Genomic DNA, 112,959 nt, shown 5'->3' with positions numbered 1-112,959 from the left:
AGGAACTGAGCCTGGAGTGATGGTGCCCCTTGTGCTTGTAGCCATTGTCCAGCCCGAAGAGATAGAGCTGCTTGAAGCCGAGGTGAATGGGGGCACTGATGCCGATATTGCCCACCAGAGGGTTGACCCCGCCAAGGGCGGCACAGGGCCTGAGGGAGGAGAAGTAGTTCTGGTACAGCACCACCCCGGGTTCGCTGAGCTTGAACGCCAGTGCCGACTGGTCGAACAGGGTGGCACAATCGGGATGGATGACGTCCGTACTCAGGAAGAGCACGTCACGCAAGTACTCGGGATCATCCAGGTTGACCAGGAAGTCATAGACGATCTTGGTCCGCTCGGTCTCGACATGGATATCCGGCTTGATCCCCACCCTGTGCAGGGCCGAGATGGCGCTGCCACACGAAACGATGATGGCCTTGTCCTTGTTCTCTGCGATCACCGAGATGGCGCCATCGAGGGAAGGGCCGTTGGCGACGATGAAGACAGGGACACGCTGGTATTTAGACGAGAGCCGCAGGTCTCTTTGCAAGAAGGGGACGCCACGTTCGATGTTGTTGATGGTGTGGGACAAGGCGATCAGGTTGTCGTCGAAGAACCCCCACCCCATCACCAGCAAATAGTGCTCCTGCTGCAGCCTCTCTATCAGTTTCTTGATCTTGTCGCTCTGATAGCCCCACATGATGAAGGCGTTGGCAACCAGGAAGGATCCTCGACTGTGAATGGCCGAGGCAAAGTCCTTGACAATGGTCTCTTCGTCCTGGCCCAGCAGGATGTGCAGACCCAGATTCTCCTGATGCAGGTAGCTCAGCAAGGGAGCCCAGTCGAAACAGAACAAGGAGCCGTAGAAGAGGTCCAGATCCGGCTCGAACAAAAACAGCGTGCCAATCTTGCAGCGCTCATAGAGATAGCCGAGGTGATACCCCAGCCCCACCCCGAAGACCAGGGCACTCGGCACCTCGCTGGGGACATGAGCCAGCAGCGCTTCCTTTGCAGAAATGTCGTCAAGATAGGCATTGAGCCTGTTGAGGTACTCGACGTGCATGAAACCGAGGGGGTTCGCCTCCTGGCTGAAGGAGAACTTGGACAGCCCCCCCTTCTCCATGAATTCGGTCACCAGGGTCTCGCAGATGAGGTAAGGCTCCTTGCCGTAGACGGCGACATCATCGTCGAGCCAGGCCAGATTGGGCTGACCATTCTCGTTGCAGAAAAACCGGAATGGACGGGCGGGTTGATAGTGCTCATACATGTCGGCGATATGGGGAATGTACTGGCGAAACGCCGCCATATTCTGTTCAAATCGCAGCGGCAAAGCCACCGCCATGGCCGCTTCCTGCTCCGCCTGCTGCCGAAGCCGCAGCGCTTCCTGCTCCGCTTTTATCAGGGCCGCATCAATATTGCCTGGCATCAGAACTCCTTGCTGTTCACGCGATAGGCCTGCCCGGCCTTGTTGGCTCTACCGACCAGAGTCAAGCGTTCGAAAATGGCGTGATGGTGGCTGGCGGCCAGGGCCTGCATGCTCTCTTCCTGAATGGACAATCTGCCAGCCAGCGCCACCGCGGCCGACCGTTGCGACGGCTCCCGGCCAACCAGTTGCATCAGGCTCTCTATCAATGCCAGCCGCTCATCCATGCACTGCAACGCCTCGTCATATTGCTGCTGTTGCAACAGCCCCTCCACCAGACGGGCATTCTCATTCAGTGCCTCTTCGAGGGCGGCGAGGGTGGCGCTCACAGCTCGCCCAACTGTTGTCTCATCTGGAATCCTTGCTGCTTTTCTGACTCCGGCAGTTGATCCCAACCGGACTTGATGGTCAGCATCAGTGTCATGACTTCTTCAAGGGGCGCGACATCACGGGTCAGGCTGGCGTCCCAGACACGTTCGTCCATATAGGCGTAGAGCCCATACAGGTCTTCAGCCATGGCGCCCTGGCTCATGTCCAGCGCATCCTGCAGACCGTGCAGCAACCCCTGGGCCTTGGAGACGGCGATGGATTTGGCCTCCATGTCGTTGCGCTCTATGGCTCCCTTGGCTTGCGCCAGACGTTCCAGGCAGCCCTGCATCATCAGCTGGATGACGCGATGAGGATCCGCCGTGGCCAGATCGGCGGCAAGGTTGCCCGCCGTATATGCTTTGATATTGCGTTTGTACATGTTTGAATTCTCTCGATCTATCAAGAGTTTTGATAATTCGTCTGCAAGGTCGCCAGTGCCGAGGCTGAGCTGTTCATCTTGACCAGCAGGGCATCCAGGCTGCCGTATTGAGCACGCAATGCCGCTTCATATTTCGCCAGTTGAGCATTGGCCGTCGCTGTTTTCTGGGTCAGCGCACGCAAATCCGAGTTCAGGACATCTTCCCGCTGTGCCAGCATGCCGCCACTCTTGGTGTACTCTTTCAGGCCGGTATTCAAGGTGGCCGCCAACCCCTTCTCCTCGCCAAAGAGCGTCACCACCTGATCGAAGTTCTTGTCGACCGCCTCACCGAACTTGGTCTTGTCCAGCGACAACTTGCCCTTGTTGTCCATCTTGATGCCGACTTCGAAGATGGTGGAATAGGTGCTGCTGTTCTGGGAAGGGCTGACCAGCAGATTGCTCATGAACGCGCTGATGGCACGGGTAGTGGAATCCCCCGCCAGGGCACCGCCATCGTCCTGCTTGACGCCGCCCACGAAGCTGTTGCGCTTGCCCAGACCATTCATCTTGTCCTGCAGGGTGTTGTAGCCATCCACGAACTGCTGGACAAGATCCTGAATGGATGTCTTGTCGGTGGTGATGTCCACCCTGTTGGCCTTGAGATCTCCGACACTGTCCTTGTCCGACACCCGCAACACGGTCACCTTGAGATCCTGAATGGAGTCGTCAAAGGTGTTGGTGTCGCTCTTGAGGACGTTGCCATCCACATTGATCTCGGCACTGCTGGCCGCCCGGGTCTGGCTCATGACGCCGCCGCCGGCCTCGAAGATGGCGAGTTCGGCGGTATTCCCGGTGATGGTCAGATCCTTGCCATCTCCCGAGATGCCGGAGTCTATCACCAGCTTGGCCTTGCCATCCGCCGTGTTGACGATGTTGGCACTGAGGCCGAAGTTGTCACCATTGCTGTTGATGCTCTTGCGAATGTCTTGCAGGGTATCGCCCGCTTTCACATCCACCTTGAAGGTCTTGTCGCCGGCCTGGAAGGTCAGTTGTCCATCCTGAGTGACCAGTGAGGTAGTGGAACTATCGAAAATCCCTTCCTGACGACTCGTTTCCGCCAACTTATTGACGATGATGTTGTATTGCCCATTGGAGGCGCCAGACTTGCTCTCCACCTTCAGCACAGGGTCATCCTTGCTCTGGGTGATGTTGATGGCGCGCTTGTTGAATGCGCCAGGCGCACTCAGTTTGTCGAGAATGTCGGTAAAGGCAGAGATGGAGGACTTCAGCTGACCTATGCCAGACAAGGTGATCTGGGTGCTGTTCTGCTTGGTAATGATCGGCTGTTGCAGCTGGGCTTTTTTCGCTGACACACTCGCCGAAATCACGCTCTCAAGATCGAGCCCAGACCCCGCCCCCGCAGAGGTAATTGCCATCACGTCCTCCTGTCTATCGACTTAAAAAATGGGTTACACCTGACCATCGAACAGCAGCCCTGAGAGGCTGGATACCGTGTTTCCCGATTGTTCCATGGACTGCAACCTCTTGCTAATCAAGAGCATCTCTTCGCTCGGGATCTGGCGGATCACCTGTTTGGTCTCCGCGTCTATCACCTTGATCACCGGCTGATCGAATTCGGGGATCAGGCTGAAATTGATCGTCCACCCTTTCATTTTGCTCAGGTTGTCCAATCTTTCTTGCAATTCTTGGGCCTGTTTTTCTATATCAGCCCTGTCGATACGCGGCTCTGCTGCCCTGATGTGTGTCAGCGGCGCCTGCGATACCTGGGCTGTCGACTCGACGCCTTTCTGCTCGACCACATCATGTCCACCCGAAACGGAGGGAGAAACAGGCATGGCGGCCTGGGGGCCGCCATGTTGAGTGAGCGTCGAAGTAACAGAAGCCATGGCTATCGATTCAGTGGCCATCTGCTGCTCCTCATATCAATGTCAAGGGTTGAACCGGTTTAACCCAGCAGCGACAGAGCCGACTGAGGACGTTGGTTGGCCTGAGCCAGAATGCTGGAAGCCGCCTGCTGCAGGATGTTCTGCTTGGTCATGTTCGCGGTTTCGGTCGCGAAGTCCGCATCGCGGATACGGGAACGCGCGGCACTGACGTTTTCCGAGATATTGGCCTGGTTGCGAATGGTGGAATCCAGACGGTTTTGTACCGCACCCAGCTCGGCACGCTTGCTGTCCACCACCCCCAGCATGGCATCGGCAGCGGCCAGCACCTGCTGAGCACCACTCTGAGTGCTGATGCTGATAGAACTGCCGGCGGCGAAAATCGCCGTGACGTTGATGGCTGTACCTATGACGGTACCTACATCCACTGTCGTGTTGGCCGCAGCCGCAATACCTGAGATGCTGAATCCGTCAGCCTGGGACAGGCTGAAGCCTATGGTCTGGTTGGCATCGGCACCCACCTGGAAACTGCCGCTGTAGTTGCCATCCAGCAGCTTGGTACCGGCGAAGGTAGTGTCCTTGGAGATACGGTTGATTTCGGACCCCAACTGATCCACCTCCTTCTGCAGGGCCTCGCGGTCCTTGGCGGAGTTGGAGCCGTTGGCAGATTGCTGCGCCAGGGTGCGCATGCGCTGCAGCATGCCGGTCACTTCATCCATGGCCCCTTCCGCGGTCTGCGCCAGGGAGATGCCGTCGTTGGCGTTGCGGTTGCCCTGATCCAGACCGTTGATCTGGGAGGTCAGACGGTTGGAGATCTGCAGCCCCGCCGCATCGTCCTTGGCGCTGTTGATGCGCAGGCCGGAGGCCAGGCGGGTGTAAGAGGTATCCAACGACTTGGTAGTGTTCATCAAGTTACGCTGGGCGTTCAATGATGAAGTGTTGGTGTTGATAAACATGGCCATAAAAGATTTCTCCTGATGAACAAGAAACTGCGGGCCCTGCTGGTGTCACATCGTCAGGATCCCACCGTTCAGATGGACAGATTGAACGGTCTGAACCATCTGGCGGGTCCTCTGTTTGAACGGACATCGAACCCGCAGTCGCGCAAATGCTGGATTTCCGAACACCCCACAATTTGCTTCATACCTTGTAACGGCAGCCTCATCGGAAGCTTTAGGAGATTTATTGCCGCCCCCGTCAACAAAGAGGCAAACAGCTTCCGCTCAGAAGATAAAGAGGACGAGCCAAGAGAGCCGTCCCGCAGTGGCCGATAGCCTTCTTGCATCACTTCCTGTCACAAAAGAGAGTTGGCGTATTTGATGCCAGAGAATTGTGTCGCCAGCTTTCTGGCGCCCACAAAAAAGCCGACAAAGGTCGGCCAGCATAGAACTTGGACTCAGAAAATCAGACTCGAGATCGGCCGCCTGGACAGCTGCCTCTCGAAACGGTATATCGTTGAAAAGACTCCCTTTCGATAGAACAAGGCGCACATACGAACGCCCCGTGGTTCCCGCTTTCTGAGCAGGGCGGCCTGAACGACCGCCCTGTTCTTTTGCCTGATTAACCCAGCAGTGACAGAGCCGACTGCGGGCGCTGGTTGGCCTGAGCCAGGATGCTGGAGGCCGCCTGCTGCAGGATGTTCTGCTTGGTCATGTTGGCGGTTTCGGTCGCGAAATCCGCATCGCGGATACGGGAACGAGCTGCCGATACGTTTTCCGAGATATTGGCCTGGTTGCGGATGGTGGAATCCAGACGGTTTTGCACCGCACCCAGTTCGGCACGCTTACTGTCAACTACGCCCAGCATGGAGTCGACGGCGGCCAGCACGTTCTGTGCGTTGCTCTGGCTGCTGATGCTGATACCACCGGCACTGCCCCCCACGAAGATGGCAGAAACCAGTACTGTCGCCCCGGTGGCCGTCGTAATCGATGTCGCGGCCGCGGCCGCGATCCCGGAGATACTGAAACCCGCAGATTGGTTCAGGCTGAAGCCGATGGTCTGGTTGGCATCGGCACCGACCTGGAAGCTGCCGGTGTAGCTGCCATCCAGCAGCTTGGTGCCTGCGAAGGTGGTATCGGTAGAAATGCGGTTGATCTCGGAGCCCAGCTGATCCACTTCCTTCTGCAGGGCCTCGCGGTCCTTGGCAGAGTTGGAGCCGTTGGCAGATTGCTGCGCCAGGGTACGCATGCGCTGCAGCATGCCGGTCACTTCGTCCATGGCCCCTTCAGCGGTCTGCGCCAGGGAGATGCCGTCGTTGGCGTTGCGGTTGCCCTGATCCAGACCGTTGACCTGGGAGGTCAGACGGTTGGAGATCTGCAGACCGGCCGCATCGTCCTTGGCGCTGTTGATGCGCAGGCCGGAGGCCAGACGGGTGTAAGAGGTATCCAACGACTTGGTGGTGTTCATCAAGTTACGCTGGGCGTTCAATGATGAAGTATTAGTATTGATAAACATGGCCATAAAAAAATTCTCCTGATGAACAAGAAACTGCGGGCCCTGCTTGTGTCGATGCACGGTCAGGATCCCACCGTTCAGGTGGACAGCTTGAACGGGTCTGTCTCACCTGGCGGGCCCTCTGTTTGAACGGACATCGGACCCGCAGTTGCGCAAATGTTGGATTTCCGAACACCCCCTCGATTTGCTTCACCTTCTGTAGCGGCCATCCCACCGGAAGCTTTAAGCAATTTATTCATCGCCATCAACAAAGTGGGATAGATCTCAGGCATCGCCAGAGTGCCGGCAGGAAAACCTCGTCAGAGCCCCTCTGACGTGGTGTCTGCCGGGCTGAACAATATAAGTTGGCATGGTTTGTGCTTTTACTTTGGTGTCGCCAGTTTTTCGGCGCCCATAAAAAAGGCCGACAATGTCGGCCAAAGAAGAGCTTACGCTCAGGAGAACAACCTCGGGGATGACAGAGTGAACGATCTGCGCAACACTCGAGGGGTATACCAATAAGAGAACTTCTCTTTCGATAGAACAAGGCGTAAATCCGAACACCCCATTGTTCCATCTTGTTTACCAGGGCGGCCTGAACAACCGCCCTTTTCTTTTTCTCACTCTGAACGTATTAACCTTGCAGCAGGGAGAGCGCGGACTGCGGGCGCTGGTTGGCCTGGGCCAGGATGCTGGAGGCCGCCTGTTGCAGGATGTTCTGCTTGGTCATGTTCGCGGTTTCGGTCGCGAAGTCCGCGTCACGGATACGGGAGCGCGCTGCACTGACGTTTTCCGAAATATTGGCCTGGTTGCGGATGGTGGAATCCAGGCGGTTCTGCACCGCACCCAGCTCGGCACGCTTGCTGTCAACCACCCCCAGCATGGAGTCGACGGCGGCCAGCACGTTCTGCGCGTTGCTCTGGCTGCTGATGCTGATGCCACCTGCACTACCACCGACGAAGATAGTAGAGATGCCGACGGCTGCGGCCGTGGTGGCAATGGTGGTGGCCGCCGCTGCTGCAATACCGGAGATGCTGAAGCCATCGGCCTGACTCAGGCTGAAGCCGATGGTCTGATTGGCATCCGCACCGACCTGGAAGGTACCGCTAAAGGAGCCATCCAGCAGTTTGGTGCCCGCGAAGGTGGTCGCGGTGGAGATGCGGTTGATCTCGGCACCCAGTTGATCCACTTCCTTCTGCAGGGCCTCGCGGTCCTTGGCGGAGTTGGAGCCGTTGGCAGATTGCTGGGCCAGGGTACGCATGCGCTGCAGCATGCCGGTCACTTCGTCCATCGCCCCTTCAGCAGTCTGCGCCAGGGAGATGCCGTCGTTGGCGTTGCGGTTACCCTGGTCCAGGCCGTTGACCTGGGAGGTCAGACGGTTGGAGATCTGCAGACCTGCCGCATCGTCCTTGGCGCTGTTGATGCGCAGGCCGGAGGCCAGACGGGTGTAAGAGGTGTCCAGGGATTTGGTGCTGTTCATCATGTTACGCTGGGCGTTGAGCGATGAAACGTTGGTATTGATATAAAGACTCATGATTTTTCTCCTAAGCTATTAAAATTTATCTTTAATTCACTCAGGCTTTCTTTTGTTTTGTGCCTGATATGTTTAGTTAACGGCGTCTTTTCGTGAGACTTTAATTTCTTTTTTCTACTTTTAAGGCAGTAATCGCCGCCTAACCTATATATCGGCCCCTATTCCCCACTCTTGAGAAAAAAATCGGAGTTTTTTGCCATGGTGCGCTGCACACCCACGAGCAGAGGCCCGGGCCTCGCACCAGACATGGCGTTGTGGTCACTCTCCACCCGTTTCCCAGAAACCGGCGCTGGCTCCCACTTTTGCACTCCCGCATTGCTCATCCCCACGGCTTGCCCCTAAAATCGCCGCCCCATCATCTATTGGACGTGAGTTGTTCTCCATGCAGACTCTGGTTGAGCAGATCGTTTACATCAGCGACATGTTTGGTACTGCGGTATTCGCGTTTTCGGGGGTCCTGGTGGCGGGTCGTCTCAGAATGGACGGCTTTGGCGTCATGGTGCTGGCCGCGGTCACCGCCATCGGTGGCGGCACCATCCGCGACATGATCCTGGGGGCCACCCCCGTCTTCTGGGTTCGCGACCCTCTCTATATCTGGGTGGTGATCGCCACGGCCCTCGTCGGCATGTGGATGGTCAAGTTGCCTCGCCGCATGCCCTGGTATGTACTGCCGGTGGCGGACGCCTTCGGTCTCGCACTCTTTACCGTGATCGGCGCCCAGAAGGCGCTCAATTTCGGCACACCCGGGCTCATTGCGGTGATCATGGGGACCATGACAGGCGTCGCGGGCGGCATGATCCGGGACGTGCTGGCCCGGGAGGTGCCCATGGTGCTGCAAAAGGAGATCTACGCCACCGCCTGCATCCTGGGGGGCATCCTCTATACCCTGTCGCTGGAAGTGGGAGTGGACAGGGTGAGCGCCATGCTCATCAGCATGCTGGGGGTATTCGGCCTGCGGGTGGCGGCCATCTACTGGCATCTCTCCCTGCCCACCTTCTCGCTGCAGCGCAACTGAGGAACGCCGGAGTGGGCGAGATCCCATCCCGACAGGGACAAGATTGAACCAAGCCGGCTTTTCTGTTGTCATACAGGGGTCGTTTCAAGCCGGAATACCTCATGCAAAAACTTGGGCTCATTACCACGCTGACGCTGATGATGGTGGCGGCTCATGCGGGGGCACAGACCCTATTCGGGCGTCTGGCATCCACCCCGGTGCAGCAGTTCAACCAGCAGATCCGTCAGGCGAGCAGCAATCAGCAAGGCTGGGTCAACGACTATCGCGAGGTGGCTCGCCGCTTCGTGGGCCATGAAGACGTCCCCACCCGCATCCATGCCCAGCAGCTGGACAACGATCTCGTGCTTTCGGTGGCTCTCGATGGCCAGAGGAACGACATGCTCTATATCCTGACCCTGTTTCGCAGCAACAACCTGTGGCAGATGCGTCAGGCGGAGATGGGCTGGCGCTGCCAGGGCCAGGAGACCTTTACCCCGGTTCCCTGTCCCTGACCCTCTGCATCCATGGAAGTGAAATAAAAAATCCGGCGCCTTGGCCGGATTTTTTATGGGCGAGGGTCGACCGCTCAGGGACGATAGACCTTGACGTTGGCAAAGCCCTTCTCCTTGAGGTAAAGCGCCTGCAACTTGCTCATCACGCCGCGATCGCAGTAGAGCAGGTAGGTCTTCTCTTGCGGCAGATCGCCAAAGGCGGTGGCCAGCTTGAAGAAGGGGATGTGCAGCACCTCGCGCCCTTCCACCACCAGCGGCTTCTCGTCGTGCTCCTCCACGGAGCGGATATCCAGGATCACCTCGTCATCACCGGTCGCGGCCGTGGTCTCCACCTCCTGCACCTCGGCCGCGGTCTCCTCACCGATGCGGCGGATATCGAGGTAACGGGCCTCGGCCACCACCTTGTCCAGAATGGCGAAGTCGAAGTTGGCCTCTTCCGCCTCGATGCGGGAGAGCTCGGCCTTCACGGTCGGTTTCTTGGAGATGACGCCGCAATACTCCGGCATGGTCTCGGCGAACTCCAGGGTGCCGATGCGACGGGCTTCGCTGATGATGTCCGGCTTGTCCCAGGTGATGAGGGGGCGCAGGATCACCTTGTCGGTCACCCGGTCGATGACGTTCAGGTTGGTCAAGGTCTGGCTGGAGACCTGGCCCACGCACTCGCCGGTCACCAGGGCCGGGATCTGGAACTCGTCGGCCACCTTGGCGGCGGCGCGCATCATCATCCGCTTGAGCACCACCCCCATCTGACCGTTGTCGATCTTCTCAAGGATCTCGGCCACCACGGGCTCGAAGTCCACCGCAGTGAAACGCACCCGATGGGAAGAGCCGAAGCGGTTCCACAGGTGATAGGCCACCTGCTTGACGCCGATCTCGTGAGCCGCACCGCCCAGATTGAAGAAGCAGTAGTGCACGCGGCAGCCGCGCTTGATGAACTGGAAGGAGGCCACACCGGAGTCAAAACCGCCGGAGAGCAGGCTCAGCACATCTTCCTGAGTCGCGATGGGCATGCCGCTCAGGCCCTGATGGATGGCGCTGACGATGAAGAGCTCCTCGCCGTCGATCTCGAGGTTGATCTTCACGTCCGGGTTCTTGAGGCGCACGCCGTTGCTCACGCAGTGCTGGTTCAGGCCGCCACCCACGTAGCGCTCGATCTCCAGCGAAGAGAACTCGTGCTTCCCGTGGCGCTTGGCGCGCACGCAGAAGGTCTTGCCTTCGAGCTGGTCACCCCAGACGGCTTTCACCTGCTCGAAGATGTCGTGCAGGTCGGTAAACTTGCTGGCCTGCACCTCGAGGAAGGCCTGGATGCCGGGGATGCAGGCGAGCGCTTCGATGGCCTGCTCGCGGAACTGGTCGTTACGGGAGCTCACGATCAGCTTGTCCCAGTCCATCCGCACCCGGGCATCGTCGTCGAAGCGGCGCAGGACATTGCGGATGTTGCCCTGCAGTATCTTGATGAAGCGCTGGCGAACCGACTTGCTCTTGATGGTGATTTCCGGGAACAGCTTGATAATGAACTTCATGGTATTGACTCGGGTGGCCTCGATTTAAGGGCGCGAATTATATCAGAACTTTGTGGCCAGCGCCTACTGGATGAGCGGCCGCTCACATTCCCCCACGCAATGTTTGCCGCACCCTGGCCATCTTGCGTATATTCCCCAGCCTGCGCCCCGGCAACACGGCACCCATGAAAACCCATATCTACTACCCCGGCATGGAAGTGCGGGATGAACTCTGGCTCAAGTTTGCCCTGCTCTATCTGGAGCGGCTCGCCTTCGTCTTCACCGTCAGTGAAAAGAGCGGCCTCACCGCCCTGCTGGAGACCCTGCGCCGGCAGACCGACCTGCTGGCCGAACCGCCAGCACCCGCCTTCTTCGCCGCCATCACGCCCCAGATCGAGAACCAGATTGCCGGCCTGGTTGCCCCCGACTTCGTCCGCCACAAGGTGTTTGGCAACAAGGAGTTGATCGGTCGCTGGCGCACGCCGGCCAACCACGACTGCTTCTGTCCGGCCCAGGCGGGGCTGGAGCGGCTGCACGGCTTTTGTCTGGCTCACGGTTTTGCCAGTCTGGAAGAGGGCGGGTTCAGGATGGCGCGCCGCTTTGCCAACCTGCTCTCCATGCGCCTCGCCCGCGAGTGGGCACTCGCCAATGAGGGGGCCTTGATTACGGATCACGACTATCTGGACCGGCTGCTGCACCTGCTCGAATCCCGCTATCACAACAGAGGCGGCCAGGATTGCTTCCACCTCGAGATCCCGCTGCGAGTGCCCGCCAACTTAAGCGAGATCCCCATTGCAGAGCTTATTGCCCTGCGCGGGCGCAGCGGTTTTCGCCAACAGCTGGCCGAGTTCCATCAGGCCCTCGACGCCCTGCTCGCCATGCTGGGCAGCGGCTACGCCGAGCCCGCCGTGCTGACCCGTTTCGAGCAGGCACAGCAGGGGCTCAACCCGCTGCTGGGGCCCGAGACGGTCAGCCTGCCGCTCACCACCCTGATCAGCACCAGCCTGTCCGCCATGGCGATGATCCACCGCCTCAAGGCGAGCCACCCGGACAGCCCCCTGGTGTTTCACCCCATCAAAAAGAGCCACTTCCACCAGCGCAAGAGTCAGCACTTCTTCACCCGACTGGGCCAGGTCAAGCCCTGAGCCGGTCGGCGCCCAGCCGAAGGTGGATAACCCCTGGCATCGGAGCCATCCCCGATGCCGTCAATATTCTGGCGCCTGCCATGGAGCCTCCTCAGGAGGGGTTTTCCAGCCGAAACTCGATGCGATCGCTGTTACCCGCCTCGTCCACCACCACCAGCTGGTAGCGACCGGCCTCACTCAACACCTGATCCCCGTCCCAGCGCAGCCGCTGGCCGTTGAGAAACCAGGCCGGCTTGCCAACGCCCCCCAGCACCCTGGGCTGCAACCGGTAGCGCTGGCTGCGGATAAGATTGCCCTCCCCCAGCGCCAGGATGCGAATGGGGGCCTGCAGCTCGGCGCTCTGCCCCTCCCCCGCGCAGCCGCTGGCAAGCAGCGCCTGACGCCGCTCGCCGGGCGTGCGCCACGGCTCCAGCGACAGCGGCCACAGGGCCCGAAAACCGGATTGCGCCGCATCCTGGCAACGGGTCAGCGTCGGCTTGCCGTCGGCAGTGAGCGCGACCTGGCGCAGCGGCGAGGGCCAATCCATGGGATCCGGCAAGGTGGGAGGATCGCGCCCTTCCAGCAACCAGGCGCTCTGGCGCTGCAGACAGGCCTCTGGCAGGGTCGCACTGGCCTTGCGCCCCAGCGGCCAGCAGATCTCCGCTTCGCTGACCGTATTGGGCTGCATCGGCAGAGGGCTGTTGTCGGCCAGCCGCGAGTAGACCGAGAGCAGCAGCGGCACCGCCGCACTCTGGCCGTAAAAGCCGGGCATAGGGGTTCCGTCGGGGCGCCCCAGCCAGACACCGATAGTCCAGCGACCGGAGACCCCCATCGCCCAGCTGTCGCGATAGCCGTAGCTGGTGCCGGTCTTCCAGGCTAGTCGGTTGACCCTGCCGGTCGCTTCACTGGCAAAGGGCTGATCAGCCCGCCCCTGCGCGCTCAATATCTGCCAGATGATCCAGGCCGCCCCCGGACTCAGCAAGGGGCGCGACACCGCTCGCTGCCCCGCCAGCCAGACCGGCATGGCCACCTGCCCCTGCCGGGTCAGCGAGCTGTAGAGCGCCACCAGCTGCTCGAGCCGAATGCCCGCCGCCCCCAGCGCTATGGCCGGATTGGGTTTGTCGGAGAGCGCCAGCCGCACCCCGGCGTTGTCGAGGCGGCTGACCAGCTTGTCGGGCCCGAGCGCCTCCAGCACCTGCACCGCCGGTACGTTGAGGGATTGCTGCAGCGCCTGAGCAAGGGTCACCGGCCCCTGAAAGGCGCCGGAAAAGTTGGCGGGGCGATAATCCGAGCCCAGCCTCGGTGCATCGGAAAGCAGGGAGGCCGAGTGCGCCAATCCTTCGTCCATGGCCAGACCGTAGATAAAGGGCTTGAGGGTGGAGCCGGGAGAGCGGATTGCCTGCACCATGTCGAGATAACCGTGGCGGCGCAAATTGCCATACTCGGCGCTGCCCACATAGGCGCGCACCGCCATGGTTTTGTTGTCTACCAAGAGCAACGCCGCTGAGGTCTGCTCGGGGAAGCGACGGATATAGCTCGCCACCCGTCCCTCCAGCCAGCGCTGCAGATCGCCGTCGATAGTGGTGTGCACCAGCGCCCCCGCCTGATGGTCGGCGGCGAGGCGGGCAAAGAGCGGCGCCTCCATCGGCGTGAAGTGACCGCGAGCCAGCACCGGCTCGATGCGCCCCTCCAGCCACGCCTGTTCGGGCCAGACGCCTTGCGCCACTAACCGCTGCATCACCTTGTCGCGGGCGGTGCGGGCTCGCTCGGGGTGGCGATCCGGCCGGTTGCGGCTGGGGGCCTGCGGCAGCACCGCCAACAGCGCCGCCTCGGCATAAGTCAGCTTGGCTGCGCTCTTGCCGAGATAGGCAAAACTGGCCGCCTGCACCCCCTCCAGATTGCCGCCAAAGGGCGCCCGGTTGAGGTAGACGGTGAGCAAGGTGCGCTTGTCATAGTGCCACTCCAGCTGCAGCGCGCGCACCATCTGACGCAGCTTGCCGGGCACACTCCTGTGGTAGGGCTCGATAAGGCGGGCCACCTGCATGGTGAGGGTCGAACCGCCCGACACGGCGCGCCCGTAACGCAGCCACTGCCAGATCCCGCGCACCATGGCCACCGGATTGACCCCGGGGTGGCGCCAGAAGTAACGATCCTCGTAGCCAAGCAGCGCCTCGATATAGCGTGGGGAGACCTGCTCCAGGGTCACGGGGTAGCGCCACACCCCGCTGGTATCGGCAAAGGCGCGCAGTGGCCGCCTCTTCATGTCGAGCACCACCCGCGCATAGGCCGGGTCGAGTGGCGGCGGCGGGAAAATGCGATCCAGCGCAAGCAATAAAAGGAGCAGTGCGACAACGCCCAGCACAGAGACACGCAGCCAGCGTGGCAGACGGCCAAGCCAGCGCCAGCCACGCTGCCAGAAAGTGAGCGGGCGAACCCGCTCAAGGGAGGGAACGTTACTCAGAGATGATCACCTCATGGATATCCTCACCCACAGCCCGCAGCTCGGGCCGGTACATATCCTCCACCTGGGTCGGCGGCACCTGATAGCGACCCGGCGTCACCGCCCGCATCAGGTAGACCAGCTGCTGGTTGCTCCCCTCGCTCAGATCCAGCGCCGCCGTGTAGCGGTCGTCGCGAAACTCCTGATGCTTGAGATAGTCGTTCCACTCGCTCTGCCACGCCGGTTTCCCCTCGATGGAGAGCTCTTCCAGCTTGATGCTGTTGCCAAGGGCCGGGTTCTCCAGCTCGAAGCCAGCGGGCACCATCTCCACCAGCAGGGCATCGGGCACCGCCGACTCGCTGCTGACATTGAGCCGCACCACCACCAGATCGCCGACCTTCACCTTGGCGGGATCAAACGGCTGACCGTCGCTGTTGAACCAGCTGCGGGTCACGCTTATCCCCTGACTCAACCTGGTAGGAGCCTGCTCGGGGTAACCGCTCAAGGTGCGCTGCACATAGAGCGAGCCCTTGCCCTCGTTGGTGACGGTGCTCGCCGCCAGTGCCTCGAGGGTGCCCTGCTGCAGCGGAGCCGAACCGCTCAGGGATTCACTGCCAAGAGAGGAAGCCACCTTGGCCTGCCAGTCGACAGCCGGATCGAAGCGGGCGAGTCGCAACAGGGCGAGCCGCTCCTGGGGGCTGAGCCACTGACGGTGGGCCAGGGTATCGGCCACCTTGGCGCTGAGATCAGGCCAGCGCTCCGCAGCCAGCTTGTGCTGGCGCAGCAGGGAGAGCTCAAGAGCCTGATCGCGCAGCGGCGAGCCGTAATCCCCGAGATAGTCGTCCCCGCGCTCGGTCGCCAATGCCCGGCTGAGGGCCTTGGCGGCGTTCTGCTCATCCCCCATGGCCGAGAGGGCCAGCGAGAGGTGCAAGAGCGGCAAACCGGAGCGGGCGTGATCGGCCTGCTGCTCCCAGATAAGACGCAGGGTAGCGAGCGGCGCCTTGCCCACCCGGGCCAGCACATAGGCGCTGTAGGCCTGATAGGCCAGCCGGCTGTGCTCGGGGGCACTGCTCCAGCGCTCACCGTACTGACTGTCGGTGAGATAGATCTGCAGCCGGTTCAGCGCCTGATTGAGCATTGCCTCCGGCACTGCGTCTCCGGCCTCCTTGCGCGCCAGCAGGTAGTCGGCGGCATAGGCGGTGAGCCACTGCTCCTCGTCGGAGCGACCATCCCACAGACCAAAGCCGCCGCTTGGCAGTTGCAACCGCTGCAGCCGTTGCAGCAGGGCGCGTTGCACGTCCACCTCGCTCGCCGCTTTCTTGCCCTCTGCGGGTTTGCTCCATGCGATGCGCTCATCCGCCGTGGTCAGCAAGTAAGGCCAGGCACGGGACAAGGTCTGCTCCAGACAGGCGTAGGGATAGTCGGCCAGCGCCTGCCACTGGGCTGCCGGATCCCAGGGCGGGGTGCCGGAGAGGCTGAGCAGCCCCTGCAGGTTGGCGCGATCCAGCCCGGCCAGCTCAGCTGGCGCAAAGCTCATCTGCTGGCCGGGGGCCAGCATCTGATAGTGTTGGCGAGTCTCGGCCGGCCAGGGGGAGCGCAGCGGCAGAGCCCAGTCGCGACTTATCGCAAAATCCTTGCCGCTGGCAGCCAACTGCAGGCTCGCCACACCGCTCGCCCCGGTCACGGTGAGCGGCAGGCTCAGCCACTGCTCTTCGCCATTTTTCAGGGAAAGGGTGCCGGGCAGCTCGCCGTTTGCCTTGAGCCCGCCATTCAGGGTCCAGGCCAGGGAGAGGGTCTGATCCTCACCGCTCATGTTGCGCAGCTGTACCAGCGCCCGGGTCTCATCCCCTCTGGCGCCAAAGCGCGGCCAGCCAATTTCGGCCACCAAGGGCGCCACTACCTTGACGGCGCGCTCGGCCTCACCGACCTGTTGTTCGTTCCAGGCCAGCGCCATCAGCGCCAACTCGCCGTTGAAGTTGGGCAAGTCGAGCGGGATCACCGCCTTGCCCTGCCCGTCAAAACTCACCTCGCCGCTCCAGAGCGCTGCCACTTCGACCCGGCTCTCCAGCGCGCCGCCCTTTTTCAGCGGCGCCCGGTCCCCCCCGTAGTTGAGGCGGGCCAGCTTGCCATCCTGCGGCGGGATCACCTGGCCGTAGTTGTCGAACAAATCTTGGGAGAAGCGCTTGCGACCAAAGAAGATCTCGAACGGGTCGAGGGGCTGGTAGTCGCTGATATTGAGCACGCCCCGATCCACCGCGGCCAGCACCACGCGGCCCTGACTGTTGGGGGTGGAGGTGGCGGTTACTTCCAGCCGGGTGAGCGGCACCGCTTTTTCAGGTGCGCTCAGGGTGAGCGGCAGACGGCGCGCTTCCCGGTCCAGGGTGAGCGGCACCAGACCGACCGAGCGCAGACTTTGTCCCTGCTGGCTACTGACCGGCTTGGAGGCGCTGTCTGGCGCGGCGATCTGGGCCGAAATGTGCAGATCGTGGCGCTGCCACTCGGGGCTGATCGGGATCTCGAACTCGCCGCGGGCATCCTTGGCATCGCCACCGGCACCCTTGAGCTCGATACGCTGCCACCAGCGCAGGCCGTCACCATCTTCCACCAGCAGCAACCCCTTGCCGGGGCGCGGGGCCACCAGGGTCACTTTGGCCTTATCGCCCGCCTGATAGGCGCGCTTGTCGAGGGTGATGGCAATCTTGTCAGGCCGCGCCTGCTCGCCACCGCCGCCCCAGGCGTAACTGCCGATCTCAACCCGCAGGCTCGATTGATGGCCCTGACTGTTCTCCACCTCGAGGCGATACCAGCCCGCCGCCAGTTGCAAACTGAGGGGGGTCGGCCCCTTGCCATCCAGCTGCAGGGTCTGCTCCTGCTCCAGGTAGGGCTGGCTGTTGAATTCGTACTTCCACCCCTCGCCATCGGCGTAGTGCCAGTAGTAGTCGCGGTACTCGTTGATAAGGCGCACCTTCACCGCCCCCGCCACCGGCTGCCCTTTGTCATCGAGGTTGAGGATCTGGAAGGGGAGCGGCTTGCCCCCTTCCACCCGATCCGCCACGAAGTCGGCCTTGAGCGCCGGCCACTGGCTGCCCGCGGGCCAGCCATACTGGGTACGGCTGCGATTGACGGCGCGGCCACCGGGCTCGGAGAGCGACACCCGATAGGCCACCTCCAGCGGCCCGAGGGCGCGCACTCCATCGAGCTCATCAGCAAGCGAAAAAGTCCCCAGCCCCTGCGCATCGAGGGTGAGACTCCGCGGCTCAAGATCCCTGGCCTGCTCGGCGAGCAGCACGTCACCCAGAGTGAACTCCTGCCACTGGGTAAAGGGCATGGTGGCGCGGCTGATTTTCACCTCCGCCTTGGCCTTGGTGGCGCTTGCTGGCGCACCGTAGAGATAGTCCCCTTGCAGCGGCAGGGTGAGGGCAGCGTCCAGACTCGTCACTTCGCCATCCGGCCCCTTGCCAAGCTGCAGTTTCAGCCGCTCCGGCAAGAACTCCTCCACCAGAAAAGGCCACTCGAAGCGACTACCAGCGGCGGTCTTGAGGTTGATGGTCCAGCGCCCGAGCGGCGCATCATCCGGCAAACGCAGGCCGTAGTGGGCCGCGCCCAAATTGTCCGGCAGCAGCCGTTTCTGTTCGAGCAGCTGGCCGTCCGGCTGTTTCACCTCCAGCTCTACCGCCATCCCTGGCAGCAGCTGGCCATCCTGCCCCTTGAGCAGGATCTCGCTGTCGAGCCGCTCGCCGGGACGATAAAGGTCGCGCCCGCTAAAGAGATACAACTGCTGGGCCTGCCAGGGCTGGGTGCCGAGATCGAAGGTGGAGAGATCGAGCGCAGCCCCATCGAGGCGCAGCACCGCCAGATGGTTGCCCTGTTCGGCCAGCAGCAAGCGAGCCCCCTGCACCTGATCGAAGCGGCGATGGCCCTGCGGATCGGTGATTTGCACCTGCAGCCGGTTGCCTTTCTCGTCGAGCAGGGAGAGCTGCACATCCTTGAGGGGGTCGGCGCTGGCCAGGGAGCTGACAAACACCTCCAGCTGATTGCGGTAACGGCGGGCACTGAGCCCCATGTCGCTCACCGCGAAATAGGTGGTCTCCTTGCGCCAGTCGTAGTTGCCAAGGGGGGACATCACCGCAAAGTAGACGCCAGCCTCCGCCAGCTGCGGCTCCTTCACATTGATGAGGCGGGTCTCGCGCCGGTTGGCATCGAGCTCCAGCGCATAGCGGCCGCTGAACACCCGCTTGGCCCGCTTGGTGATCTGCTCAAGCTCCCAGTTGCCCATGCCGGCACCGGGGCGATACTCGGCCAGGAAACGGGGCAGGTATTCCGCATCGACCCGGAAGAAGTCGATATTGACCTCATCCACGTTGACCGCGCTGATAGGCAGGCGCAGCTCATCGCGCAGCGGCAATACCATACCGCTGGCGGTAAACGAAGCCCCCGCCTCCAGCGGCCGGGTCTTGAGAGTCCAACTCCGGGGGGATGGGCCCAGCCCCGCCTTGAGGCTCACTTCATAGCTCTTGTCGGGCTGAACGTTCGGGAAATAGAGGGTGCGGCCATCGTCGGCCAGGATCCACTCCCCCTGCACCTGCTTGCCCCCCTCGCTGACCGCAAGCCAGCTCTGCCAGTTCGCCTTGGGGGTCAGGGGGCCGGAGAAGACCAGCGCCAGCGCCGGGGCATCCCGATACTGGCGGGCATTGGCCTGCACCACGGAGGCGGGCGCCCCCGCCTCCTGCCGGGCCATCGGTTCTGTCGTCGGCACCTGGCTGGCAGGCTTGTCGGGACCGCAACCGGCCAGCAGCAGAGCGACCAATCCGGCCAACAACCAGGCGAAACGAGTGACAGGGCAGGGCTTGAAGGGGCGCATAGGTTCCATCCCGGGTTGAATCGCCGCCAGTGCGGCGCAGGAGCCAATAGGATAAAGCGTCACTCCCGGGAACACCAAATGCCTTGTCACGCCGAACCTGCTGGCGGATGCCTTCCCTCCCGGCACATATATTGTTCGCCGGCAGGATGGCCATCAGATTCATTCGGGGTTAGGATTCTGATTGATATTTTATATATGCGAACTCGTCCTGGTTTTCTGAACGCAGGCTAAACTGGTAACCATTGTTAGCTTGTGCGTCTCGGGGACATAAATTATTCTCTGGCCTAGCCACTCTCGGCGCGCCAATCAACCAAATATCAAGTAGTTAAGTATTTTTTAAACATTCAACATCTGTGCCGTAAATATCGTGCAGATGAGTTCAATGTGTCCCCCACACGTTGGCAATGGTTTTATTTATTACTGCGCACTCCATGCTTGCTGACCCTGGGTTCATGCCGGGTCAGCATGGTCGTGCATCCATCCCCCGTTGGAGTCATACCAGAATGGAAAATAACGATCTGTCCATTGTCGAAAAGAGATTGGTTGCCAGATTCCTGGATATGTTCATCAAGTTCGGCCTGATCCTGGCGCTGGGCTCGTTCTGCTTTACCGTGTTCTCCCCCTTCATGAACATGATGCTGTGGGCCCTGATCCTGGCGGTCACCCTCTATCCCCTCCACCAGCGCTTCGCCGCCCGACTGGGGGGAAAACAGGGCAAGGCGTCCACCCTGCTGGTCCTGCTGGGCATCCTGCTGATCGTGGCCCCCACCGTCGCCATGCTCGGCTCCCTGGGTGACAGCGTCAGCGCCCTGGTCGACAAGGTGAACAACAACACCCTGGTGATCCCGGCGCCTTCCGCCGAGGTCGCCAGCATCCCGCTGATCGGTGCCAAGCTGCACGCCTTCTGGACCAAGGCCTCGGTGGATCTGCCGAGCCTCCTCATCAGCTACAAGCCGCAGCTCGGGGAGATAGCCAAACAGGTCGTCGGCATGCTCGCCAGCATGGGCGGCGGCCTGCTGGGCTTCGTCGCCTCCTTCATCGTGGCCGGCATCATCATGGCCTGGGGGGCGCCGGGTGCCATCAGCGCCGAGCGCATCGCCATGCGCATCACCGATGAGCGCAAGGGCCTCGCCCTGACCAAGCTGTGCACCAGCACCATCCGGGCCGTGGCCCAGGGGGTCATCGGGGTGGCCTTCATCCAGGCCCTGCTGGCCGGCGTCATCATGTCGCTCGCCGGGATCCCGGCGGTCGGCATCTTCTTCGTCCTGGCGCTGATCCTGGGGATTGCCCAGGTCCCCGTCATCCTGGTCACGGGTCCGGCCATCGCCTACATGTGGATGTCGGGGGATCACGGCACCCTGCTCAACGTCATCTACTCAGTGCTGCTGGTTGTAGCCGGCATGGCCGACAACGTGCTCAAGCCGCTGCTGCTGGGGCGTGGCGTCGATGCGCCCATGCCGGTAGTGCTGCTGGGGGCCCTGGGCGGCATGGCCACCAATGGCATCCTCGGCATGTTCATCGGTGCCACCCTGCTCTCCATCGGCTATCGCATCTTCATGGCCTGGGTCAACGACGGTCTGGCCAACGCGGAAAAATAACCCCATGGCCGACGCACTTCCTCTCCTTCGCCCCCTGCTTGCAGGGGGCGCCTGCCTGCTGCTCGGCGCCTGTACCCTGCTCGGGCCCGACTATCAGGCCCCCGGCGTCGAGGAGATGGCCAACTGGCACAGCGCCACCGAGGGTCAGCAGGCGGTGACGGCGACCGACTACCGCCGATGGTGGGACAGCTTGCACGATCCCGTGCTGAGCGCCTTGGTGGAGGAGGCCTTCCTCAAGAACCCGGACGTGCGGATCGCCGGCCTGCGGATCCTCGAGGCCCAGGCCCAGCTCGACATTGCCGAGAGCCTGCTCGGCCCCCAGGCGACGGTGGGGACGGCGGAATTCCTCCAGGCAGGTCAGACCCGCAACGGCCACAGCAGCGCGGGCAGCAGCTACGGCGCCGGCTTCAACCTCGGCTGGGAGCTCGACTTCTGGGGCAAGTTCCAGCGCGGAGTCGAGGCGGCGGATGCCAGCTATTTCGCGACCCTGGCCCAGTATGACGACATCCAGGTGTTGATGGCGGCCCAGGTGGCCCAGCTCTATGTGAGCATCCGTACCCTGGAGGCCAGGCTGCACATTGCCCGGGAGAATGCCCGCATCCAGCGGCGCAGCCTCGAGATCACCGAGCGGCTGTTCAAGAGCGGCAACAGCGCCGAGCTGGACGTGCAGCAGGCCAGGACCCAGTACCTGGGCACCCTGTCCGGCATTCCCCAGCTCGAGACCAGCCTGCGCCAGAGCCAGAACGCCCTCTCCACCCTGCTCGCCCGCTCCCCGGGTCCCCTGCCCGAGATGGCGCAGGGCACGGGGGCCATTCCCGAAGGGGAGCTGGCGCTGGTCACCGAGATGCCCGCGGATCTGCTGCGCCGCCGTCCCGACGTGCGGGTGGCGGAGCGTCAGCTGGCCGCCCAGTCGGCCCTCATCGGGGTGGCCGAGAGCGAGCTCTACCCCTCCATCACCCTGCTCGGCACCCTGGGAGTCAATGCCAGCGGCGGGGAGAGTGGCACCTTCTCCTGGGCCGTCGGGCCGTCGCTCAGCTGGAACCTGCTGGATCAGGGACGGCTCGGCAACCAGATCCTGGTGCAGGACGCCCGCTTCCAGCAGCTTCACGAACGCTACCGCGACAGCGTGTTCAAGGCCGCCCGCGAGGTGGATGACGCGGCCGTGGCCTATGCCAACGGCCAGGAGGAGATCGCCCTGCTGACCCAGACCGGCGAGGCCGCCCGCCGCGCCCTGGCGATCGCCAACACCCAGTATCGCGAGGGGATGGCGGATTTTCAGCGGGTCCTCGACTCCCAGCGCGCCCTGTTCAGCCAGCAGGAGCGACTGGTCAACAGCCGCGGCGCCCGGATGCGCGACCTCATCACGCTCTACAAGGCTCTCGGCGGCGGCTGGGAACAGGGGCGCTCCCGCCCCCTGGTCACCCCGGAGGTGGAGGCCCAGCTGCGCCAGCGCGCCGACTGGGCTCCCCTGCTCGACGCCGCCCGCCCCATGACACAAAAGGCAAGTGCCCATGACTGACAACACCGCCTCTCCCGGCCAGGCCAGCCGCCGGGCCACCCTAGGACTGCTGGGACTCATTCTCCTGCTGCTCGGCTGGTATCTGCTGGCCGACCGGCTGACCCCCTACAGCTCCCAGGCCCGCGTGCAGGCCTTCGTGGTCCCTATCGCCGCCGAGGTGTCCGGCCAGATCCAGAAGGTCCATGTGCGCGACAATCAGGATGTGGAGGCCGGCGCCCCCCTGTTCGAGATCGATCCCGAGCCCTATGACATCGCCCTGGCCAAGGCCAGATCCGACTACCAGACGGTACTGAGCGGCGTCAAGGCGAACAACGAAGGGATCAAGGCGGCCGAGGCGGCCCTGATGGCCATGCGCGCCGCCTATGACAACGCGGCCAAGGATGCCGAACGCCAGGAGCGGCTCTATCGCGAGGATCCGGGGGCCATCTCGGTGCGCCGCCTCGAGGTGGCCCAGGCCAGCCGCGAGACGGCCAAAAGCCAGGTGGCGGCGGCCGAGGCCGACGTCCGGCGCGCCATCGAGGCGGCCGGGGCGAGCGGCGAGGACAACTCCCAGCTGCTCAGCGCCCGCTCGGCGGTGCACAAGGCCGAGCTGGATCGCCAGAACACCCGCGTGGTGGCGCCGGGCCGCGGCCTTGTCACCGACTTGAGCACGGATGCGGGCCAGTTTATCGGGGCTGGCGCCCCGGCCATGACCCTGATCGCCATCCACGACGTCTGGGTATCGGCCGATCTGACGGAGAACAACCTCGGCAACATCCGGTCGGGAGACAGGGTTTCCATCCTGCTGGACAGCCTGCCGGGCCGCCTGTACGAAGGCGAGGTGCGCAGCATCGGCTACGGGGTGGGTGACGGCAAGAGCCAGCCTGCCGGCACGCTGCCGACCGTGGACAACAACCGCGACTGGCTGCGCCAGGCCCAGCGCTTCCCGGTCAAGATCGCCTTCAAGGCCGACGACTTCCCCCCGGTCGAGGCGCTGCGGGTCGGCGGTCAGGCCGACGTGCTGGTCTACACCGGCGAGCGCGGGCCGATGCACTGGCTGGGGGGGCTCTACATCCGGCTGATGAGCCTCTTCTCCTTCCTCTATTGAGGCACCTCATGGAACAGGCTGACCAGGCGGTACTGCGCATTGGCACGGGCATCGGGCTCGCGACGGGGATCTGTTACGGCCTGGCCCTGCCCATGCCCCACCTCGGCGTCATCATGGCCTGGGTGGTGCTGTGCCGACCCGGCGAGCCCCTGGCGCTGAAGAAGGGGCTGGTCGGCGGGCTCCTGTTGCTGGGGATCATGGTCTCCGGCGTGCTGCTGGTGCCACTGCTGACCCACTATGCCCTGGCCGGCGTGCTGCTGGTCGCCCTGTCGCTCCATCTGTTGATGCAGCTGGGGATGGCCGGCAAGGGGGGGGCCGCCATGCTGCTCATCATGGCCATCACGGTGATCCCGGTGGCCGGTCTCATCGAGCAGTCCCTTGCCATCGCCATCGCCCAGATGATGGCCGTGGGGATCCTGGTGGGCACCCTGGTCAACCGGCTGGCGCACGCCCTCTTCCCTCCCCCGCCAGCGACGGGCACGGCCGCCAGACCGGCCCCACGGCCCCCCGAGCATCCCGAGCGGCTGGCGCTGCGGGCCGTGGCCATCGTATTGCCGGTGTGGCTGCTGGCCCTCGGCAATCCGGCGTTCTACATCCCCGCCGTCATGAAGACGGTGGCCCTGGCCCAGCAGAGCACCTCCCTCAATGCCAGGCAGGCGGGCCAGGAGCTGGTGCTCTCGACCCTGGCAGGCGCCCTGCTGGCGTTCGCGCTCTGGATGGGGCTCAGCCTCTGGCCCTCCCTGCTGATGCTGGTGCTGATGCTGATGCTGATGACCCTCTGGCTGGCGCGGCGGCTGGTGCCCCTGGTGGCCAGCCGCTTCCCGCCCTCGTTCTGGAGCAACGCCTGGATCACGGCCCTCATCCTGCTCGGGCCCGCCATCGAGGACAGCGCCACCGGCAAGGATGTCTGGCTCGCGGCCGCCATGCGCTGCGGCCTCTACCTCTTGGTGGCCGGCTACGGCTGGCTCTGTATCTTGCTGCTCGAACAGTGGTGGCCGGTCGGCCGCCCGCTGACGGAATCCCAGTTAGGAGAGTGATATGTTTACGATTTTTCTGGTCGGCATCCCGGTGATCCTGGTCAACATGCTGTTGCAATCCCTGGTCTCCGTCTGGTGCATCCGCTTCTATGTCAAGCGGTTCCATCGCCGCGAGGGGGCCCTGGCCGGCATGCTGGCCCTGTTTGGCATCATCACCCTGGTGATGCTCGGCAACCTGGCCCAGATTGGCGTCTGGGGAGCGCTCTTCCTGTGGCTTGGGGAGTTCGACACCCTGCAGGAGGCCGTCTACCACTCCGGCGTCAACTTCGCCACCCTGGGCTATGGCGACATCGTCATGAGCGCGCAGTGGAAGCTGCTGGGCCCGCTGGAGGCGGTCAACGGCGCCCTGATGATAGGCCTCTCCGGCGCCTGCATGTTGGCGGTACTGCAGCACCATATCCGCAAGCAGCTCGACGACGCCCCCTCACCACGGTGAGCAACCTTGGTGCGAGAGAGAAGGGCCACTCCATGGAGTGGCCCTTCTCTCTCAGGAGCCGGCTCACCGGCCCCTTAGCACCAGTCCATCCCTACTCGGCGCACGCCATCAGCCAGGTCTTGAAGCCGCCGGAGAGGTTCTTCACCCGAAAGCCGTGCTGGCTCAGCAGGCGGCAGGCCACGTGGCCGCGCAGCCCCACCTGACAGCTGATGAGCAGCTCTTTATCCTTGGGCAGTTCATGGAGGCGACTGCGCAGCTCATCCAGAGGGATGTGCAGCGCCCCCGGGATGCGACCCAGCTTGTCGAGCTCGGGGCCGCTGCGCACATCCAGCACCTGTTGATGAGGGTGGCGGGCCTGCACCTCGGCGGCGTGACAGAGCTGGGTATCTCCCTTCAGATGGTTGCTCGCCACGAAGCCCGCCATGTTGATCGCGTCCTTGGCCGAGCCGAAGGGGGGCGCATAGGTGAGCTCCAGATCCTGCAGATCGAACACGGTGAGACCGGCGCGCTGGGCCACCGCCAGCACGTCGATGCGCTTGTCGACCCCGTCCTTGCCGATGGCCTGGGCACCGTAGATCTTGCCGTCCGGCGCAAACAGCAGCTTGAGGCTGATCGGGTGGGCGCCGGGGTAGTAGCCGGCGTGGCTGCCCGGGTGCACATAGGCCTTCTCGAACGGCAAGCCCAGCTGCACCAGCCGCTTCTCGTTCAGCCCCGTGCTCGCCACCGCCAGATCGAACAGCTTGCAGATGGCGGTGCCTTGCGTCTTCTTGTAGGTCTCGCTTCGACCCAGCATGTTGTCGGCGGCGATGCGTCCCTGGCGGTTGGCGGGCCCCGCCAGCGGGATCAGCACCGGCTCGCCGGTGACGAAGTCGGTCTCCTCCACCGCGTCCCCCACCGCATAGATGAAGGGATCCGAGGTGCGCATCCCGGCGTCCACCTTGATGCCGCCGCGGGGTCCCAGCTCCAGCCCGGCCTTTGACGCCAGCAGGGTCTCCGGCTTGACGCCGATGGCGAGGATCAGCAGGCCGGTGTCGAGCCGGCTGCCATCGCTCAGGGTCAGCCGCAGGCCGCCCCCTTGGGCGCTCGCCACCGCCGAAGTCTTCTCTGCCGGCACCGCCAGGCTCTCGATGGCACTGAGGCCGGTGCGCAGGCGAAGATCGATCCCCTCCTCCCGGATGCGGGCGTGCAGCAGGTTGGCCATCTCTTTATCAATCGGCACCATCACCTGATCGGAGAGCTCCAGCAGGGTGACCTCGAGCTTGCGCTGGTGCAGCGCCTCCATCATCTCCAGCCCGATGAAGCCGCCCCCCACCACGGTGACATGGCGCGGCTTGTCGTGCGCCAGCGCCGCCAGGATGCGGTCCATGTCGGGAATGCTCCGCAGGGTATGCACTCCCGGGCTGTCGATGCCGGGGAAAGGCGGCCGTATGGGGGCGGCGCCCGGGCTCAGCAGCAGTCTGTCATAGGGCTCGCGCCGCTCCTCACCGGTCTGCAGGTTGCGCACCAGCAGGGTCTTGCCGGCCTTGTCTATCTCGATGACGTCGTGAAAGACCCGCACATCCACGTTGAAGCGGCGCTTGAAGCTTTGCGGCGTCTGCAGCAGCAAGGCATCCCGGTCGGGAATGTCCCCCCCGATGTGATAGGGCAGCCCACAGTTGGCGAAGCTGACGAACTCGCCCCGCTCGAACACCACTATCTCGGCCTCTTCGTTCAAACGACGGGCGCGGGCCGCCGCCGACGCCCCCCCGGCTACACCACCCACAATCAGGATCCGTTTCATCTGCAAGACTCCGCTCAACATGAGATGACCAATAAATTAGGCATTTCTAATTTAGATATCAATGAAATTTTGTTTGCCACGGTTTTGCAGTATTCTTGGCCTCCGACAATTGCTCAACAGGATAGTGTCAGTTCATGTCGTCTACCGCGCTCAGCCATCTCCCGACCGCCAGCCAGGCCCCGCTGTTCTTTCGCCTGGATACCCGTAGTCAACGGCTGGTCGCCCTGACCGATGTGATGCAGACCCCGCTCCACTGGCTCGACGAACCCCGCAGCGCCTGGCCGGCCCAGTTGCCGGAAGCCCTGCGCCAGCCCATCGAGCAGCGCCTCGCCAGCGGCAAGGGGGGCAAGCTCCTGCTGCGCTTTGACTCCCTGCTGTGGCATGTCTCCCTCTCTCGCGAGCAGGACGCCTTCTGGCTCATCTGCCTGCAGACCCAGCCTCAGGAGAGTGCGGCCAACCTGTCGCTGCAACTGCCGCGCCTGAGCCAGATGGCCAGCCAGCGGCAATACGCCCCCATGCTGGAGAGCCTCAAGGAGTGCCTGGGCGCCGATCGCCTGATCCTCTGGCACTACCAGGCCAATGGCCCCCTCGGCAGCGAACAGCTGACCCCGGTGTTCACCCTGGGGGTGGAATCCGTTGGCGCCATCCGCGGCGACAGCCGCTATATCCGCGCCCTGCGCACCCGGGGCGCCCTGAGCTTCTCGGAGGCGGCGCACCAGCCCATGCTGAGCCAGCACTATTACCTGGCCGATGCCAGCGTCAGCTCCCGCCTGGACGGCGCCCTGCTGGAGCAGGAGAAGCTCGTCGGCGTGCTCAGCCTCGAGTATGCCGAAACCACCCTGATCGGCGACGAGACGCTGCAACTGGTGCGTCACTGCGCCCAGTTGCTGGGCCACTGGCAACCGGAGCCCGTGGCGACGGAATCTCCGCTCATCCCCTCTCCCGACGGACTGGCCAACAAGACCGGCAGCGATTACTGCCGCGCCCTGGTGCGATGGGCCATGGACGCCAGCGGCGCCACCATCGGCTGGATCGGCGAGTTTCAGCCTCGCGGCCAGGATCTCTGGCTCATTCCGCGCTGCGTGCTGGAAGGGGATACCTTCTCCGCCGTCAAGCCCATGCGCATGGAGATGGGCCCGGGCCGGGAGATCTACCAGCACGGCCAGAGCCTCTACGTGGAAGACCTGCCCCTGCGCTACCCCCAGGCCAGCCAGCTGCTGGCCCTCAATGCCAGGAGCTACATCGGCATCCCCTTCCAGGGCGCAAACGGCCTCCCCCTGGGTCAGCTCACCCTGCTGCTCGCCGGGCCGCTTGCCGACCCCATGCCCCTGCTCGACGCCCTCTACGAGCAGCGTGAGCGGGCCGCCGTCGAGCTGCAGCGCATCGCCAATGACGATGCCCTGCGCCTGGCCGAGGTGGCCTTCAACACCCACGACGGCCTGCTGGTGATGGATCACGGCGGCATCATCCTCAAGGTCAACGCCTCCTTCAGCCGCATCACCGGCTTTGCGGGCGAGGAGATGATCGGCCAGCACATCGACACCCTGAGGCCCACCTACTACGGCGACAGCCTGAAAGAGGAGGTGGTCGCCGCCGTCAACCGGCAGGGGTACTGGAGCGGGGAGGAGCAGTGCCTGCACAAGGCGGGGCATCTCTTCCCGGTGCGGCTCATGGTGAGTGGCGTCAGGGATGATCTGGGGGAGCTCAGCCACTTCGTCAGCAGCTTCCACGACATCACCCAGGAGAAGGAGACGGCCCGCCACATCGAGCGCCTCGCCTATTACGACGACCTGTGCGATCTCTACAACAGGCGCAGCCTGAACGACATCATGCAGCGCACCCTGCAGACCCCGAGCGGTCAGTGGGGGGCCCTGCTGCTGCTGGATCTGGACAACTTCAAGTCGATCAACGACTCCCTCGGCCACGCCTGCGGCGACCTGCTGCTCCAGGCCGTGGTGGTGCGCCTCAAGTCCCTGCCCCAGGAGAACCTGGTGCTGGCCCGCACCTCGGGGGACGAGTTCGCCCTGCTGTTTACCGCCCTGGGCCAGGGCTATGTCACCGCCAAGATCCTGGCGGAGCACTTCGCCCGGGAGCTGATGGCTATCTTCCGCCACCCCTTCGACATCGGCGATCACAAGCTGCACTGCAGCGCCTCGGTGGGGATCAGCCTGTTCAGCGATGATGACAAGGATCACCTGATCCTGATGCAGCAGGCCGATACCGCCGTCCACATGGCCAAGCGCGCCGGTCAGGGCAACCACATCTTCTTCAGCGAGGCCATGGCGGAGAGGGAGAAGAGCAAGCTCTCTCTCAATAACCAGTTGCGCGATGCCCTGCGCAACAACGAGCTGGTGTTGCACTACCAGCCCCAGTACAGAGTCGACAACGGCAGCCTCTCCGGCGTGGAGGCGCTGCTTCGCTGGCAGAAGGCCGATGGCACCATGGTGCCCCCCGGCGAGTTCATCCCCATCGCCGAAGAGACCACCCTCATCCAGGAGATAGGTTACTGGGTGATGAAGACCGCCTGCGCCCAGTACAGCTTCTGGCTCAACAACGGCCTGGTCATCCCCCACCTGTCGGTCAACGTCAGCGCCCGCCAGTTCCACACCGCCGGCTTCGTACAGCAGGTGGAGTACATACTGCGGGACACCGGCGTGCCCCCGTCGCGCCTGCTGCTGGAGGTCACCGAGTCCGTGGTGCTGGAAAACCGGCTGGAAAGCATCGCCAGGATCCGCCAGCTCAAGGCCCTGGGCCTGCTCATCTCCATCGACGATTTCGGCACCGGCTACTCCTCACTGGCTTATCTGCGCGATCTGCCCGCCGATGAGGTCAAACTGGATAGAAGCTTCATCCAGACGCTGGTGCACAGCGAGCAGGACAAGGCCATCGTCAAGGCCATCCTGGACTTGGCCAAGGTCTTTCGCTTCACCGTGACCGCCGAAGGGGTGGAGGAAGAGGAGCAGCTCGCCGTGCTCAAGGCCCTGGGATGCCAGCATTATCAGGGCTTCCTCACCAGCAGGCCGCTCCCCGTCAAGGAGCTGGAGCGTCTGCTTGGCGGAGCCCGGCCAGGCTAAACATGTAGGATTTATAGGGCTTTCTGTCATAAAATAACGACCGCTAGTACCCTGTCCGAACCATTGGAGTCGTCTATGTCAGTCATTAACCGGAACCCTGTCGTTGAAACCAAGGGGCCTGCCGCCCACGGCGCACAGCGGATCCCCGCCGTTGAAGCCGGCGACGCCAGCAGTACCGAAGTGATTGGCAGGATCCACTCCGTCGAGACCTGCGGCACCGTCGACGGCCCCGGCATTCGCTTCATCGTGTTCATGCAGGGCTGCCTGATGCGCTGCAAGTACTGCCACAACCGGGATACCTGGGACACCCAGGGCGGCCGCGAGGTCACCGTGCCCGAGCTGATGAAGGATCTCACCAGCTATCGCCACTTCATGAATGCCTCGGGCGGCGGCGTCACCGCCTCCGGAGGCGAAGCCATGCTGCAGCAGGAGTTCATCGCCGAGCTGTTCGCCGCCTGCAAGGCGCAGGGGATCCACACCTGCCTGGATACCAACGGTTTCGTGCGCCACTACGACGAGCTGCTCGATCGGGTGCTCGACAACACCGATCTGGTGCTGCTCGACATCAAGCAGATCAACGACGAGAAGCACATTCCGCTTACCCACGTCAGCAACAAGTACACCCTGGAGTTCGCGCGCTATCTGGCGTCCCGCGGCCAGACCATGTGGATCCGCTACGTGGTGGTGCCCACCTGGTCCGACGATGACGAGAGTGCCGAAGGGCTCGGCCAGTTCATCGCCGAGCTGGGGGAGTGCGTCGAGAAGGTGGAGCTGCTGCCCTACCATGAGCTCGGCAAGCACAAGTGGGACGTGCTGGGGGACACTTACGATCTGGTCGGGATCAAGCCCCCCAGCAAGGAGACCATGGACAGGATCCAGGGCATCCTCGGCAAGTATCACCCCAACGTGAAGTATTGAGACAGGAGGCCGCCCGGCAGAGGGCGGCCTCTTTTCATTGTGCCGCCAGCGCCCGGGCTCATCACCGGGCAGTGACATCCGAGGGAACAGGTCATGAGTGAAGGACAAGTCGTCGCCCTCCTGCTCTGGCTGGTGCTGCTCGCCTTCAGCCTGAACGCCTCCCTGCTGCGCACCCTCCACGCCAACCCGCTCTACCAGCACCTCTGCCTGGGGAGCGCCATCGTCCTGGTACCGCTCTGGACCCTGCGGGCCGGGCTGCACGACGGGCTGGAGATCCACTTTCTCGGCCTCACCAGCCTGACCCTGCTGCTGGGCTGGCGTCTCGCCCTGCTCGCCCCCTGCCTCACCCTGCTGATCCTCGCTGCCTTCGATGTCACCGAACTCGCGGACATCGGCTGGCAGGCCCTGATTGGCGTCGCCCTGCCGGTGGCCACCAGCTGGCTGCTGTTTCTGGCGAGCTGGGCCTGGCTGCCCCGCCACCTCTTCGTCTACCTGTTCGTGGCCGCCTTTCTCGGCGGCGCGCTCAGCATCTCGGTCAAGGTGATCGCCAGCGCCCTGCTGATGGGGATGAGCGGCACCTACCCCTGGCACACCATCGGCGCCGACTACCTCTCCATCTGGCCCCTGCTGCTCTTCCCCGAGGCCCTGCTCAACGGCATGACCATGACACAGCTCGCCGTCTATCGCCCTCACTGGGTCAACACCTTCTTCGATCGGGAGTATCTGGGGCGCTGATCCTGCTCCGCTGTTCATAAAAAAGCCCGCAATCGCGGGCTTTGTTGTCTTTGCACATCACACGCTGCGGGGGCGCAGGTGGGCGTGCCAGCGGGCCTCCCACTTCTTGAACAGCCAGACGATGGCGAAGGTGAGCAGCATGTAGAGCAGGCCGGCGGTCAGGAACGCCTCGAACGGGCTGTAGTAGCGGGAATTGATGATCCGCGCGGCCCCCGTCAGGTCGACTATGGTGATGATGCCCGCCACCGCCGAGCCCTGCAGCATGAAGATCACCTCGTTGCTGTAGGCGGGCAGCGCACGGCGAAACGAGTTGGGCAGTATGATGCGGGTGAGGGTCTGCCAGCGGGTCATGCCGAAGGCGCTTGCCGCCTCTATCTGCCCCTTGGGCATGTTCATCACGGCGCCCCGCACTATCTCGGCGGTGTAGGCACCGGTGTTGAGGGTGAACGCCAGCAGGGCGCAGAACCAGGCCTCGGAGAAGAGGGACCAGGCCGCGCTGTTCTTCAGCCACTCCCACTGGGCGGCGCCGTAGTAGATGATGAAGAGCTGCACCAGCAGCGGGGTGCCGCGGAAGAAGTAGATATAGGCCCAGATCGGTCCCTTGATCAGCCAGTTGCGGCTGTTGCGCAGTATGCCCATGGGCACCGCCAGCAGGAGCCCTAGCATGAGGGAGGCCGCCACCAGCCAGATGGTGGTGTAGAAGCCCTCCCAGTAGGTGGGCCACTCCGTGAGAATGATCGAGAAATCCATGGCTTACCTCGTCTTGATCGCGTAGTGACGCTCGGCCCACTTGAGCGCCGAGGTAGAGACTGCGGTGAAGATCAGGAAGATCAGCGCCACCGCCATGTAGAAGGTGAACGGCTGCTGGGTCGAGCCAGCCGCGAGCGACGCCTTGCGCACCATGTCATCGAGCCCGATGATGGAGACCAAGGCCGTGGTCTTGAGCAGTACCAGCCAGTTGTTGCCAAACCCCGGCAGGGCGTGGCGCATCATCTGGGGGAAGAGGATCCGCACAAACACCTGGCTCGCCCGCATGCCAAAGGCGCGCGCGGCCTCGAGCTCTCCCTTGTCCACCGCCAGGATGGCGCCGCGGAAGGTCTCGGTCATGTAGGCGCCGAAGATGAAGCCGATGGTGGCCACCCCGGCCGCAAACGGGCTGATGTCGATGTAATCTGGCAGCAACGAGACCCACTCCTGGTTCGGATTGCTCTCGAGCAGGTAGTTGTTGTACGCCTCGTTGACCCAGGTGCAGATCCCGTTGATGAGGACCTGACCGCCGAAGAACAGCAGCATCATCAGCACCAGATCCGGAATGCCGCGAATGACGGTGGTGTAGGCCGCCGCGATGCCGCGCGCCCACTTGTAGGGGGAAAGCTTGGCCAGGGCCCCCAGCATGCCGAGCACCAGGGCCAGCAGCAGGGAGGCGATCGCCACCTCCAGGGTGATCCAGGCCCCCTCCAGCAGGGAGGTTTCGTATCCTTTCAAATCAAACATATGCAATGCAGCTCCATCGCAATCGGGCCCGTCACTCCCAGCGGAAGGCAACGGGCCCGATGACTACTGACGGGATCAACCTGTCGTTGTTCGCCTGACGTTGACTTACTCGCCGTACACGTCGAAGTCGAAGTACTTGTCGTTGATTTCCTTGTACTTGCCGTTGGCGCGCAGGGCCAGGATGGCGGCATTGAATTTCTCTTTCAGATCCTTGTCCGCCTTGCGCACCGCGATGCCGGCACCCTCGCCAAACCACTTGGGATCGGTCAGTTTCGGGCCGATGAACTCGAAGGCATCACCGCCCTCTTTCTTCAGCAGGCCGTCGCTGATGGCGGCGGAGTCGGCCATCACGTAATCGACGCGGCCGGACTTCAGGTCGAGATAGGCCTCATCCGCGGTGCCGTAGCGCTTGATGGTGGCATTGGGGAAGTTGTCGGTGATGTAGGTGTCCATGGAGGTGGCACGCTGCACGGCGATGGTCTTGCCATCCATGAAGGCCTTGTCCAGCTGGATCTCGGTGCCCTTCTTGGCGGCGAAGCGGGCCGGAATGTGCTGGTACTTCTGGGTGAAGTCCACCTTCTTCTTGCGCTCTTCGGTGATGTCCATGGTGGCGATGATGGCGTCATACTTGCGCGACAGCAGCGCCGGAATGATGCCGTCCCAGTCCTGCTTGATCAGGGTGCACTTCACCTTCATCTCCTCGCACAGGGCGTTGGCGATGTCGATGTCGAAGCCTTTCACCTCGCCGCTCGGCTCGGTCCAGGAGAAGGGGGGATAGGCCCCTTCCACCCCGATCCGCACCTCTTTCCACTCCTTGGCCATCAGGCTACCGGAACACAGGGCCGTCATCACGGCAGTCGCCAGCATCAGCTTGTTCATGTATCTCTCCTTGATAAACACGTCGATCGTTGAAAGTACGGAAATAGCATCCCGTCCATCAATAGATGGAGGAGATGAATTGCTTGAATCGCTCCGACTTGGGATGAGCGAAGATCTCCTTGGGATTGCCCTCCTCCTCCACCCGCCCCTGATGCAGGAACATGACCTTGTTCGACACATCGCGGGCAAAGGACATCTCGTGGGTCACCACCATCATGGTGCGCCCCTCTTCCGCCAGCTCGCGCATCAGGCCGAGCACCTCGCCCACCAGCTCGGGGTCGAGGGCCGAGGTCGGCTCGTCGAACAGCATCACTTCCGGCTCCACCGCCAGCGCACGGGCGATGGCCGCCCGCTGCTGCTGGCCACCTGAGAGGTGGCCGGGGTAGTAGTCGCGTCGCTCCCAGAGCCCGACCCGGTTCAGCAGATGCTCCGCCTTGGCGATGGCCTCGGCACGGGGCACCTTGAGCACCTGGATGGGCACTTCGATGATGTTCTGCATGATGGTCATGTGCGACCAGAGATTGAAGCTCTGAAACACCATGGCCAGCCGGCTGCGGATACGCTCCACCTGGCGCATGTCCTCCGGCAGCCGCTCACCGGAACGACTGGTCTTCATCCGGATCAGTTCCCCATGCAGGGAGACGCTGCCCGACGAAGGGGTTTCAAGCAGATTGATACAGCGTAGAAAGGTCGACTTCCCCGAACCCGAGGAGCCGATGAGGGAGATCACATCCCCCTTGTGGGCCGTCATATCGATGCCCTTGAGCACTTCGTGGGTGCCAAAATACTTGTGCAGATCACGAACTTCCAGTGCGGCAACGTCGCTCATCCATTACAACCTTGTCTGTCCCTAGACGCCGCTTCGGCGTGACACCACCACCGGAACATTTAACAAAACGTTAACCGATGGCAACCTTCAGCGAAAATATCATTCAGGTAGTTAAAAAACAATACAGAACCGAGGTATTTGGTGGTTTATCTGTATTTTTATTGGCCTGACCGGTATTTTTCAGCACTTTGTCTGCATAAAATGCATTTTTTGTCACCGGTGCCATACCGACCTTTTATACCCGCAACGCACTGGTGGCAAGAATATTCCACCATCCACGCCGGATGTCACCCAAAATGACTTTATTCATCCGGCATAGTCACCACCGTCGCACAATTTTACGGGGATGGAATTGATTTTACTGGTGATGTGCCCCCCATCCCCGGACCTTGCCCCTCCCCTCCCTCCTCAAAAAAACATAACAATGTTATAAAAAAGGCCCGTATGGGGCACTCAAACACCGGGATATGTGACACAGACGCAACAAGTCGTGATAAGGTGCCGTTTCTCCCAGTTTTGTGACCGAGGCCCCGATGTTGCTCAATGTGTTGCTGATCCTGCTGCCGCTCGTGATCGGCTATCTGATCCCCCTCTCCTCCACCCGGCTGGTCAAGCTGGTCAACCAGTCGCTGGGCAAGATGGTCTATCTCATCCTGTTCCTGATGGGGCTGGGGCTCGCCTACGTGGAGAACCTCGGCAGCAACCTGGCGGTGATCTTCAAGGTGGCCGGCATCATGCTGACCGCCATTACCCTGTGCAACCTGCTGGCCCTCTGGTGGCTGGACAGGCGCAGCCCGCCCACCCACGAGGCGAGCGACGGCAAGATGCCGAGCAAGCTGCACCTCCTGTGGGAATCCCTCCAGCTCTGTTTCGTGGTGCTGGGGGGCGTCCTGCTGGGGCTGCTGGTGGACCTGCGCGCCCTGCCCATCGACCGCTTGAGCGAATGGGCCCTGATGCTGCTGCTGCTGCTCATCGGCATCCAGATGCGCAACTCCGGCATGCACCTGCGCCAGATCCTGCTCAACCCCTGGGGCATGAAGATCGCCGCCACCGTCATCGTCAGCAGCTGGCTCGGCAGCCTGCTGGCCTCACAACTGCTGGGCATGCCCTTTGCCCACGGGCTGGCCATGAGCTCCAGCTTCGGCTGGTACTCGCTCTCCGGCATCCTGGTGGCGGACAAGCTGGGCCCCGTGCTGGGTTCGGCCGCCTTCATCAACGATCTGGGGCGCGAGCTGATCGCCATCCTGATCATTCCCATCCTGATGCGCCGCCACCCCTCCGCCGCCATCGGCTACGGTGGCGCCACGGCGCTGGACTTCACCCTGCCGGTCATCCAGAAGTCCGGCGGCATCCAGGTGGTGCCGGTGGCCATCGTCTCCGGCTTCCTTCTGAGCCTGCTCGGCCCCATCCTGATCCTGGGGTTCCTGGCCATCTGACCGGGACACACACCGCAAAAAACGAAGCCCGGCCCCCATGCCGGGCTTTTCGTATGTGAACGGGGATGAAGAGATCCGGCTCATGCGCCACTCAGGCTCGCCACTGGCCGCCGCTCATGACCCTTGCTATGGCGAGGGTCTCGGGGTCGATGAGCAGCAGATCCGCGTCCTGCCCCACCCCCAGGGAGCCCTTGCCGGTCAGCCCCAGCGCCCTGGCCGGGTTGGCCGTCACCACCGCCAGCGCGCTGGCAAGGGGCACGCCGAGGGCACAGGCCCGGATGCATTGCTGCCACAGGCTCCCTATCTGGCCGCTGCGCAGCTCGATGAGGCGCCCCTCGCCGTCGAAACGCGGCAGGCTGGCGTTGGCATCCGAGCTGAAACTGATGCGATCCCAGGGCACGCCGGCCGCCAGGAGCCCCACCAGGGCATCCGCCGCCAGCTGCTCGCCATCGTCCAGCAGGTCGGGGAAGCTGGAGGCTGTGAGATCCACCCAGCCCCCGGCCCGCCCCCAGTCGATGGCCTCGGCAAAGAGCCAGGGGTTGCGGTTGCAGTGGGTGGGGTAGAGCTGGCGCAGCGGGATGTCGGTGGCGTCCCGCAGGGCCCGCAGCGGCGCCAGCGCACCCCGGCCATCCCCCAGATGGAAGAAGCTCACTCCGCTCTTGCCCGAAAGCAACCCGGCCACCCGCGCCTCGCTCGCCAGCCGCGCCAGCTCGTCATGGGTGGGGGCGCTGGATCTGTGGTCGCTGATGGCCACCTCCCCAACCCCCAGCACCTCGGGGATCAGCATGATGTCCGACTCCACCGATCCGGTGAGGGTCTTGACCGGCAGGTGGTAGGAGCCGGTATACATGTAGGCGCTCACCCCGGCGGCACGAAACTCGCGCACCTTGCCGAGCACCTGGGCCGGGGTGCGGGTCAGGCTGTCGGTACCGAGCGCCGCCACCAGCGTCGTGACCCCGGCCGCCAGGGCCTCGTCGGCGGCGAGCTCCCGGGTGCGAAAGGCAAAGCCCCCCTCCCCGCCGCCCCCCGTGATGTGGGCGAGCGGGTCTACCAGCCCCGGCACCAGATAGCGGCCACGGCCGTCGACCCGCACCAGCGGCCAGTCGGCCGGCACCGTCAGCCCCCTGCCCATCCAGGCGATGCGACCATCGGCCACCAGCAGATCCTGCTGGCCGAGGGGGGCTGGAGTGAAGACCTCGGCCCCCTCGATCAGTGTCAACATGGGGTATCTCCTTGCTGCATGAAAAAAGAGGGAGCAAGCTCCCTCTGCCTGTTACCCATCAACCGCCATAGATGTCGTACTTGAAGTACTTCTGGTTGATCTCCTGATACTTGCCGTTGGCGCGAAGGGCCTTGATCGCCTCGTTCAGCTTGGCCCTGAGATCCTGATCCCCCTTGCGCACCGCGATCCCCATGCCGTCGCCAAACCACTGGCGATCGGTCAGGGCCGGCCCCACATACTCGAACTTGTCGCCCCCCTCCTTGCTGAGCAGCCCCTGATCGATGGCCGAGGCATCGGCCAGCAGGGCCAGCACCCGACCCGCCTTCAGATCGAGATAGGCCTCATCGGCACTGCCATAGCGCACTATGGTGACGTTGGAGCCAAAGTTGTCGGTCAGGTACTTGTCGTGGGTGGTAGCACGCTGCACCCCGATGCGCTTGCCCGCCATGCCCTCCGGCGTCAGCGTCAGCTCGGTGCCCTTGGCCGCCACGAAGCGGTTCGGGATGCGGGCGTATTTCTCGGTGAAGTCGACCTTCTTGCGCCGCTCATCGGTGATCGACATGGCGGCGATGATACCGTCGTATTTGCGCGACAGCAGCGCCGGGATCATGCCGTCCCAGTCCTGGGCCACCAGCTCGCACTTGACGGCCATCTGCTGGCACAGGGCGTTGGCCAGATCGATGTCGAAGCCTTTTATCTCCCCCGACGCGTCGGTCCAGGAGAAGGGAGGATAGGCCCCCTCCACGCCGAAGCGCACCGTCTTCCACTCCTTGGCGGTGACGGGGGTGGTCAGCAGGCAGGCAGCAAACAGGGCTGACAGGGTCAGTGTGGTCTTCATCATGAGTACTCCATTACATAGAAAGCGCACAGGCGCGGTCAAGGCATCGCAAGCGCGGGCAAGCGACGGCCAAAAAACGGCAAATTGCAGATGAGCAGGATTACGCCGCCATGGGCATCATTCGATTGGTTGGCGTCAATGAACTGCTCCGGGGCCTCGACTTATTCGTCGAACCACTCGGAGAGATAGAAAGGCTTGAAGTAGAAGGCCAGAAAAAAGCCTCTGGCTTTGCGCATCATGGTGATTTGTCGCGTCCTGTGACAAAGATGACATGCACCTTACCACGCCCCAAATTTGCCCCGCAAGGGGGCGCTGACGGCGCGATGAAAAATCCTGCCCATGGTCAATCCGGCCGGCATCCGTTAGGCTCGGATCACCCACTCCACCCTGGCACGCGAGCCGCAGCCCATGAACTTTCTGGCCCATCTTCATCTGGCGGCCCATACCCAGAGCTCCCTCACCGGCAACCTGCTGGGGGACTTCGTCAAGGGGCCGCTGCCATCGGGCCTGCCGGCCCCCTTCGACGAGGGGATCTGGCTGCACCGCAAGATAGATGCCTTCACCGACACCCACCCCGCCCACCGGGCGGCGGTCACCGGCTTCGAGGCCCCCTGGCGCCGTTTCGGCGGCATCCTGGTGGACATGCTCTACGACCACTGGCTCAGCCTGCACTGGCGGCAATTCAGCCCGCAGCCCCTGCCCCGCTTCCTGCACCAGAGCTATGGTCAACTTCTGGCGGACCATCATCGCCTGCCACAGGGACTGCCGCCGGCCCTCAGACGCATGGCCGAGCAGGACTGGATCGCCTCCTACCAGCACAGGGCGGGGCTGGGTCAGGCCCTCGACGGCATAGGTCGCCGCCTGCGGCGCCCCATGCCGCTCGGGGACGCGCTGCTGACCCTGGACCAGGCGCGCTGGGCCGAGGCGGAGCACGCCTTCCTGCGCTTCTATCCCGAATTGATGCGCTTTTGCGAGGAGCAGATCGCCGCGCACCGCACCACCGGGGAGCACCAGGTTCCCTAGGTTGCAGCCCGGCCCCCGTGGCCGAAAACGCGGGCGGGACGAGGAGTGAAACGGGTGATGGATCAGATTGGGTCTTTTTTGGCACCCCAAAAGGGAGGAGACTGGCGATACCGCTTCGCCCGGACTCAGACCGAGCGGGCACGGCTGGGCCAGACTCAGCGCCCTCAAGACCCAAGGAGACCTCTTCATGTCATCGCGATTATTCCGTAGCGCCCTGTGTGGCGCCCTCCTGATCGGCGGCGCCGTTCACGCCGCCGAAGCGGCTCGCCCCGCCATCTTGTTCGACAACGTACGCATCTTCGATGGCAAGGGAGGCGCCCTCAGCGCCCCCTCCTCCGTCCTGGTGGAAGGCAACCTGATCACCCAGATCAGCCGGGGCGGCATCAAGGTGGGGGGAGAGGTGCAGCGCATCGATGGCCAGGGCAAGACCCTGATGCCGGGCCTCATCGATGCTCATACCCACCTGATGTTCGCCACCCTGCCGCAGATCGCCGTGCTGACCAACGACGTCACCTTCACCACGGTGGCGGCGACCAGGGCAGCCCATGACATGCTGATGCGCGGCTTCACCAGTGCCCGTGATCTCGGCGGCCCCGTGTTCGGCCTCAAGAAGGGGATCGACATGGGGTTCATCGACGGCCCCCGTATCTGGCCCGCCGGCGCCATGATCTCCCAGTCGGGGGGCCACGGCGACTTCCGTCTGCCCAACGAGCTGCCGGCGCTGGCGGGACAATACTCCTTCGGCGAGCGGGCCAACGCGGCCATGGTCGCCGACAGCCCGGATGCGGTGCGCCAGCGCACCCGCGAGCAGCTGGCCCTCGGCGCCTCCCAGATCAAGGTGATGGCAGGTGGTGGTGTGGCCTCCAACTATGATCCCATCGACGTGACCCAGTACACGGTGCCGGAGATCCGCGCCGCCGTGGAGGCCGCCGACAACTGGGGCACCTATGTGACCGTGCACGCCTATACCCCGAAGGCGGTGCGCCAGGCCATCGAGGCTGGCGTCAAGTGCATCGACCACGGTCAGATGCTCGACGAGGATACCGCCAGGCTGATGGCCGAGAAGGGGGTCTGGTGGAGCCTGCAGCCCTTCACCGACGATCGCAAGTCCCCCTTCCCTGAGGGCTCGGCCAACCGTCTGAAGCAGCTTGAGATGTACAAGGGCACCGACCACGCCTATGCCATGGCCAAGAAGTTCGGCATCAAGACCGCATTCGGTACCGACGCCCTGTTCAGCGCCCAGGCCGCGGCCGATCAGGGCACCATGCTGGCCAAGATGGGCACCTGGTATACCCCGGCCGAGGTGTTGAAGATGGCCACCCATGACAACGCCGAGCTGCTGGCCCTCTCGGGCCCGCGCAATCCCTACCCGGGCAGGCTGGGGGTAGTGGAGACCGGGGCGCTGGCCGATCTGCTGCTGATCGACGGTGACCCGCTCAAGGATCTCGCCCTGGTGGCCGATCCGGCCAACCGCTTCAAGGTGATCATGAAGGACGGCAAGATCTACAAGAACACGCTCTGACCCCTCTGGACAAAAAAGGCCCCGAAAGGGGCCTCTTTTTGCTGCCGAACGGCCAGCGGTAGAGCGGCTCAGCGCTCCTCCTTCTTCTTGCGAATGCTGAGGCCCAGCTCCCGGCCCCGCAGCCGGGCGTAATAAATGGTGCCCACGAAGGCCAGGGTGGTGAAGATCAGCTCCACCACCGCAAGCCAGCGCTCCCCCTCGTCCGTGGTGATCAAGGTCAGGGCGTGGAGGAAGTAGGGCATCAGCACGAAGTTGCCCCAGGCGTGGGTGTAGGGGTTGCCCTGCACTATGCCCTTCAAGGGGAAGAGCAGCGGCACGGTCCAGATCACCGGCAGCAGCCAGGGGGCGAGCCCAGGGTGAGGCGAGAGCCACAGATGCCAGAGCAGGACCCAGGCCAGCAGGCCAAAGTAACCGACCAGAGTCAGCAGGCGGGCGAAGCGGGTGCTCACTTGAGGATCTCCAGCACCTGCTCGGGCGGGCGGCCGATGCGGGCCTGGCCGTTCCTGATGACGATGGGGCGCTCGATGAGCTTGGGATGCTGGTGCATGGCACGAATGAGGGCATCACCCGCTTGCTCGGCCAGTCCCAGCTCCTTGTAGAGATCTTCCTTGGTGCGCATCAGCTGGCGGGGATCGGTGAAGCCCAGCTGGCTCAGCAGGGTGCGGATCTCATCCTCGCTTGGCGCCTGCTCCAGGTAGAGCACCACCTCGGGGGCAACCCCGTGCTGTTCCAGCAGCGCCAGGGTTTCACGGCTCTTGGAGCAGCGCGGATTGTGATAGATTTGGGTCTCGCTCATGGTAACTCCCTGATATTGCAAGATGGGACGACAAGTGGCGCTATTGTAGGGGAAACCGATGGGCAGGGTAAGCGGGAAGGATATGGAAATGAAACGGATCTGTTGGCTGATTGTGGCGGCCTTGCTGGCGGCCTGCTCGCCAGCCCCGCGCTTCACCGATGCCACCGGGCAGGCCGTGAGCCTGTCCGACTTTGCCGGCAAGCCGCTGCTGGTCAACTACTTCGCCCCCTGGTGCGCCCCCTGCCTGCGGGAGATGCCCCTGCTCGCGGCCTTGCACCGGGAGGGGCAAATTGGGGTGATCGCCATCAACTATGATCCCGCCTCCCCCGCCGAGCTGACCGCGCTGGCCCGGCGCCACGGGATAGCCGTGCCCCTGCTGATCCCCGAGGACGAGTCCCGCCTCCCCTTCCCAAGGCCGGGGGCACTGCCCACCAGCTACCTGCTCGATGGCGAGGGGCGCCTGCTGGAGACCCTGGTGGGAGAACTCGATGAGGCCAGGCTGGCCGCCCTCACCACGCGGGTCGCGGCGCTTCCCTGAGCGGCGCGCCGAGCCCGGCAACGAAACGGGGTGCCCCATCTCTGGGGCACCCCGTTTCACCGATGGCGGACGAGCATTTACCCCTTGAGGCTGTCCAGATCCTTCTTGGCCCGCTCCAGCTGGGTGATGCGCGCCTCGATGCGGGCCAGGGTCAACTTGTCGCTGGTGGTGCCGCGGGCCACGATCAGCTCGTCGATGGCCGCCTGGTAGTCCCCACGCAGGGAGAGGGTCTCCGCCCGCGCCATGTGCAGGTCCGTCATCCTGCCCGCCTTGCGGTAGGCATCCGACAGCAGGCTCCAGGCCAGGCTGTTCTCGTCGTGCTCCCGGGCATAGGGGTCCAGGATGGCGATGGACTTCTGATAGTTCCCCCCCTCCAGATAGGCGTTGCCGAGGTTGACCACCACCACCTCGTTGTCCGGCATCCGGGTGCGGAAGCGCTCCAGCCTGGCGATGGCCTGGGCGCTGCGCCCCTTGGCGAGATCGATATCGGTCAGGGCGTCCACCACGAAGAGATCCTCCGGATGGCGGGTGGCCAGCTCCTGCATCAGGGCGTCGGCCTCGTCGGTGCGTTTGAGCTGCAGCAGGGCCAGCGCCTTGCCATAGAGGGCGGCGTCTTTGACGGGGTAATCCCCCTTCTGCAGGCGGCTGTCGAAGTAGGTGAGCAGCCCCTGGGGGGTCTCGGTGCCATAGCGCACCTGGATGCGCACCTTGGCCAGCCAGAAGTCGAGGCTGGGGGCGAGGGCGCGGCGGCCATAGCTGCCGGCACGGGCACGGGCCTCGCTGATCCGGGTCTCGGGCAGGGGGTGGGTCAGCAGCATCTCGGGCGGCTTGCTGGCGAAGCGGTACTCCGCCGCCAGTTTCTGAAAGAAGTTCGCCATGCCCATGGGATCGAACCCGGCGTCATACAGCGTCTTCATGCCGATGCGATCCGCCTCGTATTCGTTGTCCCGGGTGTAGTTGATGGCCGACTGCATCGACAGGCCCAAGGTGGTCTGCAGGGCGGCGATGCCGGCGGTGGGGTTGATCACCGCGAGCGCGATGGAGCCCACCAGGCCGGCCAGGGTCATGGCGGAGCTGCTCGCCTGGGCCTCCATATAGCGGGCGATGTGGCGCTGGGTCACGTGGGTGATTTCGTGGGCCAGGACAGAGGCCAGCTCGCTCTCGCTCTCCGCGTAGAGGAAGAGGCCGGTGTGCACCTTGACCCGGCCACCGAGGAAGGCGGCCGCGTTGATGCTGGGATCGTTGACGAGGAAGAAGGTAAAGGGGAAACGCACCCCGTCGGCGTTGGTGAGCAGTCGCTGACCCAGATCGTCGATGTATTCGTTCAGCACGGGATCGTCGATGATGGGCAGGCCCGCCCGGGCGAAGCGCATGAAGGCGTTGCCATAGCGCACCTCCTGCTCGATGGGCAGGGCGGCAACCCCGGCGGTCCCGATGTCGGGCAACTGGTTGCTCCCCTGGGCGTGGAAGGTCGCTCCCATCAGGGAGACCAGCAGGGGAAGCGATGCTATCAGGGGGGAAAAACGTGCCACGTTATCTCTATCTCCAATCAGACCCTACCGGGCATCGGCAGAATACCCTTGCCATTCAAGGCCCACAAGCGTTGTTTCATCCTGCCATCACGGCCATAATGACGGCCACGCACGCGATGGAATTCCCATGGAACAGCTCGACCTGACCCCCTGGCGTTGTCCCGAGCCCCTCATTCGGCTCAAGCTCTGGCTGCGCCAGGCTCGGCCCGGTCAATCCCTGCTCATTCTTCTGGGAGATCCCGGCTCAAGGCAAGACATTCCTGCCTATCTGCGCCGCCAGGGTCACGACGTCCGGCCACTGGAGGAGTCCGCCACCCGCCTCTCCCTGCTGCTCGTGGTCGCCGGGATGCCGCCATCGGCATCGGGCGACGCCTCCCTGCCATGACCCGTCATTCAAGGAAGCCTCGATGTTAGATGTATTGAAGCGCTGGTATCAGACCCGTTTTTCCGACCCGGATGCCGTCACCCTCTTCCTGCTGCTGGTGTTCTGCTTCGCGGTGCTCTGGCTGTTCGGCGATCTGCTGGCACCGCTCCTGGTGGCGCTGGTGATGGCCTACCTGCTGGAGTGGCCGGTCAGCCGCCTGCAACGCACCGGGCTCTCCCGCACCCTGGCCACCAGTCTGGTGCTGCTGCTGTTCATCACGGTGACCACCATGATGCTGCTGGGCCTCATTCCGACGCTGGTGAGCCAGGGCGTCAACCTGGCCAAGGAGGCGCCGTCCATGCTCGCCCATGCCCAGGACTATGTGCGCACCCTGCCGGAAAAATACCCCGAGATCATCGACGTCAGCCTGGTCGAGACCATCATCGACAACATCCGCCAGCGCATCCTGACCGGGGGCGAGCAGTTGGTGAGCGCCTCCCTCAGCTCCCTCATCAACGTGGTGGCCATCCTCATCTACGCCATCCTGGTGCCACTGATGGTGTTCTTCATGCTCAAGGACAAGCAGGTGCTGATGGGCGGCCTGCGCCGCTTCCTGCCCCGCAACCGCACCCTGGTCAACCGGGTCTGGGTGGAGATGAATGACCAGATCATCAACTACATCCGCGGCAAGGTGATCGAGATCCTCATCGTCGGGGTGGCCACTTACATCCCCTTCGCCCTGATGGGGCTGCGCTACTCGGTGCTGCTGGCGGTGGCGGTCGGCTTCTCCGTGCTCATCCCCTACATAGGGGCGGTGGCGGTGACCGTGCCCGTCGCCATGGTGGCCCTGTTCCAGTGGGGCCTGACCCCCGACTTCGCCTGGCTGATGGTGGCCTATCTGGTCATTCAGGCCCTGGACGGCAACCTGCTGGTGCCCCTGCTCTTCTCCGAGGCGGTCAACCTGCACCCGGTGGCCATCATCGTTGCCGTGCTGGTGTTTGGCGGCCTGTGGGGCTTCTGGGGAGTCTTCTTCGCCATCCCCCTGGCCACCCTGGTGAAAGCCGTGCTCAACGCCTGGCCCAAGCGGGACGATCAGCCCCGTCCCACCCCCTGATGCAGAGGGAGGCGCAAGCCTCTCTTTCTTATCCAGGCCCCTCTCTATTCCCCTTCGCCACCTTGGTTGCCGCCACGCAGGACGACTCTCGGGGTCAATGGGCGCCTCCTCGCGCCATCCCAGGACCTCCGCGTCATTTTTTTGCTATCAACTTGAATTGACAATGGAAACAGGCTTCACTGACGGCATCCGCGGCAGTATTCTCTGCCCCGTTCCAGCCCAGATTCAAAGGATCTCTCCATGCCCCCTGTTCGCGCCCTGCGCCACGCGCCCCTCGGCTGTCTGCTGGCCCTGCTGTTCACCGTCCCCGTCCGGGCCGAGATCGATCTCGGCTCCCTCGACATCTTCGTGCAGGACAGCCCCACCAGCCCTGTGCCCAAGGGGCTGGTGCTGGGCGGCGCCGTCATCGGCGGGGATGCCCGCTACCAGGGGCAGGACGACACCGCCCTCGCGGTGCCGGGCGCCGTCTACTTCGGCGATCGGTTCATGTTCCTCGGGGACAGGGCCCGCTACTACTTCCACAAGGAGGACAACTTCGCCGCCTACGGCTATGGCCGGGTGCGATTCGGCAACCTGGATCCCGACGATGCCCCCGAGCTCGCGGGCATGGAGGAGCGCGAGTGGGAGCTGGAGGGGGGCGTCGGCGCCAGCCTCATCACCCCCTACGCCCTGCTCAGCACCCGCATCAGCACGGACGTGACCGGGACCAGCAACGGCCAGGAGTGGCTGCTGTGGGCCGACTTTCCCATCATTCGCGACAAGCTGCTCATCATGCCCGGCATGGGGGTGATGATCCGCAGCGACAAGATGGCGAACTACTACTTCGGCGGCGTCTCGGGCAGCGAGGCCAGGGCTCAGCGCGCCGAGTGGGACACGGGCACCACCCTCTCCCCCATGGCCGCCATCATCACCAGCTACCGTTTCAGCCCCCACTGGATCGGTATGTTTGCCGCCAACTACGAGCGCTACGACAAGGACATCGCCAACAGCCCCATAGTCCAGCACGATGGCGAGCTCTACGCGGGCTTCGGCATCGGCTATATCTGGTAACCCGGATCTGCTGGCGAAGCCAACCAACAAGAAGGGAGCCCAAGGCTCCCTTCTTTGTCATTGACGGGCCGTCACCACGTTCCGATCGCGGCCAGAAACTCGGCCAGCGCCCGGTTGACGAACGCCGGGTTCTCCAAGGTCGAGATATGGCCGGCGGCCGGGATCTCCCTGAAGGAACAGCCCAGCACCTCGGCCATCAGGTAACCCTCCAGCACAGGGCGGGCCTTGTCCTCGCAGCCTGTCATCACCAGCGCGGGCAGCGCCATCTCCTCCAGCCAGTCGATGCGATCCTCCCGGGTCACGAAGGCGCGCCCCACCGCCACCAGGCTCGCCACCTTGTCGACCGGCCAGGCGGCGAGCCGCCCCTTGAAGCCGTCCATCAGGGCGGCATCGGGTTGATGGGCAAAGAAGAGCGGCGCCACCTGCTCGACGATGGGGGCGGGTATGCTCCCCAACTGCTCGATGGCGGCCAGCATGGCGAGGTAGCGCTCGCAGGTGATCTGGGGCTCGAGGCCGACGAAGCTGTCCATCAGCACCAGCCCCTTGATGCGCCCGGGCGCCATGCGCGCCAGCTCCACCCCCCACATGCCGCCGATGGAGAGCCCTACCAGCACGACGTCGTCGACACCGAGGGCGTCGAGCAAGGCCAGATGATCCCGGGCCAGGGTCGCTAGGGTGCAGGGGCCGTCCGGCGTGGCATCGGAATCCCCATGGCCCCAGAGCTCGGGCACGATGCAGCGATACTGCCCCTTGAGGGCCTCCACTTGCGGCGCCCACATGGCGCTGTCCCACAGGTAGCTGTGGCCCAGCAGCAGCACCGGGCCCTGCCCCTCGTCCAGATAGGCCATCCGGCGACCCGCTACCTCCATAAACTGCTTCATGTTTTCTCCTGTTGCCAACTGAGATGATGAGACGGCTGTGCAAATCGCCATCAATGGCGTCATGTTTTTCTATTGCCAGCGGCTGACGGGGCGGCAGTGTATCACGCCTCCCTTGGCAGAGGGGCCGGCCTGGTGCAAGCTGGAGTGACTCACAAGAGGACTCATCAAGGAGAGGCCGATGGCCAAGGAGAAGAGCAAGAAGCGCCCCCGTCTGGACAAGAAGAGCTACGAGCACCACCTCGCCCACCTGCAGGAGGAGCTGGTCAAGCTGCAGGAGTGGGTCAAGCAGGAGGGGCTGAAAGTCGTGGTGCTGTTCGAGGGGCGGGATGCCGCCGGCAAGGGGGGCGTCATCAAGGCGATCACCGAGCCCCTCAACCCCCGGGTCTGCCGGGTCACCGCCCTGCCCGCGCCATCGGACAGGGAGCGCACCCAGTGGTATTTCCAGCGCTACGTGGCCCACCTGCCCGCCGCCGGCGAGATGGTGCTGTTCGACCGCTCCTGGTACAACCGGGCCGGGGTCGAGCGGGTGATGGGCTTTTGCAGCGACGACGAGTACCGCGAATTCCTGCGCGCCTGCCCCGAATTCGAGCGGATGCTGATCCGAGCCGGCATCACCCTCATCAAGTACTGGTTCTCGGTCAGCGACGAGGAGCAGGAGAAGCGCTTCAAGGAGCGGATCAACACCCCCATCAAGCGCTGGAAGTTCAGTCCCATGGACCTGCAGTCCCGCTCCCGCTGGGTGGAGTACTCCCGCGCCAAGGACGACATGTTCACCTACACGGACACGCAAGACAGTCCCTGGTTCGTGGTGGAGGCGGACGACAAGCGCCGTGCCCGCCTCAACTGCATCTCCCACCTGCTCGGCAAGGTACCCTACGAGGCGATCCACTACGAGCCCATCAAGCTGCCCCCCATCAAGACCGAGGGTTATGAACGCCCCCCTCTCTCCAGCCAGCACTTCGTACCTGACGTCACCGCCGGGTTCGACGCCGGGAAAGAGGCGAGAAAGGAGGCGTGACCAGGTGCCGCCCGGTCCGCCGGGCGAGCCCCTGGGCATTTCCCATCAAGATCAGGGGCATCAACGCCCTCCTCTCTCCAGCCCAGGCCAGCCAAACCCGCTGCCGCCCCCACCAGTCCCGAACGGCAGGCAATAAAAAGCCGGTCTTGCGACCGGCAAAAGGCATTGAACATGAAGAAAGGAAAACCTAGGCATCCTGACCGCGATCAGGTGCGGATATATTTGGCGGTGCGCGGAAACGCCTGCTCTTTGGCATCGAACAGGTAGCAGGCCTCGGCCGGAATGCCGACGCTGTACTCCTGGCCGGTGGCCACGTCCACGTCGGAACTCGCCTTGACGGTGAAGTCGTGGCCACCCACGTCCATGTAGACGAAAGACTCCGCCCCCAGGTGCTCGGCCACCTGCACCACGCCGCTCACCCGGCTGTCGGCATGGGCATGGCCCAGCGGCACCAGGTGCTCGGGACGAATGCCCAGCTCCACCTTGTCACCCACGGCGCCGCGGCGGGCATCCACCCGCACCCGCACGCTGTCGCCCGTGGTCAGCTTGACCACGGCTTCCCGCTCGCCGATCTCCACCAGCTCGCCCGCCAGGAAGTTCATCTTGGGGGAGCCGATGAAGCCAGCCACGAACTTGTTGTCCGGGTTGTGGTAGAGCTCGAGCGGGGTGCCGAACTGCTCCAGGTTGGTGGCCGCCTCGCCCTTGAGCGGGCTCAGCACCACGATGCGGTTGGCCAGGGTCATGGCCTCCACCTGGTCGTGGGTCACGTAGATGATGGTGGAGTTGAGCTCCTTGTGCAGCTTGGCGATCTCGATGCGCATCTTGACCCGCAGGGCCGCATCCAGGTTGGAGAGCGGTTCGTCAAACAGGAACACCTGGGGCTGCTGCACTATGCTGCGGCCGATGGCGACCCGCTGGCGCTGACCGCCGGAGAGGGCCTTGGGCTTGCGCTCCAAGAGCGGCTCCAACCCCAGGATCTCGGCGGCGCGCATCACCCGCTTGTGGATGCTCTCCTTGTCCATCTTCTTGAGCTTGAGGCCGAAGGCCATGTTCTCGTAGATGTTCATGTGCGGGTAGAGGGCGTAAGACTGGAACACCATGCCCACGTTGCGCTCCACCGGCGGCACGTCGTTCATGTAGCGACCGCCTATGGTCAGCTCGCCGCTGGTGATGTCTTCCAGACCCGCGATCATCCGCAGCAGGGTGGACTTGCCGCAGCCGGACGGGCCGACGAAGACGATGAACTCCCCTTCCTTGATGTCGAGGTTGATGCTGCGCAGGGTGTCCTTGTGGACAGCCGGGTCGTAATTTTTGCGAACGTTGTTGAGTACTACTTCAGCCATGTCGAGCTCCGCTCTTGAATCTTTGCAAATCGTGATGGCGGGGGGAGTCGGCTCCCCCGGCCATTAACCGTTAACCTTTCACACCGCCTGCGGTCAGACCGCCCACCAGCCAGCCCTGAGGTAGACCAGCAGGAACACCTTGGTGCAGGCAGCGTGGCGCCACTTAACCTTTCACACCACCGGCGGTGAGGCCACCGACTAACCAGCGCTGCGCCAGCAGGAACACGACTGTGATGGGGAAGCCTGACAGCACGGCGGCCGCCGCGAAGTCACCCCACAGGTAGTTCTGCGGATAGAGGTACTGCTGGGCACCGACCGCCAGGGTCAGGTTGTTCACATCCTGCAGCAGAATGGAGGCCATGGGCACCTCGGTAATGGAACCGATGAAGGCCAGGATGAACACCACCGCCAGGATGGGCACCGACAGGGGCAGCAGGATCAGCCTGAACGCCTGCCACGGGGTAGCACCGTCGATGGCCGCCGCTTCCTCCAGGGAGGAGTCGATGGTCTCGAAGTAGCCCTTGATGGTCCAGACGTGCAGGGCGATGCCCCCCATGTAGGCCAGGATCAGGCCGCCATGGGTGTTGAGCCCGAGCCAGGGAATGTAGTCACCGATCTTGTTGAACAGGGCATAGATGGCCACCAGGGCCAGCACCGCCGGGAACATCTGGAAGATCAGCATGCCCTGCAGGATGGTGGACTTGCCACGAAAACGCAGGCGGGCGAAGGCGTAGGCACAGGTGGTGGAGAGCACCACTATCATCAGGGCGGTGATGCCCGCGACCTTGATGGAGTTCCACAGCCAGGTCAGCACCGGGAACGGCGGCGGCGTGATGCTGCCGTCGGCGTTGGTGATGGACATGCCGAGCGCCAGCTTCCAGTGATCCAGGGTCGGATTGGTGGGGATGATCTCCCCCACCGAGAAGTTGCCGTTACGGAACGAGATGGCGATGACCATGATCAGCGGGAAGATGATCAGTGCCAGGAAGCCCCACATCACCAGGTGGGTTGCCCACACCCGGTATTTCACTGATTTGGGTTGTACGATTGCCATGTTGAAGCCTCCTTACAGTTGCTTGTCGGCTTTGGACAATTTCAGGTTGAGCAAGGCCAGCGCACCCACGATGAGGAAGATGGCGGTGGCGATGGCACTGGCCAGACCGTAGTCCTGACCACCCGAGCCCTGGAACGCGATCCGGTAGGTGTAGCTCACCAGCAGGTCGGTGGTCCCGGCCGGCGTGGTGGCCCCGATGATGTCCGGCGCCCCGTTCGTCAACAACTGGATAAGCACGAAGTTGTTGAAGTTGAAGGCAAAGGATGCGATCAGCAGGGGTGTCAGCGGCTTCATCAACAGCGGTACCGTGATCTTGAAGAAGTTCTGTACCGGACCTGCACCGTCCATGGCGGACGCCTCATAGAGATCTTCCGGGATGGCCTTGAGCAGGCCCATGCAGAGGATCATCATGTAGGGGTAGCCGAGCCAGGTGTTGACGATGAGGATCATCACCTTGGCCAGGAAGGGGTTGGTGTACCAGTCGGGCTTGATGCCGAACGCCGCTTCCAGGAACAGGTTGATCTCGCCGAAGTTCTGGTTAAACAGACCCTTGAACACCAGGATGGAGATGAACGCCGGTATCGCATAGGGCAGGATCAGCATGACCCGGTAGAAGCCACGGCCCTTGAGCTGCTCCCACTGCACCAGACACGCCAACACCATGCCGATGGCCAGGGTGAAGGCGACCGAGCAGGCGGAGAAGATCACGGTCCAGACGAAGATCTGCATGAAGGGACCCTGGATGCCCGGATCCGTCATGATGCGCATGAAGTTCTTCCACCCCACGCTCACCACGAAACCCGGGGCTATGCCCTTGCCGACGAAGTGGCCTTCCGCGTCTATGTACTGGTAGAAACCGGTGTCGCCGTTGGGCAGCATCAGCTCGCCGCTCTGGTTGTCACGCAGCAGGTTGCTGTCCTTGATCATGACGCCGGACTTGAGCACGACGCCGTCCACCAGCTGGGTATAGAGCTGCTTCTGGGCGGCAAACTTGCGCAGGCTGCTCAGGGTCAGGTGGATGTTGCCATCGGGCAGCACCAGATCCAGGGCACTCAGGTGAGTGCGATGATCGACGATGGCCCGGATGGGCGCCACCTGGTCGATGGCCTCCCCGTTGAGGGGCTGCAACTGAACAACCTGTGGCTCGTCATGAACCCGGCCCTCGCGGACAGCCAGTTCACGTGCCTTGTTGTTCGACAGAGTAAGGGGTTGACTGATAAAGGATTGGTCGTCCTGTTGCAGCAGCAGCTGAAACTGATTGTTCTCACCACCCAAGAGGGTGAAATCGAATTCACCGCCCGCCACCTTATAGGTCTTTTTCAGATGGTAATCCCGAGCCTGTTCGAGGGAGAGCAGGTTGGATCCCGAATAGTTGGTGAAGGCGATGCCGATCGTGTAGGCAAGAGGGAAGATGATAAAAACAACCATGCCTGCCACACCGGGGAAAATATAGCGGTGGGCATAGGTCTTCTTGTTCATGAAGACATAGAGACCGACGGAAACGACCACCAGATCGAGCAGGGCAAAGACCCACTCGCCGCTGGCATACATCATCACGGCCGCATAACCATTAAGCACTGCGATCAGTGCCGCCATGGTCCACTTCAGCCAGACGTACTTGTCTTTCTTCGGACCGGCATAGGATTCGATAGAAGGTACTACTTCCATGCCAATTAACCTTTATTGCGCCAAGAGAGATTGGAGAGAGTGGGAGGCCCGAAGGCCTCCCTGATACGTGCTTACTGGACGATACGCTTGGCAGCGGTATCCAGGGCTTCGTCAACGCTCTGACGACCAGAGGTGACGTTCTTGAGGGCTGTTTCGAAGGAGGACCAGAAACGGCTCATCTCGGGCACGGACGGCATCGGCTCGCCGTTCTGGGCGTTCTGCATGGTGGCCTTGATGTTGGGGTCCGCTTCCAGGGTCTTCTGGAAGGACTTCAGGGCCACGGCACCCAACGGCTTGTCGGCGTTCACCGGCGCCAGACCGGCATCGGTCAGCAGGTAGTTTTCCAGGAACTCGATGGCCAGATCCTTGTTCGGGCTGGCGGCGTTGATGGTGGCACCGAGGACGCCGACGAAGGCTTTGGCCGGGTTACCCTTCAGGGTCGGCAGCGGTGCTACGCCGTACTTGATGCCGCTCTTGTCCAGGTTGCTCCAGGCCCAGGGACCGTTGATCATCATGGCCACTTCGCCCTTGTTGAACTTGGCATCCATGACACCGTAGTCGATACCCTTCTCCAGGTGACCGGACTTGATCATCTCGGAGATGTAGCCGACACCGGCCTTGGCACCCGCGTTGGCCACGCCGGTGTCTTTCACGTCATAACCGGTAGCGGTCTTCTTGAAGGCATAACCACCGTTGGCAGCCACCAGCGGGTAGCTGAAGTAGGGGGTGTCATAGGCCCACATGATGGCACGCTTGCCATTTTTCTTCAGCTCTTCGTCGATCTTGGCGATCTCTTCGAAGGTCTTCGGCGGGTTGGGCAACAGATCCTTGTTGTAAATCAGGCTGACGGCTTCGACCGCGACCGGATAGCCGTAGGTCTTGCCATCGACGGTCATGGCATCCCAGGCGAACTGCTCGAACTTGGCCTTGGTGGCGGCGTTCGGGGTCACGGGCACCAGCAGACCGGACTTGACCCACTCACCGTAACGGTCGTGAGCCCAGAAGAAGATGTCCGGGCCGTTGCCGGTAGCGGCGGCTTGCTGGAATTTCACTTCAACCTGATCCGGGTGAGCCACGGTCACCTTGATGCCGGTCTCGGCTTCGAACTTCTTGCCGACTTCGGCCAGGCCGTTGTAGCCCTTGTCACCGTTGATCCAGATGGTCAGCTGACCTTCATCAATCGCGGCAGTGGCAGAGCAAGCCACGCCCAGGGTAGCCAGACCGATCAGGGATGACAGCAATTTCTTTTTCATGAGCCTTTCCTTGTATTAGTTCCGCGCTGTAAGAGCATTGTGTGCGAGATGAATATTATCCCAAGCGTTCAATGCCTCACATGACACGCCTCGCATTTTTGAAATGCAATTACGTATTTTCTTCCAGAAAGTTATGAAAACATTTTCTTATTTCAGCGACTTAACGAGAGTTCCCCCCATATTTTTGCCAAGATACGGAAATAAAATTACCGAAAAGAAATAAATTTACACCAATGAAAGGGATTTCATCCCACTGAAAACCCTTTCATTCCGATTATTTTGTTTAATGTGTTAACAAAAGTACTGCAACGGTTTCCAGCTTCATCACCCCTTAAATAAAAAGGCACCGGAGCGGACTCCGGTGCCTTTTTGCAAAAAATGATGGGTGGATCACATTACGACTGGCGCAGCAGCTGATCCTTGAGGTTGGGCGGTACCCCCCTGATGGTCAGGGTATCTGTCTGGGGATCGTAGAAGATCCGGCTGTTCAGCAATTTCTGCTCGAAGCTCAGGGTCAGGCCGCCACCGGAGCCGACGAACTTGGTCAACCCGCGCAGGGTGGACCTGTCCGCCGGGAAACGCTCCTCCAGCTCGTATTCCTGGCCGATGAAGCTGTAGAAATCGAGGTCGCCCTCTCCCGCCTCTTTTGAGGAGAGCTCCGCCGACAACTCCCTGATCTCGATCTCCTCGCCGGCACTGGCCTGCTCGGTGCAATATTTGAAGACCTGCTTCTTGTAGTCGTTGCGTTCGGCCGGCTCGAGCTGGCGGCTGTCGCAATAATCGTCCACCGCCTGCAACAGGCCCTTATTCTGCACCTTGGCGTCCATGCCCTCTCGGGCACCCAGCAGATCCATGAAGAAATCCCCCAGTTTGCGGCCAACCCGCCCCTTGCTGAAGGTGATGTAGCGACGCGACTCCGGCTGGGTCTTCCATTCGGTGAGATCGATGCGAGCCACCAGGTTGAGCTTGCCGATGTCCAGATACTGGATGTGGCGCAGCTCCAGCGCCTCGCTGACAGTGACGCTCTCCTTGCCCTCCAGCAGGGCCACCATCAGATAGTCGACCCCCACATAGTTGTATTTGGCGATGAGCAACACCCCCTGCTCATCCAGGGCGTGCTCCACCAGCTGTTTGACCAGCATCTGGGTCAGGTTGACGGAGAAGGGAACGAACTCGGTCTGCTCGGCCAGCAGTTGCTCCAGGGCGATGCGAAAGGCGGGAGAGGGCTGCTTGGGGGCATCGATGCCCTCGGCCAGCTCGGCGACGGCGGCCTCGGGGTCGACGAAGAAGCCAAAGCCCTTGCCCCCCTTGCCGTTGTAGATGCGATGCAGTTCAGCCATCAGCCCCTGCACCGCCTCGTCGGCAGGCAGGGTCTGGCTGCGGGTATCGGCGTGGGGCTGGCCATCGTTGCCGGGCCGCAGGGAGTGAAGAATGATCTTGTCGATATCGAGACTCATGTCACAAAGCCATAGTGTTAGCCGAAAGGGTGAAGTATTATAAGGCGCTTTGAACCGAGATGAACCCAAGATTATGCCCATCGTATCAAAGTACAATAACGAGCAGTTTGACGCCCTGATGAACGACCTGATCACCGCCCTGGAGAAACACAAGGCGCCGGTGGATCTCAGTCTGATGGTGCTTGGCAACCTGACCACCAACATCATCAACGGCATGGCTCCGGCCCAGCGCCAGGCGATCACCGAGAAGTTCGTTCAGGCGCTCACCGCCTCGGTGGACCATCGCCGCGATGCGCATTGAGTTTCTTCGCATTCTTTGATGTTTTTCAAGCAGATGGATCATTATGGTCGAAACCGGCAACCCCTATCGTGATAATGTCTCTCGCCTGATCACCTGGGGGCATTGGTTCTCCTTCTTCAACATCATCCTGGCCATGCTGATCGCGACCCGCTACCTGGGTTCCATCAGCTGGCCGTCGACCACGCTCGGCGTCACTTATCTCATCATCAGCTGGATAGGCCATTTCTCGTTCCTGAGCTTCGTCACCTATCTGCTGACCATCTTCCCCTTGAGCTTCATCCTGCCAAGAGAGAAGCCGCTGCGCTTCATCTCGGCCATCATCGCCACCCTGGCGCTGGTGCTGCTGCTCATCGACACCCAGGTGTTCCAGCTGTTCAAGTTCCACTTGAACGGCCAGGTGTGGCAACTGCTGCTGGATCAGGCGCAGACCGAAGAGGGCTCTATCTGGAGCATCATCTTCGTCGCCGTGCCCACCATCTTCCTGCTGCAACTGCTGCTGTCGGCCTATGTATGGCGCAAGATCAACAAGCGCAAGCGCCGTCAGTACGGCAATCAGGTGGGGCTGGCCCTGCTGGTCTGCTTCATCCTGACCCACCTGGTCAACAGCTGGGCGGATGCGACCCTGTATCAGCCCATCACCATGCAACGGGCCAACTTCCCCCTCTCCTACCCCATGACCGCCAGGAGCTTCCTGGCCAAGCATGGCTGGCTGGATCTCGAACAGTACGAGAAGAAGGCGGAAAACCAGGGCAGTGCGGAGCACCGGCTGCTCTATCCGCTGCGCCCCCTCAGCGTGAACGCCCCGGGCGATCACAAGAACCTGCTGGTGGTGGTGGTCGACTCCCTGCGGGCGGACATGCTCAACAACATCAACATGCCCAATCTGCAGCGCTATGCGGATCAGCACATCAGTTTCCGCAACCACATGAGCGGCGGCAACGATGAGGCCATGGGGATGTTCAGCCTCTTCTACGGCCTGCCCGGCCACTATTACGGCGACATCCGCACCGACAAGCGTCCGCCCGTGCTGTTCGACGAGATGCTGCGCCAGGACTACCAGTTCGGCCTGTTCGGCGCGCTGGAAGATGCCAAGCAGTATCAGCAGAGCCTGCTCGCCGGCCTGCGCAAGCAGGTCTTCGTCTCGCGCCAGACCGACGACCGCCTGCTGATCGACGACTGGCAGCAGTGGCTCCACAACCGAACGGCGGACAGACCCTGGTTCTCCCTGGTCTATCTGTCGAGCCCGGGGGACTATCAGGTGCCTGCCAGCATCAAGGGCCCCTTCCAGCCCGAGCTGACCCGGTTCAACCCGGCCACCGCCTACAGGCCAGAGAATCTGCAGAAGCTGGAGAATCGCTACAAGAACGCGGTGTTCTACACCGACCAGCTGCTCGAACAGATGCTCTCGCAACTGCAGCAGCAGGGGCTCGGCGAGCAGACCATAGTCGTGGTCACCTCCAACCACGGTCAGGAGTTCAATGAGACCCAGAGCAACAGCTGGGGCTATGGCAGCAACTACTCCCCCTATCAGGTGCAGGTGCCCATGGTGCTGGCCTGGCCGGGCACCGAGAGCCAGATCCAGGAGCAGGCGAGCAGCCACCTGGATCTGGTGCCAACCCTGATGAAGGGCATGCTGGGGGTACGCAATCCGCCCCGCGACTACAGCACGGGGCGCAGCCTGTTCGATGCCAGCCCGCGCAACTGGCTGCTGGCGGGGGATCAGAACGATTTCGCCATCTATCAGGGCAACACCATCACCCAGTTCAACAAGCAGGGGGATTTCGAGCTGCTGGACCGCGACACCTATCGTCCCATCAAGCACGGTACTCCGAACATGGGCACCCTGATCCAGGTGATGAACGAGCTGAACCGCTTCTATCGCGCCCCCTGACCGGCGCAAGCCACCTGAGCGAGCCCGCCCCTTTGGCGGGCTTTTTATTGCCAGCACGCGGTGGCGACGAAGGCAACCTGCTAACAACCCGCATTGAACGAGATCATCTTCCCCCGCGGCCATGGCCGGGGACGGCAAGGCGGTGAACGACGGCTGCGTCTATCTCGGGTCGTCCACCCCCTTCCCCGCCGGCAAGACGGTGACCTATCTCGACATCACTAGCGCCTCCGTCGGCCTGCGCCCCCTCGGCGCTTGGGCCAAACAAGTCCTGTTGGTGAGGTAAACATCCATGACTGGGGCTCTTTCAGATCCCAGCTGGATAGGTGGCGGATGGCGACGGTGTGACCCTGGCCGTCAAAAAAGCATCAAATTGCGTCACTGCATGCCGGTTCAGGCAGGTTTTGCACCCCGGAGCGCTGGCATGAAACCCGCAGAGCGGTTAGTCTAGCGGCGTTGAACCAATCCCATGAGGTACAGATGAAAACCGTGTTGCGTTTTAGCCTGCTGGGCGCCTTGTTGTTGGGTGGCCATGCCTTCGCCGCCGAACCGAAAAAATTTGATATCAGCATGTTCCCCGCCGCCGAAGTGAACCAGGAACGTGTCGTGATCCGTCTGCCGGAAGTCGAGAACGAAGCCGACATGATGGTCGAACTGCAAGTCGGCAAGAAGATGCTGGTCGACTGCAACCTGCCGCGCTTCGCCGGCAACCTGGAACAGCACAGCGTCAAGGGCTGGGGCTACAACTACCTGACCCTGGGCCAGGTCTCCGGCCCCGTCAGCACCCTGATGGCCTGCCCGGATGGTCAGAAGAAGGAGAGCTTCGTCCAGATCTATGGTCAGGGCTTCTTCGTGAACTACAATTCCAAACTGCCCTTCGTCATCTATGTGCCCCAGGAGTATGAGGTGCGCTATCGTCTGTGGCGTGCCGACAACCTGGCCCAGCCAGCCATGATTGAGTGAGTTCAGGGCACTCAGGTTCAGCTCCGTCATGAAGAGACAAAAGGCGCCGTATGGCGCCTTATTTTTTCTGTTTTTACCCTGTCAGAACCGCTTTTTCCTGTATAAAAACTGACATAACTCCACTATTTTTCAGGATTTTTTGTGCAGCGCACCGCAAAATGCTCACTCGGGATGCGACAAACTCTTTTCGATAAAAGATATTTATTAACATAGTAAGAAAATTGATTTTGCACTCTGCGACGGCCTGATGATACTTGCCCGCAAAGGTCAAACTAACCAGAACAAGAGCACTATGAGCTTCGAATCAGACAAGCGTTTCAACGACTTCAAACATTTTCCCCGTGGCCTGCGTCGCAGTGGCGAATTCACCGTGGCCGAAGCGGACAGTCTGGAAAAATATGGCACCGTGATGCTGGCGCTCTATCAGGGCAACCAGGCCCCGCGTGATGACGTAGAAAGTGCCTTCATCGAACAGGTCAAGTCCGGCGCGGCCGGAAGCAATCCCCACGCCAAGGTGTGGTTCAAGTACCTGAAGGTTATTGGTCCCAAGCGCGTGCACCGTCTGTGCACAGTCGCAGGTGGCGCCAATGAAGATGCGGGCGGCAGCTTTGAGGGCGGTGGTGGCGGCAGCGACGAGTCCCTCGATTAATGGATACCGAGCTGCTTCGGACCTTCATCGAGGTCAGCAAAACCCGCCACTTCGGCCGGGCGGCTGAGAATCTCTACCTGACCCAGTCGGCGGTGAGCTTTCGGATCCGCCAGCTCGAGCAGCAACTCGGGGTCAGTCTGTTTGCCCGTCACCGCAACAACATTCGCCTGACCGCCTCCGGTGAGCGTCTGCTGCCCTATGCAGACGCCATCTTACATACCCTGGGCCGCGCCAAGCAGGACGTGGCCCTCTCCCCCGGTTTCAGCCAGCAGCTCGCCATCGGTGCCCCCGCCATCTTCTGGGAGCTCGATTTCAACGACTGGCTCAACCATGTCTATGCCCTGGCCCCCGGCCTCGCGGTGCGCCTCGAGACCGCCTCCCGCGAACACCTGTGCCGCCAGTTGCTGGAGCGCTCCCTCGATCTCGCCCTGCTCTCCGAGCCGACCAAGATCGACGAGATCGCCCTGCACCCCATCGGCGAGCTGGTGTTCGAGCTGGTGAGCCGGGAGCCGGCCGCCAGCGCCGACAGCCTGATGCAGATGCCCCATATCCACCTCGACTGGGGCACCAGCTTCGAGCCACCGTCGAGCCGGCTGCAGAGCCTGCAGAAGACCCCGGTGCTGCACTCGAGCTCCGCCAGCATGGCGCTGCAATTCGTGCTGGCCAACGGCGGGGCCGCCTACCTGCCAAGGCGCATGGTGAGCCCCTTCCTGGAGCAGGGGAAGCTGCATCTGGTGGAGGGAGGACAGGCCCTGAGCCGCCCGCTCTACCTCGCCTATCTGGAGAAATCCGATCGCCGGGAGCTCATCGATCAGCTGCTCACCCTGCCGCTTGGCTGGGATGACGCCGATCTGCGCCTGCCCGCCGCCGAGCCGGCCATCACCGTCTGATGGGATGCCGGATATGCTGCCAGCAGCATGAGAAAAGGGGCCCAAGGGCCCCTTTTGCATAATATGCAGCGCACTCAGCCGTGATGGCGACGATCGTTGGCCTGCGCCAACAGGGTGCGGCTCTCGCGCAAAAACTCGTCCGCCCGCTCGCCGAAGAAGCCGGAGACCTGGCTGAACGCCTCGATAAAGCCCTCCCGATCCCCCCGCTCCAGCAGCCCCAGCGCCTCGCCGAAGTTCTGGTAGTAGCGGCGGATCATCGCCAGATTCTGCGGCGACGACAGTATGATGTCGGCGTAGAGGTGGGGATCCTGGGCGAACAGCCGTCCCACCATGGCCAGCTCCAGCCGGTAGATGGGGGAGCTCAACGCCAGCAGGCGATCGATGTTAGCCTGCTCGCGGGAGAGGTGCCAGCCGTAGGCGAAGGTGGCAAAGTGGCGCAGCGCCTGGATAAAGGTCATCGCCTCGTCGTGGGCCCTGGCCTCCACCTGCTGCAGCCGTGCCCCCCAGATGGTCATCTGATCCAGCAGCCACTGGCTGGCGGCGGGCTCGCGCCCCTGACAGCAGACGATCACCTGCTTGGCGAGGCTCGCCACGTCCGGCCCGAACATGGGGTGCAGCCCGAGGACCGGCCCCTGGTGTACCGCCAGCATGTGCTCGAGCGGAGCCGCCTTCACGCTGGTCACGTCCACCAGCAGGCAGTCCGCCGGCAGGTTGCCGAGCCGGTCGATCACCTCGCAGGTGACGTCGATGGGCACGGCCACCATCACCAGCCCGGCGCCGTGCAGGATCTCGTCTGCGCGCGGCCAGTCCGCCTGACCCAGGGTCTCGACCCGGTAGCCCGAGAGGCTGAACAGGTTGCCGAACAGGCGGCCGAGCTGGCCCTGACCCCCGATGATCACCACCTTGCCAAGCTCCGGCTTCATGCACTTGAAGTGGTGCTCCTTGTCGCTGGCGGATTCCAGAATATAGGACTCGCGCATCACCCGGCGCAGCACGTCTTCGATGAGATCGCCGGGCACCCCCAGGGCTTGCGCCTCCTCTCGGCGGCGGGCCAGCATGCTCGCCTCCCGATCCGGCGCGTAGATGGGCAGGCCGTGTCGGCTCTTCACTTCCCCCACTTCCCCCACCAGGGCGAGACGGGCGGCCAGCAGATCAATCAGCTGCTTGTCCACCGCATCTATTTTGTCCCTGAGGGCATTCAACTCTTCAGCCATATCCGGTCCCTGCGGCGCCGCCCGCAGCGACGCCCTGTGATTCAAGAGGCAACGAGGTGTCACCGCCTCGGCCGGTGGCACCTCGATTGTTCAATCAGTGCTGACAAGATACCACGGCTTATGCCTTGGTTCTGGCCAAAAGTGGTGCCGCCAGCTGGCTGTGGCAGCGGGCCAGCAGCGCATCCGTGGTCTCCCAGTCTATGCAGGCATCGGTGATGGAGACACCGTAGCGCATCTCGCACTTGGGCTGCTCGCTGGACTGGTTGCCTTCGAACAGGTTGGATTCGAGCATCACCCCTATGATGGAGCGGTTGCCCTCCTGGATCTGGTGGATGACGTTGTCGGCCACCTTGGGCTGCAGCCGGTGATCCTTGCTGGAGTTACCGTGGCTGCAATCCACCACCAGACCGGGCAGCAGGCCCGCCTTCTCCAGCGCCTCTTCCGCCAGCGACACATTGACCGAGTCGTAGTTCGGGTGCTTGCCACCGCGCAGGATCACGTGACCATCCGGATTGCCCTGGGTCTGCAGCAGCGCGACCTGGCCCTGCTGGTTGATCCCCATGAAGGCGTGGGGGCTGGAGGCCGCCTGCAGCGCATTGATGGCAGTGCCGAGGTTGCCGTCGGTGCCATTCTTGAAGCCGACCGGCATGGAGAGGCCGGAGGCCATCTCCCTGTGGGTCTGGGATTCGGTGGTGCGCGCACCGATGGCCGACCAGGAGAAGAGCTCAGCCAGGTATTGGGGGCTGATGGGGTCGAGCGCCTCGGTGGCCAGCGGCAGCTCCAGCTCGGCCAGCCAGCAGAGCAGCTCGCGGGCGCGGTGCAGACCCAGCTCCACGTCGAAGGTGCCGTCCAGGTTCGGATCGTTGATAAAGCCCTTCCAGCCGACCGTGGTGCGCGGCTTCTCAAAGTAGACCCGCATGACAATGTAGAGAGAGTCCTGATAGGCGTCATGCAGCGCTTTGAGTCTGGTTGCGTACTCTTTGGCGGCGTCCATGTCGTGGATGGAGCAAGGACCACAGATCACCAGCAGGCGGTGATCGCGACGGTGGATGATGTCGGCGATGGTGTTGCGGGCCCCTTGCACGAATGCCAGCGCGCGATCGGAGATGGGCAGTTTCTCCTTGAGCTGGGCAGGCGTGATCATCACTTGTTCGGACTGGATATGGATGTTGTTCAGGGGATCTCTTTGCATCTTCTCATTCTCTCTACTGTTTCAAGCCAAGGGCACCGACCGTTCAAATTTATTTACACAAGTCAGCACTTTGTTACGCAACCGCCCTCACCTTACCAATTAAAAACAAACAATCAAGTGAAACCAGCGTCTTTGTGTACCAATAGATGGATAAATGACCAAGAATGCAGGCTGTGACAACCAGAAAGTAGCGACTCGCGGGGCCTGAGAAGCGCCAAATTGTAAACATTTAATTACACCCATCCATTTTCAACATTCTCCCTCTCTGCCCCCTCTCACCGCCCCTGATCCCGGCGATGACGCCGGGCACAAAAAAGCGGGGCACCTGGCCCCGCTTGCGTTCCCGTGTTGCTCTTCTTTTATTATTTGCCGTGCGCCTTGGTAGCCTCGACCGCCTTGTCGGGGAAGTCGCTGAACACCCCATCCACATCGGCCTGGTAGAGGAAGATGTTGAGCAGATCGGTGAAGTCTTTCGCATAGGCAGGGATCTGCCCCTCATCCTGACGGAAGGTATAAGGATGCACCTTGAGGCCGACCGCGTGGGCCTCTTTCACCATGCCGGTGAAAACAGGCTTGCCAGGAGTACCCGGCTCGGTCACCACCATGGGTTTCCAGGGACCTATCCCCTCGGCATAGGTGGCGATGGTCTTCATGGCCCCCGGCTTGAACATCCAGTCGTAGTCGTAGGGGGTCGCCTTGCCCTTGGCGTCATAGACCATGGTCTCGTTCCAGTCGGTCTCGGCCATCAGCTGCACCAACTTCAAGTCCATACCCATGGCGGGCATCAGTTCGCCGTTGATGCGCTTGAGCTCGTTGGTATCGAAACACTGCAGATAGACCTTGTCGTTCTTGCCGGTGTAGCCGTACTCCTTCAGTACCTTCAGCACCGCCCTGGAGATGTCCTTGCCCTCGTGGCGGAACAACCAGGGGGCTTTTATCTCCGGGTAGATACCGATGTTCTTGCCGGTGCTCTTGTTGAGCCCCTGGATCATCTCGATCTCTTCCTGGAAGGTATGGATCTTGAAGCTGGACTTCCAGAGCGGGAAGCGCGCCGGATAGACCGGCACCTGCTTGCCGTCCATCAGCTGGAACGGCTCGGTCATGCGCAGGGAGCGCACCTCGTCCAGGGTGAAATCCACCACATAGTAACGACCATCCGGGCGGGCCCGACCGGGGAAGCGCTCGGCCACATCCGTGATGCCGTCGAGGAAGTGATCGTGCATCACCACCAGCTGGTCATCCTTGGTCATCACCAGATCCTGCTCCAGATAGTCGGCGCCCATGCCATAGGCCAGGGCCTTGGATTCCAGGGTGTGTTCCGGCAGGTAGCCGGAGGCGCCACGGTGGGCGATGACGATTTTGCCTTCGTCAGAGGCCAGCGCGGGCAGCGCCAGGGCGGCCCCGAGGCCAAGGGCCACCAGGGTACGGTGAGGTTGTTTCATCAAGGGTTCTCTTTGTTATTGTTTATTTGGTGTAGGTGATTGTTATAGCAGAGGTTTATTGCAGTTTGACGGCGGACGGCAAAGGCCGCCCGCCGTGGGTCATCAGCTGGCCTTGGGCAGGGCGTGGTGGTGTTCGAGCAGCCAGGCGCCGAGCTGCTGTTGTTCGGATTCGGACAGGCGCAGCCCCAGCTTGCTGCGGCGCCACAGGATGTCTTCCAGGCTGCAGGCCCACTCCCGCGCGATGAGATAGCGCACTTCGGATTCATACAGCCCGGCGCCAAAGTGCTGACCGCGTTCCTCCTTCAGCCAGAGGCGGGCATGGGCGCCATAGGCCTCGGCGATGCGCAGGGCGCTGCGATCATCGAGCCAGTCGAACTCCAGCGCAAAGGCGCGCGCCAGTTCGCGCACCGAGCAGTCGAACTCGCCACCGGGCAGCCGGCAGGAGGCGGTCCAGTCCTCTCCCATCTGGCTGAACCAGGGCTTGAGCTTGTTGCAGGCGGCCTGGGCCAGCTTGCGGTAGGTGGTGAGCTTGCCGCCAAACACCGACAGGAGCGGCGCCCCGTCGGACTCGCCACTGAGCTCGAGGGTGTAGTCCCGGGTCACCGCCTGGGGCGAATCGGATTCGTCGTCACACAGGGGGCGCACCCCGGCGTAGGTCCAGACCACGTCGGCCGGGCTTATCTGCCTGGTGAAGTGGGCGTTGACCACCTTGCACAGGTAGTCGATCTCGGCGCTGCTGATCTTCGCCTCCCGCGGGCTCCCCTTGTGCTCCACGTCCGTGGTGCCGATGAGGGAGTAATCCTGCTGATAGGGGATGACGAAGACGATGCGGTTGTCCTCGTTTTGCAGTATGTAAGCCTCTTCGCGCTCGTGGATGCGCGGCACTATCATGTGGCTCCCCTTGATGAGGCGAATGCCGCGGGGGGACTTCTCGCCCAGGCTCTCGTCATAGAAGGTCTTGACCCAGGGGCCCGCCGCATTGACCAGACCGCGGCAGCTGACGGTGAACTGCTCGCCCCCTTCCCGCTCGAGCGTCAGGGTCCAGTGCTTGGAGCCGCGCACCGCCTTGATGCAGCGGGTGCGGGTCTGCACATCGGCGCCCTTGTCCCGCGCCAGCATGGCATTGAGCACCACCAGGCGGGCGTCGTCGACCCAGGCGTCCGAGTATTCAAAGCCCTTGTGGATACCGCTCTTGAGACCGTCCTGCGGCAGGAAGCGCAGACCGCAGCTCCCCTTGAGCTTGTCGCGCTTGGCCAGGTTGTCATAGAGAAAGAGGCCGGCACGGATCATCCAGGCCGGGCGCAGGTGCGGTCGGTGCGGCAGGCGAAAACGCATGGGACGGGCGATGTGGGGTGCCATGCCGAGCAGGACCTCCCGCTCCGCCAGCGCCTCTTTCACCAGCCGGAATTCGTAATGTTCGAGATAGCGCAGGCCGCCGTGGATCAGCTTGCTGGAGTTGGACGAGGTGGCAGAGGCGAGATCGCTCGCCTCGAACAGCGCCACCTTCAGCCCCCGCCCCGCCGCATCTGCCGCGATGCCGACCCCGTTGATGCCGCCGCCGACGACGACCAGATCATAATGTTCGCTCATGTTCACCTACTTTCTTATTTTGTGTTTGCCATGACAGCAATGTTTGATTTCGCTCATATTAGAACATGAAAAACCAATAAACGAACATTTCGTGAGAGAAATGTGATCGCGATTGTTTTCACAATGCTAAAAATGCTGCCAGTCGGTGACGGCCAGGCAAGGCTACGGCCTGCCGGAAACACCAGTCCCGGGCAGAGAGGCGGGCAAAGGGCCCCGGATGGGAGGGAACGTGCACGAGACGAGGCGATGGACGCGATGGCGTGAAAGCCCTCATGGGGCATGCCGCCGGGCGTCTGGGGCAAGCGCCTGGTGTCGGGGGAACTGGCTCCTGATGTACTGGTGCAGAGCCAGGGGCTCAAGGTATGGAATTCAGCGCCTGGAACTGGCCTCTCTGGTGCCGTAGAGGAGACGCCGCAGACCGGGGTGTGCAGAAAGAAAAGCGGCCGCCACAGGGCGGCCTGATGCTAGAGCAGTGGAAATATCAGCAGATATGGCAGGCGATCTGATGCTGAGACATCAGTCGCATCAGCTTCTCCGGCGGCTCCTGATCCGTGAACAGGGCGTGGATCTGGCTGAGGTTGCCGAGGTTGACCATGGCGTTGCGGCCGAACTTGGTGTGGTCGGCGGCCAGGAACACCTGGCGGGAATGGGCGATGATGGCCTGGGCGATCTTCACCTCGTGGTAGTCGAAATCGAGCAATGAGCCGTCGCTGTCGATGCCCGAGATACCGATGACGCCGTAGTCCATGCGGAACTGGCCGATGAAGTCGCGGGTCGCCTCCCCCACGATGCCGCCATCCCGGTTGCGGATCTCGCCCCCGGCGATGATGACGGTGAAGTCATCCTTGGCGGTGAGGATGCTGGCCACGTTCAGGTTGTTGGTGACGATGCGCAGCTCCCGGTGATCCAGCAGGGCGCGGGCGATGGCCTCGGTGGTGGTGCCGATGTCGATGAAGAGGGACGAACCGTCGGGGATGTTGGCGGCCACCTCCCGGGCGATGCGCTCCTTCTCCTTGAGCTGCATCACCTTGCGGGCGCTGTAGGCGGTGTTGACGGTGCTCGAATGCAATGAGGCCCCGCCGTGATGGCGCCGGATCTTGTTCTGTTCGGCGAGATCGTTCAGATCCCGGCGAATGGTCTGGGGGCTGACGTCAAAATGGGTCACCAGATCGTCGGTCGAGACGAAACCCTGCCGGGTCAGGACGTCCAGGATCTCCAGATGTCGTTGGGTTTGCTTCACGCTTGCACTCCGCAGATGAGACGAAAAAAGGCCCCGGCAGGTGCGGGGCCTTTGGCAGTGTACCCTATCCCTTTTCCAATCGATAAGGGCAGGATCACGTTTTATGCCTTATCGGCAGCGGCCTTGTGCGCGATCGAGATGTTCTCGTGCTTGAGGGTCATGGCCAGCAGCACGATGGAGAGCACGCAGGAGATGGTCAGCACCATGAAGCCACCGTCCCAGCCGAAGTGGTCGACGGTATAGCCCAGCATGGCGTTGGCCGCGACCGCGCCGCCCAGATAACCGAACAGCCCGGTGAAACCCGCCGCTGTGCCGGCCGCCTTCTTCGGCGCCAGCTCCAGGGCGTAGAGACCGATCAGCATGACGGGGCCGTAGATGAGGAAGCCGATGGCGACCAGGGCCATCATGTCGATGGTCGGGTTGCCCGCCGGGTTGAACCAGTAGACCAGCACCGCCAGGGTCACCAGCACCATGAACAGGATGCCGGCCGGGGCGCGGCGGCCCTTGAACATCTTGTCCGAGATCCAGCCGCACAACAGGGTGCCCGGGATCCCCGCCCACTCATAGAGGAAGTAGGCCCAGGAGGAGTGATCCACGCTGAAATCCTTCGCCTCTTTCAGGTAGGTGGGCGCCCAGTCCAGCACGCCGTAACGGATGAGATAGACGAAGGCATTGGCGATGGCGATGTACCAGAGCAGCTTGTTGTGCAGCACGTACTTCATGAAGATCTCCTTCGCGGAGAACTCCTGCTCGTGGCTCTCGTTGTAATCCTTCGGATAGTCGTTCTTGTACTCCTCGATGGGGGGCAGACCGACCGATTGCGGGGTGTCGCGCATCACGAAGAAGGCGATCACCGCGATGGCTGCTGCCGCCGCCGCCGGCACGTAGAAGGCGCTGCGCCAGTCGTTGAACCAGCCCATGCCGAGGATGAACAGGGGGCCTATCATGCCGCCGCCCACGTTGTGGGCCACGTTCCAGACCGAGACGATCTCCCCCCGCTCCTTCTGTGACCACCAGTGCACCATGGTGCGGCCGCAGGGCGGCCAGCCCATGCCCTGTGCCCAGCCGTTCAGGAACAGCAGCACGAACATGATGGCGATGCTGGAGGTGGCCCAGTGCATGGTGCCCATCATGAACATGATGCCGGCCGAGAGCAGCAGGCCGGCGGAGAGGAAGTAACGGGCGTTGGATCTGTCCGACACGTTCCCCATCAGGAACTTGGAGAGGCCGTAGGCGATGGAGACCCCGGAGAGGGCCAGACCCAGATCGCCGCGGGAGAAACCCTGCTCGATGAGGTAGGGCATCGCCAGGCTGAAGTTTTTCCGTACCAGGTAGTAGCCGGCATAGCCGAAGAAGATCCCGAAGAACACCTGCCAGCGCAGGCGCTTGTAGAAGGGATCTATCTTGTCGGCCGGTAGCCTGTCGATATGGGGTGCAGGCCTGAAGAGACTAAGCATGTTCTGCTTCCTTTTATTGTTGTCATGGGCGGTTGAGGGTGCCCCGGTCAAGCTGGCGACCAGATGAGTCCTGATTCGCAAGCGAGCTGATTGTGCTCATTTGTGAACATTTAATCTGTGATGCAGACGGAATTATTGCAGTTTTATTACAAAATAAATCACCCCGTGAGTGATCGCGCATCGACGGCTAGACCGCGTGGAACAAGGGTTTGGGATACCCACTAAGGAGTATTTGAAACCCTGAGAGTTGCTTTTCGTCACATTTTCTTAGCAATGAATGGGATCTTGCCCACATTTCCGGTGGCGGGGGTCTGGTGAATTGGCACAGAAGGTTTATTTTCTCACTCGTCCAAGAACGAGCGCAAACGAGCATAACGTTTGCGCAGACTCAAACAACAAGAAGAAACGTTTTCGGACGCAATAAATGGGAATGCAAGATAACGAAACGGAACATCAAACCTACTGTGGGTGGATATAAGGAATAACAACTATGAGCATACAAAGACCCAATACCCTGCTTGGCGAGTGCCTCGCCGAGTTTATCGGCACCGGCCTGCTGATCTTCTTCGGCGTCGGTTGCGTGGCCGCCCTGGTGCTGGCTGGCGCCAACTTCGGGCAATGGGAAATCTCCATTACCTGGGGCCTGGGTGTCGCCATCGCCATCTATGTGACCGGTGGCATCTCCGGTGCCCACCTCAACCCTGCCGTGACCCTGGCCCTGATGACCTTCTGCGGCTTCGACAAGCGCAAGGTGGTGCCCTTCATCATCGCCCAGATAGCCGGGGCCTTCGCCTCCGCCGCCTTGGTCTACGCCCTCTACAGCAACCTGTTCACCCAGTGGGAGCTGACCCACAACGTGGTGCGCGGCAGCGTCGAGAGCCTCGGCACCGCTGGCATCTTCTCCACCTACCCCAATGCCCTGCTCTCCAACATGCAGGCGTTCGCGGTCGAGCTGGTGATCACCGCCGTGCTGATGCTGGGCATCATGGCACTGGGTGACAACAACAACGGCGCCCCCAAAGGCTTCGCCGCCGCCCTGCTGATCGGCATCCTGATCGCGGTGATCGGCGCCTCCCTCGGCCCGTTAACCGGCTTTGCCATGAACCCGGCCCGTGATTTTGGTCCCAAACTGTTCGCCTTCGTCGCAGGCTGGGGTGACGTGGCCCTGACCGGAGGTCGTGACAACCCCTACTTCTGGGTTCCCATCCTCGGCCCCATCGTCGGCGCCCAGCTTGGTACCGCCCTCTATGTGAAAGTGCTGGCTCCCTGCGTCCCGGGCAACCGCGTCGCCACCGAAGAAGCCGCCAAGCTGTCCAATAAAGAAGAGGCCGCCGCCTGAGAGCGGTCCCCCCAACGTGGAAAATAAGAACGTGGAGAACATCATGTCTGCTGAAAAGAAATATGTCGTCGCGCTGGATCAAGGAACCACCTCCTCCCGTGCCATCGTCTTCGATCAGGATGCCAACATAGTCGCGACCTCCCAGCGCGAATTCACCCAGCACTACCCCAAGGCGGGCTGGGTTGAGCACGACCCCATGGAGATCTGGGCGACCCAGTCCTCCGTCTTCACCGAAGTGCTGGCCAAGAGCGGCCTGCACAGCGAGCAGATCGCCGCCATCGGCATCACCAACCAGCGTGAGACCACAGTCGTCTGGGAAAAGGCCACCGGCAAGCCCATCTACAACGCCATCGTCTGGCAGTGCCGCCGCACCGCCGCCATCTGCGAGGAGCTCAAGGCCCGCGGCCTGGAAGAGTATGTGCGCGAGAACACCGGTCTGGTGCTGGACGCCTACTTCTCCGGCACCAAGGTGAAGTGGATCCTCGACAACGTGGAAGGGGCCCGCGAGAAGGCGATGAACGGCGAGCTCTTGTTCGGCACCATCGACACCTGGCTGGTGTGGAAGATGACCAACGGCGAGGTGCACGTCACCGATCCAACCAACGCGTCGCGCACCATGCTCTACAACATCCGCGATCTGAAGTGGGATCAGCGCATGCTGGACGAGCTGGGCATCCCCATGTCCATGCTGCCGGAAGTGAAGCCCTCCTCCGAGGTGTATGGCTACACCACCCGTGGCGGCGGCGCCCGCATCCCCATCGCCGGCATCGCCGGTGACCAGCAGTCTGCCCTGTTCGGTCAGCTCTGCTTCGAGAAGGGCATGGCCAAGAACACCTACGGCACCGGCTGCTTCATGCTGATGAACACCGGCACCGAGCCGGTTCGCTCCAGCAACGGCCTGCTGACCACGGTCGCCATCGGTCCGAAAGGGGAAGTGAATTATGCCCTCGAGGGTGCCGTGTTTATGGGCGGCGCCACCATCCAGTGGCTGCGTGACGAGCTCAAAATCATCCACGATGCCCGCGACACCGACTACTTCGCCTCCAAGGTGGGCGACACCAACGGCGTCTACCTGGTGCCGGCCTTCGTCGGCCTGGGCGCCCCCTACTGGGATCCGTACGCTCGCGGCACCATGGTCGGCCTGACCCGGGGCGCGAACCGCAACCACATCATCCGTGCCGCGCTGGAATCCATCGCCTACCAGAGCCGCGACGTGCTGGATGCCATGCAGCAGGACTCCGGCATCAAGCTGGCGGCCCTGAAGGTGGACGGCGGCGCCGTGGCCAACGACTTCCTGATGCAGTTCCAGGCCGACATGATGCACACCCCCGTGGTGCGTCCGACCCGTATCGAGACCACCGCCATGGGCGCCGCCTTCCTGGCTGGCCTGGCCGTCGGCTTCTGGAAGAGCTCGGAAGAGCTGGAAGACAAGTTCAGCGTGGACCGCGAGTTCATCCCGCAGATGGACAGGGACGATCGCGCCAAGCGTTACAACGGCTGGAAGAAGGCGGTGGAACGCTCACGCCGCTGGGCCGAAGAGGATTGATCGGGCAACCGGTGCATCCTTGAGATGAAAAAACTGAAGAGGCCGACAGCGATGTCGGCCTCTTTTTATTGGCGCTCGCAAGCCCCCTCGGTTCCCTCCCCTTGCCAAGGGGTGGGAGAAAATGACCCCTCCCCCTCGTGGAGGGGGAGGCCGGGAGGGGGTTGGAACTGTCGGCATGCCCTCTACAACGCCTCGGCGCCGAGCTGCTCCTTCAGAAAATCGAGCCAGACCCGCAGCCGGATGTCCCGCTGGGCATCGGAATAGAAGACCGCATTGATGGGGCGCGAGGCACCGCTGTTGCTGCGGGCAAGCACCTCCACCAGGGCGCCGCTCGCCCGATCATCCCCCGTCATGAAGTCCGACAGGCAGACGATCCCCTGCCCCGCCAGCGCCAGCTGACGCAATGTCTCGCCGCTGCTGGCCCGCAGGGTCGGGGTGATGGCGAAGCGGTCTCCCTGTTCGCTGCTGAGCAGCGGCCAGTGGTTGAGGTGATCGGGGTGCAAAAAGCCGAGCAGCTCGTGACCCGCCAGCAGATCCGCCGGCTGGCGCGGGGTGCCGCGCGCAGCCAGATAGCCGGGCGAGGCCAGCAGCCGCAGCTTGGAACGCCCGAGCGGCAGGGCCCGCAGGGAGGAGTCGGTCAGCTCGCCGATGCGAATGGCCATGTCCACCCGCCGCTCCATCAGGTTGATGAAGCCCTCGGAGCTGTGCAGTTGCAGCTCGATACCGGGGTAACGGCGGCGAAACTCGCCGATGATGGGCACCAGTCGGTGCAGGATGAAGGGGGTGGCGGCATCGACCCGCAGCACGCCCTCCGGCTGCTCCCGGCGCATCAGCAGCAGCCCCTCCGCCTCGCTCATCTCGGTCAGGATCTTCACCGCCCGTTGATAGAACCAGCTCCCCTCCTCCGTCAGGCTGACCCGGCGGGTAGTGCGATTGAGCAGCACGGTGGCGAGCTTCTCTTCGAGGCGCTTGATGCCGCGGCTCACCACAGAGTTGTCCATCCCCAGGTTCTCCGCCGCCTGGCGAAAGCTGCCCGCCTCCACCACGGCCACGAACAGGGTCAGTTCATCGGAATGGGTCTTCATTGCTGTTATCCAGGCAAGAGTAATGGGTCTTTATAGGCGAAATGGCCGGTAGTTGGCAAGGCTGGCGTCGCTTCGTATCGTGACGCACCGCCTGTTTTATCTCCGCCCTTGCCAGTACAATGCCGCCAACTGGCACCGTATGGCGCCACATCATGACAAGGACGACCTTATGACATTCGACAACAGGCTGGCCGCCGCCCATCGAGAACTGGCCGACAAGGGCGTGAGCGAGCTCAACTACAACCCGCCTATCATCTGGCTGCTGCGCAAGGCGGGACTCACCGTCAGGCCGCCCCACTACGAGCGCTTTCTGGCCAACATCCTTGCTCTGGGCCTGCCCCTCGGCGCTATCTGGGGGGTGTTGATGTGGTTCTTCGGTTGGCAGCATGAGGTGAGCCTGGGGTTTGCCCTGCGCCAGGGACTCCTGTTCGGCCTCGGGGTGGGCCTGCTGATGGCGACCTGGCTCTGGTTTCGGCGCAAGCAGCTCAAGCTGACGCCCTGGGACGCCTTGCCCCACTCCACGATCCGCACGCAGAAACGCTGGCAGCCCAGATAGATGACACCCGGCCTCACTTATCAGCAGGGAGCGGTACCTTATGAAAGCCCATGAAAAACTGAATTATGTGGAGTTTGCGGCCAGGGATCTCGCCGCCACCCAGGCCTTCTTCACCGCCGCCTTTGGCTGGCAGTTCGCCGACTACGGCCCCGACTACTGCGCCTTCGAGGGAGAAGGGCTGGACGGTGGCTTCTACCGCGCAGATATGTGCAGTCACAGCCATCAGGGGGGCGCCCTGCTGGTGTTCTACAGCGCCGATATCGAGGCAACCCAGGCCAAGGTGCAGCACCATGGCGGCATCATCAACCGCCCGCTGTTCGACTTCCCCGGTGGCCGCCGCTTCCACTTTGTCGAGCCCAGCGGCAATGAGTTTGCGGTCTGGTCCGAACCGGCGGCCTGATGGCGAGGGGTGGGCACCCCAGCCCACCCTGCTCTCTGCTTTACATTTGAACCTTTCCCCGGCGCCGGCTGCCCGCCGGTCTCTTCTCTCTCCCATTGCTGCACTCACCTCAATAGTGTTTTGCAACTGCTGCCCTGTATCCCCCAGTCTGCGGCGGGCATACTGGCCCTCGTCTTAGCGAGGAGGTTCAGATGTCATCCCCCGTCATAGTGATTGCCCAGCTAGAAGCCAAGCCCGAATTCGCAGCTCAACTCAGGGCCGCCCTGACACCGCTGATCGCGGCCACCCAGCAAGAGGCCGGTTGCCTGCGCTATCGGCTGCACCAGAGCCTGGATAACCCCCATGGCTGGATGCTGCACGAGGAGTGGGCGAGCGAAGAAGCTCTTAATGCCCACCAGCAAAAGCCCCACTTTCTCGCCTTCGTGGCCGCCACCCAGGGCTGGTTTGCCAGCAGCCGGGTTTGCCGCTATCACTTGGCCTGATCCCCTGCACCACCTTTTCTGCCCGGTAGACCGGCCGGCAATGGCCGCCCAGCCTGATGGGCAAACCCCATAAACAAGAACGTAAAACATAGAGAACATGAGGAGTTTGATGATGAAAATGCCAAAAATGGGTCTGGGAACCTTCCGTCTGAAGGGCGAGCCCCTGGTCGCCACCCTGAACACCGGTCTCGAGCTCGGCTACCGCCATATCGACACCGCCCAGATCTATGACAACGAGTCCGAGGTGGGCCAGGTGCTGGCCAGCACGAGCGTGCCCCGCCAGGATATCTACCTCACCACCAAGGTGTGGACCAGCGAGTTCGGTCCGGGCAAGCTGATCCCGAGCCTCGAGACCAGCCTCGAGAAGCTGCGTACCGACTACCTGGATCTGGCGCTCATTCACTGGCCCTCCCCCCAGGATGAGGTGCCGATGGCGGTCTACCTGGAGCAGCTGGCCGAGGCCAAGGCCCAGGGCCTGACCCGGGAGATCGGGGTCTCCAACTTCACCGTGGCCCAGCTCAAGCAGGCCGTCGAGATCCTGGGGCCGGGTGCCATCGCCCACCAGCAGGTGGAGATCCACCCCCTGCTGCAAAACCGCAAGGTGGTGGAGTTCTGCCAGGAGCAGGGCATCGCCATCACCGCCTATATGCCGCTGGCCTATGGCAAGGTGCTGAGCGAGCCCCTGCTGATGGAGATCGGCAAGCGTCACGGCGTCTCGGCGGCCCAGGTGTCGCTGGCCTGGCTGCTGGCCCAGGGCATGACGGTGATCCCGAGCTCCACCAAGCGGGAGAACCAGGCCGCCAACCTGGCCGCCCTCGAGGTACAGCTCAGCCCCGAGGAGATGGCGCAAATCACCACCCTGGATCGCGGCGAGCGCTGCGCCAACCCGGACTTCGCACCGGCCTGGGACTGACCCCCTCATCCCCAGCCCTTCTCCCGCCAGGGGAGAAGGGAGGAAACAGCAGTTCGGGATCTTTCTCCGACCCCAGCGGGAGGCATCATGCCTCCCGCTTTTTTTCGTCTTCCCCACCATCACCAGGCATCTGACACAGGACGCTACCCAGCCCTGCAAGGCTGACTGCCGTCCCCTTAGCGCGGCCCTCGCGCCACTCATCCCCTGTCACCCTGCTATTGATGCTTATCAAGCAAAAGTAATTTGATGTCATCGTCATTTTTGCCAACAAACTCCGGGGGCATACTGCCGCCATTCTCCCGTCGGGAGTCCAATCCAAGGAGTTTGTATGCCACTGGCGTTGTTTGCCCTCACCCTGAGTGCCTTTGCGATCGGCACCACCGAATTCGTGATCGTGGGGCTCATCCCCACCATCGCCGACCAACTGCACGTCTCGCTCCCTTCCGCTGGCCTCCTGGTCAGCCTCTATGCCTTGGGCGTCGCCATCGGCGCCCCCGTGCTCACGGCGCTCACCGGCAAGCTGCCGCGCAAGTGGCTGCTGGTGGGCCTGATGGCGCTCTTCACCGCCGGCAACCTGCTGGCCTGGCAGGCCCCCGGTTATGAGAGCCTGATCGTCGCCCGCGTGCTGACCGGGCTGGCCCACGGCGTCTTCTTCTCGGTGGGTAGCACCATCGCCACCGGCCTGGTGTCGAAGGAGAAGGCGGCGAGCGCCATCGCCATCATGTTCAGCGGCCTGACCGTGGCCCTGGTAACCGGTGTGCCGCTCGGCACCTGGATTGGCCAGCAGTTCGGCTGGCGCGAGACCTTCCTGGTGGTGAGCCTGCTCGGGGTCATCGCCATGGTGGGCAGCCTGCTGCTGATCCCAAGCAACCTGCCCAAGGGGGCGGCCTCCAGCATCCGTGAACAGCTCTCCGTGCTGACCAAGAAGCCGCTGCTGCTGGTCTACGCCAAGACCGCGCTGGGTTACGGCGGCGCCTTCACCGCCTTCACCTTCCTCGCCCCCATCCTGCAGCAGGTAAGCGGTTTTAGTGCAAGTTCTGTGAGCCTCATCCTGCTGGTGTACGGGGTATCGGTGGCGGTCGGCAACATCTGGGGCGGCAAGCTGGCCGACAAGATGGGCCCCTTGCCCGCACTGAAACTGATGTTTGCCGGGTTGGCGCTCATCTTGCTGATGCTCACCTTCACCGCGCCGCACCCTGTGCTCGCCGTGCTCACCGTGCTGGTGTGGGGCGCCTTCGCATTCGGCAACGTGCCTGGGCTGCAGGTACTGGTGGTGAAACAGGCGGAGCAACACACCCCGAACGCGGTGGATGTGGCCTCCGGCCTCAACATCGCCGCCTTCAACGTCGGCATCGCGCTGGGATCCGTGGTGGGCGGCTTTGTGGTGGAGCACCTGGGGTTGATGCACACCCCCTGGATCGGCGCCCTCATCGTATTGCTGGCCTATGGCCTGACCCACGTCAGCGAGAAGCGCGAAGCCAAACTGGCGCTGGCAATCTAATCCGCCACGCAAAAGAACGAGAAGGCCGACACGCGGTGTCGGCCTTTTTCATTGGCAAGATGACGCGGCTCAAGACTCCTTGAGATCCTCATCCGCGGCCCAGCGCGCCTCCAGCCAGAGCAGATTGACCAGGCCGCACAGCAGCGCAAACCCCAGCCCCAGTATCCAGGTGAAATACCACATATCGAAGACTCCTCAATTCTCTTGTTAGTAGAGGCTATGGCCGTGCTCGCGCACCTGCTCGGTGCTCATCTTGCCCCGCGCCACCCAGTAGGCCCAGAGGGTGTAACCGATGTTGATGGGCATCAGCACGGCGACTATGCCCAGCATGATAAGGAGGGTGCGCTCGCTGGAGGTGCCGTCCCACAGGGTCAGGCTGCTCGACGGATCCAGGGACGAGGGCAGCACGAAGGGGAACAGGGCGATGGCGATGGTCAGCATCATGGCGGCGCAGGCTCCGCCGCTGGCGACGATGGCGAGCCGCGCCCGGCCAAGGCTGCTTGCCAGCGCACTCAAGAGCGGCAGCAAGAGGCCCAGGGCCGGCACAACCCAGAGCACGGGGTGCGCAATGAAGTTGCCAAACCAGCCATCCGGCGCCGTCGTCACCTGCTTCATCAGGGGGGTCAGGGAGCTGTTGAGATCCCCCATCTCGGCTATCTGGTAGCCGCGCATCTGGCTGAGCCAGAAGCCGCCGAGGGCAAACAGGCCGCTTGCCAGAGGGCCGAGCCAGCGGCTTTGGCGAGCGCAGCGCGCCGCTATCACCCCTTGAGTCTTGCACTGCAGGAAGCTGCAGCCGTGCAGCATCAGCAGGGCCAGCGCCGTGCCCATGCAGGTGAAGAGCAGCGGCCAGTTGAAATCGAAGGCGCCGTAGTGGATGCGAAGGGCCGAATCGAAGCGAAACGGCAGGCCTTGTAGCAGGAAGCCCAGGGTAGCGCCAAACACCAGGGTCGGCAGCAGGGCCCCCATCACCAGGGCCCTGTCCCACCAGCGGCGCCACTGGGGATCCGGCAGCTTGCTGCGATAGTCAAAACCGACCGGGCGCAGGAAGAGGCCGAACAGCAGGAACATGAAGGGCACGTAGAGCGCCGAGAAGGAGGCTGCATAGACCAGGGGCCAGGCGGCGAACAGGGTGCCGGCACCGGCGATGAGCCACACCTGGTTGCCCTCCCACACCGGGCCCACGCTGTTGAGCAGCACCCGCCGCTCCTCATCGTCCTTGGCCACCACGGGCAACAGCATGCCGACCCCGAGATCGAAGCCATCCATCACCACGAAGCCGATGAGCAGGAACAGCACCAGCCCCCACCAGACGAGTTTCAGGGTTTCGTAATCCATCAGACGGGACTCCCGTTTTTCAACACTTCACCTTGATAACGACCCGTCTGCAGGCTGGCGGGCCCTTTGCGGATCACGTGACGCAACAAGAACAGCTCCACCACCAGCAGCGTGCTGTAGATGAGGAAGATGGCGATCAGGCTGAACCAGAGCTGGCCCAGTTGCAGCAAGGAGACAGACGCCGAGACCGGCAGCACCTCGCTGATGGTCCAGGGCTGGCGACCGAACTCGGCCACGAACCAGCCCGCCTCGATGGCAATCCAGGGCAGCGGTATGCTCCAGAACAGCGCCTTGAGCAGTCGGGTCGATTGCACCAGCCGGCCCCGGCACAGTTGCAGGAAGGCGGCGGCAAAGAGCGCCAGCAACACCACGCCTATGCCCACCATCAGCCTGAAGCTCCAGAACAGCGGCGCCACCTGGGGAATGGAGTCATCGACAGCCTTGGCGATGGCCGCCTCGTCCGCCTTGCCAATCTCCTTGGCATGGGGGGTCAGCAGCAGGCCATAGCCGAGATCGGCGCGGTGGCGCTCGAAGGTCGCCCTGGCCTCGGCATTGCTACCGTCCGCCCGCAGCGCTTCCAGGGCGTCGTGGGCCAGCATGCCGCTACGAATGCGCACCTCGTGCTCGGCCTTGAGATCCTTGAGCCCCGTCACCTGCTCATCCAGGGAACGAGTGGCGATGATACCCATCAGATAGGGGATCTTGACCGCGGCGTGGGTGGTCTCGGCGCGCTGATCCGGCAGGCCGAACAGGGTGAAGGAGGCAGGGGCAGGCTCGGTGTGCCACTCCGCCTCGATGGCGGCGAGCTTCACCTTCTGCACCTCGCCGGTGCGATAGCCCGACTCGTCCCCGAGCACGATGACCGAGAGGATGGCGGCGAGGCCGAAGCCCGAGGCGATGGCGAAGGATCGCAGGGCGAAGCGCACCTCCATGCGGCGCAGCAGATACCAGCTGCTCACCCCCATCACGAACAGGGAGGCAGCCACATAGCCCGCCGCCACCGTGTGCACGAACTTGACCTGGGCCACCGGGTTGAAGATCACCGCCGCCACGTCGGTCAGCTCCATGCGCATCGTCATGGGGTTGAACTCGGCGCCGACCGGGTTCTGCATCCAGCCGTTGGCGATGAGGATCCAGAGCGCGGAGAGGTTGGAGCCGAGCGCCACCAGCGCGGTCACCAGCAGGTGCTGGCCCCGGGAGAGCTTGTCCCAGCCGAAGAAGAAGAGGCCCACCAGGGTGGATTCGAGGAAGAAGGCCATCAGCCCCTCCACCGCCAGCGGGGTGCCGAAAATGTCGCCGACGTAGTGGGAGTAGTAGGCCCAGTTGGTGCCGAACTGGAACTCCAGAGTGATCCCGGTGGTCACCCCCATCACGAAGTTGATGCCAAACAGCTTGCCCCAGAAGCGGGTGATGTCCTTGTAGATCACCTTGCCGGTCATCACGTAGGCCGACTCGGCGATCACCAGGATCCAGGACAGCCCCAGGGTGAGGGGCACAAACAGAAAGTGGAACATCGCCGTCGCGCCGAACTGTATTCGGGAGAGGCTGACCACATCATCCAGGCTTATCATGCATGACTCTCTATGTTGCATTTAACAGGCAGGTTTTCGCCCGTTCAGTACAACACGCGCCATGACACCTATAACAGATGCAGTTATAGTGAAATCCACCTATAACAGTTTGAGCCCACCATGTCCCGCTACGGCCAACTGGCAGATCAACTGCAGCAACAGATAGAGAGCGGCGTCTGGCGAGCGGGGGAGCGCATCCCCTCCATCCGCCAGAGCTGCAAGACCCACAACCTGAGCCCCATGACGGTGCTGCAGGCCTATCAGCTGCTGGAGAGCCGCGGCCTGGTGCTGGCCCGGCCCCAGTCCGGCTACTACGTCAAGGCCGCCGCCTCCCCCCAGCGCATCAGCGCCCCCCGGCAGGCCCGCTACAGCGGATCTGTGGACATCAACGATCTGGTGTTCGAGGTGCTGCAGGCCAGCAAGTCCCGGGAGCTGGTGCCGCTGGGCATGGCGGTGGCGGATCCCGCCCTCTTCCCCCACCCCCAGCTCGGCCGGGCCCTGGGGAGCTGCATGCGCCGGCTCGATCCCTTCAGCACGGTGGCGGATCTTCCCCCCGGCAACGAGATCCTGCGCCGGGCCATCGCCCGCCGCTACGCGGACGACGGCCTGGCGGTGGATCCCCAAGAGATCATCATCACCACCGGCGCCATGGAGGCGCTCTCCCTCAGCCTGCAGGTGCTGACCGAACCGGGGGACTGGGTGGTGGTGGAGTCACCCACCTTCTACGGCGCCCTGCAGGCCATCGAGCGGCTCAAGCTCAACGTGGTGGAGATCCCGGTGCGCCCCGGGGTCGGCATCGATCTCGCCCTGCTGGCCCAGGCGCTCGCCGAGCGCCCCATCAAGGCGTGCTGGCTGATGGGCAACGTCCAGCACCCGCTGGGTCATACCATGCCGGATGGCCACAAGCAGGCGCTGATGCAACTGCTCAACGCACACCGGGTGCCCCTGGTGGAGGACGACGTCTACGCCGAGCTCTACTTTGGCCGCGAGCGCCCCCGCCCCCTCAAGTGCTGGGATGCGCGGGGAGAGAGCCTGCTGTGCGGCTCGTTTTCCAAATGTCTGGCGCCGGGCTTTCGGGTCGGCTGGGTGGTGGCAGGGGCCCATGCCGAGCGCATCCAGCGGCTGCAGCTCATATCGACCCTCTCCACCAATGTGCCGAGCCAGCTCGCGCTCGCCGACATGCTGCGCCAGGGGGGGGTGGACGCCCACTTTCGCCGCCTGCGCCATACCCTGGCCCAGCGCCAGCAGCAGATGCGGGCCGCCCTGCTGCGCCTCTTCCCCGAGGCGAGGATCAGCGCCCCAGATGGCGGCTACTTCCTCTGGCTGGAGTTCGATCACCGCCTAGACAGCCGGGCCCTGCACACACAGGCGCTCGCCTGCGGCTTTTCGCTCGCGCCGGGGGCGCTGTTTTCGAGCCAGGGCCAGCACAACCACTGCCTGCGCCTGAACAGCTCCCATCCCTGGAGCCCGGCGCTGGAGGCGGCGCTTGCCAGACTGGCGGCGCTGATCCACCAGCAGCTCGGCACCGGCCAGGGCTAGCCACCATGCCTCTGAGCCCGCCTGCGAGGCTGGCTCGCCGTCGACTTCGGCTGCCCCGGCTCGACGGCGCCCGATTTTTTTCTGCTCGGCTGCATCCAATCGCCTCCCTCCCGCGTCTCTTGCTTGAACCTCAATCAAGGAGAGACGATGAAATCCCAACCCTTCTGGCTCGCCCTGCTCTGCTCGGCCCTTATCCAGCCGCTGCAGGCCGCCACCCTCCCCCAGTCTGCCCAGACCGACCCCGTCCATCAGGCCGGCGACGGCGTGATCCGCCTCTACGGCCCCGGCGGCCCGGACATCGCGCTGAAGCGCGCCGCCGCGGCCTTCCAGCAGGAGACCGGGATCCCGGTCGAGGTCACCGCCGGCCCCGAACATGGCTGGCGTGACAGGGCCGTCAAGGATGCGGATCTCATCTTCGCCGGGGCCGAGCAGTCCATGTCCGCCTACCTGCGAAGCTACCCCTTCCTCGACCCCCAGAGCGCCCACGCCTACTACCTGCGCCGCAGCGTCATCGCGGTGCAGAAGGGCAACCCGGCGCAGATCACGGGAGTCGAGGATCTGATCAACCGCCCCCTCAAGGTGGTGGTGACCGAGGGGCTCGGCAACTACAACACCTCGGGCACCGGCCTCTGGGAAGACGTGGCCGGCCGCAAGGGCAAGCTGGCCGATGTGCAGAAGCTGCGGCGCAACATCGTCGCCTTCGAGCAGGGCAGCGGCGCCAGCCTGCGGGCCTTCACCGGCCAGCAGGCCGATGCCTGGATTACTTGGGTGCACTGGCCCCTGAACCACCAGGACAAGGCCGACTTCGTCGAGATCGAGCCGGAGCGCCGCGTCTATCGCGGCCTGCTGATCAGCAAGGCGCAGGGGGCGGATGCCGGCACCCAGCGCTTCCTCGACTTCATCGACAGCCCCAAGGGCGAGCCCTTCTTCGCCCAGGATGGCTGGACCCGTTAACCCTGAGCTTCCATAGCCAAACGACCATCGCCAACAGACCCAAGGAGAACGCCATGAACAAGTTCCTCATCTGCCTCACCTGCCTGCCCCTCGCCTCGGCCTGGGCCCTGGACACCCAGCCCCTGAGCGGCGCCGAGCAGCTGCCCATCGCCCGGATGACGGAGAACGGCAAGGCCTATCTGGTCGATGCCAAGGGCTTCAGCCTCTACCGCTTCGACAAGGATGCCCAAGGAAAATCAACCTGTTATGCTGAGTGCGCCGAGAAGTGGCCGCCGGTATTGGCCAGCGACAGCGAGGTCAAGGCGGGGGTCGGCAAGGCGGCAGACGCCGGGATAGGCCTGGTCCTGCGCGACGACGGCCGCTATCAGTGGAGCTACCGTGGCCAGCCGCTCTATCGCTGGATCAAGGATGAGCAGCCCGGCCAGAGCAGCGGGGATGGCGTGAAGAATGTCTGGCACCGCGTCCAACTGTGAGGTCTGAGTGAACATCGACAACCAGCAGCTCGCCCACCTGCTCGTCCGCAGCAAGCAGAGGGACAAGCAGGCGTTTGAAGCCCTCTACCAGCTGACGGGCCAGCCCCTGTACGCCATGCTCTATGGCCTGCTGAAAGACAGGCAGTGGGCCGCGGACATCTTGCAGGAGGGCTTTTTGAAGATCTGGCACGGCCAGAGCGCCCATCCCGTCGACTACCCCTGGGCCTGGCTCTGCCAGTGCATGCGCAATCTGGCCATCGACGCCCTGCGGGCGAAGAAGCGCCACGGGGAGACCCTGCTGGAAGAGTCCTGGGAGGAGAGAACCAGCCAGGAGACCCGGCCAGGAGACACAGAGGGGCTTGCCCCCTCTTTCTCCCTCGAGCACTGCCTCGGGCGGCTCTGTGCCGACAAGCGCAACGCCATCGTACTCGCCTATCGCCACGGCCTGAGCCACCAGGAGATCGTCACCCACACCCAGACCCCGCTTGGCACCGTCAAGTCCTGGATCCGGCGCGGACTGGAGGAGCTCAAGCTATGTCTGACCCAGTGACCCCCCAACGCTACCGGGATCCCGCCCTGCGCGAGCGGCTCGCCGGCGAATACGTGCTGGGCACCCTGAGCCCGCGGGTGCAGGCCAGGATGAGCCGGCTGATGGCCCGCGACCCCGACTGGTGGCAGTGGATCGAGCAGTGGCAACAACATCTGGATCCCCTGCTGCATCAACCCCAGCCCGCCCCGCCCCTGCCCCGCAGCGTCTGGCGCAACATAGAGCAGGGGATTTCTCCCAAACCCAGGCCCCATCGCCTGTGGTGGCCGCTCGCCATGGCCGCCTCCCTGCTGCTCGGGTTGTGGCTGCAGCCGCTGCTCCCCTGGTCCTCCGCCCCCATCCAGCCGGTGCGCTACCTGGCCATGATGTCCTCCGCGGGCGAGGAGGCTCCCTTCGTGCTGGTGGCCTATCAGGGCAAGCAGCCGGGCCAGTCCAGCATTCGCCTGCAACAGAACCAGGCGAGCCCGCTCAGCCTGCCCACCGACGCCATGCTCTGGATGCGCGACAAAGAGTCCGCCAAGCTGGTGCCCTTGGCCCCCCTCGGGGAGGTCATGGCGGGCCGATTGATGAGCCCGACCGAATGGAAGCAGCTCAAGGCGAGCAGCGAGCTGCTGGTGATGGCGAAGGGGAGCGAGCGCCCGCTCTATCGCGGCCACTGCATCGAGCTCGGCCCCTGGCCGGCGCAGAGCTGAGCACGAGCGCAGTCCCTGCGACAGCAACAAGGCCCCATAACGGGGCCTTGTTCATCGCGCGGCTCACCGGCTTATCGGGCGTAAATCTCCGACTGGCGGGTAAAACCCAAGGATTCGTAAAGTGCCTTGGCACGCGTGTTGAACGACATCACCTCCAGGCGCAGCTGACTCGCGCCCCGGGCCTTGCCCCAGCCGTCACAATGGGCGATCAGCGCACGGCCGATGCCTTGGGAGCGATGCCCCTCATCGACCACCACGGTACTGATGCGGCAAATGGGCTGCTTGCTGAGAAAAGGGATGGTCTCGTTGATGTCGATGCGCGCGGTCAGAAAGCCCGCCACCTTGCCCGCCACCACCGCCACGCAAAACAGCCGACCTTCGGCGGCGATGGCATCGAGCAAGAAGGTGCGCTCCTCGGGGGATGGGGGGCGAAACACCTGTGGGGCCTGCTCGAAGTGGATCTCTCCTATCTGCCGGTTCAGCTCGAGGATGGCGTCGATATCCTGTTCAATGGCCTTGCGAATGTTCACCTGATGCTCCTTGCATGGTGGGCCGGCGGGGATGATAGAGTCTCATCCGTCACCCTTTGGCCTGAGCCCGCATCTTACTGGCTTGCACCGGCAACCAGCAAGCCGCCCGCAGAAAACGACCAGGCCCCGCGATGGGGCCTGGTCGTCAACACGATGGCGCGGCTCAACCCGGCCCGTTCAGCTGGGCCACCTGCCGCTCTATGCTCCCCTTGAGGTTGTCATCGAGCTTCAATGCCCTAGCCAGCTCGTCCAGATAACCGCGCTCCATGAAGTGATCCACCTCGATGGCGAGCAGGGAGGCGAGGTAGACCTCGGTCGCCAGCTCCATGTCGGTCACCTCCCGCGCCAGGACGTGGGGATCGAGGGGGCGGGCCAGCTCGGCGTCGATCCAGCGAGCCGCATCCCGCTCCCCCTGCTCGGTCAGGTACGTCTGGATCTTCTGGCGCTCGGCGGCGTCGATGTGGCCGTCGGCCCGGGCCGCCGCCACCATGGCGCGCACCAGGAGGGCGGCGCGGGCATCCAGCGCATTGCCCTGCAGGGTGTCGAGGGGATGGGTGGGCTGAGCCGGGGCGGACTGCTGGGCCTGCCAGTCCTGATAGAGCTTGTAGGCCAGGCCACCCAGGGCCGCCGCGCCGCCCACCGCCGCCACCTTGGTGCCGTACTTGCGCATCTTCTTGTTGCCAAGCAGCAGCGCCATGGCCCCGGCGGCCAGCCCGCCCTGGGCCATGCCCTTCATCTGGGCCTTGCGCGTGTCACCACCGTCGTCGAGCCAGCCCTTGCCGCTGCTCAGCAGTTGATCGAGTATTTGTTTCATAGCCCCTCCTCGTTGCATAGTGTTTCATGCTGGTTCGCCGCCACTGAACTCAAGGTGAATAAATGCCGCCGTCCCGTCTGTTGCTGCTGACCCTGCTGACCCTGGTGGCGTTCGCCGCCAACTCGGTTCTCTGCCGTCTGGCGCTGTTCGAAGAGCGCATGGATCCGGCGCTGTTCACCCTGCTGCGCCTGACCAGCGGGGCCCTGGTGCTGATCCTGCTCTGTGCGGCCCGCCGCCCCCCGCCGCCCCGCCAGGGGGACTGGGGAGGCGCCCTCTACCTCGTCACCTACGGCGCCGCCTTCTCCTTTGCCTACCTGACCCTGACCGCAGGCACGGGGGCCCTGCTGCTGTTCGCCGCCGTCCAGCTCAGCATGCTGGCCCCGCCCCTGCTGCGTGGCGAGCGGCTTCCCCCTCGCCAGTGGGCCGGCCTGCTGATCGCCATGGCAGGGCTGATCGTGCTGCTGCTGCCCGGCATCCAGGCCCCCGATCCCCTGGGGGCGATCCTGATGATCGCCGCCGGCATCGCCTGGGCCTGCTATACCCTGCGCGCCCCGCGCTTTGCCGACGCCCTCGCCGCCAACGCCGGCCACTTCCTGCGGGCCAGCCTGCCCGCGGCCCTGATCTACCTGTTGCTGGGGCGGCTCGACGCCAGCCCGACCGCCATCGCCTACGCCCTGGCCTCGGGGGCGCTCGCCTCCGGCCTGGGCTATGCCCTCTGGTATCGGGTGCTGCCCCAACTGGGGCGCACCCTGGCCGCCAGCGCCCAGTTGCTGGTTCCCCTGCTCGCCGCCCTGGCCGGGCTCGTCTGGCTGGATGAGTCGTGGTCATGGCGCTTGTTGCTGTCGTCCCTGGGCATCCTGGGAGGGATTGCCCTGGTCATCGCGGGACGCCCCCCGCAAGGAGACAAACCATGAAGAAGATTGTCATACTGCTGCTCGGTTGCACCTTCGCCACTGGCCTGCTCGCCGCAGTACAGGACAGAGAAACCCATCAGGCCGGCCTGGATCGGGCCTGCGCCAACGCCCAGCAACAGCTGATCGTGCAGGGCAGGCAGCAGCGCATCGACGCCTGCATCAAGGCGGGTGGCAAGGCAACCCGATGCCAGCAGGAGTACGCCAGCTTCGGCCAGCGCGAGGGCAACAAGAGGCCCGATTTTTCGACCCTGCCTCCCTGCCAGCAGGCCGAGGCGTATCGCAAGAGTTACCGGCAATGAGCCGGATACAAGGAGAGCGCATGACCCCACCCCGCGAGCTGACCCTGCAGTTCCTGGCCGAGCCCGCCGACGTCAACTTCGGCGGCAAGGTCCATGGCGGCATGGTGATGAAGTGGATCGATCAGGCGGGCTACGCCTGCGCCGCCGGCTGGTGTGGCGGCTATGCCGTCACCGTCTACGTGGGGGGGATCCGCTTCCTGCGTCCCATCCAGATAGGCCAGCTGGTGGAGGTGCACGCCAAGGTGATCCACACGGGCACCACCAGCATGCACCTGGCGGTGGATGTCTACAGCCGCCACCCCACCGACCCCGAGCGCCACAAGACCACCCACTGCATCATCATCTTCGTGGCCATGGACGAGCAGGGCAACCCGACCCGGGTCCCCCAGTGGCAACCGGTGAGCGAGGGCGATCTGCAGTTGCAACAGTACGCCAGGAAGCTGATGGCCCTGCGCGAGGAGATAGACAAGGAGATGCGCCAGCACCTGTGAAGGGAAGCCCGCAACCGGGGCGTGTTTCACGGGCCGCCGACGCTATAATGGCGCCCCCTATCCACGAGAGAACACAATGTCACTGGAAACCGCCCCCGCCGAGGTGCAGCTCGCCGTCGATCTGATCGAGCTGCTTGAGACCAACCAGATAGCCCCCGAGCTCGCCCTGGCGGCGCTCGCCATCGTCCGTCAGGACTATGAGCGCAAGCTGAGGGAGGGCCGGGATCACTGACCCTGTCACCGGAGACGCCATGTCAGAGCCCATCCGCTTCGAGACCGGCAGCGCCATGCTGCTTGGCGGCCTGCGCCGCCACCACGAGTTCCAGCACGCCGACTTCGGCGGCCAGTGGCGTGACTTCGGCGCCTTCACGCCCCTGCCTGGTCAGCTGGGGGAGCACGCCTACGGCGTCATCTGCGGCGTGACCCCCACGACCTGCGAATATATGTGCGCGGTGGAGGTCGCCGCCCTGGAGGTGCTGCCCCCCGGGCTCGGCCGGATGCGCATCACGCCCCAGACCTATGCGGTCTTCCGCCATCTGGGCCATGTCTCCACCATGCCCCAGACCTGGCAGGGAGCCCTCGACTGGCTGGCCGGCTCCGGCTGGGAGTCGGCCCACAAGCCGGACTTCGAACGCTACGGCGCCGACTTTGACGCCGCCACCGGCAGCGGTGAGGTGGAGCTCTGGCTCGCCGTGGTGCCGAGGCACTCCCTGGCTTGAGCCATCGGGCTCGGGGTTGTGCCTACCTCGGTCCCATCACCTCGTCACAGAGCGCGATCAGGGCCTCCCCCAGCCGAGCGAGGGGCTCGCTCGTGCCAGGCCCCTGATGCAGGGCCAGCTCCACCGGGCGCACCTCGGGCCAGCCTGTCAGCACCACCTGATCCGGTTGCCGCAAGCGGGCGGGCAGCAGGCTGACGCCTATCCCGGCGCTCACCGCTCCCTGCAGGCTGGCGAGGCTGGCGCTCACATAGGCGATGCGCCAGGGGATCCCCTCGGCATCCAGGGCGTCGGTGATCTGGCGCCGGTAGAGCCCCTCGCTCGGAAACACCGCCAGGGGCAGCGGCACTCGCCCGACGGCGGGCCACTCCCGGCTGTCGACCCAGGCGAGCGGCTCGCGCCAGCGGGCGATGGGCTCCCCCTGCCCGCGCCCCTGCTTGATGAGGGCCAGATCCAGCTCCCCCGCCTCGAACCCCTGCCACAGGGCGTGACTGAGATCGCTGTGCACTTCCAGCCTCACCTCGGGATGCTGACGGGCAAAGCTGGCCAGCACCCTGGTCATGGCCCCCGCGGCGAAATCCTCAGGCACCCCGAGGCGCAGGGGCAGGCTCGCCTCCCCCACCCGCTCGCTCGCCCGGGCCAGCAGCCCCAGGATGCGGCGCGCCAGGCCAAGCAGGGTCTCCCCCTGGGCCGTGGTCACCACCTGGCGACCGGAGCGGTCGAGCAGGGTGCAGCCGAGCTGCTGCTCGAGGCGGCGCATCTGCTGGCTCAGGGTGGACTGGGTCAGGTGGACCCGCTCGCCGGCGCGGGTAAAGCTGCCTGTCTCGACGATGGCGACGAAGCTCTGCAGCAATTGGGGGTCCAGCAGGGGGCGCTCCATGGGTCACTCCATTTAGAAAATCACTGAAAGTCATTTTATCATTTAATTTCCAAATGATGTGGCGACCCTCTAGGCTGCGTCCATCCCTTGTCTCTTTCCAGGATGACCCATGCCACACCCCAGCCAGTCCGGTGACCGCCTCCTTCGCACCCTCACCGCCCTCTCGTCCCCCAGCCATCAGGAGTGGCTGGAGCAGGCCCTGCACCTGGCCCTGACCCACCGCCAGCAGGGAGGCCGCCCCTTCGCCGCCCTGCTGGTGCGGGACAACCGGCTGGTGGCGAGCGCCGTCAACCGCATGCTGGAGGACGGCGACCCCACCCGCCACGCGGAGCTGGAAGCGCTGCGGGAAGGGAGCCGTCAGGGGCCGCTGGCCGGTGCCATCGTCTATGCCAGCGGCCACCCCTGCCCCATGTGTCTGTCCGCCCTGGTGATGAACGGCATCCAGGCGGTCTACTACGCCTTCGACAACGCGGACGCCGCCCCCTTCGGCTTTGACAGCGGCGCCGCCTACGACAGGCTGAGACTGCCGCTCTGCCCGCCGCCCCTGCCCCTCGTCAAGCTGGCGAGCCCCATTCCGGCCGAGGCCCTCTACGGCCCCCTGCCCCATGAATAAGCGCTTCATCTCCCCTGGCAGCGGCGCCCTGCTGGTGCTGGTGATCCTGATCGCCCTCAACCTGCGTCCCTTCCTCACCGCCATCGGCCCCCTGGCGCCCCAACTAGACGCCAGGCTCGCCCTCGGGATGGACACCCTGGCCTGGGTCACCCTGCTGCCGCTCTGGCTTATCGGGGTCGGCGTCCTGCTCACTCCGGCGCTCCTTGGCCGCACGGGGCCGCGTCCCCTGCTCGGGGCGGCCCTGCTGCTCCTCGCCCTCGGCAGCGCCCTGCGCGTCGAGCTGGCGAGCGGCGCCCTGCTCATCGCGAGTGCCGCCCTCTGCGGCCTGGGTTCGGCCCTGGTGCAGGGGGTCTTGCCCGGCCTCATCAAGCAGGGCTTCGCCCGCAAGGTGCCCCTGGTGATGGGGATCTTCTCCGCCTGCATGATGGGGGGCGGGGCGCTGGGGGCCGTGCTCACCCCGCGCCTCGCCGAGCATATGGACTGGTCCAGGGCGCTGGCGATCTGGAGCCTGCCGGTGCTGCTGGCCCTCGGCTGGCTCGCCTGGCGGGTGCGGCTGCCTGCGGCGCCGGTGGCGGTATCCGGCGGCGGCGAGCAGCGCCTCATCAGCCTGCCCCGCACCTGGCTGCTCATCGCCTGCTTTGGCATCATCAACAGCGGCTACGGCATTGTCGTGGCCTGGCTGGCCCCGGCCTACATGGCGGCGGGCTGGAGCGCCCAACAGGGGGGCGAGCTGGTGGCCTGGCTCGCCCTGGCCCAGACCGCGAGCGGCCTCGGCCTGCCCCTGCTGGCGGCCGGTCGGCTGGACAGACGCCCCTGGATGGCACTCGCCATCGCCTTGCAGCTGGCGGGCTTTGGCGGTCTCTGGCTGGCGCCGACCAGCGCCCCCATTCTCTGGTGCCTGCTGTGTGGCGCCGGGCTTGGGGGGAGCTTCTCCCTCATCATGGTCATTGCGCTCGATCACCTGCCGGACCCGCGCCGCGCCGGCGCCCTCTGCGCCCTGATGCAGGGGGTCGGCTTCATGGTGGCGGCCACCGGCCCCTGGGTGGCGGCCCGGCTGCACAACTTGAGCGGTGACTTCGCCACCGCCTGGCAGTGGCAGCTCGGCGCCCTGATGCTGATGAGCCTGCTGGTGCTGCGCCTCGACCCGCGGCACTACCCAGGCGCGATGCGCCTGCCTCGAAGCCAGGCGGAGACAATGGCTATGCCGGCGCCCGACAACACGCCAGCCTGATCCGACCCCCTTGCCCTGGCGTCACTGTGCCCCAAAACAAGACACCGGCCAGGGGCCGGTGTCTTCAATGGGGACGCGGGGGATGTCGGGGTGCTCAGCGCCCCTTCTTCTGGCGCCCGCCCTGCCCTGTGCGCGGCTTGCCCTGGGCTGGTTTGGCCCCCTTGCCGGGCGCACCCTTGCCCTGTCCGCCTTTGCCTGAGGGGCTCTTCCTCTCGAAGGCCTCGGGGCCCGGCACATTGGGGCGACCGCCGATCTCGTGATCGTCGCTGCGCCGCGGCTTCTTGACCTGGGCCGGCGTGCCGGCCGCAGCCGCCTTGGGCTTGGCAACCTGAGCCCCCTTGGCCGGTTTGGCCTCGGAGGAGGAGTCCTCGATCAGCTTGAACAGCTCGATCAGCTCGTCGTCGGTGAGATCGCGCCACTCCCCCACTGGCAGCCCCTTGAGGCTGACGTTCATGATGCGGATGCGCTCGAGCTTGGTCACCTCGAAGCCGAAGTGCTCGCACATGCGGCGGATCTGGCGGTTGAGCCCCTGCACCAGGGTGATGCGAAACACGAACGGCGCCTCTCTCTTCACCTTGCACTTCCTGGTGACGGCGCCGAGGATGGGCACCCCGGCCGCCATGCCCCTGACGAACTCGTCGGTCACCGGCTTGTCCACGGTCACCAGGTACTCTTTCTCGTGATCGTTGCCCGCCCGCAGGATCTTGTTCACCAGATCCCCGTGGTTGGTGAGGAAGATGAGCCCCTGGGAGTCCTTGTCGAGCCGGCCGATGGGGAAGATGCGGGTGCTGTGGTTCACGAAGTCGACGATGTTGTCCTTCTCCCCCGCCTCCGTGGTGGAGACGATGCCCACCGGCTTGTTGAGGGCGATGAAGACCAGGCTGTCGGCTTCCCGCGGCTCGATCACCTGGCCGTTGACCTTCACCAGATCCCCGGCAAACACCTGATCCCCCACCCCGGCCCGCTTGCCGTTGATGAAGACGTTGCCCTGCTCGATAAAGCGGTCGGCCTCGCGGCGCGAGCAGATGCCGCTCTCGCTGATGTATTTGTTCAGGCGCATGGATTCATCGGCCAGCATGAGGCACCTCCCGGGTCGCGAGGGCTGTCGGGATGGTCGGCTGGCTCAGCCGGCGTGTGGTCGGGTTCGTCTGCATACAACTCCATGGAAAAAAGGGCCCGTGCCCTGCATGTTCGGCAAAAAACGCCGCTACAGTAGCACATCGCCCCCTCCCGCGCCCTGCCCCCGTCGCCGGATTGTGGCGCCCATCCCCTGTTCGGCCATCTGCCCCCTCACTGTGCGGCCCCTTGCCGTCATGACACCCGGTTGACGCATGCGACCAAGCCCTGGCGATGTCCGGATGGCGCGCCCTGACCGCCCCGCAGCCAGAGAGGGCGGTCTCGTCCTCGTCAAAGAGCGGGATGAACTAAAACTTGATATTTATCTAGCAAAAATGCATAAAAAGATTTTAGTCATCGCGAATTATCTGCTCTGCCCCGCCGATGACGGGAGACGACAGGTCGCCGGGGCGCAGGGCGAGACTTTTCCCCCTCCCCTCACCGCCTCTGCTGACGAACCGCTTCCCTCTCTGGCAGGACGCCACTTTCATCGTTCACGACAGGAGTCAAAGATGCACCATTCCCTCTCCCAGGAGGCCTTCCTGGCCCAGGTGGCCAACCGCAACCCCCACCAGCCCGAGTTCATCCAGGCGGTGAGCGAGGTGGTCACCTCCATCTGGCCCTTTATCGAGCGCCATCCCCGCTACCTGCAGCACGGTCTGCTGGAGCGGCTGGTGGAGCCGGAACGGCTGGTGCAGTTTCGGGTGAGCTGGGTGGATGACCAGGGTCAGGTGCGGGTGAACCGTGGCTACCGGGTGCAGCACAGCTCCGCCATCGGCCCCTTCAAGGGCGGCATGCGCTTCCACCCCTCGGTGGATCTCTCGGTGCTGAAGTTCCTCGCCTTCGAGCAGACCTTCAAGAACGCCCTCACCACCCTGCCCATGGGCGGCGGCAAGGGGGGCAGCGATTTCGATCCCAAGGGCAAGAGCGAGGGGGAGGTGATGCGCTTCTGTCAGGCCCTGATGCTGGAGCTCTATCGCCACCTCGGGGCCAACACCGACGTGCCGGCCGGCGACATCGGGGTGGGCGGGCGCGAGGTGAGCTACATGGCGGGCATGATGAAGAAGCTCACCAACAGCGCCGAGTGCGTCTTCACCGGCAAGGGGCTCTCCTTTGGCGGCAGCCTCATTCGCCCGGAGGCCACCGGCTACGGCCTGCTCTACTTCGTGGAGGCCATGCTGGCCCATCGCGGCCAGTCGCTGGCGGGCATGCGGGTCTCGGTATCGGGCTCGGGCAACGTGGCCCAGTACGCCATCGAGAAGGCGATGGCCCTCGGCGCCCGCGTCATCACCGCCTCCGACTCCGGCGGCACCGTCTATGATCCGGACGGCTTCACCCCCGAGAAGCTGGCCCGTCTGATGGAACTTAAAAACGAGCAGCGCAAGCGGGTGGCGGATTATGCCCACGAGATGGGGCTCGAGTTCTTCAGCGGCCGCACCCCCTGGCACCTGGCAACCGACGTCGCCCTCCCCTGCGCCACCCAGAACGAGCTGGATGCATCGGACGCCACAACGCTTATCGCCAACGGCGTGCAACTGGTGGCCGAGGGGGCCAACATGCCCTCCAGCGCCGCCGCCATCCGCCTCTTCCACGACGCCCGGGTGCTGTTCGCCCCGGGCAAGGCGGCCAACGCCGGGGGCGTTGCCACCTCGGGCCTCGAGATGAGCCAGAATGCCCAGCGCCTCTCCTGGACCCGGGAGGAGGTGGACGCCCGCCTCAAGGGGATCATGACCAGCATCCACGCCACCTGTGTCCGTTACGGTCAGGATGACGACCATGTGAACTACGAAAGCGGCGCCAATATCGCCGGCTTCGTCAAGGTGGCCGACGCCATGCTGGCGCAAGGGGTCTGCTAGTTCTCGCCATACCCGGCATCAACGCAACAACGGCAGCCAGAGGCTGCCGTTGTTGTCTGCTGTGATCCTGAGTCAGGCACTCAGCCGTCACTGGCCTGTCCCTTCTTACATGCGCCCTGGGCGGCGAGGCTTAGCGATAGCGGCTGATCTCGATAAGGTTCCGATCCGGGTCCAGGCAATAGACTGACTCGATGGGGCCGCAGGCGCCGCTTTTCGTCACCGGCCCCTCCAGGATCTCGACCCCCTGGCTCGCCAGCTGGGCCATCACCTGATCCAGCGGCCAGCGGGTGATGAGGCAGAGATCCCCCGACCCCACCTGCGCCCGGTTGCGCACCTCCTCCCCCAGCAACTGCAGATTGATCTTCTGGTTGCCAAAGCGCAGCGCCCGGCGCCCCGCGCCGAAGGTGATGGGCTCCATCTTGAAGGCGCCGCTGTAAAATGCCACCGCCCGCTCGATGTCGCTCACCGTCAATACCAGATGGTCGATATGGCTGATCATGCTTCCTCCCTGTGGTGGTGATTGCCTCCCCATCATAGCCGCCCGCCACAATGGAAACTGTGGAATGGTGCACAGGGGTGTTTCTAACCAATTATTTTCACTAGGGAAATACCTCAGCGCACGGCGGCGCACGCCTTATCACGCTGCGCCAGAAGGGCTTCGTCTTCGCTGCCCATGGCAGCCAGAATAGCCTGATTACAGGCCCGCTCCGTGAGCTTCACCGGGTTTTGCTTGGCGTCGGTGATTTCCGCAATCATGGGGCGATAACCGACAGCCGCCGCGCAGTACATGGTGCGGTACTTGGGAAGCTGCCAACTGCTGTCATCTTGCCGTGTCAGGTCATCGCACAGTTTGCCAAACAGTGCCTGCGCCTTGACCGTGCACTGACTGAAACGCCGCACATCTTGCTCGTAGGGACGGCAGACGCTGTTCTGTTTGATCTGCCAGAGCTGGAAAGAGAAGGGGACCTGCTCTCCCTCATAGGGCACTACCAGCGTTTTTAGCTCGGTGCCATAGATATCCGTCACCTGTTGCTGCACCAGATTGAGATAAGCCGAAAAAAGATAAGAGATCGGATCCATCACCACCTCCCTGTGGTTGAGCTGAGAGAACTCGTCCCGGCTAGCACTCAGCGGGGGAGCACTAGGCATTCTTGCTGAATTGCATCACCTAATTCGTTGATGGTGAACAGGTTATCGTAGTAAAAACGATGGTGAAAGGTGTCAATTGGATTAAGATGTGCACCATGTGAGGCACACTCGGATGAAGCCCTCGTGCTCTCATCCACTCCGATTATCAGAGGGTAGGCACACGCTTTGCGCGAGACATGGACGGAAGAAGAGCTAAGGGCAACGGTGAGTGCCTACTTGGAGATGCGCACCAAGGAGCAAAACGGCGTTCCCTTCGTCAAAAAGCACTATTATGCCGCGCTCGCCAGCCAGTTTGACCGCACCGAGAAGGCATTCGAATATCGGATGCAGAACATCTCCTATATCTGCACCTTGCTCGGCCGCACCTGGGTTTCTGGCTTAAAGCCGGCTAAAAACGTGGGGCCCCAGAATTCCCCTATCATAGAGCGCCTGCTCTGTGAGCTAGATGGCCAACCCTATACTGGTCAAGCCGCCTTTGAGCATCAAGTCCGCCATTACAAAAGCAAGCCAGGGCTCCCCATGCCGGCAGGCATGCAAGAGCCTCAGGCGCGCTATGGGGCCGCCCCCAGCTATGTGCGAGATCCCAAGGTAAAAGCCTGGGTACTGATGATGGCGGCAACCCGCTGCGAAAGCTGTGAGGAGCCAGCCCCCTTTTATACGACGACCGGGGAGCCTTTCTTGGAGGTACATCACCTGCGCACCTTGGCAGACGGGGGATCGGATACCGTCAGCAACACTGTGGCGCTCTGCCCTAACTGCCATCGCGCGCTTCACTATGGCGCCAACCAGGTAGAAAAGCGCGATGCACTCTATCGAAAGCTACCCAGGCTGAAGAGAGAATAATGCTCCGCGCTCAAAGCGGCCCACACAGGGCGGGCCGCCTTCGTGTGGTCAGCAGGCAATCCGCTCGATGCGGCCACCGCTCAGCTTGAAGAAGGCATCCTGCGGCAGCTCCTGCAGCCAGGTGGTGGTGTAGTCCAGATCCGCATAGGCGCCGCGCAGCATGGCGCCGAACAGGCCGTGGGAGACCACGATGGCCTGCTTGGCAATGTGCTCGTCCTCAAGCCATTGCCGGGCCCGGCGCTGAATGCTCTCAAAACTCTCGCCATGCGGGGCCCGCAGATACCAGTCCGGTTCCTCCAGATCGAGCTCGGGATGGGCCGCCAGCAGTTCGGGGACCCGGCGACTCTCCCACTCCCCCATCCCTAACTCCACCAGCCGTTCGTCCCAGATGATGCACTCTCTCCCCAGTCCAAGCCGCTGACACACCAGTTCCGCCGTCTGCCTTGCCCGGCCGAGGGGGCTGGCATAGAGGGTCCAGCTGGCGGGCTCTGCCAGCAATGCATTCAACCGGTTCCCCATGGCGAGGGCCTGGGCTTCTCCCCTGGGGGTCAGCTCCGAGTTGCAGCGCCCCTGCAGCCGCAATTCGGCGTTGTAACGGGTCTGGCCGTGGCGCAGCAGGTAGAGGGTACGAGACATGGGTTCTCCAGCAGGTTCAACGAGATAACGAAAACGGGAGGGGCATGATAACAGAAGAGCCCGACATAGGCGCAAACGGGGCCTGACACCATGGGTTGCACCCTGGTCTCCCCCATGGTCATAGTGAACACGTCAGTGTGGCAAGAGTCCCAGATAAACCTTCGTGCACAAGCACCACCAAGCCCCTCTGGCATTGTCACTTTCCGGGATTGGATATGCAGAGACTCTCAACGGATCTGTCCCCCAGATTTTCTATACCCCTGTATTTAAAGCGGGAAAATTTGGAACCCCTCTTTTGACAGGGAGCGGAAAGGGCTAGCTCGAAAGGGATGATTTCAGCATTTTTACTCTGATCCTGGGGCCATTTCGGTACGTATCTCTGGCTCATCCCGGGGGGGCCTGGTGTACAATCCCCACCCCGATTTCCCCCGCGCCCCGGCCAAGGCTCAGGCCGTTGTCCATCCCAGAGTAGATGAACGTGACCGCGACCCACCCCATGCTCGACAGCTATTACAGCCAGGATCTGGTGTTCTTCTCCATCCTGGTGGCGGTGCTCGCCTCCTACACTGCGCTGAACATGACGAGCCGGGTGAGCCAGAGCCGGGGCCGGGCCGCCGCCTTCTGGCTCGCGGGGGGGGCCTTTGCCATGGGATTCGGCATCTGGTCCATGCACTTCATCGGCATGCTCGCCTTCAACCTGCCCATCGCGCTGGGTTACGATCTGACCCTCACCGGCCTCTCCCTGGTGGCGGCCATCGGCTCGTCGGCCTTTGCGCTCTGGCTGGTGAGCCGCCCCCGGCTTCCCTGGCATCAGGTCGTGTTCGGGGCCCTGCTGATGGGGGCCGGCATCGCCACCATGCACTACATCGGCATGGCCGCCATGAAGATAGAGCCCGGCATCCATTATCAGGCCGGGTTCTTCATCCTCTCCATCCTTATCGCCGTGCTCGCCTCCGGCGCCGCGCTCTGGATAGCGTTTCGCCTGCGCAACAGCTCGCCGCGCGCCTTCTTCAGCAAGGCCGTCGCCTCCCTCGTCATGGGGGGCGCCATCATCGGCATGCACTACACCGGCATGGCGGCGGCCCAGTTTCCCGAGGGCAGCCTGTGCGGCGCCCTCTATACCGGGCTCAATACCCAGTGGCTGGCGACCGTGGTCATCATAGTGACCCTGGCGGTGTTCGCCATCGCCCTGGTGCTCTCCATGCTGGACGCCCACGCCGCGCGCCTCTCGACCTCATTGCACCAGGCCCATGACGAGCTGCTCAAGCTGGCGCTCCACGACAGCCTGACCCGGCTGCCCAACCGGCTGCTGTTCGCCGACCGGCTGGAGCAGCGCATCCAGGAGTGCCAGCACAGCCAGCGCAGCTTCTCCCTGCTGTTTCTCGATCTCGACGGCTTCAAGATCATCAACGACGCCCACGGCCACCATACCGGGGATCTGCTGCTGGTCGAGGTCGCCGAGCGGATCAGCGGGCTGCTCGGCGGGAGCGACACCGCCTCGCGCTTCGGGGGGGACGAGTTCGTGCTGGCCCTGGCGCCGGGGGATCTGGGCCAGACCACGGCCTTCGTCGAGCGGCTGCTGGCCGCCCTGGCGCAGCCCTACGAGTGGGAACATCACAGCCTGCACATCACCGCCAGCATCGGCATCGCCGTCTATCCCCAGGACGGCACCAGCCTGCACGAGCTGACCCTCAACGCCGACGCCGCCATGTACTACGCCAAGGAGCGGGGGCGCAACGACTACTACTTCTTCGACAGCGCCATGAACGCCAACGCCCACCAGCAGTTCCTGCTGCAAAGGGAGCTGCAACACGCCCTGGAGCGGGGGGAGCTGGCCCTGCACTATCAGCCCAAATACGCGGCCCGCGGCGGCCAGGTGGTCGGCGCCGAGGCGCTGCTGCGCTGGCAGCACCCGGTGCATGGTGCCATCTCCCCCGCCCGCTTCCTGCCCCTGGCGGAGAAGAGCCGCCTCATCATCCCCATCGGCAACTGGGTGCTCGACGAGGCCTGCCGCCAGATGAGCCGCTGGCGGGCGGCGGGGCACCACGACTGGAGCGTGGCGGTCAACCTCTCCACCATACAGCTGGCCAGCCCCGGCCTGCTGGAGGAGGTGCAGGCGGCGCTCTCCCGTCACCGGCTCGAGGCCCGTCACCTGACCCTGGAGATCACCGAATCCACCGCCATGGAGAACGCCGAGGAGAGCCTGACCATCCTCAATCGCCTGGCCGAGCTCGGGCTTGGCATCTCCATCGACGACTTCGGCACCGGCTACTCCAGCCTGCTCTACCTCAAGCGCTTCCCCGCCAACGAGCTCAAGATAGACAGGGGCTTCGTCACTACACTGGTGCAGGGGGGAGACGATGCCACCATCATCGCCGCCATCGTCGCCCTGGGTCAGGCCCTGGGCATGCGCATCGTGGCCGAAGGGGTGGAGACCCAGGCCCAGCGCACCCTGCTGACCGAGCTGGGCTGCGACACCCTGCAGGGCTATCTGCTCGGGCGCCCCATGGCAGGGGACCAACTGCTGGCCCACTGCGGTGAACGGCCCCAGGACGGCGTGCTCGCCGAGTCCGCCTGACACGGGCGCACAATCTCCCGAACATGGGGCTATCCCTTGCGCCCTGCCATGTCCGGCTCCTGCCATACCCCGGAAAAATTCCCGATTGCGTCTCTCGCTGACTCGGGATAGGCTGCCCCACGAAAGACTCGAATGCCCCCTTTTGCCCCTGTATTGAGGCAAGCAGAGACAGTTCGACCAGCACCTATCCGATCGACAACGCCGCACAGGCGAGGAGCACAGATGGCCAGATACCAGTTTTTCAGCATTCCGGCCTCCAACCGGCAGCAGTACACCTATGTCGACATGGCCTCCCCCAGCTTTCTGACGGAGAAGGCTGAGCTGCTGGCACAAGGATTCGAGGTGCAGGAGGACTTCATCGATGCCACCAGCCCCCGGGAGGCGGTGGAAAAATACAAGTCCGACTTCCTCTATGTGGCGGACGAGGTGGGCAAGTCGGACGCCAGCTACGGGTTGGCGGTGTTTATGCAGGAGATGGCCAGGAAGCTGTTTGGCCGCAAGGGCCATCACTGAATCGGCAGCACCAAGGCCATCGGCACTGTGCCGATGGCCTTGCACAACTCAGCCGCAGGCAAGTTGCCGGAGCATGGCGATCAGCTCCTCTTCGCTGGCCGGTTCATAGGCGAGCTGCAGGCTAGGTGCCGCCCCGCCCATCAGCATATAAACCTGGGTACTGCAGTGATCGTAGTGATACCACTTACCGTCGATACAGACGTCGGTATAGCATCTCGGGTCCCTTTTGAGTTCCATACACCTCTCCTTCTGTTACATACCACCAACATCCTGGTCGACCCTAAGGTAACCGGCCGGATCCAAACTTGATTCGGATCAAGGGGGCGCACGAGCCTGGCCCTCTTTCGGGATCATGGGTGCCGCTCGTACCGCAAACCACCTCCATGGGGCTAGCCCGCGGCCAACAAAAACGGCGCCCGAAGGCGCCGTTTTGCATTTCCGTCTTTTTGCTGTCAGCGACGGGGCGAACAAGCCTGGGCTTATTCGTCTTCCAGGTAGGCGTAGCCTTGCAACCCCAGCTCCAGCTCTTCGAGCAGGGCCTTGCGGGTCGCATCGTCCAGCGCCGGGTGGGAGACGATCTGCTGGTAGTTCTCGCGGATGACGGACGGGTCTATGTTGACGTAACGCAGCAGCTGGTCGACGGTATCGCCGCGCACCACGTTGCGGATGTCCATCTTGCCCTCCTCGTCCAGCCACACTTCCGCGCAGTGGGTGTCACCGAACAGGTTGTGCAGATCGCCGAGGATCTCCTGATAGGCGCCCACCAGGAAGAAGCCGACGTGGCACTCTTCGTTCGCACCGTACTCCGGCATCGGCAGGGTCTTCTCGACGCCGAGGCCGTCCACATAGTGCTCCACCTGACCGTCGGAGTCGCAGGTGATGTCCATCAGGATGCCGCGGCGGGTGAGCGGACGCTCGAGGCCGGCGAGCGGCATCACCGGGAACACCTGGCCGATGCCCCAAGCATCCGGCAGGGACTGGAACAGGGAGAAGTTCGCGAAGCACTTGTCCGCCAGCTTCTCGGAGAGCTCGTCGGCCAGGGCGCGGTGGTTGCGGTTGACCGGGTTGAGCAGCTCCTTGAGCGCCAGGCAGGTGTTCTGGTGCAGCATCTCGGCCCAGGCGCGCTGCTCCAGGTTCAACAGCCCCATGGTGTACTGGGTGTTGACGTCCGCCAGATCCGCCATCGAGTCGTGGAAGATCTCCAGCAGGGACGGGTCTTCCCCGCGCAGGTCCAGCCAGCCTTTCCACATGTTCTGCAAGATGGTGGGCGCGTCTTCGTCCGGCGCGCTGATGTCGTTCACCTCCACCCCTTCGGCACCGATGATGTTGGTGACCAGCACGGCGTGGTGGGCGGTCAGGGCACGGCCGGACTCGCTGATGATGGTGGGGTGCGGCAGGTCGAACTCGCGGCACACGTCGCCTATGCCCCACACCACGTTGTTGGCGTACTCGGAGAGGCTGTAGTTGGCGGAGCAGTGGCTCTGGGAGCGGGTGCCCTCATAGTCCACGCCGAGGCCGCCGCCCACGTCCACCACCTCGACATTGGCGCCCAGACGGCACAGCTCGGCGTAGAAGCGGCCACACTCGCGGATGCCGCCCTGGATGTCGCGGATGTTGGCGATCTGGGAGCCCAGGTGGAAGTGCAGCAGCTGCAGGCAGTCCAACTTGCCGAGGTTGCGCAGACGCTCCACCAGCGCCAGGATCTGGGAGGCGGAGAGGCCGAACTTGGACATGGCGCCGCCGCTCGATTCCCACATGCCGGAGCCGGTGGAGGCGAGGCGGGCACGCACCCCGATGTTGGGCTTGATGTTGAGGCGAGCCGACTCGTCCAGCACCATCTCCAACTCGGAGGGTTTTTCCACCACTATGTAGACCTTGTGGCCCATCAGGTTGCCCAGGAGGGCGTGGCGGATGTATTCGCGGTCCTTGTAACCGTTGCAGACGATGACCGAGCCCTGGGCATGGTGATGGGACAGCACGGCCAGCAGCTCGGGCTTGGAGCCCGCTTCCAGCCCAAGCCGGGGCTTGTCGCTGTAGGACTGACTGATGGTCTCGATGACGCGACGCTGCTGGTTCACCTTGATGGGGTAAACGCACAGGTAGTCCCCTTGATAGCCTGACTTCTCGATGGCCTGACCGAAGGCGTTGAACAGCGCATCGACCCGGCTCTTGAGGATGTCGGGGAAACGCAGCAACACCGGCGTGGTCAGCCCGGACTGGCGCAGTTGCTCGATGGCCTCGGACAGCACGATCTGCGCCTCGGGGCGAGACTTGTCGGGGGAGACGGTCACATGACCGGCGTCATTGATATTGAAAAAACCCGCACCCCAGTAGGGAACGTTGTAGACCTTCAAGGAGTCCTTGCTGGACCAGTTAGTCATGGGCTATGCCTCGCAAATGAGCGGCCGTGGGCCGCCTTCGTTACCCTCAATCACATCCAGACCATCGACGGCAACGGGCGGCGCGTCAAGGCGGCCTGCTGATCCGGTGCATGGCGGCACGCCTGGCGGGCCTGTTGCCTCGCCGTGGCCTGGCCACCCCGGTTCGTCTGTTGCACATCGCGGCAAGCCAAGGCTGCCTGGTGGATCTTGGGAAGTAACGAGTCTTGATGTGGGGCTGGTGGCTTTACATCAAGCTCAACGGTATGCGGTGCCACCTTAACGGAGCGCCGCGGTACTTTGATGACAACCGGCATCAGCCACGCCGTTTGTTCATCATTCGGCCGCGATCCCGACGGACAGGAGAGGGTTTCAAGGAAGAGAAGGGAAGGCCTCAGCACGCATGCGTGTTGATGGACGACAACCGCCACAGCCAGCTCAACGCCAGTGACCACCCATGACAAGGGAAGATGATGAGCCGCTGGCTCACTCGGTCAGCTGAAAGATGAGAGTCCGTTGTTCTCCCTGATACCGGAGCCTAACCGGTATTAAAGAAACCATTCCCCAGCAGTGTCTGTCGTTTCTGCGTGCCTCGCCCTATAGGCGTATGATCCTGTGGGTGTCTGGCGGCCTCTGCCTGCTCAGGGTTGCCCTCGGATCGGCGCGGAGTGTACACACTTACCGGCGCCAGTGACAATAAAAAATCGCGTTAAAAAACGGGTTTTCATCGAGGGGGCAAATCTTGCTGCCAGCGAGGCGGGCTCTGGGATGGCGGGGGATGAGCCCGGTCTGGAACAACCCTGAAAATAACGGGTGATCCGGCCATTTTCCCCCACCCCTTGCCAGTGCTGGGCCGGGATGAATTTCAGTCTTTTCGCATATGCTTAATCAGTTTTTTATTTGGAATTTTTATTCATATTTATCCCGCAAGAACGGCCGCCACTCAGCCACCCGCGTCACCCCGCTCCCGACAAATCCATCAAAAACTGCGCTGACGCAATAAGCGCGCGGGCCGTCTTGGCCACAATGGCACCTCTTCCGTGACCCGAGGCTTGTCCATGAACACCCTGCTTTCGCGCTTTCTCCACTACCTGACCTTCCATACCCGCTCCGACGCCACCAATCCCGCCTGCCCGAGCAGCGAGGGGCAGCTCGTCTTCGCCCGCGCCCTCTTCGACGAGATGACAGGACTGGGGCTGGCGCACGTCACCCTGGACGAGCACGGCTACCTCACCGCCTGCCTGCCTGGCAACCAGCCGGATGCGCCGGCCATCGGCCTGATTGCCCACATGGACACCGCCGACTACGAGGCCGGGCGGGTGGTGCCCCAGATTGTCGAGAACTACCAGGGGGGCGACATCTGCCTTGGCAAGGGGGACGAGGTGCTGGCCATCCGCCAGTACCGCTTCCTCAAGAACTACCTGGGCCAGGATCTCATCACCACGGACGGCACCACCCTGCTCGGGGCCGACGACAAGGCAGGTATCGCCGAGATCCTCACCGCCGTCGAATACCTGCAGGCCCACCCGGAGATCCCCCGCGGCGATCTCTGGATAGGTTTCACCCCGGACGAGGAGATAGGCCGCGGCGCCGATCTGTTCCCTCTGGACAGATTCCCGGCCAAATGGGCTTATACTGTCGATGGGGGTGAGCTGGGGGAGCTGGAATACGAGAACTTCAACGCCGCCAGCGCCACGGTACGCATCACAGGCAACAACGTCCACCCCGGCACCGCCAAGGGCAGCATGATCAACAGCCAGACCCTGGCCGCCCGCTTCCACGCCGAGATGCCCCCCGAGCAGACCCCGGAGTGCACGGAAGGGTACGAAGGCTTCTTCCACCTGGCCCGGATGGAAGGCACCGTGGAGGAGACCACCCTGCACTACCTCATCCGCGACTTCGACGACGACCGCTTCGCCGCCCGCAAGGCCCAGCTCAAGGAGCGGGTCACCTCCCTGCAGCTGGACAATCCCAAGGCCCGCATCACGCTGGAGATAGAGGACAACTACCGCAACATGCGCAGCCAGGTGGTGCCTCACATGCACATCATCGAGCTGGCGAGGGCCGCCATGGAGGCCGCCGACGTGGTGCCCAAGATCAAGCCCATTCGCGGCGGCACCGACGGCGCCCGCCTCTCCTTTATGGGACTGCCCTGCCCCAACCTGTTCACCGGGGGCCACAACTTCCACGGCAAGCACGAGTTCATCCCGCTGCAATCCATGGAGAAGGCGGTCGCCACCCTGGTAGCGCTGGTGCGCCTCACCTCGGCCTGGCGGGCAGAGTAGGGGATTGAGGACGGGGTTCGCCCCGTCATCAAACCGTCACGGCGCTGCCACACGGCGGGAACGCAGGGGGGAGAAGCTTGAGCAAAGTTCAGCGGAGCCTTGCCCATGTTCGACGTCGATACCCTGCTGGGGCAGCATCTGCCCCGCCTCGCCGGCCAACCCCTCATCCGTCCCCTGCTCCGGCAGGGGCTGCGCTGGCTGCTGCACGAGGAGGCCTTCACCCGCTTCGCCGAGCGCCATCCCCACCTGCGCGGCCTCGACTTCGTCGAGCAGGCGCTCACCGAGCTCGACTTCGACTGCCGGGTGAGCGAGGCGCAGCTCGAGAACATTCCCGCCAGCGGCCGGGTCATCCTGGTCGCGAACCACCCCATCGGCTCTTTGGACGGGCTGGCCCTGCTGCGCCTGCTCGGGCGCATTCGCCCGGACGTCAAGATAGTGGCCAACCAGATATTGGCCCAGCTCGCCCCCCTGCGGCCCCTGCTGCTGCCAGTGGACAACCTAGGGGGCAAGACGGACAGACGCGCCATCCTGGCCATGGGGGATCACCTGGCCGAGGAGGGGGCCCTCATCATCTTCCCCGCCGGCGAGGTGTCGCGCCTCGGCCCCAAGGGGGTGAAGGACGGCCCCTGGCAGAGCGGCTTCATCAAGCTGGCCAGGCGCACCCGCACGCCCCTGGTGCCGGTGCACCTGGACGGGCGCAACGGCCTCTCCTTCTACCTCGCCGCCTGGCTCAACAACGACTGGGCGGGCCTGCTGCTGGTCAAGCAGCTGTTTCGCCAGCAGGGGCGCCGCCTCACCCTCACCCTGGGGGAGCGCATCCCGCCCCAGAGCCTCGGGGATCTCGCCCCCAAGACCGCCGCCGCCCTGGTGCGCAGCCACCTCTATCGCCTCGGGAAGGGGAAGAAGGGGCGGCTGCAGACCGAGGCCCCCATCGCCCTGCCGGAGGATCGCCGTCTGCTGAAACAGGCCGTCGACGGGTGCGAGCCGCTCGGCCAGACCCCGGATGGCCAGCGCATCCTGCTCTATCGCCGCCACGAGCAGAGCCACTCGGTGATCCTGCGCGAGCTGGGGCGGCTGCGGGAGATCGCCTTTCGCGCCGTGGGGGAAGGCTCCGGCAGGCGGCGGGATCTCGACGCCTTCGACGACGACTATCACCACCTGATCCTCTGGGATCCGGCCCGCCTCGAGATAGTGGGTGCCTACCGCTTCGCCCCGGTGGCCGAGCGGCTGGCGAGCCAGGGGCTGGATGGCCTCTACAGCCACACCCTGTTCGGCTTTGAAGATAAGCTGCTGCCGAGGCTGGAACAGGCCATCGAGCTCGGTCGCAGCTTCATCCAGCCCGCCTACTGGGGCAAGCGGGGGCTGGACTACCTCTGGTTCGGCATCGGCGCCTATCTGGCCCGCTACCCCCAGTACCGCTACCTGTTCGGGCCCGTGAGCCTCTCCGGCAGCCTGCCGCCGGCGGCCAAGGATCTGCTGGTGGGCTTCTACCGCCAGCACTTTGCCCCCGAGCTGGCGCTCGCCCCGTCACGCCGCCCCTATCCCGAGACGCCGCCCCTGTTCGAGGGGCGCGACTACGGGACCGATCTCAAGGCGCTCAAGGCGGGGCTCGACCACCTGGGCTGCGCCATCCCCACCCTCTACAAGCAGTACGCCGAGCTGTGCGAGCCGGGGGGCGTGCAGTTCATGGATTTTGGCATCGACCCGGACTTCAACCACTGTATCGACGGCCTGGTGTGGGTGGACGTGAGCCGCATCAAGCCCCACAAGCGGGCGCGCTATATCGGTGTCCCCGTCCAGACGGACGCGGGGGCCTAAATCACCGCAAAAAGAAGAGGGAGGCTGATGCCTCCCTCTTCTCTGTCATCTTCACGCCTTATTCGGTTGCAGGCTTGCGATCCGCGTGGCCGAGATCCCGCTCCGGGGCGATGAGGTCCCGCACCCGCTGCTTGATCTCCTTGGCCTCGGGGAAGCCCTCGTCGGCCACCCGATCCCACACCTGCACCCCGTCCACCAGGATGCGGAACTCCCCCTTGCTGGCGGGCACCAGCGCTACCTCGCCGAGCTCGCCGTCGAAGGTGGAGAGCAGCTCCTGGGCGAGCCAGGCGGCCCGCAGCATCCAGCGGCAGAGGGTGCAGTAGCGGATCTCGATCCGCGGCTTGTTCATCTGGGTTTGTGTCTCTGTCATGGGGTGACTCCGTGAAAATCGGTTAACCAGTGGCGGGCGATGCGCTGCATGGTGGCCTGGGGCAGTTCGTGCAGGCCGGAGGCCGATGCCTGCCTGGCCAGCTGGTGCACCCCCTCGATGATCTCCGCCAGCACCAGGTAGACGTATTCGCCGATGACGGCGCCGTGGACGAAGTTGACCGCCTCCCCCCGGTTGAGCAGGAAGATGGTGCTGCCGTCCGGGCGGCTGAGGGCCAGCACGTGAGGGCACACCTCCTCGCTCGGCCAGGGCAGCTGGGAGAGGCAGAACGCGAACTCGTCGTCGGCGGAAGTGACCGACGCCACCATGGCGCCGGGGCGCAGGGCCTGCAAGTCGGCAATGTCCAGCGCCCCGTTGCCGGTGCAGCAGATCACCAGCTCGGCCCGCCCCAGGGCCTCTGCCTTGTTCACCAGCTTGAAGCCGTGGGAGAGCGCCTCCACCTGGCGCAGGGCGTCCGTCTCCACCAGCTCCAGATGCAGGTTGCGGCAGCGCAGTTCGCGGGCGATGCTGCGCCCCACCTTGCCATAGCCGAACAGGGCGGCCTGGCAGACGTTGAAGGTGCGCCTCAGGGTGCGCGCCAGGGACTCGGCGGAGTAGACCACGCTCAGGCCGATCTGGATGTCCTCCGCCTGCTTGAGGGGGCTGCGGGCCACCGAGATGACGGGGGCGGCCAGGTGCTCCTGCTCGTAGCGCTGATGGCCGTTCTCCGTCATCTCCACCACCCCGAGAAAGCGCGCGCCGAAGTGCTCGGCGAGGACCGCCTGGCTCTTGGCAAAATAGCCGCCGATGTCGAGGATGATGAGCCGCTCATGCTCCCGCACCAGGGGGGCAATCTGGGCTATGACCCCTTCGGGATCCGAGGTCCAGTGGCGATTGAGGGGCAGCACGGGATAGTGCTGCTGGGCCCAGGCCAGGGTCGGCCCGTGGACGGACTTGGGTTTGGGCAGGATGGCGCCGACGCGCCCCACCCCATCGAGCACCTGGATGAAGTGGGGCCGGTCGGGCAGCAGATGGGTCACCAGCAGGATGCAGAGATCCCCGAGGCGTCCCTGCTCGGTGAAATGGCGAAAAAACAGATGCTCAGATCCCTGACTGCGCAACTGTGGCCTCCTTAGCGTGCCGCGAGAAAGCAGGCAAACAGAACCCGGCATAGCCGGGTTCTGTGTGTGTCCAGATAATTGAAAATCCTTTTTATCCGAAAGCACCATGGGTCTCAATCTTTATCTGTGCAGACTTTGACAAGCCCATCAATTTCTAAGGTAATAGCCTGTTTTTCATGCAGAAATCAGTAAAGTGACGCCTGGGGCCACACCCACCACAGACTCACACCGGCACCGATCACCCCCACCAGGATCAGCAGACCCCAACGGGACAATCCGGGGCGCTTGCGCAGGATCCACTCAAGGAGTGGCAGCAACCAGACCGGCAGCAGCACCAAGAGCGGCACTTCCACGTATTGCCAGGCCAGCATCTGCACGAAGGCGAGCGCCAGCCCCAGGGCGGCCGGGGCCACCTTGACCCCCGCAAAGGCGCCGAGCAGGGCGCGGAACCCGGCGAAGGCGGCCAGGGCGCCCGCCAGCTGGGCGATCAGCAGGCTGCCGTCGATGCCGATGACCAGCGCCAGCCAGATGAAGGCGAGGGCGAAGCCGAGCCCCTCCTCGCTGTCACCGCGCCAGCCCGTCCAGCCGTACCAGGCGACGGCGGGCAGCAGGGCCAGCCAGATGCGCGGCTCTGTGGCGAGCACCGAGGCCAACCCCTGCCACCACACCAGGGCGCCGAGCAGGGCGAACAGCACCAGGGCGACCCCCTTGTCGACCAACTGTGCCAGGGCGGGCACCAGCAGGCACAGCGGCAGCCACTGCCACGCCTTGACCGGTAACCCATAGGCGCCGCCCAGCAGGCAGCCCACCAGCCAGAGCGCCAGGGCGCCCCCCGGATACCCCAGCCGCGGCCAGCGCCACGACAGCAAGGCGGCCCCCAAGGGGGCCGCCAGGGTTTGTAGCAAGAGCGCTGCGCCCATTACTTGCGCACGCCTTCGACGAACAGGCTGATGTTCATCTCGTCCGGGATGTTCGGCACCATGTAGTTCACGCCAAAGTCGCTGCGCTTGATGGTGGTGGTGGCGTTGAAGCCGCTGCGGTAGCCACCCCAGGGATCCTTGCCTTCGCCGATGTGGACCAGATCGAAGGCCACTTCCCTGGCGACGCCGTGCAGGGTCAGGGTGCCCTTGAGCACGCCCTTCTCCTTGGTGCCTTCATAGCCGGTGCTGACGAAGGTCATCTTGGGGTACTGCTTCACGTCCAGGAAGTCGGGGCTGCGCAGGTGCTTGTCGCGGGCCTCGTGGTTGGAGTCCACGCTGGCGGCGTCGATCTCGAAGCTCGCCTTGGCCGCCGCCGGGTTGGCGTCGTCCATGCTGAAGGTGCCGCTGAAGGTGTTGAACCGGCCGACCAGCTCGGAGAAGCCGAGGTGGCCCACCTTGAACTGGACTGTGGTGTGGGCCGCGTCGACATCGTAATCGGCCGCCATCAGGGGAGCCGCCATAAACAGGCAGGAGGCCAGCAGGGCCTTGGTCATTTTCATTCCGATCGTTCCTTCATTGGGGGTTCACATCTGTGTCCAAAATGCTAACCTCCTCGTAGCAATAGATAATCATCGATTTATTAAAATAATTATCAACTGAGAGTGGAATATGGATCAGATAGCCGCCATGCGCACCTTCATCAAGGTGGTGGAGTGCCAGAGCTTTACCAAGGCCGCCCACCAGCTCGGGATCTCGGTCGCCATGACGTCCAAGCTGATGCAGCAGCTCGAGGAGTCGCTGTCGACCCGGCTGCTGTCGCGCACCACCCGCCAGGTCAACCCCACAGAGGCGGGCCAGTTCTACTATCAGCGCTCCCTGGTCCTGCTGGCGGAGCTCGAGGAGACCCACAGCCAGCTCACCCACAACAACCAGCAGCCCCAGGGCACCCTCAAGCTGTCGGTGCCCATGGACTTCGGCTACCTGCACCTCTCCCCCGCCCTGCCGCTGTTTCGTGAGCGCTTCCCCGAGCTCAAGCTGGAGATAGAGTACAGCGACCGGCGGGTGGCCCTGGTGGAGGAGGGGTTCGATCTGGCCCTGCGCATCGGCAACCTGCCGGACTCCTCCCTGGTGGCCAAGCCGCTCGCCATGATGAAGATGGTGGTGTGCGCCAGCCCAGACTACCTGGCCCGCCGGGGCACCCCCAGGACCCCGGAGGATCTCAAACAGCACGACTGCCTCATCTACACCCTGACCCAGCCGGACTGGGTCTTCAAACGGGATGGGGAGCAACAGAGCATTCGCCCCCAGGGGCCCCTTCGCGCCAACAACGGGGTGGCCCTGACCCGGGCCGCCTGCGACCACCAGGGCATCATACTGCAGCCCACCTTCATCGTCGGTGACGCGCTGCGCTCGGGGGCGCTGGTGCCCCTGCTACCGGAGTGGGAGAAGGGGCAGGTGGGGCTCTACGCCCTCTATCCGCACCGCCGCTTCGTCTCGGCCAAGGTGCGCTGCTTCATCGAGTTCGTGCAGGAGCGCTACCTGGCGCCCCACTACTGGGACAGGGAGACCTGAGCCCGGGCTCAGGGAGTGGGCATCAGCTCGGCCACCAGCAGGAGTTCGGTCATCGTCAGCTGCCAGCGCGGCAGCCGCCGTTGCAAGGCGGCGAGTTGCGCCTCGTCGAGGGCGTAGGGCAGTGTGATGTGCAGGCAGTGGCAGTCGAGCATGGCTGCCAGTTGCAGGATCAGGGCGAGGTTTGCCTCGTCGCTCCTGTGCCTGTTGATGCGCCTGCCCAGCTCGTGGCGAAAATGGGTCTCGGGATCCTGGGTCATCGCCTGCCAGCCGTAGCCGAACAGCGGGATGAAGGCGCTGACGATGCCAAGGGCAGTGAGCGGCCGTTTGGGCGGGTGATAGAGGGCGTTGAGATCCAGCAGGATGGGGCTTTGATGGGGCTCACGACTGCCGGATAAAATAGTATTGCTCATTGGATTACCCTGTTGATTCCTCTAGACTTCGCCGCATCTTTGACCCGACATGCCAACGAGGTGCTGATGCTAAGCGATATCGAGATCTCCCGCCAGTCCCCCCGCCTGCCCATCGCCGAGGTGGCAGCACAGCTCGGCATAGCGGCCGCCCATCTCCACCCCCACGGCCATTACAAGGGCAAACTCGACCTCGCGCTGCTCGATCACGCCCCCGCCCGCGAGCCCGGCAAGCTGGTGCTGGTGAGCGCCATCACGCCCACCCCCCTTGGGGAGGGCAAGACGGTCACCACGATCGGCCTCTCCATGGGGCTCAACCACATCGGCCAGGCCGGCATCGCCACCATACGCCAGCCGAGCCTCGGCCCCGTGTTCGGGGTCAAGGGGGGCGCCGCCGGGGGTGGCATGGCCCAGGTGGTGCCGATGGAGGAGATGAACCTCCACCTCACCGGGGATTTTCACGCCCTCACCGCCGCCCACAACCTGGCCGCAGCCGCCCTCGATGCCCGCCTGTTCCACGAGCAGAAACTCGGGGAGGCGTTCACCCCCAACACCGGGCTGGCGCGCCTAGATATCGACCCGGCCAACATCCTCTGGCCGCGCGCCCTGGACATGAATGACAGGGCCCTGCGCCACCTCACCCTCGGTCAGGGGGGCGTCGCCGACGGTGTCGAGCGCCCCGATCGCTTCGTCATCACCGCAGCCTCCGAGCTGATGGCCATTCTGGCCCTGGCGAGCGATCTCAAGGACTTGCGCGCGCGCATCGGCCGCATCCAGCTCGCCCTCGACCTTCGCGGCCAACCCGTGACTGCCGAGCAGCTGGAAGTGGCGGGGGCCATGACGGTGCTGCTCAAAGACGCCCTGCAACCCACCCTGATGCAGACCACGGAGCAGACCCCGGTGCTGGTCCACGCCGGCCCCTTTGCCAACATCGCCCACGGCAACTCCTCCGTCATCGCCGATCGCATGGCCCTGGGCCTGGCCGACTATGTGGTGACCGAGGCGGGGTTCGGCTCCGACATGGGGCTGGAGAAGTTCTTCAACATCAAGTATCGCCAGTCCGGCCTCGCCCCCGCCTGCGTGGTGCTGGTGGCCACGGTGCGCGGCCTCAAGGCCAACAGCGGCCTGCTTGACATCCGCCCGGGCCAGCCGCTGCCAGCCAGCCTGCAGGGGGAAGATCTGCCCACCCTGAAAGCGGGCTGTGCCAACCTCGCCTGGCACATCCAGAACGCCCGCCGTTACGGGGTGCCCGTGGTGGTGGCCATCAACCGCTTCCCGAGCGACAGCGACGCCGAACTGGCCCTGCTGGCAGAGGAGGCGCGCCGCGCCGGGGCCTGCGACGTCGCCCTCTCCCAGGCGTTCACCCAAGGGGGGGCGGGCGCCGCGGATCTGGCCCGCGCCGTGGTGACGGCCTGCGAGCAGCCGAGTGAGGTCAGACTGCTCTACCCCGACGAGGCGAGTCTCGCCGCCAAGCTCGCCACCCTGGTGGAGTGCGGTTACGGCGGGCGCGGCGTGCAACTGTCGGACAAGGCGCGCCGGCAGTTGGCCAGTCTCTCGGCCGATGGCTGGGATCACCTGCCGGTCTGCGTGGCCAAGACGCCGCTCTCCATCAGCCACGACCCCGCCAGGAAAGGCGTGCCGACTGACTTCGAGGTGCCCGTCGAGGAGGTGCGGCTCTGCGCCGGCGCCGGCTTCGTCTATGCCCTGGCGGGCCCCGTCATGACCATGCCGGGCCTGGGCAGCCTGCCGGCCTACTGTCATATCGATATCGACGACGACGGTGAGATAGTCGGCCTGAGCTGAAGCGCCGGTTGGCAGCCTGCCCTCCCCAGCCGCCATATCGACGACGGCGGTGAGACAGTGGGGGCTGAGCTGACGGCGCCCAGGTCCAGCCAGAAACGACAAGGCCCCGCCAATTGGCGGGGCCTTCTGCTATCTGCCGAACAAGGCTTACAGGGTAAAACGCTGGGTCATATGGTGCAGCGAGGTGGCCAGCTTGCTCAGCTCGACGCAGGCTTGGGCGGTCTGCTGTGCCCCCAGAGCGTTCTCGTCGGCGGCGGCATGGATATTGACGATGCTGCGGTTGAGCTCCTCGGTGACCGCGTTCTGCTGCTCGGTGGCGGTGGCGATCAGGGTGTTCATGTCGGTGATCTGGGTGACGGCACCGTTGATGCTGTCGATGCTGCCCCCCGCCTCCCGGGCCAGCTCGACGCTCTCCTGCATCTGCTGGCGGCTCAGCTGCATGGCGTTGCCCGCCTCGGCGGTGCGCTCCTGCAGCACCTCGATCATCTTGCTGATCTCGGCGGTGGACGCCTGGGTACGCTGGGCCAGACTGCGCACCTCGTCCGCGACGACCGCAAAACCGCGCCCCTGCTCGCCAGCCCGGGCCGCCTCGATGGCCGCGTTGAGGGCCAGCAGATTGGTCTGCTCGGCGATGCCGCGAATGACGTCAAGCACCATGCTGATGCTGGCGCTGTCGGTCTCCAGTTGCTGCACCACGGCCCCCGCCTGCTCTATCTGGCGGGAGACCTGCTCTATGCTGCCGATGGCGCCACGCACCACCTCGTTGCCCTGGGCCGAGGTGCGGGAAGCCTGCTTGGCCGCGCCCATGGCGTCCGTGGTGTTGCGGGCCACCTCATTGACGGTGGACTGCATCTCGTTCATGGCGGTGGCCACCTGGGAGACCTCGCTCTGCTGGCTGGCCATGCCCTTGGCGGACTGCTCGGAGATGGCGCTCACCTCCTCCACCGCGCTGCTGAGCTGGCTCACCGAGCCCGCGATCTCGCTCACCAGGCTAGCCAGCGCCTCCTGCATCCGGTCGATGGCCGAGCCCAGCTGACCCAGCTCGTCGCGGTTGAAGCGGTTGCCACGGATCCACTCCTGCAGCTCCCCCTTGCCGAGATCGCCGCTCGCGATGCGCTGGGCCTGGCGGGCCAGCATGATGAGCGGGTCGCGGATCTGGCGGGTCAGTACCACGGAGAGGGCGATCACCAGCGCCAGGCCGATGATCAGGGCCAGGGTGACGCTCTGCTTGGCGCTGTCGAAGGCGGCGACCACCTCGGCACGGGAGCTGACGGAGTAGCCGTGATTGATGCGGATGAGATCCCCCACCGACTTGCTCAGGTTGGTGTAGAGGGTCACCCCCTCGGCCATGAAGAGGTGCTGGGCCTCGGCCATCTGGCCTGCGTCCTGCATCTGACGGATGCGCTGGTGCAGGGCGACGTACTTCTCCCAGTCCACCTTGACGATGTCGAAGGTGCGCCGCTCCTCCAGATCTTCCGCCCAGATGGTGGCATCGTGGGCCGCTATCTGCTGCGCGGCGTCCCGCAGGCTCTTCTCGCTCTCGTCGCGATAGCGGGCCTTCTGCTGGGGATCGTCCGCCACCAGAAAGACATCCAGCTCGTAGCGGCGCAGGGCATTGATGGTCTCGCCCAGGGTGCTGGTGCGCACGACCGCGGGCAGGATGCTGTCGGTGAAGCCGATGGCGGCCCGGTTCATCTTGCTGAATTCAAACAGCGAGGCCCCGCCGATAAAGGCCATCATCAGGCCGAGGACGGCAAAGCCGGCGGTAAGTTTCTTGCCTATCGTCATGGTGTTCATGGCATGTCCTGCATAGGGAAAACAAGGGGCATTGGTCGGCGTCGGCCCAAGGGCGCGAGCACCATCACCGCCATCCTTAGCAGTACATCGGGTCTCATCCGTGTCGGTGTACACCAGGGCAACGCCATGCGCTGGCACCGCTGTTACACCGTGAGATGAGGGCGCCGCACGGCACTGAAAGACCGGCCATCCGGCGACACGGAGAGCCATATCGGCCGGCATTGCCCGGGCTTTAGGATTTTTTCAGAAAAAAACGGGCAGGCGGGGCATGCCGGAGCATGCCCCCTGTTGCTAACCCTTCAGGCCGCCGAGAAACTCGGCGCGGGTATCGGGCTGGGTCTTGAAGACGCCGCCCAGGGAGGTGGTGGTGGTGTAGGAGGTGGAGTCCATCACGCCACGGGCCTTCACGCAAAAATGGGTCGCCTTGATGCTGATGGCCACGTCCTGGGTGCCGAGCAGGGTCTGCAGCGCCAGCAGGATCTGCTGGGTGAGCCGCTCCTGCACCTGGGGACGGCGGGCGAAGAACTGCACGATGCGGTTGATCTTCGACAGGCCAATCACCTTGCCGCGGGGGATGTAGGCCACGTGGGCAAAGCCGTCTATGGTGACGAAGTGGTGTTCGCAG

General features: G+C 63.7%; 105 protein-coding genes and 1 pseudogene (2 of these 106 cut by a window edge). 53 read left to right on the top strand and 53 right to left on the bottom strand.

The genetic code is table 11. The features are described from left to right. The 6 genes in view from R2B70_RS07250 to R2B70_RS07225 are tightly spaced (at most 38 nt apart) and all read right to left on the bottom strand, a layout consistent with a single transcriptional unit that may run on beyond the window. A protein-coding gene (locus R2B70_RS07250) for a 6-hydroxymethylpterin diphosphokinase MptE-like protein (RefSeq protein WP_318162993.1) crosses the window boundary here: on the bottom strand, positions 1-1,405 show its 5' portion. 698 nt of this gene lie to the left of the window's left edge; the window shows 1,405 of its 2,103 coding nt (coding positions 1-1,405); the start codon lies at positions 1,403-1,405; its stop codon lies beyond the left edge, outside the window. After that, entirely contained in the window at positions 1,405-1,731 is a 327-nt protein-coding gene (locus R2B70_RS07245) for a hypothetical protein (RefSeq protein ID WP_318162992.1), read from the bottom strand. The genes R2B70_RS07250 and R2B70_RS07245 overlap by 1 nt, the downstream gene beginning before the upstream one ends. Beyond that, on the bottom strand, positions 1,728-2,150 hold the full coding sequence (gene fliS / locus R2B70_RS07240) for a flagellar export chaperone FliS (RefSeq protein WP_049636147.1): 423 nt from the start codon (positions 2,148-2,150) through the stop codon (positions 1,728-1,730). Before fliS ends, R2B70_RS07245 begins: the two co-directional genes overlap by 4 nt. A gap of 20 nt (positions 2,151-2,170) precedes the next feature. Next, a complete protein-coding gene (gene fliD / locus R2B70_RS07235; protein WP_412055161.1) occupies positions 2,171-3,565 on the bottom strand; it encodes a flagellar filament capping protein FliD in 1,395 nt (464 codons plus the stop codon). 33 nt (positions 3,566-3,598) lie between these two features. Beyond that, positions 3,599-4,057 carry a flagellar protein FlaG gene (locus tag R2B70_RS07230; protein WP_245195830.1) on the bottom strand — a complete coding sequence of 153 codons (459 nt, stop codon included), beginning with the start codon at positions 4,055-4,057 and terminating at the stop codon, positions 3,599-3,601. A gap of 38 nt (positions 4,058-4,095) precedes the next feature. Further along, on the bottom strand, positions 4,096-4,995 hold the full coding sequence (locus tag R2B70_RS07225) for a flagellin (protein ID WP_209791632.1): 900 nt from the start codon (positions 4,993-4,995) through the stop codon (positions 4,096-4,098). A gap of 15 nt (positions 4,996-5,010) precedes the next feature. Between R2B70_RS07225 and R2B70_RS07220 the strand changes: the two genes are divergently transcribed. Then, on the top strand, positions 5,011-5,307 hold the full coding sequence (locus tag R2B70_RS07220; RefSeq protein ID WP_318162990.1) for a hypothetical protein: 297 nt from the start codon (positions 5,011-5,013) through the stop codon (positions 5,305-5,307). A 286-nt stretch (positions 5,308-5,593) separates the two neighbouring features. Here the strand turns inward: R2B70_RS07220 and R2B70_RS07215 are convergent, their stop codons facing one another. Together R2B70_RS07215 and R2B70_RS07210 are read right to left on the bottom strand one after the other, a co-directional pair. Further along, positions 5,594-6,493, bottom strand: a complete 900-nt coding sequence (locus R2B70_RS07215; protein ID WP_209791630.1) for a flagellin — start codon at positions 6,491-6,493, stop codon at positions 5,594-5,596. A 607-nt stretch (positions 6,494-7,100) separates the two neighbouring features. After that, a complete protein-coding gene (locus R2B70_RS07210; protein WP_318162989.1) occupies positions 7,101-8,000 on the bottom strand; it encodes a flagellin in 900 nt (299 codons plus the stop codon). Between the two features lie 382 nt (positions 8,001-8,382). On the opposite strand from R2B70_RS07210, the gene R2B70_RS07205 reads away from it, so the two are divergent. Both R2B70_RS07205 and R2B70_RS07200 read left to right on the top strand, forming a co-directional pair. After that, the gene (locus R2B70_RS07205; protein ID WP_042075824.1) at positions 8,383-9,015 is read left to right on the top strand and encodes a trimeric intracellular cation channel family protein; all 633 of its coding nucleotides are present in this window, start codon (positions 8,383-8,385) and stop codon (positions 9,013-9,015) included. Positions 9,016-9,116: 101 nt separating this feature from the next. After that, positions 9,117-9,506: a hypothetical protein gene (locus R2B70_RS07200; RefSeq protein WP_069784665.1), complete on the top strand. Its 390-nt coding sequence runs from the start codon at positions 9,117-9,119 to the stop codon at positions 9,504-9,506. Positions 9,507-9,580: 74 nt separating this feature from the next. Here R2B70_RS07200 and thiI read toward each other — a convergent pair whose 3' ends face one another. Then, the gene (thiI, locus tag R2B70_RS07195; protein WP_209791624.1) at positions 9,581-11,029 is read right to left on the bottom strand and encodes a tRNA uracil 4-sulfurtransferase ThiI; all 1,449 of its coding nucleotides are present in this window, start codon (positions 11,027-11,029) and stop codon (positions 9,581-9,583) included. 164 nt (positions 11,030-11,193) lie between these two features. On the opposite strand from thiI, the gene R2B70_RS07190 reads away from it, so the two are divergent. Continuing rightward, positions 11,194-12,153: a hypothetical protein gene (locus tag R2B70_RS07190; RefSeq protein ID WP_318162988.1), complete on the top strand. Its 960-nt coding sequence runs from the start codon at positions 11,194-11,196 to the stop codon at positions 12,151-12,153. A 91-nt stretch (positions 12,154-12,244) separates the two neighbouring features. On the opposite strand, the gene pbpC is transcribed toward R2B70_RS07190, so the two are convergent. Together pbpC and R2B70_RS07180 are read right to left on the bottom strand one after the other, a co-directional pair. Continuing rightward, positions 12,245-14,593, bottom strand: coding sequence for a penicillin-binding protein 1C (gene pbpC / locus R2B70_RS07185; RefSeq protein WP_318163325.1), 2,349 nt, complete (start codon positions 14,591-14,593; stop codon positions 12,245-12,247). Beyond that, positions 14,586-19,433: an alpha-2-macroglobulin gene (locus R2B70_RS07180; protein WP_318162987.1), complete on the bottom strand. Its 4,848-nt coding sequence runs from the start codon at positions 19,431-19,433 to the stop codon at positions 14,586-14,588. The genes pbpC and R2B70_RS07180 overlap by 8 nt, the downstream gene beginning before the upstream one ends. A gap of 560 nt (positions 19,434-19,993) precedes the next feature. Here R2B70_RS07180 and R2B70_RS07175 point away from each other — a divergent pair. From R2B70_RS07175 to R2B70_RS07155, 5 genes are read left to right on the top strand one after another with little or no spacing between them, the layout of a single operon-like run. After that, positions 19,994-21,031, top strand: a complete 1,038-nt coding sequence (locus R2B70_RS07175; RefSeq protein WP_244462915.1) for an AI-2E family transporter — start codon at positions 19,994-19,996, stop codon at positions 21,029-21,031. 4 nt (positions 21,032-21,035) lie between these two features. Beyond that, entirely contained in the window at positions 21,036-22,550 is a 1,515-nt protein-coding gene (locus R2B70_RS07170) for an efflux transporter outer membrane subunit (RefSeq protein WP_318162986.1), read from the top strand. Then, entirely contained in the window at positions 22,543-23,637 is a 1,095-nt protein-coding gene (locus R2B70_RS07165; protein ID WP_318162985.1) for an HlyD family secretion protein, read from the top strand. Before R2B70_RS07170 ends, R2B70_RS07165 begins: the two co-directional genes overlap by 8 nt. An 8-nt stretch (positions 23,638-23,645) precedes the next feature. Continuing rightward, positions 23,646-24,674: a hypothetical protein gene (locus R2B70_RS07160; RefSeq protein ID WP_318162984.1), complete on the top strand. Its 1,029-nt coding sequence runs from the start codon at positions 23,646-23,648 to the stop codon at positions 24,672-24,674. Between the two features lies 1 nt (position 24,675). Then, positions 24,676-25,110 carry an ion channel gene (locus R2B70_RS07155; protein ID WP_209791613.1) on the top strand — a complete coding sequence of 145 codons (435 nt, stop codon included), beginning with the start codon at positions 24,676-24,678 and terminating at the stop codon, positions 25,108-25,110. Positions 25,111-25,201: 91 nt separating this feature from the next. Here the strand turns inward: R2B70_RS07155 and R2B70_RS07150 are convergent, their stop codons facing one another. Then, on the bottom strand, positions 25,202-26,890 hold the full coding sequence (locus R2B70_RS07150) for an FAD-dependent oxidoreductase (protein ID WP_318162983.1): 1,689 nt from the start codon (positions 26,888-26,890) through the stop codon (positions 25,202-25,204). A gap of 134 nt (positions 26,891-27,024) precedes the next feature. Here R2B70_RS07150 and R2B70_RS07145 point away from each other — a divergent pair, with 134 nt between their 5' ends. The 3 genes from R2B70_RS07145 (at position 27,025) to R2B70_RS07135 (ending at position 31,617) form a co-directional block, all read left to right on the top strand. Further along, complete coding sequence (locus R2B70_RS07145; protein WP_318162982.1) at positions 27,025-29,964, top strand: putative bifunctional diguanylate cyclase/phosphodiesterase; 2,940 nt, start codon at positions 27,025-27,027, stop codon at positions 29,962-29,964. A gap of 75 nt (positions 29,965-30,039) precedes the next feature. Beyond that, complete coding sequence (pflA, locus tag R2B70_RS07140) at positions 30,040-30,882, top strand: pyruvate formate lyase 1-activating protein (protein WP_318162981.1); 843 nt, start codon at positions 30,040-30,042, stop codon at positions 30,880-30,882. Positions 30,883-30,975: 93 nt separating this feature from the next. Then, the gene (locus R2B70_RS07135; protein ID WP_318162980.1) at positions 30,976-31,617 is read left to right on the top strand and encodes an energy-coupling factor ABC transporter permease; all 642 of its coding nucleotides are present in this window, start codon (positions 30,976-30,978) and stop codon (positions 31,615-31,617) included. A 57-nt stretch (positions 31,618-31,674) separates the two neighbouring features. On the opposite strand, the gene R2B70_RS07130 is transcribed toward R2B70_RS07135, so the two are convergent. The 4 genes from R2B70_RS07130 to R2B70_RS07115 all read right to left on the bottom strand — a co-directional run bounded on the left by R2B70_RS07130 (position 31,675) and on the right by R2B70_RS07115 (position 34,819). Continuing rightward, complete coding sequence (locus R2B70_RS07130) at positions 31,675-32,367, bottom strand: ABC transporter permease (protein ID WP_042079229.1); 693 nt, start codon at positions 32,365-32,367, stop codon at positions 31,675-31,677. 3 nt (positions 32,368-32,370) lie between these two features. Continuing rightward, complete coding sequence (locus R2B70_RS07125; protein WP_042079228.1) at positions 32,371-33,111, bottom strand: ABC transporter permease; 741 nt, start codon at positions 33,109-33,111, stop codon at positions 32,371-32,373. 105 nt (positions 33,112-33,216) lie between these two features. After that, the gene (locus tag R2B70_RS07120; protein ID WP_010674268.1) at positions 33,217-33,990 is read right to left on the bottom strand and encodes an ABC transporter substrate-binding protein; all 774 of its coding nucleotides are present in this window, start codon (positions 33,988-33,990) and stop codon (positions 33,217-33,219) included. A gap of 58 nt (positions 33,991-34,048) precedes the next feature. Continuing rightward, positions 34,049-34,819, bottom strand: a complete 771-nt coding sequence (locus tag R2B70_RS07115; RefSeq protein WP_010674267.1) for an ABC transporter ATP-binding protein — start codon at positions 34,817-34,819, stop codon at positions 34,049-34,051. 533 nt (positions 34,820-35,352) lie between these two features. On the opposite strand from R2B70_RS07115, the gene R2B70_RS07110 reads away from it, so the two are divergent. Next, positions 35,353-36,255: a lysine exporter LysO family protein gene (locus tag R2B70_RS07110; RefSeq protein ID WP_252422431.1), complete on the top strand. Its 903-nt coding sequence runs from the start codon at positions 35,353-35,355 to the stop codon at positions 36,253-36,255. A gap of 91 nt (positions 36,256-36,346) precedes the next feature. Here the strand turns inward: R2B70_RS07110 and iadA are convergent, their stop codons facing one another. Both iadA and R2B70_RS07100 read right to left on the bottom strand, forming a co-directional pair. Continuing rightward, positions 36,347-37,477: a beta-aspartyl-peptidase gene (gene iadA / locus R2B70_RS07105; protein WP_318162979.1), complete on the bottom strand. Its 1,131-nt coding sequence runs from the start codon at positions 37,475-37,477 to the stop codon at positions 36,347-36,349. 58 nt (positions 37,478-37,535) lie between these two features. After that, positions 37,536-38,315 carry an ABC transporter substrate-binding protein gene (locus R2B70_RS07100; RefSeq protein WP_412055167.1) on the bottom strand — a complete coding sequence of 260 codons (780 nt, stop codon included), beginning with the start codon at positions 38,313-38,315 and terminating at the stop codon, positions 37,536-37,538. Positions 38,316-38,723: 408 nt separating this feature from the next. Between R2B70_RS07100 and R2B70_RS07095 the strand changes: the two genes are divergently transcribed. Further along, positions 38,724-39,338: an ACP phosphodiesterase gene (locus tag R2B70_RS07095; RefSeq protein WP_209791587.1), complete on the top strand. Its 615-nt coding sequence runs from the start codon at positions 38,724-38,726 to the stop codon at positions 39,336-39,338. Positions 39,339-39,525: 187 nt separating this feature from the next. Further along, on the top strand, positions 39,526-40,860 hold the full coding sequence (locus tag R2B70_RS07090; protein ID WP_216989958.1) for a metal-dependent hydrolase family protein: 1,335 nt from the start codon (positions 39,526-39,528) through the stop codon (positions 40,858-40,860). A gap of 68 nt (positions 40,861-40,928) precedes the next feature. Here R2B70_RS07090 and R2B70_RS07085 read toward each other — a convergent pair whose 3' ends face one another. Together R2B70_RS07085 and arsC are read right to left on the bottom strand one after the other, a co-directional pair. Then, positions 40,929-41,309, bottom strand: coding sequence for a DUF2069 domain-containing protein (locus tag R2B70_RS07085; RefSeq protein ID WP_209791583.1), 381 nt, complete (start codon positions 41,307-41,309; stop codon positions 40,929-40,931). Continuing rightward, entirely contained in the window at positions 41,306-41,656 is a 351-nt protein-coding gene (gene arsC / locus R2B70_RS07080; protein WP_318162977.1) for an arsenate reductase (glutaredoxin), read from the bottom strand. The genes R2B70_RS07085 and arsC overlap by 4 nt, the downstream gene beginning before the upstream one ends. Before the next feature lie 58 nt (positions 41,657-41,714). On the opposite strand from arsC, the gene R2B70_RS07075 reads away from it, so the two are divergent. Further along, entirely contained in the window at positions 41,715-42,194 is a 480-nt protein-coding gene (locus tag R2B70_RS07075; RefSeq protein WP_042077010.1) for a TlpA family protein disulfide reductase, read from the top strand. 77 nt (positions 42,195-42,271) lie between these two features. Here the strand turns inward: R2B70_RS07075 and R2B70_RS07070 are convergent, their stop codons facing one another. Next, entirely contained in the window at positions 42,272-43,726 is a 1,455-nt protein-coding gene (locus R2B70_RS07070) for a M48 family metalloprotease (protein WP_244462926.1), read from the bottom strand. Between the two features lie 127 nt (positions 43,727-43,853). Here R2B70_RS07070 and R2B70_RS07065 point away from each other — a divergent pair, with 127 nt between their 5' ends. The 3 genes from R2B70_RS07065 to R2B70_RS07055 all read left to right on the top strand — a co-directional run bounded on the left by R2B70_RS07065 (position 43,854) and on the right by R2B70_RS07055 (position 46,254). Then, entirely contained in the window at positions 43,854-44,111 is a 258-nt protein-coding gene (locus R2B70_RS07065) for a sulfurtransferase TusA family protein (RefSeq protein ID WP_219143983.1), read from the top strand. A 22-nt stretch (positions 44,112-44,133) separates the two neighbouring features. Further along, a complete protein-coding gene (locus tag R2B70_RS07060; protein WP_318162976.1) occupies positions 44,134-45,204 on the top strand; it encodes an AI-2E family transporter in 1,071 nt (356 codons plus the stop codon). A gap of 240 nt (positions 45,205-45,444) precedes the next feature. Then, the gene (locus R2B70_RS07055; protein WP_318162975.1) at positions 45,445-46,254 is read left to right on the top strand and encodes a MipA/OmpV family protein; all 810 of its coding nucleotides are present in this window, start codon (positions 45,445-45,447) and stop codon (positions 46,252-46,254) included. A 71-nt stretch (positions 46,255-46,325) separates the two neighbouring features. On the opposite strand, the gene R2B70_RS07050 is transcribed toward R2B70_RS07055, so the two are convergent. Next, a complete protein-coding gene (locus R2B70_RS07050) occupies positions 46,326-47,135 on the bottom strand; it encodes an alpha/beta fold hydrolase (protein ID WP_318162974.1) in 810 nt (269 codons plus the stop codon). Between the two features lie 178 nt (positions 47,136-47,313). Here R2B70_RS07050 and ppk2 point away from each other — a divergent pair, with 178 nt between their 5' ends. Then, a complete protein-coding gene (gene ppk2 / locus R2B70_RS07045) occupies positions 47,314-48,153 on the top strand; it encodes a polyphosphate kinase 2 (protein WP_042077015.1) in 840 nt (279 codons plus the stop codon). A 206-nt stretch (positions 48,154-48,359) separates the two neighbouring features. On the opposite strand, the gene R2B70_RS07040 is transcribed toward ppk2, so the two are convergent. The 5 genes from R2B70_RS07040 to yejK all read right to left on the bottom strand — a co-directional run bounded on the left by R2B70_RS07040 (position 48,360) and on the right by yejK (position 54,928). After that, complete coding sequence (locus R2B70_RS07040; RefSeq protein WP_318162973.1) at positions 48,360-49,496, bottom strand: sn-glycerol-3-phosphate ABC transporter ATP-binding protein UgpC; 1,137 nt, start codon at positions 49,494-49,496, stop codon at positions 48,360-48,362. Positions 49,497-49,659: 163 nt separating this feature from the next. Beyond that, positions 49,660-50,550: a maltose ABC transporter permease MalG gene (gene malG, locus R2B70_RS07035; protein WP_010674251.1), complete on the bottom strand. Its 891-nt coding sequence runs from the start codon at positions 50,548-50,550 to the stop codon at positions 49,660-49,662. A 12-nt stretch (positions 50,551-50,562) separates the two neighbouring features. Next, positions 50,563-52,218 carry a maltose ABC transporter permease MalF gene (gene malF, locus R2B70_RS07030; protein WP_042077019.1) on the bottom strand — a complete coding sequence of 552 codons (1,656 nt, stop codon included), beginning with the start codon at positions 52,216-52,218 and terminating at the stop codon, positions 50,563-50,565. Between the two features lie 71 nt (positions 52,219-52,289). After that, entirely contained in the window at positions 52,290-53,471 is a 1,182-nt protein-coding gene (gene malE / locus R2B70_RS07025) for a maltose/maltodextrin ABC transporter substrate-binding protein MalE (protein ID WP_042077020.1), read from the bottom strand. Between the two features lie 395 nt (positions 53,472-53,866). Next, positions 53,867-54,928 (bottom strand): nucleoid-associated protein YejK, encoded by a 1,062-nt coding sequence (gene yejK, locus R2B70_RS07020; RefSeq protein WP_042077022.1) that lies wholly within the window; start codon positions 54,926-54,928, stop codon positions 53,867-53,869. Between the two features lie 73 nt (positions 54,929-55,001). Here yejK and R2B70_RS07015 point away from each other — a divergent pair, with 73 nt between their 5' ends. The 6 genes and pseudogenes from R2B70_RS07015 to hdfR all read left to right on the top strand — a co-directional run bounded on the left by R2B70_RS07015 (position 55,002) and on the right by hdfR (position 59,619). Further along, on the top strand, positions 55,002-55,229 hold the full coding sequence (locus R2B70_RS07015) for a YejL family protein (protein WP_042077023.1): 228 nt from the start codon (positions 55,002-55,004) through the stop codon (positions 55,227-55,229). Positions 55,230-55,272: 43 nt separating this feature from the next. Beyond that, on the top strand, positions 55,273-57,120 hold the full coding sequence (locus R2B70_RS07010) for a DUF3413 domain-containing protein (protein WP_318162972.1): 1,848 nt from the start codon (positions 55,273-55,275) through the stop codon (positions 57,118-57,120). Positions 57,121-57,204: 84 nt separating this feature from the next. Further along, positions 57,205-57,403: pseudogene (locus tag R2B70_RS07005) on the top strand (hypothetical protein); the annotation flags it as partial. A gap of 194 nt (positions 57,404-57,597) precedes the next feature. Beyond that, complete coding sequence (eco, locus tag R2B70_RS07000) at positions 57,598-58,080, top strand: serine protease inhibitor ecotin (RefSeq protein ID WP_005328180.1); 483 nt, start codon at positions 57,598-57,600, stop codon at positions 58,078-58,080. A gap of 292 nt (positions 58,081-58,372) precedes the next feature. Further along, positions 58,373-58,729, top strand: a complete 357-nt coding sequence (locus R2B70_RS06995; RefSeq protein ID WP_042077029.1) for a DUF413 domain-containing protein — start codon at positions 58,373-58,375, stop codon at positions 58,727-58,729. Then, entirely contained in the window at positions 58,729-59,619 is an 891-nt protein-coding gene (hdfR, locus tag R2B70_RS06990; protein ID WP_042077031.1) for an HTH-type transcriptional regulator HdfR, read from the top strand. The genes R2B70_RS06995 and hdfR overlap by 1 nt, the downstream gene beginning before the upstream one ends. A gap of 74 nt (positions 59,620-59,693) precedes the next feature. Here the strand turns inward: hdfR and tyrA are convergent, their stop codons facing one another. The 6 genes from tyrA to glpT form a co-directional block, all read right to left on the bottom strand. Beyond that, on the bottom strand, positions 59,694-60,833 hold the full coding sequence (gene tyrA, locus R2B70_RS06985) for a bifunctional chorismate mutase/prephenate dehydrogenase (RefSeq protein WP_216989950.1): 1,140 nt from the start codon (positions 60,831-60,833) through the stop codon (positions 59,694-59,696). A 118-nt stretch (positions 60,834-60,951) separates the two neighbouring features. Then, the gene (locus R2B70_RS06980; RefSeq protein WP_011705545.1) at positions 60,952-62,025 is read right to left on the bottom strand and encodes a 3-deoxy-7-phosphoheptulonate synthase; all 1,074 of its coding nucleotides are present in this window, start codon (positions 62,023-62,025) and stop codon (positions 60,952-60,954) included. 362 nt (positions 62,026-62,387) lie between these two features. Next, on the bottom strand, positions 62,388-63,467 hold the full coding sequence (gene glpQ / locus R2B70_RS06975; protein ID WP_318162971.1) for a glycerophosphodiester phosphodiesterase: 1,080 nt from the start codon (positions 63,465-63,467) through the stop codon (positions 62,388-62,390). Positions 63,468-63,569: 102 nt separating this feature from the next. Then, a complete protein-coding gene (gene glpD / locus R2B70_RS06970; RefSeq protein ID WP_318162970.1) occupies positions 63,570-65,057 on the bottom strand; it encodes a glycerol-3-phosphate dehydrogenase in 1,488 nt (495 codons plus the stop codon). Positions 65,058-65,538: 481 nt separating this feature from the next. Next, a complete protein-coding gene (locus R2B70_RS06965) occupies positions 65,539-66,297 on the bottom strand; it encodes a DeoR/GlpR family transcriptional regulator (RefSeq protein WP_042077039.1) in 759 nt (252 codons plus the stop codon). A gap of 101 nt (positions 66,298-66,398) precedes the next feature. After that, positions 66,399-67,754 carry a glycerol-3-phosphate transporter gene (gene glpT / locus R2B70_RS06960; RefSeq protein WP_042077040.1) on the bottom strand — a complete coding sequence of 452 codons (1,356 nt, stop codon included), beginning with the start codon at positions 67,752-67,754 and terminating at the stop codon, positions 66,399-66,401. A gap of 490 nt (positions 67,755-68,244) precedes the next feature. Between glpT and R2B70_RS06955 the strand changes: the two genes are divergently transcribed. Both R2B70_RS06955 and glpK read left to right on the top strand, forming a co-directional pair. Then, a complete protein-coding gene (locus tag R2B70_RS06955; protein WP_216989947.1) occupies positions 68,245-69,093 on the top strand; it encodes an MIP/aquaporin family protein in 849 nt (282 codons plus the stop codon). Positions 69,094-69,136: 43 nt separating this feature from the next. After that, positions 69,137-70,639: a glycerol kinase GlpK gene (gene glpK / locus R2B70_RS06950; protein ID WP_042077080.1), complete on the top strand. Its 1,503-nt coding sequence runs from the start codon at positions 69,137-69,139 to the stop codon at positions 70,637-70,639. Positions 70,640-70,821: 182 nt separating this feature from the next. On the opposite strand, the gene R2B70_RS06945 is transcribed toward glpK, so the two are convergent. Next, positions 70,822-71,724, bottom strand: a complete 903-nt coding sequence (locus R2B70_RS06945) for a LysR family transcriptional regulator (protein ID WP_318162969.1) — start codon at positions 71,722-71,724, stop codon at positions 70,822-70,824. 169 nt (positions 71,725-71,893) lie between these two features. Between R2B70_RS06945 and R2B70_RS06940 the strand changes: the two genes are divergently transcribed. The 5 genes from R2B70_RS06940 (at position 71,894) to R2B70_RS06920 (ending at position 75,576) form a co-directional block, all read left to right on the top strand. After that, on the top strand, positions 71,894-72,280 hold the full coding sequence (locus R2B70_RS06940) for a DUF6404 family protein (protein WP_318162968.1): 387 nt from the start codon (positions 71,894-71,896) through the stop codon (positions 72,278-72,280). A 40-nt stretch (positions 72,281-72,320) separates the two neighbouring features. Next, positions 72,321-72,680, top strand: a complete 360-nt coding sequence (locus R2B70_RS06935) for a VOC family protein (RefSeq protein WP_318162967.1) — start codon at positions 72,321-72,323, stop codon at positions 72,678-72,680. 191 nt (positions 72,681-72,871) lie between these two features. Next, the gene (locus R2B70_RS06930) at positions 72,872-73,162 is read left to right on the top strand and encodes a putative quinol monooxygenase (RefSeq protein ID WP_318162966.1); all 291 of its coding nucleotides are present in this window, start codon (positions 72,872-72,874) and stop codon (positions 73,160-73,162) included. Between the two features lie 109 nt (positions 73,163-73,271). Continuing rightward, a complete protein-coding gene (gene dkgB, locus R2B70_RS06925) occupies positions 73,272-74,075 on the top strand; it encodes a 2,5-didehydrogluconate reductase DkgB (RefSeq protein WP_318162965.1) in 804 nt (267 codons plus the stop codon). 328 nt (positions 74,076-74,403) lie between these two features. Beyond that, entirely contained in the window at positions 74,404-75,576 is a 1,173-nt protein-coding gene (locus R2B70_RS06920; RefSeq protein WP_318162964.1) for an MFS transporter, read from the top strand. Between the two features lie 69 nt (positions 75,577-75,645). On the opposite strand, the gene cydX is transcribed toward R2B70_RS06920, so the two are convergent. From cydX to R2B70_RS06905, 3 genes are read right to left on the bottom strand one after another with little or no spacing between them, the layout of a single operon-like run. Next, positions 75,646-75,759 (bottom strand): cytochrome bd-I oxidase subunit CydX, encoded by a 114-nt coding sequence (cydX, locus tag R2B70_RS06915; RefSeq protein WP_005310033.1) that lies wholly within the window; start codon positions 75,757-75,759, stop codon positions 75,646-75,648. A gap of 24 nt (positions 75,760-75,783) precedes the next feature. Continuing rightward, positions 75,784-76,911, bottom strand: coding sequence for a cytochrome d ubiquinol oxidase subunit II (cydB, locus tag R2B70_RS06910; RefSeq protein WP_318162963.1), 1,128 nt, complete (start codon positions 76,909-76,911; stop codon positions 75,784-75,786). After that, positions 76,911-78,482, bottom strand: a complete 1,572-nt coding sequence (locus tag R2B70_RS06905) for a cytochrome ubiquinol oxidase subunit I (RefSeq protein WP_318162962.1) — start codon at positions 78,480-78,482, stop codon at positions 76,911-76,913. Before R2B70_RS06905 ends, cydB begins: the two co-directional genes overlap by 1 nt. 120 nt (positions 78,483-78,602) lie before the next feature. Here R2B70_RS06905 and R2B70_RS06900 point away from each other — a divergent pair, with 120 nt between their 5' ends. The 5 genes from R2B70_RS06900 (at position 78,603) to R2B70_RS06880 (ending at position 82,687) form a co-directional block, all read left to right on the top strand. Then, positions 78,603-80,021 (top strand): PLP-dependent aminotransferase family protein, encoded by a 1,419-nt coding sequence (locus R2B70_RS06900; protein ID WP_318162961.1) that lies wholly within the window; start codon positions 78,603-78,605, stop codon positions 80,019-80,021. Positions 80,022-80,168: 147 nt separating this feature from the next. Then, positions 80,169-80,975 carry a substrate-binding domain-containing protein gene (locus tag R2B70_RS06895; RefSeq protein WP_318162960.1) on the top strand — a complete coding sequence of 269 codons (807 nt, stop codon included), beginning with the start codon at positions 80,169-80,171 and terminating at the stop codon, positions 80,973-80,975. Positions 80,976-81,028: 53 nt separating this feature from the next. Beyond that, positions 81,029-81,448: a hypothetical protein gene (locus R2B70_RS06890; RefSeq protein ID WP_318162959.1), complete on the top strand. Its 420-nt coding sequence runs from the start codon at positions 81,029-81,031 to the stop codon at positions 81,446-81,448. 7 nt (positions 81,449-81,455) lie between these two features. Next, complete coding sequence (locus R2B70_RS06885; RefSeq protein ID WP_318162958.1) at positions 81,456-81,998, top strand: RNA polymerase sigma factor; 543 nt, start codon at positions 81,456-81,458, stop codon at positions 81,996-81,998. Beyond that, positions 81,983-82,687 carry a hypothetical protein gene (locus tag R2B70_RS06880; protein WP_318162957.1) on the top strand — a complete coding sequence of 235 codons (705 nt, stop codon included), beginning with the start codon at positions 81,983-81,985 and terminating at the stop codon, positions 82,685-82,687. Before R2B70_RS06885 ends, R2B70_RS06880 begins: the two co-directional genes overlap by 16 nt. Positions 82,688-82,758: 71 nt before the next feature. On the opposite strand, the gene R2B70_RS06875 is transcribed toward R2B70_RS06880, so the two are convergent. Further along, positions 82,759-83,217: an N-acetyltransferase gene (locus R2B70_RS06875; protein ID WP_318162956.1), complete on the bottom strand. Its 459-nt coding sequence runs from the start codon at positions 83,215-83,217 to the stop codon at positions 82,759-82,761. Positions 83,218-83,380: 163 nt separating this feature from the next. Next, the gene (locus tag R2B70_RS06870; RefSeq protein WP_209791534.1) at positions 83,381-84,031 is read right to left on the bottom strand and encodes a tellurite resistance TerB family protein; all 651 of its coding nucleotides are present in this window, start codon (positions 84,029-84,031) and stop codon (positions 83,381-83,383) included. Between the two features lie 62 nt (positions 84,032-84,093). On the opposite strand from R2B70_RS06870, the gene R2B70_RS06865 reads away from it, so the two are divergent. From R2B70_RS06865 to R2B70_RS06845, 5 genes are all read left to right on the top strand, one after another. Further along, positions 84,094-84,945 (top strand): DMT family transporter, encoded by an 852-nt coding sequence (locus R2B70_RS06865; RefSeq protein ID WP_209791533.1) that lies wholly within the window; start codon positions 84,094-84,096, stop codon positions 84,943-84,945. Continuing rightward, positions 84,942-85,244 (top strand): hypothetical protein, encoded by a 303-nt coding sequence (locus R2B70_RS06860; RefSeq protein WP_042077067.1) that lies wholly within the window; start codon positions 84,942-84,944, stop codon positions 85,242-85,244. Before R2B70_RS06865 ends, R2B70_RS06860 begins: the two co-directional genes overlap by 4 nt. 20 nt (positions 85,245-85,264) lie before the next feature. Next, positions 85,265-85,735: an acyl-CoA thioesterase gene (locus R2B70_RS06855; protein ID WP_042077068.1), complete on the top strand. Its 471-nt coding sequence runs from the start codon at positions 85,265-85,267 to the stop codon at positions 85,733-85,735. Positions 85,736-85,811: 76 nt separating this feature from the next. Then, positions 85,812-85,967 carry a pleiotropic regulatory protein RsmS gene (gene rsmS / locus R2B70_RS06850; protein ID WP_209791532.1) on the top strand — a complete coding sequence of 52 codons (156 nt, stop codon included), beginning with the start codon at positions 85,812-85,814 and terminating at the stop codon, positions 85,965-85,967. A 19-nt stretch (positions 85,968-85,986) separates the two neighbouring features. Then, a complete protein-coding gene (locus R2B70_RS06845; protein WP_042077069.1) occupies positions 85,987-86,454 on the top strand; it encodes a GyrI-like domain-containing protein in 468 nt (155 codons plus the stop codon). 22 nt (positions 86,455-86,476) lie between these two features. Here R2B70_RS06845 and R2B70_RS06840 read toward each other — a convergent pair whose 3' ends face one another. Further along, positions 86,477-87,319, bottom strand: coding sequence for a LysR family transcriptional regulator (locus R2B70_RS06840; protein WP_318163324.1), 843 nt, complete (start codon positions 87,317-87,319; stop codon positions 86,477-86,479). Positions 87,320-87,440: 121 nt separating this feature from the next. Here R2B70_RS06840 and R2B70_RS06835 point away from each other — a divergent pair, with 121 nt between their 5' ends. Then, complete coding sequence (locus tag R2B70_RS06835; RefSeq protein ID WP_318162955.1) at positions 87,441-87,944, top strand: nucleoside deaminase; 504 nt, start codon at positions 87,441-87,443, stop codon at positions 87,942-87,944. Continuing rightward, positions 87,937-89,175, top strand: a complete 1,239-nt coding sequence (locus R2B70_RS06830; protein WP_318162954.1) for an MFS transporter — start codon at positions 87,937-87,939, stop codon at positions 89,173-89,175. Before R2B70_RS06835 ends, R2B70_RS06830 begins: the two co-directional genes overlap by 8 nt. Before the next feature lie 94 nt (positions 89,176-89,269). Here the strand turns inward: R2B70_RS06830 and rluF are convergent, their stop codons facing one another. Next, positions 89,270-90,253, bottom strand: a complete 984-nt coding sequence (gene rluF, locus R2B70_RS06825) for a 23S rRNA pseudouridine(2604) synthase RluF (RefSeq protein WP_209791528.1) — start codon at positions 90,251-90,253, stop codon at positions 89,270-89,272. A 550-nt stretch (positions 90,254-90,803) separates the two neighbouring features. Here rluF and gdhA point away from each other — a divergent pair. After that, positions 90,804-92,147: an NADP-specific glutamate dehydrogenase gene (gene gdhA, locus R2B70_RS06820; protein ID WP_042077077.1), complete on the top strand. Its 1,344-nt coding sequence runs from the start codon at positions 90,804-90,806 to the stop codon at positions 92,145-92,147. A 130-nt stretch (positions 92,148-92,277) separates the two neighbouring features. On the opposite strand, the gene R2B70_RS06815 is transcribed toward gdhA, so the two are convergent. Further along, on the bottom strand, positions 92,278-92,646 hold the full coding sequence (locus tag R2B70_RS06815; protein WP_209791524.1) for a VOC family protein: 369 nt from the start codon (positions 92,644-92,646) through the stop codon (positions 92,278-92,280). Between the two features lie 113 nt (positions 92,647-92,759). Next, entirely contained in the window at positions 92,760-93,227 is a 468-nt protein-coding gene (locus R2B70_RS06810) for a hypothetical protein (RefSeq protein ID WP_318162953.1), read from the bottom strand. A 291-nt stretch (positions 93,228-93,518) separates the two neighbouring features. On the opposite strand from R2B70_RS06810, the gene R2B70_RS06805 reads away from it, so the two are divergent. Then, positions 93,519-94,139, top strand: coding sequence for an HNH endonuclease signature motif containing protein (locus R2B70_RS06805; RefSeq protein WP_318162952.1), 621 nt, complete (start codon positions 93,519-93,521; stop codon positions 94,137-94,139). A gap of 48 nt (positions 94,140-94,187) precedes the next feature. Here the strand turns inward: R2B70_RS06805 and R2B70_RS06800 are convergent, their stop codons facing one another. Next, the gene (locus tag R2B70_RS06800) at positions 94,188-94,775 is read right to left on the bottom strand and encodes a histidine phosphatase family protein (protein WP_318162951.1); all 588 of its coding nucleotides are present in this window, start codon (positions 94,773-94,775) and stop codon (positions 94,188-94,190) included. A 472-nt stretch (positions 94,776-95,247) separates the two neighbouring features. On the opposite strand from R2B70_RS06800, the gene R2B70_RS06795 reads away from it, so the two are divergent. Beyond that, entirely contained in the window at positions 95,248-97,353 is a 2,106-nt protein-coding gene (locus R2B70_RS06795; RefSeq protein WP_318162950.1) for a putative bifunctional diguanylate cyclase/phosphodiesterase, read from the top strand. A gap of 222 nt (positions 97,354-97,575) precedes the next feature. After that, entirely contained in the window at positions 97,576-97,866 is a 291-nt protein-coding gene (locus R2B70_RS06790; protein ID WP_318162949.1) for a hypothetical protein, read from the top strand. Between the two features lie 48 nt (positions 97,867-97,914). On the opposite strand, the gene R2B70_RS06785 is transcribed toward R2B70_RS06790, so the two are convergent. Further along, on the bottom strand, positions 97,915-98,103 hold the full coding sequence (locus R2B70_RS06785; protein WP_042077453.1) for a hypothetical protein: 189 nt from the start codon (positions 98,101-98,103) through the stop codon (positions 97,915-97,917). A gap of 242 nt (positions 98,104-98,345) precedes the next feature. Next, on the bottom strand, positions 98,346-100,247 hold the full coding sequence (gene speA, locus R2B70_RS06780) for a biosynthetic arginine decarboxylase (RefSeq protein WP_318162948.1): 1,902 nt from the start codon (positions 100,245-100,247) through the stop codon (positions 98,346-98,348). 1,055 nt (positions 100,248-101,302) lie between these two features. Between speA and pepT the strand changes: the two genes are divergently transcribed. Then, complete coding sequence (gene pepT, locus R2B70_RS06775) at positions 101,303-102,529, top strand: peptidase T (protein ID WP_318162947.1); 1,227 nt, start codon at positions 101,303-101,305, stop codon at positions 102,527-102,529. A 105-nt stretch (positions 102,530-102,634) separates the two neighbouring features. Continuing rightward, the gene (locus R2B70_RS06770; RefSeq protein ID WP_318162946.1) at positions 102,635-104,347 is read left to right on the top strand and encodes a lysophospholipid acyltransferase family protein; all 1,713 of its coding nucleotides are present in this window, start codon (positions 102,635-102,637) and stop codon (positions 104,345-104,347) included. 58 nt (positions 104,348-104,405) lie between these two features. Here the strand turns inward: R2B70_RS06770 and R2B70_RS06765 are convergent, their stop codons facing one another. The 4 genes from R2B70_RS06765 to R2B70_RS06750 form a co-directional block, all read right to left on the bottom strand. Further along, positions 104,406-104,717: a SelT/SelW/SelH family protein gene (locus R2B70_RS06765; protein WP_042077444.1), complete on the bottom strand. Its 312-nt coding sequence runs from the start codon at positions 104,715-104,717 to the stop codon at positions 104,406-104,408. Next, entirely contained in the window at positions 104,714-105,835 is a 1,122-nt protein-coding gene (locus tag R2B70_RS06760) for an adenosylhomocysteinase (RefSeq protein WP_216989921.1), read from the bottom strand. Before R2B70_RS06760 ends, R2B70_RS06765 begins: the two co-directional genes overlap by 4 nt. A 185-nt stretch (positions 105,836-106,020) precedes the next feature. Further along, the gene (locus R2B70_RS06755; RefSeq protein WP_318162945.1) at positions 106,021-106,755 is read right to left on the bottom strand and encodes a hypothetical protein; all 735 of its coding nucleotides are present in this window, start codon (positions 106,753-106,755) and stop codon (positions 106,021-106,023) included. Continuing rightward, positions 106,755-107,315, bottom strand: coding sequence for a YceI family protein (locus tag R2B70_RS06750; RefSeq protein WP_318162944.1), 561 nt, complete (start codon positions 107,313-107,315; stop codon positions 106,755-106,757). Before R2B70_RS06750 ends, R2B70_RS06755 begins: the two co-directional genes overlap by 1 nt. Before the next feature lie 109 nt (positions 107,316-107,424). Between R2B70_RS06750 and R2B70_RS06745 the strand changes: the two genes are divergently transcribed. Continuing rightward, a complete protein-coding gene (locus R2B70_RS06745) occupies positions 107,425-108,327 on the top strand; it encodes a LysR family transcriptional regulator (RefSeq protein ID WP_042077437.1) in 903 nt (300 codons plus the stop codon). Between the two features lie 8 nt (positions 108,328-108,335). On the opposite strand, the gene R2B70_RS06740 is transcribed toward R2B70_RS06745, so the two are convergent. Beyond that, positions 108,336-108,737 (bottom strand): hypothetical protein, encoded by a 402-nt coding sequence (locus R2B70_RS06740; RefSeq protein WP_318162943.1) that lies wholly within the window; start codon positions 108,735-108,737, stop codon positions 108,336-108,338. A 66-nt stretch (positions 108,738-108,803) separates the two neighbouring features. On the opposite strand from R2B70_RS06740, the gene R2B70_RS06735 reads away from it, so the two are divergent. Further along, on the top strand, positions 108,804-110,537 hold the full coding sequence (locus tag R2B70_RS06735; protein ID WP_318162942.1) for a formate--tetrahydrofolate ligase: 1,734 nt from the start codon (positions 108,804-108,806) through the stop codon (positions 110,535-110,537). 147 nt (positions 110,538-110,684) lie between these two features. Here R2B70_RS06735 and R2B70_RS06730 read toward each other — a convergent pair whose 3' ends face one another. Further along, positions 110,685-112,334: a methyl-accepting chemotaxis protein gene (locus R2B70_RS06730; protein WP_318162941.1), complete on the bottom strand. Its 1,650-nt coding sequence runs from the start codon at positions 112,332-112,334 to the stop codon at positions 110,685-110,687. 291 nt (positions 112,335-112,625) lie between these two features. Beyond that, on the bottom strand, positions 112,626-112,959 hold the 3' portion of the coding sequence (gene folE / locus R2B70_RS06725) for a GTP cyclohydrolase I FolE (protein ID WP_042077431.1). Its footprint extends 323 nt past the window's final position; only the last 334 of its 657 coding nucleotides appear in the window; its start codon lies beyond the right edge, outside the window; its stop codon occupies positions 112,626-112,628.

Source organism: Aeromonas sp. XH, from assembly GCF_033348475.1.
GTDB lineage: Bacteria > Pseudomonadota > Gammaproteobacteria > Enterobacterales > Aeromonadaceae > Aeromonas > Aeromonas sanarellii.
This window is presented reverse-complemented; position numbering and strand designations above follow the sequence as displayed.

Coding starts and splice junctions, on each gene's coding strand:
- glpD (WP_318162970.1), bottom strand. CDS start 65,057: ATGAGCGAACATTATGATCTGGTCGTCGTCGGCGGCGGCATCAACGGG.
- R2B70_RS06860 (WP_042077067.1), top strand. CDS start 84,942: ATGAAGAAGATTGTCATACTGCTGCTCGGTTGCACCTTCGCCACTGGC.
- R2B70_RS07015 (WP_042077023.1), top strand. CDS start 55,002: ATGCCCATCGTATCAAAGTACAATAACGAGCAGTTTGACGCCCTGATG.
- R2B70_RS07145 (WP_318162982.1), top strand. CDS start 27,025: ATGTCGTCTACCGCGCTCAGCCATCTCCCGACCGCCAGCCAGGCCCCG.
- R2B70_RS07175 (WP_244462915.1), top strand. CDS start 19,994: ATGTTCATCAAGTTCGGCCTGATCCTGGCGCTGGGCTCGTTCTGCTTT.
- R2B70_RS07155 (WP_209791613.1), top strand. CDS start 24,676: ATGTTTACGATTTTTCTGGTCGGCATCCCGGTGATCCTGGTCAACATG.
- R2B70_RS06920 (WP_318162964.1), top strand. CDS start 74,404: ATGCCACTGGCGTTGTTTGCCCTCACCCTGAGTGCCTTTGCGATCGGC.
- ppk2 (WP_042077015.1), top strand. CDS start 47,314: ATGGCCAAGGAGAAGAGCAAGAAGCGCCCCCGTCTGGACAAGAAGAGC.
- R2B70_RS06845 (WP_042077069.1), top strand. CDS start 85,987: ATGTCAGAGCCCATCCGCTTCGAGACCGGCAGCGCCATGCTGCTTGGC.
- R2B70_RS06905 (WP_318162962.1), bottom strand. CDS start 78,482: ATGATAAGCCTGGATGATGTGGTCAGCCTCTCCCGAATACAGTTCGGC.
- R2B70_RS06765 (WP_042077444.1), bottom strand. CDS start 104,717: ATGACAGAGACACAAACCCAGATGAACAAGCCGCGGATCGAGATCCGC.
- fliD (WP_412055161.1), bottom strand. CDS start 3,565: ATGGCAATTACCTCTGCGGGGGCGGGGTCTGGGCTCGATCTTGAGAGC.
- glpK (WP_042077080.1), top strand. CDS start 69,137: ATGTCTGCTGAAAAGAAATATGTCGTCGCGCTGGATCAAGGAACCACC.
- iadA (WP_318162979.1), bottom strand. CDS start 37,477: ATGTTGACACTGATCGAGGGGGCCGAGGTCTTCACTCCAGCCCCCCTC.
- R2B70_RS07150 (WP_318162983.1), bottom strand. CDS start 26,890: ATGAAACGGATCCTGATTGTGGGTGGTGTAGCCGGGGGGGCGTCGGCG.
- R2B70_RS06935 (WP_318162967.1), top strand. CDS start 72,321: ATGAAAGCCCATGAAAAACTGAATTATGTGGAGTTTGCGGCCAGGGAT.
- R2B70_RS06785 (WP_042077453.1), bottom strand. CDS start 98,103: ATGGAACTCAAAAGGGACCCGAGATGCTATACCGACGTCTGTATCGAC.
- R2B70_RS07050 (WP_318162974.1), bottom strand. CDS start 47,135: ATGAAGCAGTTTATGGAGGTAGCGGGTCGCCGGATGGCCTATCTGGAC.
- R2B70_RS06735 (WP_318162942.1), top strand. CDS start 108,804: ATGCTAAGCGATATCGAGATCTCCCGCCAGTCCCCCCGCCTGCCCATC.
- R2B70_RS06805 (WP_318162952.1), top strand. CDS start 93,519: ATGCGCACCAAGGAGCAAAACGGCGTTCCCTTCGTCAAAAAGCACTAT.
- eco (WP_005328180.1), top strand. CDS start 57,598: ATGAAAACCGTGTTGCGTTTTAGCCTGCTGGGCGCCTTGTTGTTGGGT.
- R2B70_RS06730 (WP_318162941.1), bottom strand. CDS start 112,334: ATGAACACCATGACGATAGGCAAGAAACTTACCGCCGGCTTTGCCGTC.
- R2B70_RS07065 (WP_219143983.1), top strand. CDS start 43,854: ATGGAACAGCTCGACCTGACCCCCTGGCGTTGTCCCGAGCCCCTCATT.
- R2B70_RS07040 (WP_318162973.1), bottom strand. CDS start 49,496: ATGGCTGAAGTAGTACTCAACAACGTTCGCAAAAATTACGACCCGGCT.
- R2B70_RS07125 (WP_042079228.1), bottom strand. CDS start 33,111: ATGTTTGATTTGAAAGGATACGAAACCTCCCTGCTGGAGGGGGCCTGG.
- speA (WP_318162948.1), bottom strand. CDS start 100,247: ATGACTAACTGGTCCAGCAAGGACTCCTTGAAGGTCTACAACGTTCCC.
- R2B70_RS07090 (WP_216989958.1), top strand. CDS start 39,526: ATGTCATCGCGATTATTCCGTAGCGCCCTGTGTGGCGCCCTCCTGATC.
- R2B70_RS06800 (WP_318162951.1), bottom strand. CDS start 94,775: ATGTCTCGTACCCTCTACCTGCTGCGCCACGGCCAGACCCGTTACAAC.
- R2B70_RS07220 (WP_318162990.1), top strand. CDS start 5,011: ATGAACAAGAAACTGCGGGCCCTGCTGGTGTCACATCGTCAGGATCCC.
- R2B70_RS07010 (WP_318162972.1), top strand. CDS start 55,273: ATGGTCGAAACCGGCAACCCCTATCGTGATAATGTCTCTCGCCTGATC.
- R2B70_RS06855 (WP_042077068.1), top strand. CDS start 85,265: ATGACCCCACCCCGCGAGCTGACCCTGCAGTTCCTGGCCGAGCCCGCC.
- R2B70_RS07205 (WP_042075824.1), top strand. CDS start 8,383: ATGCAGACTCTGGTTGAGCAGATCGTTTACATCAGCGACATGTTTGGT.
- dkgB (WP_318162965.1), top strand. CDS start 73,272: ATGATGAAAATGCCAAAAATGGGTCTGGGAACCTTCCGTCTGAAGGGC.
- R2B70_RS06930 (WP_318162966.1), top strand. CDS start 72,872: ATGTCATCCCCCGTCATAGTGATTGCCCAGCTAGAAGCCAAGCCCGAA.
- R2B70_RS07100 (WP_412055167.1), bottom strand. CDS start 38,315: ATGAAGACCACACTGACCCTGTCAGCCCTGTTTGCTGCCTGCCTGCTG.
- malE (WP_042077020.1), bottom strand. CDS start 53,471: ATGAAAAAGAAATTGCTGTCATCCCTGATCGGTCTGGCTACCCTGGGC.
- R2B70_RS07135 (WP_318162980.1), top strand. CDS start 30,976: ATGAGTGAAGGACAAGTCGTCGCCCTCCTGCTCTGGCTGGTGCTGCTC.
- R2B70_RS07075 (WP_042077010.1), top strand. CDS start 41,715: ATGGGCAGGGTAAGCGGGAAGGATATGGAAATGAAACGGATCTGTTGG.
- rsmS (WP_209791532.1), top strand. CDS start 85,812: ATGTCACTGGAAACCGCCCCCGCCGAGGTGCAGCTCGCCGTCGATCTG.
- R2B70_RS06745 (WP_042077437.1), top strand. CDS start 107,425: ATGGATCAGATAGCCGCCATGCGCACCTTCATCAAGGTGGTGGAGTGC.
- R2B70_RS07165 (WP_318162985.1), top strand. CDS start 22,543: ATGACTGACAACACCGCCTCTCCCGGCCAGGCCAGCCGCCGGGCCACC.
- R2B70_RS06755 (WP_318162945.1), bottom strand. CDS start 106,755: ATGGGCGCAGCGCTCTTGCTACAAACCCTGGCGGCCCCCTTGGGGGCC.
- R2B70_RS06795 (WP_318162950.1), top strand. CDS start 95,248: ATGAACGTGACCGCGACCCACCCCATGCTCGACAGCTATTACAGCCAG.
- R2B70_RS07225 (WP_209791632.1), bottom strand. CDS start 4,995: ATGGCCATGTTTATCAACACCAACACTTCATCATTGAACGCCCAGCGT.
- R2B70_RS06980 (WP_011705545.1), bottom strand. CDS start 62,025: ATGCAAAGAGATCCCCTGAACAACATCCATATCCAGTCCGAACAAGTG.
- R2B70_RS06810 (WP_318162953.1), bottom strand. CDS start 93,227: ATGGATCCGATCTCTTATCTTTTTTCGGCTTATCTCAATCTGGTGCAG.
- R2B70_RS07120 (WP_010674268.1), bottom strand. CDS start 33,990: ATGAACAAGCTGATGCTGGCGACTGCCGTGATGACGGCCCTGTGTTCC.
- arsC (WP_318162977.1), bottom strand. CDS start 41,656: ATGAGCGAGACCCAAATCTATCACAATCCGCGCTGCTCCAAGAGCCGT.
- malF (WP_042077019.1), bottom strand. CDS start 52,218: ATGGAAGTAGTACCTTCTATCGAATCCTATGCCGGTCCGAAGAAAGAC.
- pflA (WP_318162981.1), top strand. CDS start 30,040: ATGTCAGTCATTAACCGGAACCCTGTCGTTGAAACCAAGGGGCCTGCC.
- R2B70_RS06830 (WP_318162954.1), top strand. CDS start 87,937: ATGAATAAGCGCTTCATCTCCCCTGGCAGCGGCGCCCTGCTGGTGCTG.
- tyrA (WP_216989950.1), bottom strand. CDS start 60,833: ATGGCTGAAGAGTTGAATGCCCTCAGGGACAAAATAGATGCGGTGGAC.
- R2B70_RS06750 (WP_318162944.1), bottom strand. CDS start 107,315: ATGAAAATGACCAAGGCCCTGCTGGCCTCCTGCCTGTTTATGGCGGCT.
- R2B70_RS06790 (WP_318162949.1), top strand. CDS start 97,576: ATGGCCAGATACCAGTTTTTCAGCATTCCGGCCTCCAACCGGCAGCAG.
- glpT (WP_042077040.1), bottom strand. CDS start 67,754: ATGCTTAGTCTCTTCAGGCCTGCACCCCATATCGACAGGCTACCGGCC.
- cydB (WP_318162963.1), bottom strand. CDS start 76,911: ATGGATTACGAAACCCTGAAACTCGTCTGGTGGGGGCTGGTGCTGTTC.
- R2B70_RS07170 (WP_318162986.1), top strand. CDS start 21,036: ATGGCCGACGCACTTCCTCTCCTTCGCCCCCTGCTTGCAGGGGGCGCC.
- R2B70_RS06940 (WP_318162968.1), top strand. CDS start 71,894: ATGACATTCGACAACAGGCTGGCCGCCGCCCATCGAGAACTGGCCGAC.
- R2B70_RS06895 (WP_318162960.1), top strand. CDS start 80,169: ATGAAATCCCAACCCTTCTGGCTCGCCCTGCTCTGCTCGGCCCTTATC.
- malG (WP_010674251.1), bottom strand. CDS start 50,550: ATGGCAATCGTACAACCCAAATCAGTGAAATACCGGGTGTGGGCAACC.
- R2B70_RS06865 (WP_209791533.1), top strand. CDS start 84,094: ATGCCGCCGTCCCGTCTGTTGCTGCTGACCCTGCTGACCCTGGTGGCG.
- pepT (WP_318162947.1), top strand. CDS start 101,303: ATGAACACCCTGCTTTCGCGCTTTCTCCACTACCTGACCTTCCATACC.
- R2B70_RS06945 (WP_318162969.1), bottom strand. CDS start 71,724: ATGAAGACCCATTCCGATGAACTGACCCTGTTCGTGGCCGTGGTGGAG.
- R2B70_RS07130 (WP_042079229.1), bottom strand. CDS start 32,367: ATGGATTTCTCGATCATTCTCACGGAGTGGCCCACCTACTGGGAGGGC.
- R2B70_RS06835 (WP_318162955.1), top strand. CDS start 87,441: ATGCCACACCCCAGCCAGTCCGGTGACCGCCTCCTTCGCACCCTCACC.
- R2B70_RS07230 (WP_245195830.1), bottom strand. CDS start 4,057: ATGGCCACTGAATCGATAGCCATGGCTTCTGTTACTTCGACGCTCACT.
- R2B70_RS07200 (WP_069784665.1), top strand. CDS start 9,117: ATGCAAAAACTTGGGCTCATTACCACGCTGACGCTGATGATGGTGGCG.
- R2B70_RS07110 (WP_252422431.1), top strand. CDS start 35,353: ATGTTGCTCAATGTGTTGCTGATCCTGCTGCCGCTCGTGATCGGCTAT.
- hdfR (WP_042077031.1), top strand. CDS start 58,729: ATGGATACCGAGCTGCTTCGGACCTTCATCGAGGTCAGCAAAACCCGC.
- R2B70_RS07180 (WP_318162987.1), bottom strand. CDS start 19,433: ATGCGCCCCTTCAAGCCCTGCCCTGTCACTCGTTTCGCCTGGTTGTTG.
- R2B70_RS07115 (WP_010674267.1), bottom strand. CDS start 34,819: ATGAGCGACGTTGCCGCACTGGAAGTTCGTGATCTGCACAAGTATTTT.
- R2B70_RS06900 (WP_318162961.1), top strand. CDS start 78,603: ATGTCCCGCTACGGCCAACTGGCAGATCAACTGCAGCAACAGATAGAG.
- R2B70_RS06955 (WP_216989947.1), top strand. CDS start 68,245: ATGAGCATACAAAGACCCAATACCCTGCTTGGCGAGTGCCTCGCCGAG.
- fliS (WP_049636147.1), bottom strand. CDS start 2,150: ATGTACAAACGCAATATCAAAGCATATACGGCGGGCAACCTTGCCGCC.
- thiI (WP_209791624.1), bottom strand. CDS start 11,029: ATGAAGTTCATTATCAAGCTGTTCCCGGAAATCACCATCAAGAGCAAG.
- R2B70_RS07210 (WP_318162989.1), bottom strand. CDS start 8,000: ATGAGTCTTTATATCAATACCAACGTTTCATCGCTCAACGCCCAGCGT.
- R2B70_RS06995 (WP_042077029.1), top strand. CDS start 58,373: ATGAGCTTCGAATCAGACAAGCGTTTCAACGACTTCAAACATTTTCCC.
- R2B70_RS06880 (WP_318162957.1), top strand. CDS start 81,983: ATGTCTGACCCAGTGACCCCCCAACGCTACCGGGATCCCGCCCTGCGC.
- cydX (WP_005310033.1), bottom strand. CDS start 75,759: ATGTGGTATTTCACCTGGATACTGGGGCTGGGGTTTGCGCTGCTGTGC.
- R2B70_RS07160 (WP_318162984.1), top strand. CDS start 23,646: ATGGAACAGGCTGACCAGGCGGTACTGCGCATTGGCACGGGCATCGGG.
- R2B70_RS06770 (WP_318162946.1), top strand. CDS start 102,635: ATGTTCGACGTCGATACCCTGCTGGGGCAGCATCTGCCCCGCCTCGCC.
- R2B70_RS06870 (WP_209791534.1), bottom strand. CDS start 84,031: ATGAAACAAATACTCGATCAACTGCTGAGCAGCGGCAAGGGCTGGCTC.
- R2B70_RS06815 (WP_209791524.1), bottom strand. CDS start 92,646: ATGATCAGCCATATCGACCATCTGGTATTGACGGTGAGCGACATCGAG.
- yejK (WP_042077022.1), bottom strand. CDS start 54,928: ATGAGTCTCGATATCGACAAGATCATTCTTCACTCCCTGCGGCCCGGC.
- rluF (WP_209791528.1), bottom strand. CDS start 90,253: ATGCTGGCCGATGAATCCATGCGCCTGAACAAATACATCAGCGAGAGC.
- gdhA (WP_042077077.1), top strand. CDS start 90,804: ATGCACCATTCCCTCTCCCAGGAGGCCTTCCTGGCCCAGGTGGCCAAC.
- R2B70_RS07055 (WP_318162975.1), top strand. CDS start 45,445: ATGCCCCCTGTTCGCGCCCTGCGCCACGCGCCCCTCGGCTGTCTGCTG.
- R2B70_RS07215 (WP_209791630.1), bottom strand. CDS start 6,493: ATGGCCATGTTTATCAATACTAATACTTCATCATTGAACGCCCAGCGT.
- R2B70_RS07095 (WP_209791587.1), top strand. CDS start 38,724: ATGAACTTTCTGGCCCATCTTCATCTGGCGGCCCATACCCAGAGCTCC.
- glpQ (WP_318162971.1), bottom strand. CDS start 63,467: ATGAAACAACCTCACCGTACCCTGGTGGCCCTTGGCCTCGGGGCCGCC.
- R2B70_RS06890 (WP_318162959.1), top strand. CDS start 81,029: ATGAACAAGTTCCTCATCTGCCTCACCTGCCTGCCCCTCGCCTCGGCC.
- R2B70_RS06740 (WP_318162943.1), bottom strand. CDS start 108,737: ATGAGCAATACTATTTTATCCGGCAGTCGTGAGCCCCATCAAAGCCCC.
- R2B70_RS07060 (WP_318162976.1), top strand. CDS start 44,134: ATGTTAGATGTATTGAAGCGCTGGTATCAGACCCGTTTTTCCGACCCG.
- R2B70_RS07190 (WP_318162988.1), top strand. CDS start 11,194: ATGAAAACCCATATCTACTACCCCGGCATGGAAGTGCGGGATGAACTC.